Origin of the sequence: Paraburkholderia sp. J11-2, assembly GCF_905220185.1 — a bacterium.
Taxonomy (GTDB): domain Bacteria; phylum Pseudomonadota; class Gammaproteobacteria; order Burkholderiales; family Burkholderiaceae; genus Paraburkholderia.
This window is the reverse complement of record NZ_CAJMYY010000004.1, coordinates 343,288-430,366: the sequence shown is the minus strand read 5'-3', so window position 1 is coordinate 430,366 and position 87,079 is coordinate 343,288. Positions and strand designations below refer to the sequence as shown.

The following is an 87,079-nucleotide window of genomic DNA, read 5'->3' as shown; positions in this document are numbered from 1 at the left end:
CGACCCCCTTCGCCGCGCGCGCCTTCGCTGGCGCGCGCGGCGCGGCCTGCTCGAAAATGATCTGATTTTTGAGCGGTTTTTCGAGCGCTATGAGCATGAACTCAGCGACGCCGACGTGGGCGCTCTCACGCGCCTGCTCGAGCTGAGCGATAACGACCTGATGGACTTGCTGCTCGCGCGCAAGGAACCAGAAGGCGACCTTGCCGACCCGGACGTGAAGCGGGTGCTGGAGCTGCTTCGGAACGTCTGAGCGCGGTGGCGTCCGCAGTTGTCTTGCAGGCGCCGCGCCGGACGTACAAAACTATCGAATCCCGTGTTTATCTTCGATTGAGGATGTGCTATGACCCCGTCTGATGTAAAAGCCACGCTATCGTTCAGCGACAATTCGCCGAGCGTCGAACTGCCGATCTACAAGGGCACGATGGGCCCGGATGTGATCGACATCCGCAAACTGTACGGTCAGACCGGCAAGTTCACGTATGACCCGGGCTTCATGTCGACGGCGTCGTGCAACTCGGCGATCACGTACATCGACGGGGACAAGGGCGAACTGCTGTACCGCGGCTACCCGATCGACAACCTCGCGCAAAACGCCGACTTCCTCGAAACCTGCTACCTGCTGTACCGCGGCGAACTGCCGAACGCAGCGCAGAAGGAAGAGTTCGTCAAGACCGTCACGCAGCACACGATGGTTCACGAGCAAATGCAGTTCTTCTTCCGCGGCTTCCGCCGCGACGCGCACCCGATGGCGATTCTCGTCGCCGCAGTCGGCGCGCTGTCGGCGTTCTATCACGACTCGCTCGACATCAACAATCCGAAGCATCGTGAAGTGTCGGCGATCCGCATGATCGCGAAGCTGCCGACGCTCGTCGCCATGGCGTACAAGTACTCGATCGGCCAGCCGTTCGTGTACCCGCAGAACAATCTGTCGTACAGCGCGAACTTCATGCGCATGATGTTCTCGAACCCGTGCGAAGAGTACAAGGTCAACGACGTGCTCGTGCGCGCGCTCGACCGTATCCTCATTCTGCACGCCGACCACGAGCAGAACGCTTCGACCTCGACGGTGCGTCTGGCTGGCTCGTCGGGCGCGAACCCGTTCGCGTGTATCGCGGCCGGTATCGCCTGTCTGTGGGGCCCGGCGCACGGTGGTGCGAACGAAGCCGCACTGAACATGCTGGAAGAAATCGGCTCGCCGGACAAGATTCCTGAGTTCATCAAGCAAGTGAAGGACAAGAACTCGGGCGTGAAGCTGATGGGCTTCGGTCACCGCGTGTACAAGAACTACGACCCGCGTGCGAAGCTCATGCGCGAGACGTGCTACGAAGTGCTGAACGAACTCGGTCTGCACGACGATCCGCTCTTCAAGCTCGCCATGCAGCTCGAAAAGATCGCGCTGGAAGACGAATACTTCGTGTCGCGCAAGCTGTACCCGAACGTCGACTTCTACTCGGGTATCGTGCAGCGCGCACTCGGCATCCCGACCTCGATGTTCACGTGTATCTTCGCGATGGCGCGTACGGTGGGCTGGATTGCGCAGTGGAACGAAATGATCGCCGACCCCGAACAGAAGATCGGCCGTCCGCGTCAGCTGTTCATCGGCGAAACGCCGCGCGAAGCCAAGCCGATCGCGCAACGCTAAGCCATTTCGATTTGCGCGCGCTGCGCGCAAGCCGTCATGCAAACGCCCCGACGGGCTATCACTCGTCGGGGCGTTTTTCTTTTGCGCGCGAGGTACGCCGTCGTGCTCACACCCGCGCTCAAACCCAGCCGTCGATCTTCAGCCCGCTGGCCTGCTCCGCTTCTTCGCGCGTGACCTCGCGCACGGTTTCGCCGAAGCTCCAGACATGGCCTTCGGGGTCGCAAGCCGCGTAGACGCGATCGCCGTAAAACTGGTCGGCCGGTTCGCGAATGATCTTCGCACCCGCGGCGCGGGCGCGTTCGCAATGCGCGTCGAGACCGCTTTTCAACTGCACATGCACCGACTGCGTGTTCTTGCCTTCCAGTTCGGCGGGGCTCGTGTAGGGCATGCCCGGCCAGCCGCCACAAATCATCACGTAGCCGTCCCCGAAGCGCATTTCCGAGTGACCGAGCTTTCCGTCCGGCGACGTGACGACGAACTGACGCTTGAAACCGAACGCCTTTTCCAGCCAGTCGAGCGCGGCGAATGGGTTGCGATAGTAGATGGCGGAGCCGAAGGCCGGTCGCGGCGAAGTGTTGCTCATGAGCGTCTCCTGGGCAGTACGTGCGACGAATCTAGCACCGGCGTGATGCGATTGCGCGTAGCGCGCGCAAGCGTCCTTGCCACGGGCGCACGGCCATTACCTCCGACGTAATCGTCGGCGCGCACGGCATCGGCGACCATGGTCCTCATCGGCCCACCCCAACCGCAAGGAGCGACGACCATGGCACGCGACACCCTCAATGCCCGCCAACCCGGCTTGATCCGCATCGACGACGAGACCGCACTGCACTATCGCGACTGGGGCGATGGGGTGCCGCTCGTGTTTCTCTCCGGCTGGACGCTCAATGCCGACATGTGGAACTACCAATGCGCGCCGCTCGCAGCCGCGGGATTTCGCTGCGTGGCGTATGACCGCCGCGGGCACGGACGTTCGAGCGACCCGGGCCGTGGCTACGACTACGACACGCTCGCCGACGATCTCGAAGCGGTACTCGACGCACGAGGTTTGGCGCGCGTGACGCTGGTCGGTCATTCGTTCGCGAGCGGTGAGATCGTGCGTTATTTGAGCCGTCACGGCTCGCGCCGCGTAGCCGGCATCGTGCTGGTTTCGCCGGCTTCTACGCCTTGTTTGCTCAAGACTGCCGACAATCCCGGCGGGCTCGACGCGAGCCTCTTCGAAGCGTCGATCGCGGAAATGCTCACGTCGTTTCCCGACTGGATCGACCGGCGCGCCGACGCCTACTTCAGCCCCGGCACGTCGCGCACGGTCATTCAGTGGACGGCGGACATGATGCTGGGCACGTCTTTGTGCGCAGCCGCGCAGTTGAGCCGCGTGCAGATGGTCACCGACTTCCGCCGCGAACTGGCCGCGATCGACGTATCCGCGCTCGTGCTGCACGGCGACTGCGATGCTTCGGCGCCACTGGAGATCACAGGGCGTCCGACGGCGGCCGCGCTTGAACGCGCGACGCTGAAGGTTTATGAGGGCGGCACACATGGCATGTACTTCAACCATGCGGCGCGCGTGAACGCGGACATTCGCGCGTTCGCTACGCGGTGGCAGGCCTGACGCAGTTCGGCGGCGCCGAAACAAGCGGTAATCAGGGCAAGGGCCATTCTCGCCCCGAGCGCGCACCAGAAAAGGAATAGTGCTGCCACGCCCCTCGTTTTGCAGATGACACGCTGGCGCGCCGACACATTCGCGCGCCGCGTGCGAGGCGTACCGATGGAGTCTTCACGGCGCCGGCGCGCAACCCGCGCGCCACGAGGCCGGACCATCGCGAGGGGCGACATCATGCGCAAACTTCTCGCCTTCAATGTGCTGGCCTGCCTGCTGAGCGCCTGTACGACGCCGGTCGCGTCGCAGCAGGCCGCGTATGGGTCTTACCCGTCAGAGGCGCCATGCCGCCCCGTTACCGGCACCGCCGAGATCGACGGCGCGCCGCAGCAGATCAGCGGCGTCGCATGCCTGCAACCCGACGGCACATGGCAGATCATGCAGAGCGACGACACGCTCGTCTATCCGGTCGCCTGGCCCGACGCGACGGCTTACTACGCCGGGCCGTGGTATGGCTGGTGGCCGCCGGTATTCGTGGGCGGCTCGTTCGTGTTCGTTGACCATTTCCATCACTTTCATCACATGGATCATGTCTTCCCGGGCGGCCCGCATATGCATCCGGTGTCAGGCATGCATGGCGGCTTTCATGGCGGGCATGGCGGACACGGCGGCGTCTGGAGCGGCATGGGGCATGGGGGCGGAGGCGGCATGGGCGGCGGGCATCGTTGAACCCCACCAGGCAGCCGAACGCACGCCGCGAATCCTTTATGATGGAGCGCGCCTCCCAACCCGAGACGCTCCATGTTCTTCGCCGCGCATTCCCTGCATCGCCGCCTGAGCATTGCGATCGGCACGCTCGCGATTCTCGTCGGCGTGCTGGGCGCGCTCGGCACCTTCCTCGTGGTGCGCAGTCTCGCCGCCGAGTTCAACACGACTTTGCGCGACGCGGCCGCGCACGTGCAGACGGGCGTGCCCCATCGCGCAACGGAGCGCGGCGAGCGCTCGCCCGCCGACGATTTCGTCGTGCAGATCTGGTCCGAGGGCGACGGCGAAGCACCGAGCCGCACGAGCAACGCGAACGTCGCGCTGCCGCGCGCGCGAAGCGGCTTCTCGTCGATCGACTATGACGGCGAGGCCTGGGACGTGTTCGCGCTCGCCGCCGGCGACGAATACATTCAGGTGGCCGAATCGCGCAGCATGCGCAACCGCAACGCCTTGCGCGTGGCGTTCTGGAGCCTGCTGCCCATGCTCGCGCTGCTGCCGCTGCTCGCGCTCACGATCGCCGTGACCGTGCGCGTTTCGCTGCGGCCGCTCGAGCGCATCGGGCACCGCGCCGCGAACGTCGATCTGCACGACCTCAAACCGCTCGAAGCCGGGCAGGCGCCCGTCGAATTGCGGCCTTTCGTCGAATCGATCAATCGCATGATCGAGCGCCTTTCGGTGCTCGTGAACGCCGAGCGCATGTTCATCGCCGATGCCGCGCACGAACTGCGTTCGCCGATCTCCGCCATGCAGTTGCAGATCGACAACCTGCGCAATGCGCCGCCCGAACAGTACCCCGAGCGTTTCGAGGAGTTGCGGCGCGGCATCGTGCGCACGGGCGCGCTCGTCTCGCAGCTGCTCGGTCTTGCGCGTGCCGAAATCGGCAGTGCGCAACGCGTGCTGGCGGAGGTGCCGCTGCCGCAGGTCGTCACCGACGTGCTGGCTGACCTGCTCCCGCTCGCCGACTCGCGCGGTGTCGATCTGGGCGTGACGTGTCTCGACGACGTGACGGTGCGCGCCACCGAAACCGACATGCGCGTGCTCGTGCGCAATCTCGTGGACAACGCGATCCGCTACAGTCAGGAAGGCGCGAATGTGGACGTAGCGGTGCGCCGCGAAGGCACAGGCGTTGTCATCGAGGTGACCGACAACGGGCCCGGCATTGCCGAGGCCGACTTGCCGCGTGTATTCGACCGGTTTTTCCGCGCAGGCGGTCATGATGCGCACGGCAGCGGCCTTGGCCTCGCCATCGCGCAGGCGGTGGCGCAGAGCTACCGAGGTTGCGTGACGCTCGCGAACCGGCGCGATGGGCAACGCGGCATCGTCGCGCGAATCGAGTTGCCGCGCCAATCCGGTGCAAGCCGGTAAGGCAAAATTCCGGGAAGCATGCGAAACAAAGGACGGACACGATGCGCATTCTGCTGATCGAAGACGATCTGCTGATCGGGCCCGCGCTGCTGCGCGCGTTGAAGGACGCGTCATACAGCGTCGACTGGGTGCGCACGGGCGAGAGCGGCCGCACCGCGATTCGCGACGGCTCGTACACGGCGATCCTGCTCGACCTCGGTCTTTCCGACATGAGCGGGCTCGACGTGTTGCGCGGCCTGCGCGAGTCGCAAGACGCCACGCCCGTGCTCATCATCACCGCTCGCGACGACGTGGACACGCGCGTGGAAGGCCTCGATCTCGGCGCCGACGACTATCTCGTGAAGCCGTTCGAGAGCAAGGAACTGCTCGCGCGCATCCGCGCCGTGGTGCGGCGCAAATCGGGCTTCGCCTCGCCGACCATGGGCAGCGGCCGCGTGACGCTCGACATGAACGCGCGCCGTCTCACGTTCGACGGCCAGTCCGACGACCTTTCCGCGCGCGAGTACGCGCTCATGCTCGCGCTGCTCGAGCGGCCGGGCGCGATCCTGTCGCGTCAGCAACTCGAGGAGCGGCTTTATGGCTGGGGCGAGGAAGTGGAAAGCAACGCGGTGGATGCCGTGATTTACAGCGTGCGCCGCAAGTTCGGACAGGCGGTGATCCGCAACGTGCGCGGGCTGGGTTGGGCCGTTTGCACGTGAGCGGCGGAACGTTCGAATAAAAAAAGCGCGCAAGGAACTGCGCGCTGTAAAAAACCGCGGCGAGCGCGGGGCTCGCCGCATAGCGCAATGCATGGGGGAAGGCACGCATTGCGCGCGAACTTATGCCAGCAGGCGCTGCCAGGGTTCCTTCTGCCAGGCGCGGCTAAGCGAAGCGAGCAGCGCGACTTCGTTCTCGGCAACGTGCCGGTCCGAATACACCGCGACATGGCACAGATTCAGCACTTCGGCGCGCAGCGCGGGGTCGTCGAGTTCGCGCATGATTTGCTGCATCACGTCGGAGTCGAGTTTGCATGCGTCGCTCCAGTTCAGGTGCGAGGTGGTCTGCAAGTCCTCGCACAGGCCCTTGAGGATTTCGCCGAATTCGCCCGGCGCGAGGCCGAGCCGGTCGGCAAGGCGCGCGCGATGGACGGCTGCCAGCTCCTCGCTGCTCAGGTGGCCGTCGGCGAGCATCGCGACGGCGACGATGCGGCCAGCGGCTTGCGGACTGTTGCAGGTATAGGTACGCATGTTCAGGAATCCTCTTAAAACGTGATGGCGATGGAACGGTTGGCGCAGCCGTGGCTCAGTCGAAGATGTCCTGCAGCCACGACTTGCGGCGATGACCGTTGCCGCCGTAGCTGTCGTGCGCGCGGCGCGGGGCGTAGTCGCCATGTTGCGAGCCGTGCTTCGAACCATGCTGGCGCGATGCGTGTGCATCGTCTTCGTTGCGATACTGCCGGGTGCCGCTGCGTTCGATCAGCCTGTCGAGTTCGCCGCGATCGAGCCAGACGCCGCGACACTGCGGGCAGTAGTCGAGTTCGACGCCCTGACGCTCTGTGAGCGAGAGGGTGACGTCAGGGCAGTTGGGGCATTTCATGATGCGCTCCGTGATGAGTGACAGGTCATCGAGGCCCGTCCCGTCTTGCTTGAAGGGCAGCGCGGCCTCGATGGAAACCATCCTCGCAGAGCAAAATGAGCGAAGAATGAGGAACGCGCAGCTTGCCTTCATGAAGCGCCGAGCGTGCCTTCCGGCTTGTGTGTCTTGACGAGCGACACCACCACGCCGCCCGCGAGCAGCGCTGCCGTCACGCCAAGGCTGAACAGGGCGGGAATCTTGCCGATGATGCCCACCAGAAAGATCTTCGCGCCGATGAACACGAGCACGAGCGCGAGCGCATGCTTGAGGTAATAGAAGCGGTGCGCCATCGCCGCGAGCGCGAAGTAGAGCGCGCGCAGACCCAGCACGGCGAAGATGTTGCTCGTATAGACGATGAAGGGGTCGGTCGTGATCGAAAATATCGCGGGGATCGAATCGACAGCAAAGATCAGGTCGGCGAACTCGATCATCACGAGTGCGAGCAGTAGCGGCGTGGCGAGCAGCGTGAGCTTGCCGGTGCGCGGATGCGCTTGCCGCACGAGAAACGCGCGCCCCTTGAGCTGCGGCGTGACGGGCAGCTTGCGGCGCAGCCAGCGCAGCAGGGCGCTGTCGTCCACGCTGGCCTCTTCCTTCGGGCCCAGCAGCATCTTCACGCCCGTCACGGCAAGAAACACGCCGAACACGTACAGCATCCACTCGAACTGCGTGACGAGCGCCGCGCCGAGTCCGACCATCAATGCGCGTAGCACCAGCACGCCGACAATGCCCCAGAACAGCACGCGATGCTGAAGCTGCCGCGGCACCGCGAGCGCACCGAAGATCGACGCGATGACGAACACGTTGTCGAGCGAGAGCGATTTTTCGATGAGATAGCCGGTGATGTATTCGGTAGCCGGTTGCGCGCCGAGCTGCCACCAGACGAAGCCGCCGAACAGCACGCCCACGACGATATAGCCGAGCGAGAGCCACAGACTTTCGCGGATGCCGATTTCGTGGTCGTCACGGTGCAGCACGCCGAGATCGAGCGCGAGCAGCACGATCACCACTGCCAGGAAGGCGACCCAGAGCCACGCGGGCTGACCGAGGAAGGAGGCCGTGACGATCGGCGCAAGCATGGTTGTTCCTTTGAACGTAGAGAGGAATGTGACCTTCGTGCGCGGTTTTTGCGGGCACAGCCGGCCTCATGGGCCTTTGGCCCATTGGGTCAGCATAGTGGCGAAGAATGAGCAGGGAATGAGCGCCGTGGCTTGACACAGGTCACGTGTGAGTTGGTGCGACGCGGATACGATTCCGCCTTTTTTCCGGACCGACGAACATGACCGCCCGCATTCTCTTCGTACTACTTTGTCTTTTCACGCTGGCGAGCCGCGCTTCAGCACAGACGGTCGAGCAACCCGCCGCACCGGACTCGACGTCGCGGCAATATCTGAGCCCTCTACAGAAGAACTTCGGCGTGGCAACCGCGCCTTCCAGGAGCGATCGGGCGAACGATCTGACGAGGCGTTGCAAGGAGGTTGCGGCGGAGTATGACCACGCATTCAGACCGGCAGGGACCGATCAGGCGAACGCCGTCGTGCCGAATTACGGGCACTACGGGGAACAGGAAAACACGATGCAGCGCTACAACCAGCGCCGCGACGCGGAGAAGGAGTTCGACGATCTTGGCTGCCGGTAGCGCGCGGCAGCGCTAGAACTGGTAATTGATCGAAACGTCGCAAACGCCCCCCGTCTTCGTCTGGATGATCGGACTATGCGCGGCGCTGCCGAGCAGGCGCTTGATCGCGCCGTCGGCGCTCACGAACCAATGTTTGTTGACGAAGTAGACCATCGTGATGCCGAAGCCGGCCGACTTGAGGCCCGCGCTCGCGTCGTACTGGCGGTAACCGGATGCCGCCGCCTGCTGCGGCGTCACGCCAAACCAGCTCTGCATGTAGTTGGAGTCGGCGAACGTGACCGAAGGGCCGGCGAACCAGTAGAAGTTCTCGTTGCTGCCCGGCAGCGGCATATAGGCGCCGAGGTCTGCAGTCCAGCCATTCGAGCCGCCGAAGCTGCGCGTGAAGGCGGTGCGCAGCACGAGCGGGAAGTCCTTCGAGATTACATACTCGCCAGCGATCTTCAATTCCGGCGCCGGGTTGATGTTGCCCATCCCGTACAGCCGCGTCGGGTCGTCCTGGCCGCGCCGTCCGAGGTCGTAGGCCGCGGCGACGCTCACGCGCCAGTTTGGGCCCTGCAGCACGTTGGCGCCGAAGCCCTCCCCCGTCGAGCCGAACAGGATGTCCTTGTAGCGCAGGTCGATGCTCGGGCCGACCAGGGTGTGATAGCGGTCCGAGCCGTCGTAGCGCGGTTCGAAAGTCGCGCCCACGCCAAGCCGCGCTTCGAAGTCGGGACGGTTTGGCTCAAACATCTTTTCGAGCGGAATGCCGGCGGAATACTGCCATTCGCCAAGCGGCGAGGGGGTTTGCGCCTCGGCGCGCGGGGCCAGCGCGACGAGGGCGCATGCCATGGCGGCAAGTGACATACGCTGCGTGGCCCGCGAGCGGCGCGGCGCCGTTGGTTTTATTCTGCTTGTTCTGTGCTGCGCAATGCAGATTGCGAGTGGCATGAAGCCTCCGAGTTTGGCTGGCCGGCCGCGGCGTTGTTTATTGAGTACGATGAAATCACAAGGTGGAATTCCATGCGGCCGCGTTCGTCTCGCAAACCTCGTGCCTGATCGGGCAGTGTCCGTTCCGGCGACTCGTGCGCTCTCCGGTGGAAACGGCCGCCAGATGTGGGTGAAGCATCATGAAAATCAGGATGACTAATTAAATTGCCATGGCGCTTGCGCACCGTTTTGGAGCGCGGCGTTGGCCCCGATTAAACCCTGGCGCCAAATTGCCGTTAGACAGGTATGGACGTCGGTGACGCGGCTCCCCCTGTGTCGCGAATTCCGAAGCCCATGTTTCACCGTTCTCACAGCGGTAACCAACTTGCGCCGGTCGTGGTCGGGCCGGCGCATCTCTTTTTGCATCCCGAATCCCTGCAGCGAGCCCCCGACGTGCGCACGCTTTGGCGCGACACGGTTGCGCCACGACACCCGCGCTCGCCGGGTAACGCTGATACAGGTATCGCGACTACCACCCAACTCACTGTTTTTTATCGCTTTTTTTCAGGAAAGGCCCTGTAGTGGGCGGGTTTCGCGTGGCATAATCGATTCACACAACCGTATTGCCCCGCAGTCAAACAATTCCCCCGCACATCATGGCAAAGACGCTCTACGACAAATTGTGGGACACCCATGTGGTCCACACGGAAGACGATGGCACGACGATTCTCTACATCGACCGTCATCTGTTGCACGAAGTCACCAGCCCGCAGGCTTTCGAAGGCCTGAAGATGCACGAGCGCCCCGTGTGGCGCATCAGCGCGAACCTGGCGGTGTCCGACCATAACGTGCCCACCACCGACCGCAGCCACGGCATTGCCGATCCGGTCTCGAAGCTGCAGGTGGACACGCTCGATTCGAACTGCGACGCCTTCGGCATCACGCAGTTCAAGATGGCCGACCAGCGCCAGGGCATCGTGCACATCGTGGGTCCGGAGCAGGGCGCGACGCTGCCCGGCATGACGATCGTCTGCGGCGACTCGCACACGTCCACGCACGGCGCGTTCGGCGCGCTTGCGCACGGCATCGGCACCTCGGAAGTCGAGCACGTGCTGGCCACGCAAACGCTGCTGCAAAAGAAGAGCAAGAACATGCTCGTGAAGGTCGAGGGCCAACTGCCGCGCGGCTGCACCGCGAAGGACATCGTGCTCGCCATCATCGGCAAGATCGGCACGGCGGGCGGCACGGGCTACGCCATGGAGTTCGGCGGCTCGATGATCCGCGGCCTCACGATGGAAGGCCGCATGACCGTGTGCAACATGGCGATCGAAGGCGGTGCGCGCGCAGGCATGGTCGCCGTGGACGACACCACGATCGAATACCTGAAGGGCCGTCCGTTCTCGCCGCAAGGCGCGGAGTGGGATCAGGCCGTCGAATACTGGAAGAACTTCCGCACCGACGAAGGCGCGCACTTCGACCGCGTGGTCGAACTGACTGCAGCCGACATCGTCCCGCAGGTCACGTGGGGCACGTCGCCGGAAATGGTGACGTCGGTCGACAGCCGCGTGCCGGACCCCGAGCGCGAGAAGGACCCGGTCAAGCGCGACGCGATGGAACGCGCGCTGCAATACATGGCGCTCGAACCGAATACGCCGATCGAGTCGATCAAGCCGGACAAGATCTTCATCGGTTCGTGCACGAACGCGCGTATCGAAGACCTGCGCTCGGCCGCTTATGTCGTGAAGAAACTCGGCCGCCGCGTGGCGCCGAATATCCGCCTCGCGATGGTCGTGCCGGGCTCGGGTCTCGTGAAGGCGCAAGCCGAGCGCGAAGGCCTCGACAAGGTGTTCACGGAAGCGGGCTTCGAATGGCGTGAGCCGGGTTGCTCGATGTGCCTCGCGATGAACGCCGACCGGCTGGAGCCGGGCGAGCGTTGCGCATCGACTTCGAACCGCAACTTCGAAGGCCGCCAGGGCGCGGGCGGTCGCACGCACCTCGTGAGCCCGGCCATGGCAGCCGCCGCGGCAATCGAAGGCCATTTCGTCGACATTCGCAAGCTCGGGTAAGGCAACACGATCATGGAAAAATTCATCGTACACACCGGCGTCGTGGCGCCGCTCGATCGCGAGAACGTCGATACCGACGCGATCATTCCGAAGCAGTTCCTCAAGTCGATCAAGCGCACCGGCTTCGGCCCGAATGCCTTCGACGAGTGGCGTTATCTCGATCACGGCGAGCCGGGCCAGGACAACTCGAAGCGCCCGCTGAACCCGGACTTCGTGCTGAACCAGCCGCGTTATCAAGGCGCTTCGGTGCTGCTCACGCGCAAGAACTTCGGCTGCGGCAGCTCACGCGAGCACGCGCCGTGGGCGCTCGACCAGTACGGTTTCCGCGCGATCATCGCGCCGAGCTTCGCGGACATCTTCTATAACAACTGCTTCAAGAACGGCCTGCTGCCGATCGTGCTGTCCGAATCGGACGTGGATCACCTGTTCAACGAAACGTACGCGTTCAACGGCTTCCAGCTCACGGTCGATCTGGACAAGCAGGTCGTGCGCACGACCGACGGCTCGAAGGAATATCCGTTCGAAGTGGCCGCGTTCCGCCGCTACTGCCTCTTGAACGGCTTCGACGACATCGGCCTCACGCTGCGTCACGCCGACAAGATCCGCCAGTACGAAGCCGAGCGCCTCGCGCGCCAGCCGTGGCTGAACAACCGCGTGCTTTGATACGCGGCGAACAAACGCAGATAAGCGCACACCGAACAACTGAGCGAGGAATCACAGGATGAAGATTGCAGTGCTGCCGGGCGACGGCATCGGTCCCGAGATCGTCAAGGAAGCCGTGAAGGTGCTCAACGCACTCGGCGAAAAGTTCGAGCTGGAAGAGGCGCCCGTTGGCGGCGCGGGCTACGAGGCAAGCGGCCACCCGCTGCCCGACGCAACGCTCGCGCTGGCAAAGTCCGCCGACGCGATCCTGTTCGGCGCCGTGGGCGACTGGAAGTACGACAAGCTCGAGCGCGCGCTGCGTCCGGAGCAGGCCATTCTCGGCCTGCGCAAGCATCTGGAACTGTTCGCGAACTTCCGCCCGGCGATCTGCTATCCGCAGCTCACGGGGGCGTCGTCGCTGAAGCCGGAAATCGTTTCGGGCCTCGACATCCTGATCGTCCGTGAACTGAACGGCGACATCTACTTCGGCCAGCCGCGCGGTACGCGCGAAGCGCCGGACGGCAACTTCAAGGGTGCACGCGAAGGCTTCGACACGATGCGCTATGCGGAACCCGAAGTGCGTCGCATCGCTCACGTGGCGTTCCAGGCTGCGCAGAAGCGCCAGAAGAAGCTGACCTCGGTCGACAAGGCCAACGTGCTCGAAACGTCGCAGTTCTGGAAGGACATCATGATCGATGTCTCGAAGGAGTATCCGGACGTCGAGCTGTCGCACATGTACGTCGACAACGCGGCCATGCAGCTCGTGAAGGCGCCCAAGGCCTTCGACGTGGTCGTGACCGGCAACATGTTCGGCGACATTCTTTCGGACGAAGCCGCAATGCTCACGGGCTCGATCGGCATGCTGCCCTCGGCCTCGCTCGACAAGAACAACAAGGGTCTGTACGAGCCGTCGCACGGTTCGGCGCCGGATATCGCGGGCAAGGGCATTGCCAACCCGCTCGCCACGATCCTTTCGGCGGCCATGATGCTGCGCTACTCGCTCGGCCGCCCGGAGCAGGCGGACCGTATCGAGAGCGCGGTGAAGAAGGTGCTCGAGCAAGGCTATCGCACCGCCGACATCGTCACGCCGGACTGCAAGCAGGTCGGCACGGTGGCAATGGGCGACGCGGTGATCGCAGCGCTGTAACGCCACACGAAGGGCACGCCGTTTCAGGCGTGCCCTTTGTTATTTCGCGCGCCTGAAGAATGGCGTTGCAAATAGCGGAAAGTATGGTTTTTTCCGCGCAAATTAACTGTTTCGTGTATATTGCTTCGATGGCGAAGATCTCCCCGATCACGACTGTTACGAACATCCGCGGCACGGCCCGCGCGATTTCGCTCGCCATTACCACGAAAACGATTACGAAAACGATCACCATTCGTTGATCGCTCGTCGTGCCCGCTCATCTTCCCCGCGCGGCCACGCCGGGCGAGCGAAGCGGGGAAGTGTCCATCTCAAGGGTTAGTCATGAACGTAGGTCTCGTAGGTTGGCGCGGCATGGTCGGCAGCGTGCTGATGCAGCGCATGCAGGAAGAACGTGATTTCGACCTGATCGAACCGGTGTTTTTCAGCACCAGCAATGCAGGCGGCGCGGCTCCGTCGTTCGCCAAAAACGAGACGAAGCTCAAGGACGCGAACAGCGTCGACGAGCTCAAGAAGTGCGACATCATCATCACCTGCCAGGGCGGCGACTACACCAACGAGGTGTATCCGAAGCTGCGCGCCGCGGGCTGGACCGGTTACTGGATCGACGCGGCCTCGGCGCTGCGCATGAAGGACGATGCGGTCATCATCCTCGACCCGGTCAACCTCGACGTCATCAAGGACGCGCTGGTCAAGGGTCAGAAGGACTTCATCGGCGGCAACTGCACGGTCAGCCTCATGCTGATGGCGCTGGGCGGCCTGTTCCGCGAAAACCTCGTCGACTGGATCACGGCCATGACGTACCAGGCCGCTTCGGGCGCGGGCGCGCAGAACATGCGCGAGCTGCTCTCGCAGATGGGCGCGCTCAACGCAGCGGTTGCGAGCGACCTCGCTAACCCGTCGTCGGCCATTCTCGACATCGACCGCAAGGTGCTCGCCACGATGAACAGCGACGCCATGCCGACCGAGCACTTCGGCGTGCCGCTCGCGGGCTCGCTGATCCCCTGGATCGACAAGGACCTCGGCAACGGCATGTCGAAGGAAGAGTGGAAGGGCGGCGCGGAAACCAACAAGATTCTCGGCAAGCCGGCCATGGGCCAGCCGGGCTCGATTCCGGTGGACGGCCTGTGCGTGCGTATCGGCGCGATGCGCTGCCACTCGCAGGCGCTCACGATCAAGCTGAAGAAGGACGTGCCGCTCGACGAGATCGACGGCATCCTCGCCTCGGCCAACGACTGGGTCAAGGTCGTGCCGAACCAGCGCGAGGCTTCGATGCGCGATCTGTCGCCGGCGAAGGTCACGGGCACGCTGTCGGTGCCGGTGGGCCGCTTGCGCAAGCTGGCCATGGGCGGCGAGTATCTGTCGGCCTTCACGGTGGGCGATCAGCTGCTGTGGGGTGCGGCGGAACCGCTGCGTCGCATGTTGCGCATTCTGCTCGACAAGTGAATGAATTAAACTACGCGGCTAATGACGCGTAGACAGGGTGAAAAGCGCCGCGCCAGTCGCGGCGCTTTTTTTATTGCATGCTTTTTACCGCATGCATCGATGCAATCGCCCCGAAGCACACTCCTATTTGATCGACAGCCGCAAGAGCGGTATGCCAGGGCAACTGATGATCGTTCGATTTGATTCTGTTTCCGCCGCGCCTCGCGCGAAGCGCGCCCAAGGGCGGCGTGCGATCCGCGCCACTGTGGCGGCGGCGAGTTTCCTGTTCTGCGGCCTGGCCGCCGCGCAGGGCGGCGCAAGTGCGGCGCCAGGCGCTGCGAGCGCCGCCGCTGCCGCCGCTGCGGTGAGCGTCGCGGGGCAATACACCGTTCGTCCCGGCCAGTCGCTGCATGACGTAGCTGTTGACCTCACGCAGTCGCACGACAAGGCCACGCTCGCGCGCATGAGCCAGGCGCTGTTCGATGCGAACCCCAATGCGTTCATCAAGCAGGATCCCAGCCGCATGCGCGTGGGCGCGACGCTGAACGTGCCGGCTACACCGGACGTTTCCAGCGCGGCTGCGGGCATGACGGCGGCACCGGGTGGGGCGGCTGCGGCTTCGGCTGCCGCCAGCGCGCCTGCTGCGGCGGCGAGCGCGCCTGCTGCGCCTGCAGCGTCCGCCAGCACGCCTGCCGCGGCTTCGAGTGCCGCCGCCGAGGCGGTAGCGGCTGCATCGTCGTCGGCGGCTGCCGCTACGGCTGGCGCAAGTGCGGCCAGCGCAGCCGCGGCAACGTCGGCACCTGCTTCGGCGGCAGTTGCGACGAGCGGCCCCGAAGCGGCCGCGCAAGGCGCCTCCGGAGCGGCGACGAGCGCGAGTGCCGCTGCGCCGGTGTCAGAGGCCAGCGACGCGCACGTGTGGAGCGGCTCGGTCCAGCCGGCCCCGGCCAGCAGCGCGGCAGGCGCGCCGGCGCAAGGCGCGAAGGTCTCCAGCCTCCAGCAACTCCTCGCATTGAAGAACCGTGTGCTGATGGCGTTGCAGCAGCACGGCATCGGCAAGCCGGCGCAAACCGCGGGCGGCGCGTCCGCGGGTGTGCCTGCCGCGCAAGGCGGCGCACCGGTGCCGAACGGCGCAGCGAATGCCGGCGCGGCTGGCGCTCAACCGGAAGTCTCGCCGATCGCCATGGGTGGCGTGGCGGCGGTCGTCGTCGCGCTGCTGGCGTTGTTTGTGCGGCTGCTCATGCGCAAGCGCAAGCAACCCGTCGATCAGGCGTCCGACGTCTCGCCCGAAGCGCACGAGCCGACGCCGTCGACGTCCTCCGCAGCCGCTGTAGCCGCCGCGCCTGTGGTCGAAGCGCCGCCAGTGTTGCGCGAGCCGATTGCGCACGCAGCGGAGGAGCCGGATGCGGGCGCGAATGCGCCTGCGCCCAAGGCGGACGAAGTCGCGATCACGCCGGTGCCTACGCCCACCGTCTCGGCCGTGCCGCTGGAGCACGACGAAGCGCTGCCGCCTACGCTGACCGAGAAGCTGCATCCTGCTACGCCGCACGAGCCGACTATCGAGCAAGAAGCTCACGCAGCACATGAGCAGCCGCACGGCGCCGAAGCGGGCGAATCGCAGACGCTGGCCGACGCGACCGAAGCCGCAAGCCTTGCCGCCGCGGCGGACCTGGGCGCGGATGCGCTGCCGCCCGAAAGCATCGGTGCGCCGCGCACAGCCGAAGACGCCGAGGCGCTGGCGCGCACGCTGGAAGAGCCGGCGCGCGCCCAGAAGCCCGCAACACCCGATATCGCGCTGGATTTCGGCGATGGCGCTCCGCAAGCCGCGCAAACGTTGCACGCGCCAGAGGCCGAGCCGCCCGTCGTGCAAACGCCGCCTGTTGCCGAAGGCTTCGAGCGCCCGCCGGCGCCGCATGCCGCACCTGAAATTCCGTCAGTACCCGCAGTCACCGCAGAAGACATGAGCTACGCCGAAGTTCCGATCGCTTTCCCGCACGATGCAATCGAAGCGCTGGGGGGCCTCGACCTGCCCCTGCCGCCGCGTATCGGAGAGCCGGTCATCCCCACGGCGCCGCTCTCGACCGAGCCGGCCGCCACGCCCGAGGCATCGGCGCGGCTCTCGTCGCCGTTCTTCGAGCCGCCGACGCGGATGGCGGGCGAGGCCATCGAGGCGGGGACGGCGGGCGCGGGCGCGCTCGCAGGCCTCGGCGCGCCGCGTTTTGGCGCGCTCACGCTCGACTTCGACCTAAACCTGCCGCCCGATTCGGCGGAGCCGCTGCCGGTCTTCACGCCCGAGCAGCTCGCGCGCATCGCGCGCAACAAGCTCGATCTCGCTCACGAATACATCGCGCTTGGCGACGTGTCCGGCGCCCGCTCGCTCATCAACGAAGTGATCGAGTCGAACGACCCCGCCACGCGCAGCGACGCGCAGGCGCTGCTGTCGACGCTCGCTCCGCTTTCGTGACGCTGCCGCAAGCCGTATGCGTATCGCGCTAGGAATCCAGTACGACGGCGCCGCGTTCTGCGGCTGGCAGTCGCAGCCGCACGGCAAGACGGTGCAGGACGCGCTCGAGCGCGCGCTGCGCGAGTTCGCCACCGTGCCGCTGTCCACCATCGTCGCGGGCCGCACCGACACGGGCGTGCACGGGCTCGGCCAGGTCGTGCACTTCGACACCGATCTCGACCGCACGCCGTTCTCGTGGGTGCGCGGCACCAACGCGTTCCTGCCCTCGACGGTGGCCGTGCAGTGGGCCAAGCCGATGCCCGACGCGTTCCACGCGCGCTTTGCGGCGTTCGAGCGCACGTACTACTACGTGCTCTACGTGAACCCCGTGCGCTCGCCGATGCTGGCGGCCCGGGCGGGCTGGATCCACACGCCGCTCGACGTCGATGCCATGCGCGAGGCGGCAGCGCATCTCATCGGCGAGCACGATTTTTCGTCGTTTCGCTCGTCCGAGTGCCAGGCGAAGACGCCGGTGAAGCATCTGTACCAGATCGATATCCGGCCGCAGGGCGACTTCATCCACTTCCGCTTTCGCGCCAACGCGTTCCTGCACCACATGGTCCGCAACCTGATGGGTTGCCTCGTGGCCGTGGGGCGAGGGCGCTATCCGGCCGCGTGGATGGCTGAAGTGCTGGCGGGCCGCGACCGCACCGTGGCGGCGCCGACCTTCATGCCCGACGGCCTCTATCTCGCGCAGGTAGGCTATCCTGACGAGTTCGCGGTACCCGCGCCGCATACGGCCAGCGTGCCGTGGAGCGCGATCTGGAGCGACGCGCCCGAAGGCCGCGCCTGAAGCGCCGCCTGCTTGAATCATCGAGACCGACACCGCACTTACGATCATGACGTCAGCCGAGCCATCCGCCCCCGCGCACCGCACCCGCATCAAGTTGTGCGGACTTTCGACGCCCGAGGCGCTTGCGCACGCCATCGACCTCGGCGCGGACGCCGTCGGCCTCGTGTTCTACCCGCCCAGCCCGCGCTCGGTGAGCGTGGCGCAGGCGGTCGAGCTCACGCACGACCTGCCGCCATTCGTCTCGGTCGTGGGTCTCTTCGTGAACGCCACGCCGCAGTGGATGAGCGAAGTGGCGAGCAACGTCTCGCTCACGATGCTCCAGTTCCACGGCGACGAAACGCCCGAGCAGTGCGAGTCGCTGGCTTCCGTTGCCGGTTTGCCCTGGTTGCGCGCGCTGCGAGTGGCGGCCGATACTCAGCAAGCCGATTTGATAGAATCGGCTAATCGTTATTCATCAGCCAGCGGCCTCTTGTTCGACACCCATGTCGAAGGTTACGGCGGCGGCGGAAAGGTCTTCGATTGGTCACTTATTCCCGCAGGGCTCGCGCGTCGGGCCGTTTTGAGTGGTGGCTTGAACGCGCAAAACGTCGGTGATGCGATTCGCCAGGTGCGTCCGTTCGCTGTCGATGTCTCCAGTGGCATCGAGGTTCCGGGCGCAAAGGGCGTGAAGGATCACGCCCGCATGGCGGCGTTCGTGCGCGCAGTGCGCGAAGCGGACGCGGGATGAATCCGGGGCGGATGCCCCTTTGGCCGGCACGGTCCACGCAACGTGGGCCCTCCCAAGTCCGGCCGAGCGAGTGACTTATGTACAATTTGCCAGATGAACGTGGCCATTTCGGCCCCTATGGCGGCGTTTTCGCTGCCGAAACCCTCATGCAGGCGATCGACGAGCTGCGCGACGCCTACGCGAAATTCAAGGACGATCCCGACTTCCGCGCCGAATATGAGCGCGAGTTGAAGCATTTTGTCGGCCGTCCGTCGCCGATTTATCACGCGCAGCGTTGGAGCGAGCTGCTGGGCGGCGCGCAGATCTATCTCAAGCGCGAAGACCTGAATCACACCGGCGCGCACAAGGTGAACAACGTGATCGGCCAGGCGCTGCTCGCCAAGCGCATGGGCAAGCCGCGCGTGATCGCCGAAACCGGCGCGGGTCAGCACGGCGTGGCCACCGCGACCATCGCGGCGCGCTTCGGCATGGAATGCGTGGTCTACATGGGCGCCGAAGATGTGCGCCGCCAGGCCGCCAATGTCTACCGCATGAAGCTGCTGGGCGCGACCGTGGTTCCGGTCGAGTCGGGCTCGCGCACGCTCAAGGACGCGCTCAACGAAGCCATGCGCGACTGGGTCACCAACGTCGAAAACACGTTCTACATTATCGGCACGGTGGCGGGCCCGCACCCGTACCCGATGATGGTGCGCGACTTCCAGCGCGTGATCGGCGACGAATGCCGCGTGCAGATGCCCGAAATGACGGGCCGCCAGCCCGACTCCGTGATCGCCTGCGTGGGCGGCGGTTCGAACGCGATGGGTATCTTTTACCCGTATATCGAGGACACTTCGGTGCAGTTGATCGGCGTCGAGCCCGCCGGCGACGGCATGGAAACGGGCCGTCACGCCGCCTCGCTCGCGGCAGGCACCGTGGGCGTGCTGCACGGCAATCGCACCTATCTGCTGCAGGACGAGAACGGCCAGATCATCGAGACGCATTCGGTTTCGGCGGGCCTCGACTATCCGGGCGTGGGTCCCGAGCACGCGTGGCTCAAGGACAGCGGCCGCGCGCAATACGTCACGATCGACGACGAAGAAGCGCTCAAGGGCTTCCACGACTGCTGTCGCATCGAAGGCATCATTCCCGCGCTCGAATCGAGCCATGCGCTCGCGTACGCGGCGAAGCTCGCCCCGACATTGCCGAAGGACAAAATCCTGCTGGTGAACCTGTCGGGCCGCGGCGACAAGGACATGCACACGGTCGCCGAGCGATCGGGCATCCAGTTCTGAGCGCCCGGAGCGACGTAAGCGATGCGTGACGAGTTCGACGAGCCGGAAGTGCCGGCGCCCGTGGGCGAGGTGAATGCCGAGGTGAACGCAGAAGCGGCTGCTCTGGAAGCCGCCGAAGCGGTCGCCAACGCAGCCGTGCTGCCCACGGTGCCGGTCGTGCCGGAAACCATCCGGCTCCTGAACCGCGATTTTCTGACCGATGCAGCCAACCTGCCCGACGCCTCGATCGATCTGATCGTCGCCGACCCGCCCTACGGGCTCGGCAAGGACTACGGCAACGACTCCGACATGCGTTCGGGCGAGAACTTCCTCGCCTGGACGTATGAGTGGCTCGACCTGGCGATTCCGAAGCTCAAGCCCACGGGCTCGCTCTACGTGTTCTGCACGTGGCAGTACGCGCCCGAGATCTTCGTCTATCTCAAGTCGAAACTCACGATGATCAACGAGATCGTCTGGGATCGTCGCGTACCCAGCATGGGCGGCACGACGCGCCGTTTCACCTCGGTGCACGACAACATCGGTTTCTTCGCGGTTTCGAAGGATTATTACTTCGATCTCGATCCCGTCCGCATCCCGTACGATGCCGTCACGAAGAAGGCGCGTTCGCGCAAGTTGTTCGAAGGCAGCAAGTGGCTGGAGCTCGGCTACAACCCCAAGGACGTCTGGTCCGTCTCGCGTCTGCATCGCCAGCACGCGGAGCGCGTGGATCATCCCACCCAGAAGCCTTTGGAGATCGTCGAGCGCATGGTGCTCGCGAGCTGCCCGCCGGGCGGCCGCGTGCTGGACCCGTTCATGGGCAGCGGCACCACGGCAGTGGCTTGCGCGCGTCAACAGCGCGAATTCGTCGGCTATGAAATTAACGAAAGTTACTGCGCAATCGCGCGCGAACGCGTCAGCGCGGCCGCCGCAAGTGCCGTCGCGGCCGGCGCCTGATGCGCCTCCGCCGGACTCACGCGCAGTAACGCCTAAAAGCTGAGGACCCTGAAATGTCCCGTATCAAGACCACGTTCGAGGCGCTCGCCGCCCAGGGCCGCAAAGGCCTGATCCCGTTCATGACGGCGGGCGACCCCGATCCCGCGCGCACGGTCGAGTTCATGCACGCGCTGGCCGCCGGCGGCGCCGATGTCATCGAACTCGGCGTGCCGTTCTCGGACCCGATGGCCGACGGCCCCGTGATCCAGCAGTCGTCCGAGCGCGCGCTCGAGAAGGGCGTGACGCTCAAGAGCGTGCTCGCCGACGTGAAGCGCTTCCGCGAAACCGACAACAAGACGCCCGTCGTGTTGATGGGCTACGCGAACCCCATCGAGCGCATGGGCGCCGACGCGTTCGCGCAGGCCGCAAAGGACGCGGGCGTGGACGGCGTGCTCGTGGTGGACTACCCGCCCGAGGAGTCGGTCGAGTTCGCGGCGAAGATGAAGGCCGCCGACATCGATCCGATCTTCCTGCTCGCGCCGACTTCGACCGATGAGCGCATCGCCGAAGTGGGCGCCGCGGCGAGCGGCTATGTTTACTACGTCTCGCTCAAGGGCGTGACGGGGGCAGCCAATCTCGACGTTTCGAGCATCGCGGGTAAAATTCCGGCGATCAAGAAGCATGTCTCGCTGCCCGTGGGTGTGGGCTTCGGCATTCGCGATGCGCAAACGGCCGCTGCCGTCGCGCAGGTGTCGGACGCCGTGGTGATCGGCAGCCGCATTGTTCAGTTGCTCGAGCAGGCCGCGCCGGAAACAGCCGCCGACGCGCTCACGCAATTCATCACGGGCATTCGAACGGCGTTGGATGAAGTCTCTGTCGGCTAGTTCCGAGACTGCTGTAAAATCCACTTTTCGCCATGCGCGGTCGGGGTCGGAACCCGGTCGGTTTTACCGATCGGTTGACGGGACCGATCCGCCGCGCCCGCGCATCACGAAGGTCAAGGAAGGAACATCAATGAGCTGGCTCGACAAACTGCTGCCGCCCAAGATCAAGCAAACCGATCCGAAAAGCCGCAAGAGCATTCCGGAAGGGTTGTGGATCAAGTGCCCGTCGTGCGAAGCGGTCCTGTACCGCAACGACGTCGAGGCGAATCTCCACGTTTGCCCGAAGTGCGATCACCATATGCGCATTGGCGCGCGCGAGCGTCTGGACGGCCTGCTCGATCCGGAAGGCCGCTATGAAATCGGCCAGGAAATCGTTCCGGTCGACGCGCTCAAGTTCAAGGACAGCCGCAAGTACCCGGACCGCCTGAAAGAGGCGATGGACGATACCGGCGAAACCGACGCCATGGTGGTGATGGGCGGCGCGATCCGCACGCTGCCCGTGGTGGTGGCCTGCTTCGAGTTCTCGTTCATGGGCGGCTCGATGGGCTCGGTGGTCGGCGAGCGCTTCGCGCGCGGCGCGCAAAACGCGCTCGAGCAGCAAGTGCCGTTCATCTGCTTCACGGCTTCGGGCGGCGCGCGCATGCAGGAAAGCCTGCTTTCGCTCATGCAGATGGCCAAGACCACGGCCATGCTGACCAAACTGGCCGAAGCCAAGCTGCCGTTCATTTCCGTGCTGACCGACCCGACGATGGGCGGCGTTTCGGCGAGCTTCGCGTTCCTGGGCGACGTGGTGATCGCCGAGCCGAAGGCGCTCATCGGCTTTGCCGGCCCGCGCGTGATCGAGCAGACCGTGCGCGAAAAGCTGCCGGAAGGCTTCCAGCGCGCCGAATTCCTGCTGCAGAAGGGCGCGATCGACATGATCCTGGACCGCCGCAAGCTGCGCGACGAAATCGCGCAAATGCTGGCGCTGCTGCAGCGTCAGCCCGCCGACGCGGTGGCCTGAGCCTCGCATTGAGCGATCTGCGGTGCCGCAAGAGCCGCAGCCGCAACGCTTTACCCAACGCGCCGCGAGCGAAAGCAAGCGGCGCGTTGTCATTTCCGCGATAATGCCGTTCTTTCGAAGCGGATCATTCGTGTGAACCCGCCGCCTTAGGCGGCGTCTCACGCGCAGCACCAGGTAATTTCTAGCCCGATGAGTACCTTTCCCACCCTCGACGCGTGGCTCACGCACCTTGAAACCGCGCATCCGGTCGGCATCGACATGGGGCTCGACCGCATCCGTCAGGTGAAGGACGCGCTGGACCTCAAGTTCGCATGCCCGATCTTCACGGTGGGCGGCACGAACGGGAAGGGTTCGACCTGCGCGATTCTCGAAACGATCCTGCTGAAGGCGGGCTACCACGTGGGTTGCCACACCTCGCCGCATCTGCTCGAGTTCAACGAGCGCGCGCGCGTGGACGGCCAGCAGGCCAGCGACGCCGATCTGCTGCCGCACTTCGAAGCCGTCGAAGCGGCGCGCAATTCGCTCGCCAAGCCCGTGACGCTCACGTACTTCGAATTCACGACGCTCGCGATCATGCATCTGTTCGCCTCGCGCGGCCTCGACGCCGTGATCTTCGAGGTGGGTCTGGGCGGGCGTCTGGACGCCGTCAACGTGCTCGACACCGACTGCGCGATCATCACGAGCATCGACCTCGACCATACGGAATACCTCGGCGACACGCGCGAGAAGATCGCGTTCGAGAAGGCCGGCATCTTCCGTGCGGGCAAGCCCGCAATCTGCGCGGACCCGATGGCCCCGCAGTCGCTCATCGACCATGCTGAGGCGATCGGCGCCGAACTGTGGCTCTTCGGCCGCGATTTCCGCTACGAAGGGCAGCCGGGCAGCGAGCGCCAGCAATGGAGCTACGTGGGCCCGACGATGCGACGCTCGGCGCTCGCCTATCCTGCGCTGCGTGGCGCGAATCAGTTGATCAACACGTCGGCTGCGCTCGCAGGCCTCGAGGCGCTGCGCGACCGGCTGCCGGTTTCCGCGCAGGACATTCGCCTCGGCCTCGCCAATGTCGAACTGCCGGGCCGCTTCCAGGTGCTGCCGGGCAAGCCTTCGATCATTCTCGACGTCGGCCACAACCCGCACGCGGCGGCGGTGCTGGGGCAGAACCTCGGCAGCATGGGCTATTTCCCGTACACCTACGCCGTGTTCGGCGCGATGCGCGACAAGGACATTGCGGGCGTGATCGAGCACCTGAAGGGCGAGATCGACCATTGGTGCGTGACCGATCTGCCGCTGCCGCGCGCGGCTACAGCCGAACAGCTCGAAGAAGTGCTGCGCGAAGCGGGCGTGACGGACGGCCCCGACAGCAGCGTGACGCGCTATGAAAGCCCCGCTGCTGCGTTTCAAGATGCGCTAAAACGCGCTACCGAAAATGATAGAATTCTTGTTTTCGGAAGTTTCCTGACGGTTGCCGGGGTGATGGCCTGGCGAAAGTCACAGCAACACTGACCGCCCGGCACCCGCACGCCGCCCACGTAAGACAGGCCAGGTAGGCCAACAGCAAGCCATACATGGGAATTTTCTCGTTCGGCAAGAAAGATGACGCTGACGCGCCCCGCCGGCGCGGCACCGAGTCCGGCTCCAGCCGGCGCAGCAATCAGAGCGCGCGCGTGGAGCGGCGCAGCCGCCGGCCGGACCGGTCTGGCGACGCCGAGGCAATGCTGCTCGACCCCACGCTCCCTGAAAAGCAACGCGCGCGCCGCCGTCTCGTCGGCGCGATCGCGCTGGTGCTCGCGGCCATCGTGATCCTGCCGATGGTGCTCGATTCGCACCCGAAGCCCGTCACCGACGACATCGCCATCGACATTCCGAGCCGCCCGGCCGACAAGGCCGCCGCGCGCCAACACGACGCCGAAGACACGCAAGCCGGCGTCGCCCCCGACAATCCCGCAGCCGCCGAAGCGACGCTTGGCGCATCGGGTCTCGCGGCCGCTTCGGGCGCCGCGGCCACGCAAAACGCCCAGAACACGGATCAAACGCCGGCAACGCCAGCGAAAAAGCCCGCCCAGGCGGCAACCGCTCCGGCTCAATCGACACAAACTGCGCAGGCGCAAAAGCCCGCTGCCAAGCCGGCGGCTTCGGCCAGCACGGCCGTCGCCGCGACCAGCAAACCGACGACGACCGCCGCCAACGACAGCGACGACACCAGCGAAGGCAACGGCGCGAAAGCCGGAACCAGCACGCCGGCGGCGCCCCCGGGCGCGCGTTTCGCCGTGCAACTCGGGGCATTCTCGAACAGCACGACGGCGAACAATTGGGTCACGAAGTTGAAAGCGGCGGGCGTACCCGCATATACCGAGCAACGTAAGGAAGCGGACGGCACGACGCGCACGCTGCTGCGCGCGGGTCCGTTCCCGGACCGCGCCTCGGCTACGGCGGCGATCGCCAAGGTGCGCGGCGCCGGCCTGATGGCGGGCTCGAACGCCAACGCGGAATAAGCCGTCGATGTTCACCGCATTCGACTACGCTGTAATGGCGGTGATCGGCCTGTCGGCGCTGCGCGGTGCGTGGCGCGGCTTGATCGGCGAGATTTTTGGATTGATTGGCTGGATCGCGGCGTTGCTCGTGGCCTGCCGCTACGTGGACCACGTGGTGCCCTGGATTCCGGCGAACTGGCCGGGCGGGGCGCTCACTCAATGGCTGATCGCCTTTGCGCTGATCGTCATTGCCGTGGTGCTCGTGGCCGGCGTGGGCAACGCACTGATCGGCCGTCTGGTGCAGGTGAGCGGATTGTCCGGCGTGGACCGTTCGCTCGGGATGATGTTCGGCCTCGTGCGAGGCGTCGTGCTGGTGCTGATCCTCGTCGTCCTTGGCGGGCTGACCGAGCTGCCCCAGCAGGACTTCTGGCGCCACGCGCTGCTGCGGCCTTATGCCGTGCAGGGCGTGCTCGAACTGAAACCGTTGTTGCCCGAGGCGCTCGCGGCCTACGTTCACGTCTGATCAGAAGCTGATCGGACGCGATGCGAGGCGAAGCTTCCCGGCAACACTGCCCATTTGCGGCGCCCGACCGGTGATGCAAGCCGGGGCGGCCCGCTACCGATTTCGCTTTTTTGAAGGACCTGCCATGTGCGGCATCGTAGGCGTAGTTTCCCGCTCTCCCGTCAACCAGCTCCTCTATGACGCGCTGCTGCTCCTGCAGCACCGCGGTCAGGACGCGGCCGGCATTGCCACCGCGAACGGCAGCACGTTCCATATGCACAAGGCCAACGGCATGGTGCGCGACGTGTTCCGCACGCGCAACATGCGTAGCCTCCCCGGCACCAGCGGCATCGGCCAGGTGCGCTACCCGACGGCCGGCTCGGCGTCGAGCGAAGAAGAAGCCCAGCCGTTCTACGTGAACGCGCCGTTCGGCATCGTCCTCGCCCACAACGGCAATCTCACGAACTGGCAACAGTTGAAGGAAGAGATGTTCCGTGTGGACCGCCGCCACATCAACACCCATTCCGACACCGAAGTGCTGCTCAACGTGCTCGCGCACGAAGTGCAACTCGCGAGCTCGGGCCTCGAACTCGATCCGGCGGCGCTCTTCAAGGCGGTTTCGGGCGTGCACCGCCGCCTGCGCGGCTCCTACGCGATCGTCTCGCTGATCGCCGGCTACGGCCTGCTCGCGTTCCGCGACCCGTTCGGCATTCGCCCGCTGTGCATCGGCAAGATGGAAACGCCGGAAGGCACCGAGTGGATGCTCGCATCGGAATCGGTGGCGCTCGAAGGCATCGGCTTCGAATTCGTGCGCGACGTTCGCCCGGGCGAAGCGGTGTTCATCGACTTCGACGGCAACTTCCACTCGCAGCAATGCGCCACGGCACCGACGCTGAACCCCTGCATCTTCGAACTCGTGTACCTCGCGCGTCCGGACTCGGTGCTCGACGGCGTGCCCGTGTACAACGCGCGCCTGCGCATGGGCGACTATCTCGCCGAGAAGATCAAGCGCGAGTTGCCCGACGTGAAGATCGACGTGGTCATGCCGATTCCCGATTCGTCGCGCCCGGCTGCCATGCAGGTTGCGAACAAGCTCGGCGTGGAATACCGCGAAGGCTTCTTCAAGAACCGCTACGTGGGCCGCACCTTCATCATGCCGGGCCAGGCCATGCGCAAGAAGTCGGTGCGCCAGAAGCTCAATGCCATGGGCATCGAGTTCAAGGGCAAGAACGTGCTGATCATCGACGACTCGATCGTGCGCGGCACCACCTCGCAGGAAATCGTGCAGATGGCGCGCGACGCCGGCGCGACCAAGGTGATCTTCGCTTCGGCGGCGCCGCCCGTGAAGTACCCGAACGTCTACGGCATCGACATGCCCACGCGCGGCGAACTCGTGGCGCATGGCCGCACCGATGACGAAGTGGCGCGCATCATCGGCGCGGACTACCTCGTGTATCAGGACGTGGATTCGCTCAAGCAGGCCGTGCGCGATATCAATCCGGAGTTGAAGGAGTTCGAGGCTTCGTGCTTCGACGGCGACTACATCACCGGCGACATCACGAGCACTTACCTCGACAACATCGAGACGGCGCGCCTCGCACCGCAGGCGCAGTCGGACCGCGACGCCGCAAGCGACGCGATGGACGGCGGCTCCCGCTCGCAACTGCACCTGCAACTCTCGGTGGAGTGATCCCCGGCAAACGCGAGCGTGAGGCTCGCGTTCTCGCCGAATCCGAAAGCCCGCTTTCTGCCGATGCAAAAGCGGGCTTTTTTGCGCGTGTGCGTGCAGGATTGAAGCAGGATGGTTCAGGACAAGGAGAACTCGAACATGGACGACACCTTCAACTTCGACACACTGGCCGTTCGCTCGGGCACGCTGCGCAGCGAGTTCAACGAGCATTCGGAAGCGCTTTATCTCACGTCGAGCTTCTGTTTCGGCAGCGCCGCAGAGGCCGCCGAGCGCTTCAAAAACTCCGAAACCGCCTATACGTACGCGCGTTTTTCGAATCCGACCGTCACCATGTTCCAGGAGCGCCTCGCCACGCTCGAAGGCGGGGAAGCGTGCATGGCCACGGCTTCGGGCATGGCCGCGATCATGTCGGTGGTCATGGCTGCGCTGCAGGCGGGCGACCATATCGTCAGTTCGCAGAGCATTTTCGGCTCGACGCTCGCCATGTTCTCGCAGATCTTCAGCCGGTTCGGCATCGCGACCACCTTCGTCGACCCGACCGATCTCGACGCGTGGAAGCACGCCGTGCGCCCGGAAACGAAGATGTTCTTCCTCGAAACGCCGTCGAATCCGCTTACCGAAGTGGCCGACATCGAGGCGGTCAGCAAGATCGCCAAGGCGGCGGGCGCGCTCTTCGTGGTCGACAACTGCTTCTGCAGCCCCGCGCTGCAACAGCCGCTCAAGTTCGGCGCGGACGTGGTGATGCATTCGGCCACCAAGTTCCTCGACGGTCAGGGCCGCGTGCTGGGCGGCGCGCTGGTGGGCTCGAAGGCGTTCATCATGGAGAAGGTGTTTCCGTTCGTGCGCACCGCGGGTCCGACGCTTTCCGCGTTCAACGCGTGGGTGCTGCTCAAGGGCATGGAAACGTTGTCGCTGCGCGTGGAGAAGCAGTCGGACAACGCGCTTCAGATCGCGCGCTGGCTCGAGACGCATCCGGCCATCAAGCGCGTCTTTTATCCCGGTCTCGAATCACATCCGCAACATGCGCTCGCCATGCGGCAGCAGAAGCTGGGCGGGGCGATCGTCTCGTTCGAAGTGAAGGGCGACACGCCGGAGCAGCAGCGCGCGAACGCGTGGCGCGTGATCGACGGCACGAAGATCTGTTCGATCACCGGCAATCTCGGCGATACGCGCACGACCATCACGCACCCGGCCACGACGACGCACGGCCGCATTACGCCTGAAGCGCGCGCGGCGGCAGGCATTACCGAAGGGCTGATTCGCCTCGCCGTTGGCCTTGAAAACGCCCAGGACGTGCGTAACGATCTGGCGCGCGGGCTTGATGTGGTGGAGTAAGCAGTAAGCTCTTTTAAACAACGGTTGTATGATCGTGCGCTGAACGCCGTTCGGCCCATTTCCTTATTGTTTTCCCGCGAGTTCGCCATGCCCACAGTTCGTGCGTTGTTCGTCTACCCCGTGAAGTCGTGCGGCGCGATCGCGCTCGACAATGCGCAGCTCGGCCTGAAGGGCATCGAGTGGGACCGTCACTGGATGGTCGCCGACGCAAATGGCCGGCTCGTCACGCAGCGCCAGTACGCGGCGATGGCGTGCATCGTGCCCACGTTCGTCGAAGACGGCGTGCGCCTCACCATGGAAGGCATGAGCGAAGCGCTCCATCTGCCGTTCGCGCCGCGCGGCGGCGAGGCGCGCGTGCCGGCCTCGGTCTGGGACGACGACTTCGAAGCGCTCGACGAGGGCGATCACGCGGCGCAATGGTTCACGCAGGCGATCGGCGCGCCGGTGCGCCTGCTGCGCTTTGCGCATGACGTGACGCGTCTTGCGAGCCGGAAGTGGACGAACGGCGAAGACGCGCCCACGCAATTCGCCGACGGCTTTCCGATTCTCGTGACGAGCGAGGCGTCGCTCGCGGACCTCAACGCGCGCCTCGCGGCGAAGGGCGCACCGCCCGTGCCGATGGCGCGCTTTCGTCCGAACATCGTGGTCGGCGATATCGGCGACGCATTCGAGGAAGATTTCATCGACACGCTCGCCATCGAATCCGCATCGGGCGGCGAGGAAATCGTGCTGCGCTTCGTGAAGCCGTGCGCGCGCTGCCCGATCACGACGATCGATCAGGAGACGGGCGAGCGCGACGCGCAATGGCCCACGGAACCGCTCGACACGCTGCAGGTATTTCGCGCCGATCCGCGCGTGGACGGCGGCCTGACGTTCGGCCAGAACGCGATGGTGGTGACGGGCGCGGGCAAGCACGTGGCGGTGGGCGCACGCGCACAGTGGGAATACCGCTTCGACGAATGAGCGGCGCCTGCGCGCTCAGTGCGACGGCAGCGCGCGCCACTGGCCGGGCGCGAGCCCGAAGCGGCGCGTGAACGCGTGCGTGAAGGCGCTCTGGTCGCCGAAACCCACTTCGAGCGCGATGTCGGTGAGCGAGGCGCGCGGGTCGGCGAGCAGGGTGAGCGCGGTGTCGAGCCGCAGCCGCTGCAAGTAGCGATGCGGCGTTTCGCCGAACGCTTCGATAAAAAGCTGATGAAAGCGCCGCATGCCGAAGCCGCAGTGCGCGGCGAGATCGGCAATGCGCAACGGCTGGGCGAGATGCGCGCGCAGCCACCGGTCGATACGGGCAAAGTCCAACCCGGCCGCCGCGCTGAACTGCGCGCCAGCGGCCACGCCGGTTTGCGCGATGAATGCCGCGCACAGGCGCGCCGAGGCGTCCCAGTGAAAACGCCGCGCGCGCAGGTCGGCGCTGTCGCGAGGCGGCGCGGCCATCGCGGCGCACTGCGCGATCTGGCTTACGAGCTGCGTGAGCGCGGGGTCGAGGCGCACGGCGCGCGCCTTGTCGAACAGCCGTTCGGGCACCGCGAGCGTGGCCGCGGGCAGGTCGAGCACGAGCTGGCGGTTATCGCCAATGCCCACGTAATCGTGTCGCGCGCCCGCCGGAATGAGCCAGGCGGAACAACTGTCGATGCGCTCGCCCTGGCCGTTCACGGTCATCTCCATCTCGCCGTCGAGGCCGAGCACGATCTGGTGAAAATCGTGCAGATCGGTTTCCTCGATCGCGCCGTAGCGGCGCAATTCGACGCCGGGCGCGGTGACGGGAGCGTGGTAATGCGGATTCATGATGACCGGTTGCGGTTGCAAAAAAGGCGAGCGCTGTAAAGCATCAAGCGGGCATCAAACTTCGAGCAGCTCGACTTCGAACACGAGCGTGGCGTTCGGCGGAATCACGCCGCCCGCGCCGCGCACGCCGTAGCCCAGATGCGGCGGAATCGTCAGCTTGCGCACGCCGCCCACCTTCATGCCCTGCACGCCTTCGTCCCAGCCCTTGATGACCATGCCGCCGCCCAGCACGAAGGCGAACGGGTCGTTGCGGTCCTTGCTCGAATCGAACTTCTGGCCGTCCGTCAGCCAGCCGGTGTAGTGCACGCTGACAGTCTGGCCGGCCTTGGCTTCGGCGCCGGTGCCTTCGGTCAGGTCTTCGTACTTGAGGCCGGATTCGGTGGTCACGGTAGACATGGAAAAACTCCTGATTCGAATAGTTGAACCCGTTATTGTAGGCGCTTTGCAGGCCGGGGCGGGCGGCAGCCTGCCGGGCACGCCGGTTGCTCGCTAACCGCTGCCTATAATGGGGGACCGCTCGCCCGGCTTGAGGCGCAATAAGAGGAATCAGATGGAGCCGACTTCGCAAAACCGTACCGAGCGCACGGCGCGCCTGTGCGCCGAAACCGCGCTTTTCATGCGCGACCACGTGCTCTCGCGCGTCTCGCATGATCTGCGCAGCCCGCTCAATGCCATCCATAGCTGGGCTTACGTGCTCGAGCGCAAGATCGACAGCGCCGACGCCGCCGCGCAGCGCGCGCTGGGCGGTATTCGCACGGGCGTGGAGCAGCAGGTTCGGCTGCTGGAAACGCTCGTTGACACCACGCGCGCCGAAACGCGCAAGCTGCGCATCGAGCGCGCGCCGTTTGCCGTCGCGGCGCTGATCGGCGAAGCCGTGGAAGATGCCCGCGCCGCGCTTGGCGACGCGCGCGGCGTGACGTTCGCGGTGCAGGACACGACCGGCGCGGCGACGCTTGACGGCGACCGCCAACGCATTGCACAGGCGCTGTGGCTGATGCTGGTGTTCGCGGCGGAAACGAGCGCGCAAGGCACGGGCGTGACGCTCGCGGCCAGCGCGAGCGCAACCGGCGCCCACCTGGAAGTGAAATGGCGCGCCACCCGCCAGGCGCTCACCGACGATGCGCTTGCGCACGTGCTGGAACCGTTCGCGCGCGCCCAGGCGAGCGAGCAGCAGGAAGCGGGGCGCTGCGCCTGGGTGCTGGCGCTGTGCCAGCGCGTGGCCGAAGCGCACGGCGGACGCTTCGCGGCGCCGGCTCTCGTGGGCGAGGGCGAGGAGACGGCGCTGGTGTTGGATGTGCCGCCGCTGAACGGGGCGTGAGCCGCAGGCCGTAGTGCGCGCGTCATCGCCTTTCATCCACCTTGCACATTTATACTGAGCGCTTCGTCCTTCGGAGCCATTTGTCTTGATCCAGCTTCTCGCCCTCATTGGGGCGTTCCTGCTCGTTGCCCTCAACGGTTTCTTCGTCGCGGCCGAATTCGGCCTCGTCAAGCTGCGCGCCACGCGCGTGCAGAGCCTCGCGCAGCAGCATGGCTTGCGCGGCCGGCTGCTCGCCAAGGTGCATGGCCAGCTCGATGCCTATCTTTCCGCGTGCCAGCTCGGCATCACGCTCGCGTCGCTCGGCCTCGGCTGGATCGGCGAGCCGGCGTTCGCGCAATTGCTGGCGCCGGTGTTCGAACTGCTAGGCGTGCAATCGGCGCAACTCGTCCATGCCATTTCGCTGGTGTTCGCGTTCACGGTGATCTCGTTCCTGCACATCGTGGTGGGGGAGCTTGCACCGAAGTCGCTCGCCATCCGCCAGGCCGAGAAGATTTCACTATGGACGGCCATGCCGCTCTACGGCTTCTACTGGACCATGTATCCCGCGATCTGGCTGCTCAATTCGAGCGCGAACGCGGTGCTGCGTCTCGCGGGCCTTGCCTCGGAGCACGGCCACGACACGCACTATTCGACTGACGAACTCAAGCTGATCCTGCGCAGCCGCCGCGCCGCCGCACAGGCCGAGGCGAACGAGTCAATGCACGAGCAGCGGGGTACAAACGGCAAAAACGGCGCACTGCCGCTGCTTCCCGCGCCAGCCGCGAACGCCTATAACGCCGACGAATGGAACACGCTCGCCCATTCGCTCGACTTTTCGCGCCTCACCATTTCCGACCTCATGCGGCCCACGCACGAAATGGTGGGCTTGCGCCGCGACCTGCCGCTGCGCGAGAACATGCAAATCGTGGCGCGCCATCGCTTCAGCCGCTACCCGCTGTTCGAAGACGCGACGGGCGAACGCGTGGCGGGTCTCATCCACCTGAAGGACCTGTTGCTTGCGCGCGAGTCGGGCAACGCTCTCAGCGATCTCGGCAAGTTCGTGCGCCCTGTGCAGTACGTGCGGCCCGATACGCCGGCGCTGGCGCTCTTTCGCCGCTTTCGCAAAGGTGCGCCGCATTTCGCGCTGGTGGGGCACAAGGGCGCGCGCCCGCTCGGCTTTCTCACGCTCGACAATCTGCTTGGCGCGCTCGTAGGCCAGATTCACGACGAGTTTCACCAGGCCGACACCGACTGGACCCGCATGGACGACGGCACGCTGATGGGTCGTGGCAGTCTGCCCGTGGTGTCGCTGGAACAGGCGCTCGGCATCGATATCGACGAAGGGCGTGCGGAGTCGGTGGGCGGTCTGGTGATTCATGCGCTCAACGATCTGCCCACCGAAGGGCAGCGCGTTGAGTTCGACCGCTTCGACATTGTCGTGAAGAAGATGAAGGGGCCGCGTATCGTGCTCGTGCGCGTGTATCCGAAAGATCTCGACGACGAAGGCGGTTGAGCGTGCCTCGAGCGCGCATCTTAGCTGCGCGTGAGCGTCGACAGCACGGCCACCGGCATGGCGCTCAGGATGTCGCGCACTGCAAGCGTGCCGCCTTCGGGCACCGTGTGCGTTGCGTCGCTGAGCCAGTCGTGCAACGTGGCTTGCGTGCAGCCCTTGGGCAGTTCAACGGTCGTATCGTCCCAGCGTGCGGGTGCGACGAGCGGCGTGTCGCCATCCAGCAGCCCCGCGGCGTGGCGCGTGCCGATCACGATGGCCCAAGCGTTGCCGTGATGGCGCGCGAACGCAATCACGTGTGAAGCCTGTGCGCCGTTCACCGTGAGCGGCAGATATTCGCCTTCGCGCAAGAGTTCCGGCATTTTCGCTCGCAGCGCGAGCAGGCGATGCACGGTGGCCAGCTTCACGTGTGCGTTGCGCCAGTCTTTCAGCTTTGCGGCAGGCGCTTGATTGTCGAGCGCGGCTGCGCGGGCCGCGTAGTCGACAGGGCGCCGGTTATCGGGATCGACGAGGCTGAAATCCCATAGTTCGGTCCCCTGATAAAGGTCAGGTACGCCCGGCGAGGTGAGCCGAAGCACCGTTTGCACGAGCGTATTGAGCGCGCCCGCGGGCGCCACGTGCGCGACGAACCCGGCAAGTGCCTGCAAGAAGCCGTCGCGCCGTTGCGGTGCGAGGATATCGAAGAGAAATGCCTGGCACTCCGATTCATAGGTTTCATCGGGCGAGAGCCAGTTCGTGCGCAGCTTCGCTTCGCGCAACGCTTTGAGCTGCCACTTCGACACACGCTCCGCCAGCGCATGCACGCCCGCTTTGTCGCCGGGGTCCAGTTCGGGCGGCCAGCAGCCCACGAGCGTTTGATAAAGCATCGCCTCAGCGGCGGGCCCAGGCGACCATGCCGCGCCGGCCGTCGCGTCGGTACGGCGATGTGTCTGGTTCAGCGCCGACCAGGCACGCAACGTGTTGCTCCAGTCGAGCGCGATCTCGCTTAGCACGGCGAGCCGCGCGCGCACGTCCTCGCCGCGCTTGTGGTCGTGCGTGGCCGTAGCGAGCAGCCCATAAGGGCGGCGCTGGCGCAGGCGGTTCGCCGCATGAAAGTCATGTGGCGTGCGCGCGAAATCGTCGGGGTCCGCGCCCACTTCGTTGCGCGAGAGCAGGCGTCCGTAGCGATAGAGCGCGGTGTCTTCCGTGGCCTTTGCCGCAAGCGGCGCGGTGAGCTGCGAGAACAGCGCAAGCGCCGTGCGTTGCGCAATAAGCGCATGGCTGAGCGGCGTATTTGCCTGGCTGTTGCCCGCATTCGTGTTTGCGCCGGCCGGCGCGGCGCGTGGCGGCTTGGCACTGCCGCCGCCGCCGCCGCTGTTGCCGCTACCGCTGCCGGTGTTGTTCGCTGCCGGCTCGGGGGCGCGGCCGCCTAGCCAGCCATCGACGAGATCGAGCGCCGCCAGGCTCGCGCGCGGCAGCGCGCGTCGCGCGGCTTCGAGCGCAACATCGAAATAACGGTTGTCGAGCGCGCCGCGCAAGCCGTTCACCGGATAGATCCGGTAGATCGGGAAGTACATGGCCAGATGCGCGGCCACGCGGTGCACCGACGCATAGGTGGTGTCGCGCGTGCCCGGCAGTTCGCGCGCGATACGGTGCAGCGCGCGAGTGGCATGGTCGAGTTCCGCGGGGAGATAGGCGGCCAGCATTTCGCGGCGCGCATCGAGCGCGTAGGCCGCGAACGGCCGGCCGTCGCCGGAGATGGCGGTCCACGCTTCGGCAAGCGGCGCGGCGCCCGCGGGATCGTGCAGAAACGCGCCCACGTCGTTCATGAAGTCGTAGCCTGTCGTGCCTTGCACGGGCCAGTCGTCGCGCAGCGTTTCGCCTTGCGCGAGAATTTTCTCGACCACGATGTACGGCGGCGTGGCACGCAGCGTGGCGAGCCGTTGCCGCAGGCGTTCGCAGTACTCGCGCGGGTCCGCGAGCCCGTCGATATGATCGATGCGCAAGCCGTCGATCACGCCGTCGGCGTAGAGGCGAAACATGAGCTTGTGCACGGCCTCGAACACGTCGTGGCGTTCCACACGCACGCCTGCGAGCGCGGTAACGTCGAAGAAGCGACGCCAGTTGATCTCGTCGGTGGCGGTGCGCCACCAGGCGAGCCGGAAGTGCTGGCGCTCCAGCAAGCGGTGCAGCCGGTCGCGCGGCACCGGGTCGCTACTTGAATAGGATTCCAGAACAAATTCGATGGGGTCCGTGCCGGCCCGTTCGACGAACGCGCGCAGCGCATCGCGCCCGGCGGCGGCGCGCTCCTGATCGTCGGGCTGGGTCGTGAGGCCCTGGAACGGCCCGGCGAGGGTGTTGAGATCGGCGCGGTTGGCGGACTGCAGGAGCGCTGCATAGTCGGTCGGGCAGATCGGGCACACGTGCGGCCCGTATTGCACGTAGAAGCGCGCGGCGACCGGGTCGAACTTCAGCTCGATACGGCCTGCCGCGAGTTCTTCGCCGTACTGTGCGCCGAGAAACGGCATCAGCACCTTGCCGCGCAGGGCGGGGTCGGGCGAGTGCCAGTCCACGTCGAAATGGCGCGCATACGCGCTGTGGCGCCCCCATTCGAGAATGTCGAGCCACCAGGCGTTGTGAGCGCCGCCCACGCCCATATGATTCGGCACGAAGTCGGCGACGATGCCCATGCCACGCTCGTGCACTTTCGCGGCGAAGCGGCGCAACGCGCCTTCGCCGCCCAGCTCCGCGCTCACCGTGCCGTAATCGACGGTGTCGTAGCCGTGCATCGATCCGGGCTGCGCGGTCGTGACCGGAGAAAGGTAGAGATGGCTCACGCCGAGCGCGGCGAAGTAGTCGAGCTGCGCGAGCGCGTCGTCGAACGTGAAGCCGTGATGGAGCTGCAGGCGCAGCGTCGCGCGAGGGTAGGTCATGGCGTCGGCTTCTTTTCGGGCGCGTATGGCGCGCCGCTGGCGGTTGGGTGGGCGTCATGCGCGCCTGCACCGGCGCTCGGGTCGACCTGCGTACGCGCGACGGCCTCGCGTGCGTGTACGACGGCTTGAACGCGCGCGGCAACGGCCGGATCGGTGAACAGCGACTCGACGGGCAGCGGCAGGCGGCGGCGCCAGTTCGGATGCTCGTCGATCGAGCCGGGCAGATTCGGCTGATCGGCCAACGCGAGCAGGTCTTCGAGCGGACAGGTGACGAGCGGGCTCCTCGTTGCCGCGACATAGGCGAGTGCGGCATTCACGGGCGGGTCGTCGGCTGGCGGCGGATTGGCGTCGTGCGGTGCGAGCCCGCTTTGCTGCAACGCGTGCCAGAGCGCGACGCGATCTTCCGCGCGCTGCGCGTGGTCGAGCGCGACGGGGTCGAGCCCATCGGCGCGCGGGAGCGTCTGGCCGATACGGTTGCGCCAGTCGATATCCGCGCCGCTCCACCAGCCCGCGACGGTCGCCAGATCGTGCGTGGTGGTCGTTGCAACGCCGTGGGGGTCCCAGCGCTCGGGCGCGAGAAAGCCCTTGCCGTCGCGCTCGAACCACAGCACGCGGATGCCATACAGGCCGTGCGCCGCGAGCCGCTCGCGCAGCCCCGGTGGCACGGTTCCGAGGTCTTCGCCGATCACGATCGCGCGATGACGCCACGACTCGAGCGCGATGAGCCGCACGAGGTCGTCGAACGGATAGCGCAGATACGCGCCGTGGCGCGCACTTTCGCCTTCGGGCACGAGCCAGAGCCGCCGCAGCCCGAGGATATGATCGATGCGCACGCCGCCCGCATGGGCGAACGCCGCGCGCAGCATGTCGATGAACGCCCGAAAGCCATTGTTGTGCATCGCGCGCGGCGAGAACGTGGTGAGGCCCCAGCTTTGCCCGGCCTGGTTGAAGATGTCGGGCGGCGCGCCGACCGACACGCGTTGCAGCATGTCCTGCGGCAGTGACCACGCGTGCGAGCCGCCGCCATCGCAGCCCACGGCGAGATCGGCGACGAGGCCGATCGCCATGCCGGCCTCTCGCGCGCTGCGTTGTGCGCCCGAAAGCCCTTCTGCCGCGAGCCATTGCAGGAAGCAATGAAAGTCGACTTCGCGCCGATGTTCCTGCGCGAACGTCGCCACGTCGGCGCTGCGCGGGTCGCGCAGCGGTTCGGGCCAGTCGCGCCAATGGCGCTCGCCGCCGGGGCCGTGCAGCATGGCCTCTTGCAGCGCCTCGAAACGCGCGTGGTCTTCGAGTGCTTCGCCGCCCTGCGCGCAGAATGCGGCGAACACAGCGGCGCGCGGCGAGCCGCTTGCACGTTCGTCCGTGTCGAAGCGTTCGTACAGCGCGCGCAGCACCTTGAGCTTGAGCGGCAACGCACGCTGCCAGTCCACGAGCGGTGCGTCTTCGAGTTCGCGCCAGGCGTCGCCCGCATTCGCGGCCACGCTCGCGTCGTGCGCGCCCTTGGCGCCAAAGACCGCTGCCGGGTCGATATGCGCGACATTGACCCACAGGCGCGACGAAGGCGAATAGGGGCTGAAGTGGCCCGGCTCGGCGCTGAACATCGCATGGGTCGGGCTCACTGCCAGCGCTTGCGCGCCGCGCCGCGCGCTTTGCGTTGCGAGCGTGGCGAGCGCGGTGTAGTCGCCGATACCGCCATCGCCTTTGCGTCGGAGTCCATATAATTGCGCGGCGAGCCCCCATAACGGCGGCACCGTGCCGCTGTCGCCATGACGCGCGCGCCAGGCGTCGGCAACCGTATGGCAGTGCGGCGGCGCGACCGCTATCGTCAGGCGATGGTCGTTGACCGTGAGCGTGTGGTAGCCCGGCTCCGCAAGCGGCGCGAGCAGCGCGCTCTCGCCGCGCGGCGAGGTGAAGCGGCCTTCGATATGCTCGCCGCTTTCAAGGTCGACACGATAGTGGCTGCCCGCGCGCACGACCGAAGGCGGCAGTTCGATGGCGCTGTCGTATTCGGCGGTGATGAGCGGCGGCAGGCGCCGCGCCGACTGCTCGGCGTTCAGCGCGGAAGCACTCTGGCGGATCTGCGTGGCATTGGCGCATGGCAGGCCCGCGCATTCGAGCAGCGCGGCGAGCGTGCTGTCCGGCACGCGCTGCACGGCGCCGTGCGCGTCAGTCCATTCGACCTCGAAGCCCGCGCGGGCGGCGAGAGTCGCGAGCGTTTCGCTGCGGCGCGCCGTGCTCATGCGTAGGGCTCCTCGCGATGAACGACGCGCGCATCGTGCTCGCTCGAATATCCGGGTACGTCTCCGGTGAGCCATGCGATGCACGCGCTCTCGGGCAGCACGCCATTGTCGGCATAGTCGCGCGCACGTGGCGGCGTTTCGAAGATCACCATGCCCTCGGGCCGCGGACTGAGCGGCACGCCGTCGCGGCCCAGGTTCAGCGCGATCGTGAGCGTTTCGCCGTCGTCGAGCCGCCAGCGCGCGACGAGCGCGGCGAGCCCGTTCGCGGCGTCGTCGGCCAGCACGGTGGCGCCGAGTGCTCGCGCGTGGCGCAGGCGCGGCATGAGCAAATGCGCCCGCACGCACAGCGCCGATTTGTAGAAGTGCATCCATTCGAGCCGTTCGCCATCGAGCGGCGCATCGGCGGGCGGCGACGAATTGACGAAGGTCTGCAGATCGTTCGGATCGGGGATGCGCGCGCGGCTCGCCTCGTCGTTGAACGCGCTGAATGCCTTGAATTCACGGCGGCGCCCTTCGCGCACGGCTTCGGCGAGCTGGCCGGTGAAGGCGGTGAAGAACTGGAACGGCTGCGTCGAGCCGTATTCCTCTTCCATGAAGAGCAGCGGAATTTGCGGCGAGAGCAGCAGCATGGCCGTGGCCGCGCGCAAGGCGTCGTCGTCGGCCAGCGCGCGCAGGCGGTCGCCGAGCGCGCGGTTGCCGATCTGGTCGTGGTTCTGCAAAAACATCACGAACGCGGTAGGGGGCAGGTGCGCGCTCGGTTCGCCGCGCGGCTCGCCCGCATGCACGGGCGACGGCTCGCCCTGGTACACGAAACCTTCGCCGAGCACGCGCGCGAGCTTGCCGATGGGGGAATCCGTGAACGCGCGATAGTAGCCTTCCGATTCGCCGGTCAGCAGCACGTGAAAGCAGTGGTGCGCATCATCGTTCCATTGCGCGCTGAAGTGCGATTCGAGCAGATTCGCTTCGTTGTGCTCGTTTTCGAGTACGAGGTGCACATGCCGGTCTGGCTCCACGCGCGCCTTCACATGATCGGCCAGCTCGCGCAGCCAGTTGGTGTTGCCGATCGCATGCGCGGCGTCGATGCGCAGTCCGTCGAAGCGATATTCTGTGAGCCAGTAGAGCGCGTTGTCGCAGTAGAAGTCGCGAACTTCGAAACGGTCGAAGTCGAGTGCTTCGCCCCATGGCGTCTTCACGCCTTCGCGGAAAAACGGCTTGGCATAGTGGCCGAGCCAGTTTCCGTCCGGGCCGAAGTGGTTGTACACGACGTCGATGAACATCTGCAGCCCCAGCCCGTGCGCGGTGTCCACGAGCGCTTTCAGTTCATCAGGACTGCCATAGGCCGCGTGCGGCGCGTAGGGCAGCACGACGTCGTAGCCCCAGCCGCGCTCGCCCGGGTAATCGTTGAGCGGCATGAGTTCGACCGCCGTCACGCCAAGCGCGGCCAATGCGGGCAAACGTTTCATCACACCTTGATAGCCGCCCAGCGCGCCCACGTGCAGCTCGTAGATCACCGTCTCTTCCCACGGGCGTCCTTGCCAGTGCGCATGCTGCCAGGCGTAGGCGCGCGGGTCGAGCACTTCGCTCGGGCCGTGCACACCCTGCGGCTGGAAGCGCGATGCGGGGTCGGGTACGCGTTGCTGGCCGTCGATGCAGTAGCGGTACAGCGTGCCCGGCCCGCACGGCGCCTGCGCTTCGAACCAGCCATTGCCGCTCGGCGTCATGTCGAGCGGGGGCGCGTCCTCCACGTTTTCAAAAACGATCTGCACCGATCGACACGAAGGCGCCCAGAAGCGAAAGCGCGTATGCGGCTGCGTGTGCGCCGCCCCGATCAGCTGTGCGCCGAACGGCAGGCAATGCATGTACTGGCGGGCGTGCGGATCGTGCGAAAGCGGGGACATGGTCGATTCCTGGTTTGCTTCCTCGTTGCTTGCCTGACTCATCCAGTTTTCATCCGGCCGCGGCTTCGTCCGGGCCCGCGGGGGAGCCCGGCGCAGACGCGCCCGGCGTACGGCGCGGGTCCGGCGTCGGCGTGTCGTCGCGCGCGCCGTGCGGCCGGTGCGCTTCGGCACGCGCCGGACGGGCGCGCAGCACGGCGAGCGCTCGCGCGGCCAGCTCGTACGTCGTGTCGGGCAGCGCGTAGGGCGCCGCATCGGGACGGGCGGTATCGAGCAGCACCTCCCATGCCATGCGCGGCGCGGGCGCGGAGAACGTCACCGCACCCTGCGAAGCGTTCAGCATCATCAACAATACTTCCATTTGGCCGTGGAGTCCCGCTCCTGCGCGCCGCATCGTGAATGCGCTCGCTTCCGGGTCGTGCCAGGCCTCGGGCGAGAGCGGCTCGCCGCGTTCGTCGAACCAGTCGATGTCGTGCACGCCGGGCATCAGTTCGCGCTCGCCAAACAAGAAACGCGTCTCGCGCAGCAGCGGGTGTTCGCGGCGCAGCGCGATCACGCGCGCGGCGAAACGCGTCATGGCCTTGCCCTGGGGCGTGTCGGCGAGCGCCCAGTCGAACCACGAAATATCGTTGTCCTGGCAGTACGCATTGTTGTTGCCGCGCTGCGTGCGGCAGGCCTCGTCGCCCGCGAGCAGCATGGGCGTGCCGAGCGCGATAAGGAGCGTGGCCATCATCGAGCGGGCCACGCGTGCGCGCGTGGCGAGGATGGCCGGGTCGTCGGTGGGGCCTTCCACGCCCCAGTTCGCGCTCCAGTTTTCATTGTGGCCGTCGCGGTTCTCCTCGCCGTTGGCCTCGTTGTGCTTGCGCTCGTATGAAACGAGGTCGGCGAGCGTGAAGCCGTCGTGCGAGGTGACGAAATTGATCGATGCCCACGGCCGGCGTTTGCGTTTGTCGAACAGGTCCGCGCTGCCGGTCAGGCGTGCCGCGAGGTCCGCGCGCTGGCCCGGCGCGCCGCGCCAGTAGCGCCGCACGCTGTCGCGAAAACGGTCGTTCCATTCGGAAAAGCCGGGCGGATGGTTGCCTAGCTGGTAGCCGCCAGGGCCCACGTCCCACGGCTCGGAGATCAGCTTGCATTGCGACAGTACGGGGTCCTGGCGCAGCACGTCGAAGAACCCGCCGTTCGGGTCGAAGCCCCCGTGTTCGCGCCCGAGCGTCACGCCAAGGTCGAAGCGAAAGCCGTCGATGCCGTATGACGTGGCCCAGTGGCGCAGCGAGTCGGCGACCATCTGCAGCACGCGCGGATGCGAAAGGTCGAGCGTGTTGCCGCAGCCCGTGTCGTTGATGAAGTGGCGCTCGTCGCCGGGCACGCAGCGGTAATAGCTGGCGTTGTCGAGGCCGCGCCACGAAACGGTGGGGCCCATTTCGCCGCCTTCGCACGTGTGGTTGTAGACCACGTCGAGAAAGACTTCGATACCCGCCGCATGCAGCTGCCGCACGGCAATGCGCATTTCGTCGGTGCCATAGCCCACCAGGTAGCTGGGCTCGGGCGCGAAGAACGCGGCCGAGTTGTAGCCCCAGTAGTTGCGCAGTCCACGATCGATCAGAAACCGCTCGGAGAGAAACGCGTGCACCGGCAAGATCTCGATGGCCGTCACGCCGAGCTTGTGCAGATGCTCGATGAAACGCGGCGCGGCAAGACCTGCAAACGTGCCGCGCATGTGCGTGCGCAAGTCATGACGCAGCATCGAGAGCCCGCGCAGATGCGCCTCGTAAATCACGGTGTCGCCCCACGGCGTATTGGGCCGCCGGTCGCGCGACCAGTCGAAGTTGTCGTTCACCACGACGCATTTGGGCATGGCGGGCGCGGAATCGCGCCGGTCGATCGAGAGGTCCACGCGGTTCGAATGCGCGCGATAACCGTACAGCGTGTCCGACCAGCGGAACTGGCCGAGGAGTTGCTTCGCGTACGGGTCCAGCAGCAACTTGTGCGGGTTGAAGCGGTGCCCCAGATGCGGTTGATACGCGCCATGCGCGCGCAGGCCATAGACCGTGCCCGGATGGGCTCCAGGAAGATAGCCGTGCCACACCTCGTCGGTACATTCGGGCAGCGTGTAGCGAGTGCGCTCCTTGCGGCCGGTGGGGTCGAAGAGGCACAGCTCGATGCGCCAGGCGTGGGCCGAGAACACGGCGAAGTTGGTGCCAAGGCCGTCCCACGTCGCCCCGAGCGGCCAGGGGGAGCCGGGCAGCAGACGCTCAGGCGGACCGTTTGCCATGACGATGCTCCATGTGTTGTTCTTCGTTTTGCATCGGCTTCCTGATCAAATCCCGCCGCCGCGCAGCCTTATCGGCGCAGACGCAGGATCAGCGTGCCAAGCGGCGGCAGCACGAGCGCGGCCGACTGCGGCTTGCCGTGGCTCGCCACGCCCTCGGTGGCAACGAGACCCCCGTTGCCCATGTTCGAGCCGCCGTACACTTCGGCGTCGGTGTTGAGCGCTTCTTCCCACTGGCCCGGTTGCGGCATGCCGATACGGTAGCCGTGGCGAGGCACCGGTGTGAAGTTGCAGATGACCACGATTTCGCGGCCCGAGCCGTCTACGCGGCGCCACGCGAGCACGCTGTTTTCGTTGTCGTCGGCAACCAGCCACTCGAAGCCGCCGGGTTCCGAGTCGAGCGTGTAGAGCGCGGGTTCGCCCGCGTACAGGCGGTTGAGGTCGCGCACGAGCGTTTGCACGCCGCGGTGCAACGGGTCGTCGAGCAGGTTCCAGTGGGGCGTGCCGTCGTGATCGAATTCGGCCATCTGCCCGAACTCGCCGCCCATGAAGAGCAGTTTCTTGCCGGGGTGCGCCCACATGAAGCCGAAATACGCGCGCAGGTTTGCGAACTTCTGCCAGCGGTCGCCCGGCATCTTGCCGAGCAGCGACCCCTTGCCGTGCACCACCTCGTCATGCGAAAGCGGCAGCACGAAGCGCTCGGACCACGCGTAGACCATCGCGAACGTCATCAGGTGATGGTGATAGCGGCGATAAACGGGGTCTTCCTGCATGTAGTGCAGCGTGTCGTGCATCCAGCCCATGTTCCACTTGAACTGGAAGCCGAGGCCGCCATCCTCGGGGCGTGCCGTGACGCCCGGCCATGCTGTGGATTCCTCAGCAATGGTGATGACGCCCGGGCGCTGCGGAACGTATTGCGTTTCGTGATTGAGGCGCTTGAGGAACGCGATCGATTCGAGATTTTCGCGGCCGCCATAGAGGTTGGGCACCCATTCGCCTTGCGCGCGCGAATAGTCGCGGTAGAGCATCGAGGCGACCGCGTCCACGCGCAGCCCATCCACGTGATAACGCATGAGCCAGGCGAGACCCGACGCGATCAGGAACGCGCTCACCTCGCGGCGTCCCAGGTTGTAGATCATCGTGTTCCAGTCGGGGTGATAGCCCTCGCGCGGGTCGGCGTGCTCGTAGAGCGCCGTGCCGTCGAAATCGACGAGACCGTGCGCGTCATTCGGAAAGTGCGCGGGCACCCAGTCGAGAATCACGCCAAGTCCCGCTTCGTGCGCGCGATCGACGAACGCCGCAAAGTCCACCGGCGCGCCAAGCCGCGCGGTGGGTGCGAACTGCGAAAGCGGCTGATAGCCCCACGAGCCGCCAAACGGATGCTCCGCCACAGGCATCAATTCGATGTGCGTAAAGCCCATGCCCTGCGCGTAGGGGATCAGACGCTCGGCGAGCGCGCTCCAGTCGGGCGCGGGAGCATCGGCGCCTTGTGTGGGCAGCCACGAGGGCGCGTGCACCTCGTAGACCGACATGGCCGCGCGCGCGTTCTGGCGTTCGGCGCGCGTTTGCAGCCACTCCTGATCGCGCCACGCGTAATGGTCGATCGCTTCGACGGGCGCGACGATCGACGCCGTGCCCGGTGGGCATTCCGTCTGCAGCGCGCAGGGGTCGGCCTTGAGCGGGAGGACGACGCCGCGCGCACCAAGGATCTCGTACTTGTAGCGCGCGCCGGGGGCTACACGGGGAATGAAAAGCTCCCATACGCCCGCTTCGTGGCGCAGCCGCATGGGGTGACGCCGCCCATCCCACGCGTTGAAGTCGCCCACCACGGAAACGCGCTTCGCATTCGGCGCCCAGACCGCGAAGCGCACGCCGGGCACACCGTCGCACGTCAAGGGCCGCGCGCCTAGACATTCGAGCACCGCGTAGGGGTCGCCGTCGGCGAGACGCACGAGCGCTTCGTGCGAGAGTTGCGGTGCAAAAGAATAGGTATCCTCTATTTCCTGACTTACGCCGTGCCAGTCGACCACGAGACGGTACGGCACCGCCTCTGCGAGCGGCCCTGCATAGAGTCCTGCCGGATGCACGAGCGACAGTTCGCCGAGCGTATGGGCGCGGTCGCGCGCCACCACGCTCGCGCCCGAGGCGTTTGGCAGCCACGCGCGCACGTAGGGCGCGCCGTCCACCCAGTGCAGCCCGAGCACGGCGAAAGGATCGGCGTGGCAGGCGCCGGCGAGTGCGTCGGCGTCGTGCGGATTCAGGCCGGCTTGGGGCGCGCGGTCAACCATGGCCACCTCCGCCGCCATGCGATTGCGTGTGCTGCGTGGACTGCGTGGGCGTGAGTCCGAGCACGCGCGCCGCCAGCGCGGCGAGGCCGCGCACCGGCAGTGCGAGCCAGGTGGGGCGGTTCGCCGCCTCGTAGCGGATTTCGTACGCCGCCTTCTCGATCAGGAACAGGTCGAGCAACGCCTGCTCCTGCGAAGCGCTCACGAGCGTGAGCGGACCTTCGGCGACGGCCGCGCGGTATTGGCTCAAGAACGCTTCCGCCGCGTAGCCGCGGAAGCGCTCGAAGAGGGCGCGCTTGCGATCGACGACTTGCTGCGGCGCGTTTTCGAGCGTCGATTGCGCTGCCGCGCCCGCGTACGAGAGCGAGCGCAGCAGGCCCGCCACGTCGCGCAGCGGCGAGGTCTTCGCGCGCCGGTATTCGAGCGCGCGCGCGGGCTCGCCTTCGAAGTCGATCAAATAGGCGTCGCCCTGCGAAAGCAGGACTTGGCCCAGGTGGAAATCGCCGTGGATGCGAATGCGTACGGCCTTCGTGTCGTCCGGCACGAGTTCGTCGACTTTCGCGACGAGCGCCTTGCGGCGATCGATCAGGCTGCGCGCGAGGTCGCGGGCGTCTTCATCGAGCGTCTGTTCGTCCTCGCCCGTATGCCGCGCGACGATGTCGAGCGCTTCGTTGAGCATGGTCTTCGTGTCGGCAACCCACGCACGCACGTCGCCGGGCGTGGCGGCAACGGGTGAGAAGGCTTCATCGTCGCTGGGCCGCGAGAGTAACGCATGCAGTTCGCCGAGACGCTTGCCAATGGCGCCGATCACCGTGCAGTAGCCTTGCACGGCTTCTTCCTCGTGTGCCTGATCGACGCTCGTGTCGTCGTCCATGGCGAGCGCGAGTTCGTCGATCGTGCGGCGCAGATAGTCGAGCGCCCAGTCCCACGCGTTGCCCTGGTTGTCGATGAAACCCTGCACGATGATGAGCGTGTGCGGCACCCCAGCAGGGTCGACGCGCACCACTTCACCATAAAGCGGCGCCGTGTTCGCGTAGCCGAGTTTCGTGAGGTAGCGGCTCATTTCCGCTTCGGGGTGCACGCCCGCCATCAGCCGGCGCACGATCTTGAGCACGAGGGTTTCGGCGATCACGAGCGAGCTGTTGCTCTGCTCAGCGGCGAGCCAGCGTACTTCCGGCGTGTCGCCCAGGTCCAGTTCGTCGAGGCGTTCTGTCGGCTCGAAGCGGATGGTGCTCTGCTGCACGGTGGGCACCGCGGCGCGCTCGCGCAGCTTGCGCAGCACGCCATAGGCGAACCACGGCAGCGAGAACGCGTCGGTCAAATAGCCCACGGTGCGGCCGCGCCGCACGCGCGAGAGCGCGAGCTGTATGTGCAGCGGCGTGGTGATCTCGGTGCCCCACGTGATGGCGATGGGGAGTACATAGCGTTCGCTCGTGCCATCCGCGAGTTCCGCTTCGATTTCCGTGAACGCGAAGCCCGCGCCGTAGATCGTCGTCAGTGCCGCGAGGCGCACGGCGCGCAGCGGCTTGTCCTTCGAGGCGAACCAGCGGCGCCGCGAGAGCCACGACGGCAGCACTTCGGATTCGAGCAGCCGCACGTTTTCAGGCGTCGCGCCCGCCTGGCCTTCACGCAGCACCACCGTCACGAACTCGGGCAATTGCTCGGAGGTCGGCTGGCTCCAGGAAGGCCGCTGATCGCCGGCGCTCAGGAGGAACCACAGGAAGCCGTAGGGCGGGAAGGTCAGCAGATAGGGGAGCTGACCAACGGCCGGGAACACGGAATCCGCCGTCATTTCCACGGGGGACATGCCTGCGAATTCGGAAAGATCGAGCTCCACCGCCTGCGGCGCGCGCGAGAGATTCGCCACGCACAGGATCGGCGCTTCACCGGGCATTTCGCGCAGGTACGCGAGAATCTTGCGGTTTGCGGGGCGCAAGAAGCGGATCGCGCCGCGGCCGAACGCCTGCCTGGCCCGGCGCGTGGCGAGCATGCGACGCGTCCAGTTGAGCAGCGAATGCGGATCGCGGCTTTGCGCTTCGACGTTGATGGCGTCATAGCCGTAGAGCGAGCCCATGAGCGGCGGCAGCACGAGCTGTTCGGGATCGGCGCGCGAGAAGCCGCCGTTGCGGTCCGACGACCACTGCATCGGCGTGCGTACGCCGTCGCGGTCGCCCAGGTGAATGTTGTCGCCCATGCCGAGTTCGTCGCCGTAATAGATCACCGGCGTGCCGGGCATGGAGAGCAGCAGCGAGTTGATGAGTTCGATGCGGCGGCGGTCGCGTTCCATGAGCGGCGCGAGGCGCCGGCGAATGCCGAGATTCAGGCGCGCGCGGCGGTCGCTCGCGTAGGTGTTCCAGAGGTAATCGCGCTCGGAGTCAGTGACCATTTCGAGCGTGAGTTCGTCGTGATTGCGCAGGAAGATCGCCCACTGGCAGGTTGGCAGCAAGTCGGGCGTCTGCTTCATGATGTCGAGGATCGGGAAGCGGTCCTCGCTCGCAATCGCCATATAGAGGCGCGGCATGAGCGGGAAGTGGAACGCCATATGGCATTCGTCTTCGTTACCGAAGTACTCCTGCACATCTTCCGGCCACTGGTTTGCCTCGGCCAGCAGCATGCGGTTCGGGTAGTGCTCGTCGATTGCCGCGCGGATGCGCTTCAGAATACCGTGCGTTTCGGGCAGGTTCTCGTTGTTCGTGCCTTCACGCTCCACGAGGTAAGGCACGGCGTCCAGACGCAGCCCGTCTATGCCCATGTCGAGCCAGAAACGCATGACCTGCAGCACTTCGCGCAGCACGGCCGGATTGTCGAAGTTCAGGTCGGGCTGGTGCGAATAGAAGCGGTGCCAGTAATACGCGCCAGCCACGGGGTCGTGCGTCCAGTTCGACGCTTCCGTGTCGATGAAGATGATGCGCGTACCCTGGTACTTTTGGTCGGTGTCGGACCACACGTAGTAGTTGCGATGATTCGAGCCGGGCTTCGCGCGGCGCGCGCGCTGGAACCACGGATGCTGGTCCGAGGTATGGTTGATGACCAGTTCGGTGATCACGCGGATGCCGCGCGCGTGCGCTTCCTGAATGAAGCGGCGCACGTCGGCGAGTTGCCCGTAGTCCGGGTGCACGTTGCGATAGTCGGCAATGTCGTAGCCGTCGTCGCGGCGCGGCGAGGGGTAGAACGGCAGCAGCCAGATGGCCGTCACGCCCAGGCCGGCAATGTAGTCGAGCTTCGCGAGCAGGCCGGGGAAATCGCCTACGCCGTCGTTGTTCGAATCGAAGAACGACTTCACGTGCACCTGGTAGATGATCGCGTCCTTGTACCAGAGCGGGTCGTCGGAAAGCATCGACGGCTTGCCGCGCTGTTGCGCGGCGCGTTCCTCGTGGTGCGGGTCTTGTGCGGTCGAGTCTCGCGTGACGGTCTGCACGTTGGTTGCCACAGGCTCGTGCGTAGCGGGGTCGCGTTTCATGTCGCTCCTCCGGGCGGGAAGTCGGCGTCGAGTTCGGGATGGCCCTCGATGTGCTCATCGTATTCAGCAGCATGTTCGGGCAGCGGTTCTTCGCGCGGCAGGCCCTTCGCGGGCTCGATACGCCAGATCGCGAATGGGCGCGCATGCGGGTCGAGCCGCACGTGCTGCCAGCGCCCGTGCCACTCGAAGCGCTCGCCCGTCATTTCGTCGACGACGCTGAGCGCCGCGTGGTCGTCGAGGTGCCAGCGCTGGAACGTCGCCCACGAGAGTTCGAAGTCGGCGCCCTGCTCGCTGAAGGCGTCGAGATTGATGGCCACGACGATCACGTTGTCGCGCGCGGGCGTGGCCTTCTCGAAGCAGAGCAGCGAGTCGTTGCGCGCGTCGAGGAACGTGATGCCAAGATGGGTTTGCAGCGCAGGGTTGGCGCGCCGTATGCGATTGAGTTCGGCGAGCTCCGCGACGATATTGCCGGGGCGATGCCAGTCCCAGGCGCGCAACTGATATTTTTCGGAGTCCAGATATTCCTCCGAATTGGGCAGCGCGCGTCCTTCGCACAGTTCGAAGCCGCAATACACGCCCCACAGCCCCGAAAGCGTCGCAGCCAGCGCTGCGCGAATCAGAAAGCTCGAGCGCGCGCCGGTCTGCAAATGGCGCGGATTGATGTCGGGCGTGTTGACGAAGAAGTTCGGCCGATAGAAGTCGCGCACGTCGGTTTGCGTGAGTTCCGTGAGGTACTCCGTGAAATCGCGCTTCGATTCGCGCCACGTGAAGTAGGTGTACGACTGCGAGAAGCCGAGCTTGGCGAGCCGGTACATGAGGCGCGGCCGCGTGAAGGCTTCGGAGAGGAAGATCACGTCGGGGTGGCGCCCGCGCACGTCGGCGATCATCCATTCCCAGAACGGCAGCGGCTTCGTGTGCGGGTTGTCCACGCGGAAAATGCGTACGCCGGTGTCCACCCAGAACAGAATTGCGTCGCGCAGCGCGAGCCACAAATCGGGCTTCGCGTCGTGCGCGTAGAACTCGGGGTTCACGATGTCCTGATACTTCTTCGGCGGGTTTTCGGCGTAGCGCAGCGTGCCGTCGGGCCGCCATGCGAACCAGGTGGGATGCGCCTTCAACCACGGGTGATCCGGCGAGCATTGAATCGCGAAATCGAGTGCGATTTCGAGGCCTTGTTCGTGCGCCGCGGCGAGCATGCGGCAGAAGTCCTCGAGCGTGCCCAGTTGCGGATGCACGGCGGTATGGCCGCCTTCGGCCGCGCCGATTGCGTAGGGGCTGCCCACGTCGCCGGGCTGCGCGTTGAGCGAGTTGTTGCGCCCTTTGCGGTTGGCGAGGCCGATGGGGTGGATCGGCGGGAAGTACAGCACGTCGAAGCCCATTTCGCGAATGCGCGGCATCTTCGCGATCACGTCGTCGAAGGTGCCGTGGCGCGATTCGTCGTCGCTCATCGAGCGCGGGAAGATTTCGTACCAGCTTGCGAAGCGCGCCGCTGTGCGCTCCACCTCCACGCGACCCACGATCGTGTCGCGCGAAAGGAACGGGCGGTGGTGCGCGGCGCGCACCGCGGCCGCCGTGGAAGGCGCGGCGATGATCGCGCAACGTGTTTCGGTGTCCGCAGCAATAAAGCGCTTGACGATGGCATCGAGTGTTTCGTTGATGCGCTTCTGGTCGTCGTCGCCCGTGCCCGATGTTTCGGCCGTGGCGAGCACGAGAGCGAACAGGCGGCTCGCTTCCTCCAGCTCCAGATCGACAGGCTGGTTCGCCACGCGCTTCTTGTGCAGATGTTCGGCGAGCGAGGCGAAGTCGTCGCGCCACGCAATCACGACATATTCGTAGCGTCCCACGCGATCGAGCGGAATGTGGCCCGCCCACAGGTCGGTGCCGGCGGGCGGCACGGGCGTCATGGCCGACTCGTGCCACGCGGTTTCGTCGGCGGCGCGCCAGAGCACGGCGGCGTCGATGCGGTCGTGGCCCTCGGCAAAGATCGCCGCGCGCACTTCGCAGCGTTCGCCCACGGTGCGCTTCGCGGCGAAGCGGCCGTGATCGACCGAGGGCTGTGTGCTCTCGATTGCGATGCGGGGCGCGGCGATCGCCTCGAGCACGCTCTTGTGGCCGCTCGTTGCCGTCTTGCCGCGATCTTCGGGCGGCGCGAGCACCACGAGCGGGCTCGCGAGCGTGCGGAAGATCCAGCATGCGCCCGCGGGCAGCGCGAACGTGTCGGGGATCGCGCTCGCGTCGCGCGACGCGGGCAGGCGCGCGCCGCGCAGTGTTTCGGCATCGAGCGGCGCGAAGCGCGTGAACCCGCCGGGCACGCCGTCGAGCAGGCGTGAGAGATCCACACGCACAGGCGCGGCAAGCGCGGGATTGATGAGCGTAAGCGTGGCGTCGCCCGCGTCGCGCAGGTCCGCACGGTCGCCGCGCAGGAGCGCCGCGACGCTGGCCCCCGGGCCATTGAGCGCGCGCAGCTCGCCGTTGGTTTGCAGTGTCCACGTTTCGCGTTGCAGCGCGTTGGCGTGCGCGACATCGGCGCTCAGATCGAAGGGTGCGCGCGCTTTCGCGGCTTCCCACGCCTGCGCGCTGTTGCCGCTGTGCGCGGTCGCTTCGTCCACGCCGTATTCGAAGCCCATCGGCATGAGCCAGCCGGTTCCGAGCGCGGCGGATGCGCGCAACATGCGGCGATACGCGCGTTCGACGGCGCGCGCATCGGCGGCGCCTTCCTGGTCGTGCGCGTAGCGTGCGCCATAGGGCGCTTCTGGAAACGATATCGGCGAGCCCACGCGGCGCAACGCGGCGTGCTCCTCGACCATCCAGCTCGACGAAAAGTCCCACCAGCGCAGCGAGGAAAAGGCTGCGTCGAAGCCTGCACCTTCGAGGTGCGCGAGCACCTCACGCGGCAGGCCGGGTGTCGCGGCTAGCCAGCGCGTTTGTGGAAAGCGTGCGCGTACGGCATCGAAAATCGCGCGCAGCACATGGGGCGGCGTGCGGTGCGGCGAGTCCACGCGAAAGCCGCCGACGCCCGCTTCGACGAGCGCGGTGGCGCGCGCGGTCCACCATGCAATGAGCGGTGCGCTCGCGCGCTCGAAATCGGCATAGGCGACGTTGGCTTCGCGATGGCCGTGGCGTGGGTCGAGGCGCGCGTCTTCGGGCTCGAAGGGGTGGAACCACTCAGGATGCGCGCCGTAGAGCGCACCGTCGGCGGCGCTGCGGTCGAGCACGAGATCCGCGAGCAGCGTGACGCCGCGCGATTGCGCCGCGAGGGCGAGTTCGCGCATGGCATCGTCGACGCAAAGCGGGGAGCCGAAGGCCGCGTGCAGGCGCGTATGGTCGGCGACGATGCGGTCGTCGCCCGACGCGCCCGCGGCGAACAGCGCGCCGATCAGGACGTGATCGAAGCCCAGCGACGCCGCGCGGGCGATGTGGGCCGGCCACGCGTCGAGGGGTCCTGCAAGGACGGAATGGACGAAGTAGATCCGCGGCGCATAGGCGTGGGGAGGTTCCATCGGTCGTATTCCAGGTACGTCAGGCGAAGGGGATGCACGACGGGGTGAGCCGCAATGCGATCGCGCCGCCCGGGGGCTGCCGGAGCGTGCCGCGCTGCGCGTGTGGACAGGCACCTGTTCAGAGTAGTGCAAGAGCAGGCCGGAACCAAACCGCTTGCGCCGCGTGGCGACTTGCGGGGAAGGGCAGCAAGGCACATGCCCATGATGCATGAGGGCGCGCGCCGCTGCGCGCAGATGGACATTCGCAGGGTCCTGGACGCAAGGACAGGCGAATCGACAGGAGAAACCGGCGTGGATTGCCGGTATCCTTTGCACCGGCGAAAAAAGGAAGGCTTAGCTACCGACCATGCTCGCGGCGATGTTCACGCATAGCCCTAGCACAGAAACGTTGAAATAGAACGACAAAATCGATTGCGCAAGGACACCGCGCCGCGCGCTGCGCCCGCGCAGGCCGATATCGGCGGTTTGAGAGGCGCACGCGATGGTGAACGAAAAGTACAGAAAGTCCCAGTAATTCGGCGTGAGTTTTTTGTCGGGAAACACGAGGGCGGGCTCGTTGGGATCGGAGCCGTAGTAAAGGCGCGCGTAGTGCAGCGTGAAGATCGTGGGAATGAGAAACCACGCTCCGATGAGCGTTGCGCCTGTGAGCAGCGAATGCAGCACTTTCGAGGCCGTGCCGAGTTCTTTCGTCGTGCCCAGTTCGATGACGATGGCGACGATGCTCGCGACCGTGGCCGTGCAGATCAGGAACAGCACGGTGCCCGCGTTCTGGTCTTCGCGGCGGGCATTCGCGCGCACGCTCTCTTCGTTTGCGAACACCATGTGCAGCCAGATCAGCACAAGGTAGGTCCACACCGTGGCGTCCCAGCCTAGCAACACGCGCGCCGAAGTGCGGATCGAGGCGGGCGCGAACGTGCCGAGCACGATGCCCACGGCGATGGCGATCATCATGTGCGGCCGGTTGCGCAGCACCTGCGGGATGAGCTTCATGGCGTGACGCGCGAAGGGAGCGGGGTGATGAACGATTGCGGCGATTCTACCGTGCGAGGCCTCGAGCGGTGGCGCGCTGTTATGCCCGGCATGCAAGCTTTCGGTTTGTCTTATCGGGCCATAACCGGCTATATTGCTTGCGCAACGCGGCAGGGTGCTTTCGAAATCAGCGCAACGACCGGTGCATATGCAGTGATCCGCGTTCAATGACGATAGCAAACGTTTTTGTCGTTGCCAGGCATCAAACGTCGCCCCTCGGGCGGCAAGGTCATGGCGGCGTGCCCTCCGATACCGTGACCGCTGCGCTCAAGACCGATCAGCCGGAACTCGCCTCGATGGTGGGCGACGTCATGCGCGCGTGGTATCTCGGTCTCGTGGGCGAGACGCCGAACGTGCAGGTGGCGGCCTTCGAAAAGGCGTTGATGTTCGACCCGGTCGACGACGTGCTCACGATTGCTTCGTATTGCCGCGACGTGTCGTTCTACAGGACGCACAAACCCGCTGGCGAATAGCGGAACAAGAAGCGAAACAACAAGCGCGCATATAGCGGATCGCGCCAGGTCCCCACAACGAAAGCCAACGGTAGAGGTCGACAACGTATGCGCAGATCGCGCAGCTTTTCGGCGGCATGGACATTGCGCTCGACGACACCTTCGCGCTCAACCATCACATCATGGGCACGACGATCATGGGCTGCGCCACGAGCTCTGAAGCGAGCCAGACGATGAAAATAGCGAAGTCCCCCGCCACGGCCACCGCCAATCACGAGCGAGAGAGACGCGCGCGTGCCGCCATCGCGGCCGCGCTTTTCTGTGCCTTTGCGCTTTATATCGCGTGGCATGCGTCGCACGAATCGCAAACGCGTCCCATCGACGAACTGCCGATGTCTACGGCGCGCGGCGATGATACTTCCATACCGAATGCGGACGTGGACAAGTCCGACCTCATCAAGCGCGGCGCCTATCTCACGCGCGTAGGCGATTGCGCCGCGTGTCATACCGCCGACCCAGGCCGCCCCTTTGCGGGCGGGCGGTCCATCAGCACGCCGTTTGGAAAAATCTACACGCCGAACATCACGCCGGACCCCGACACCGGCATCGGCCAATGGAGCGATACCGACTTCGTGCGCGCGCTGCACGAAGGCATCGGCAAAGCCGGCGAGCGGCTCTATCCCGCGTTCCCTTACGTCGAATTCACGCGCATGACCGAGCAGGACATGCTCGCGATTCGCGCGTATCTGAACACGCTCGCGCCGGTGCACTACAGGCCGCCCGCGAATGAGCTGCGCTTTCCGTTCAACCAGCGCTGGCTGATGATCGTGTGGAATCTCTTCAACTTCAACGAAGGCCGCTTCGTGCCGGACCCGAAGCAAAGCCCGCAATACAACCGCGGCGCCTATCTCGTCGAAGGCCTTGCGCATTGCGAGGCGTGCCACACGCCGCGCAATTTCATGCAGGGCCTCAAGACGACCGAGCGCTTCTCGGGCGCAACGCAGGCGGGCTGGCAGGCGTACAACATCACGCCCGACCGCACGAGCGGCATTGGCAACTGGAGCGACGACGCGCTGATCGCCTACCTTTCCACGGGCATCGCCGCGGGCCACGCGAGCGCAGCGGGCCCGATGGCAGATGTTGTCCAGCATTCGACGCAATATCTGAAGTACGAAGACTTGCGCTCGATCGTGGCGTATCTGCGTGCGCTGCCGCCGGTTTCGGGCGGCGTGACGCGGCCGCGCGATGCGTGGGGCATGCCGGCCGCGGACGATGTCACCGCGCTGCGCGGCACGGCCGTCGCCACCGTCAACGGCCTGCAGCTATTCATGGCGAACTGCGCGAACTGCCACCGCTGGACCGGCGAGGGCGTGGGGGAAACGCGCTGGGAGCGTTTCCATCGCCCATTCACAACAGTGTGGTGGGCTCGCCGAGCCCGGACAACCTCGCGATGGTGATCCTGCACGGCGTGAGGCGCCAAACGAAGGACAGTGATGTGCTGATGCCGGCGTTCGCCGATGAATTGAATAACGAACAGGTGGTGGCCATTTCCAACTACGTGACGAAGCGGTTCGGCAATCCGCAGGCCATGCTCACGGCCGATCAGGTCGCGGCGCTGCGCGCTCAGCCCCAGTAATTCCGCGTGGCGCCGGGACTTTGCGCCACGCGCGCGGTGGCGGCAACACCAGCGACGGCCACATGCGCGTATGCTGTCAGTGCAGGCACGCCGCTTGCGTGCAGTCTGCCTCATGACGCGCCCCTCGCAATCGATGTCGAAACGATATTTGGCGCTCATATGGCCCACTCACACAGCACTATGATGAAGTAATGACGCATACACCTGACGCTCTCGTGCAGCACCATGCCGCCAACCTTGCAGGTCGCGATTTCGTTGTAGGCGACTTGCATGGTTGCGTGGAGGCGTTGCGCTATCTTTTGCGCGAAGTGGAGTTCGACACGGCGCGGGACCGGCTGTTTTCGGTGGGTGATCTCGTTGACCGGGGCGAACGCGAGCAGTGCGAACAGGCGCTCGCGTTGCTCGATAAACCATGGTTCTACGCCGTGCTCGGCAATCACGAAGACGCGTTGTGCGCCGTGGCCGAAGGGCGTATGCCGCGCAATCGCTGGTATGGCATCGGCGGCGGCTGGGCGCAGAGCGTGCCTGACGCCGAACTCGTGAAGTATGCGCACCGGCTGCGTCAATTGCCGCTGGCACGCGTGGTGGGTGAAGGCGAAAAGCGCTTCAACATCATTCACGCAGAATTTTTCGGCGACGATGCTGCACTCGACAGCGGCCAGTTCAATTCCGAAGTGCGCGAGCGCATGCTGTGGGGACGCGATCTCGTGCTCGGCACTGGCGATCCGGCGCGCCACGCGCTCTCGCTCACGTTCTGCGGGCATACGCCGGTGCGTGAAGTGCGGCAGATCGGCTCGCAGGTGTTCATCGACACCGGCGCGTTCATTACCGAAGGACGCCTTACCATGGTCGAGGCGCTCACGTCGCGCATCTGGTCGGTCTCGCAGGTCGAAGCGCTCGCACACGGCGCGGCCGCGATCGTGCTGCCCTGAGGCTTGCCTTCGGGCTACACGATGCGGTTCAACTCGAACACCATGTCGATGATGTGCCCATTCCAGTTGTATTCCAGATACGCCGCGTGATGGCACGCGCGCAACAGCGTCGTGCTGAGCGCGGCGAGGCATTCGCCGTCCTCGTCGCGCACCGACGGATACGCAATGCCGGGCGCACGCGCCTCGCGGGCGGCGCGGCCTAGCGCCTGGCCGGCTGTGTAGTCGTCGGGCGAGAGCACGCTCGGGTCGAGCGCGGGGTCGCCGCGCAAATCGATCACCTCGCCCTGCGCCATCACTGTGTAGAGCCGCATTTGCTGCCGGATGGGCGGCTCATTCGTGGCCGCAAGAAAAAGCGCCGAGTGATAGCGTGTTTCCGCTACGGCGGTGGCACGCGAGCGCGCGCAGTAGAACACGCCGTAGGTGCCGTCGGAAAAACGGCTGCCCTGCGGATTCAGATGCGTGAAGGCCGCCATGATCGGGCCATAGCCCGGGCCGAAGCGGCGTTCCTCGCGTGGCACGAGGTCGAGGTCGCCGGTTTCGGTGCGCAGGCGGTCGTTGGTGAGCGCTTCGAGCGCATAGAGCGCCTCGAAGTCCTCGACAGAGGCCACGCGGTCGAACAGGTTCACGGCCGGAAAACGAGTGGGAATCACCCTGAACGCGGGTGACCAGGTGAGCTGCGCGCTGCGCCAGCGGTCTTGCCAGTTCGATTGCGTCACGCCCAGCCGCCTCGCATTGCGTCGAGATACTGGCGCACCGCCACGAGGTCGCTGACATTGCCGGCCAGCATGCGGTCAAGCGCGCGCCGGCCGCCAAAGGGCGGCGCGCTGTTGGGGCGCTTGATCCAGGTGTCGGCGGAGGTGGGTTGGGGCAGGAGAATCTGCAGCGCCTTATAGATGCCGAGTAGCAGCGAAAGGCGTTCGAGTGTGTCGCGGCCAAGCCGGGCGGTTTGCGGGGACTGCTTCCACTTGAAGAACGTGGATCGGCCCGGCGAGCCGAGCAGAGTAATCTGCTCTTCGGCGCTCAGGTCCCAGTCGCTCGCAATTCGGAAGAATGCCCTGAGCCCCGCCGCCGACATTTCGGTGAGCGATGGCTCGGCGCCGGGGCGGCGCGACGGCGTAACGGAGGCAGTGGCAGGTGGCATGGTGGTCGAGTCCCGAAATGAACTTTTAGTTGATATTAGTCCATATGTAGATTATTGCAAGTTTTGACTCGGTATAATCCTCGCCGGACATCGAGACGGCATATGGGGAGAGACGAGGTGCGGGCAGGCGTATTGATGGTTGCGGCAATGATGCTTGCCGCGCCGGTGTGGGCATCGGGGCAGGCGAAAACGGCAGGGGCGCATGGGGCGCACGCATCCAAAGCGCGCGGCGCGCATGGTGCTGGGGCTTCGCACACGACTGGACGCTCTACACATGTAGGCGCTTCCGCGCATGCGAGCGCCCCGCACCACGCCGTGAAGGCCGGCAAGCCATCGCACGATAAGGGTCACACCGCGGCGCAGCGGCATACGCCCGGTGACGTCCATGCGGCGGCACGAACGCATCATCCGGCTTCTGGCGCGGCACCCGCGCCCAAAACGGTCACGCAAAAGCGGCCCGCGCCGAAGCCGGCCGCGGTGCGTCCCGCGCCGCATCGCAAGCTCGTGGTGGATGCGCCGCCGCCGCACATCCAGCGCGCGATTCCCGCGCCGCACGCACTGCCGCCCATCCTGAGCTGAGAGTGGTTCAGCCCGTGCCGAGCCCCGAAGCGAACAATTGCAGCGTCGCGGCGGTCCTGGGCTCGCGCACCCGCGAGTGAAGCATCACTTGCGAAGCCGGCAACGCGGGCAAGCCGAGCCGCGCACCGACGTCGATGAGTTCGCGCGGCGCGACGCGGCGTGCCAGCGGCGACACCGCAAGACCCGCTGCCAGCGCGGCACCCACCGCCGCGACGCCGCCACCCACAAATACTTCCGTCCACGCCACGCCTGCGGCGTCGAGCGCGCGAACCGCCGCGGCCCGCACTGCGCACGGCGCGGCGAGCAGCGCGAGCGGCAGCGCCGTGCCGGGCTGCCACTGCCACTGCGGTGCCGCCAGCCAGACGAGCGGCTCGGCGAAGAGCCGCCGGGCATCGCCGCGCGGCGCCTCCTCTTCCTCCTGACGGACGATAACGGCATCGAGCCGCCGCTCGTCGTACTGCGCGAGCAACTGCGCGGAAAGCCCCAGATGCAGCTCGATCACGAGCCCGGGATCATGAATGCGAAGCTGGGCGAGCTGGCGCGCCAGGTTCGCGTCCGCGACATGCTCGCTCAGGCCGAGCGTGAGCCGCCGCTCGTCGCCAGAAAGCGCCTCGAGCGCGCGCTCATGCGCGCCGAGAAGGTCGCGCGCTGCGGCGAGGAACGTGAGACCGTCCGCCGAAAGCCGCACGACGCGCGGCGTGCGCTCGAGCAACTGCTTGCCCAGATGCGCTTCGAGTCGCTTGAGCTTGAGACTCACGGCCGATTGCGTGGTGTCGAGCGCGTCGGCGGCGCGCGTGAAGCTGCGCAGCTCGGCGACGAGCACGAAGGCGCGCACGGCGTCGAGATCCAGTGGTTTCATTTCAGATGAAAATGGATGAAATATCTATCTATGTCTGTTTGTGATGATAGATCGCGCCTAAGCTGATGTCACGTCAAACCCATCGAAGAAGGAGCTCGACATGCCATTCACTCGTATCGCTGTTCGTGCAGGCAAGCCCGCCACCTACCGCAAGGCGCTCACGCAGGGCATTCATCAGGCGCTCATGGAGGTTTTCAAGGCGCCGGAAGACGACATCTTCATGGTCGTCACTGAACACGATGCCGATAACTTCGTGTTCGGCCGGCATTACCTCGGGATCGAGCGCAGCGACGATCTGGTCATGATCCAGATCGCGGTGAGCAATACGCGCGGGCAGGATCAGAAGAAGGCGCTATTCGCTCAGATCGCCGAAAACCTCGCGCGCGATCCGGGGGTGAGGCGAGAGGACGTGTTCGTCAATCTCGTGGATGTCGCGCGGGAAAACTGGTCGTTTGGGAACGGGGTGGCGCAGTACGCGACCTGAGCGAGCGGTTTCGTGTTGCCGCCGTCAACGTGCCTCGCGATCGCTTTCGCGAGGCCGCCGTATTACCACTTCTTCTCGTCGAGCAGGCGGTCGAAAAGCCGTTCCCGCAACGCGTCGGGCACGGCGGAAAGCCCGAGCAGCGCGCTGAATGCAATACCGCTAGCGGCAAAGTAGCGTAGCAGCGAGAGTTCGAGATCGCGTGCCTCGGCCTGCAGCTGTTCCATCTTGGCCGTGTCCTGGGCCTTCAGGTCTTCGAGCAGCGCCGGGCTTTCGACCAGGGCCGCGAGCACCGCGCGCGCCACCGAGTCCGGCTGGTTGATCGATTCCCTGAAAATCGCGATCTGCGCCGACAGCACCGGTTCTGCGAGGGCCTCGCCGCCGGCGGCCAGGTGTTCTTGCGCGATCTGCGCAAATTGCTCCCGCTGACGATCGAGCAGCGCGCGCAGCACGCCCAGTTTGTTGCGAAACTGGTGCAGCAGCCCACCCTTGCTGATGCCGCTTTCGCGCGCGAGCGCATCGAATGTCAGGCCGCCGACCCCGTCGCGGGTCAGGATGGCAAGCGCCGCGTCAATCGCCTTTCTGCGGGAAATCTCGGAACGTGTCTGGTTATCCATGGGCGTGATTGTACCCCTGCATGATTCCGTAAACAAACCGGATAGACGGTTTACATATTTTTAGACCGATGCTACGCTTCGTCTCGTCTTGAACCCGGCCGGATGCCAGGCGGTATTCGGTCATTTTTAAAAGGATGCCTTCGTGCTCAACAGCCGCCTTCTCCCTATGTCATCGGCTTGCGTAGTATTCCTAACGTTATCCGCCTGTGCGGGCGTGCAGCCCGTTGCCTATGGCAGCCTCGCCTCATCTTCCCAACTCAAGGAGAACCGGGACAGCGACGCCGCCCAAACGCCGTTCCGGTACGCGGCGCCGGTGCTCTGGTCGCGCTATTCGCAGGTCATCGTCGATCCGGTCGTGGTGTATCAAGGCGGCGACAATCAGTTCGGCGACTTGTCGGATTCGGACAAGGACGTGCTCGCCGCCTACATGCACAAGACGTTTGCCGATACGCTGTCGAGGCGCTTCGACCTCGCGACCGAGCCTTCGCCCGCTACGCTGCGCGTGAAGCTCACGTTGACCGGCGCGGAAAAAACGACTGCCGTGATCGGCCAGGCAATGCACTTCGACATCGCGGGCAATCTCTACAACGGTGTACAGGCGATCAGGGGCGGCAAGGGGGCGTTCAGCGGATCGGTGTCGTATGCCGTGGAGGTTTACGACAGTGCGTCGGGCCGTCTGCTGCGCGCCTATGTGACGAAGCAATACCCGAATGCGATGAATCTGGCCGCCGCATTCGGCACCCTGAGTGCGGCGAGGACCGGCATCGACAAGGGCGCCGATGCGCTCGTCGAGCAGCTGCGCTAACGGGCGCGCGGTCGTGAGGGCGTTGTGAATGTCCGTCGGCGGTGGCGCTCCGCTGTCTGGGCTGCCTGGCTTTTTGCGAACCTGGCTGGCGGCCTGATGTTGGCTCAAACGCTGGCTCAAGCGCTGGCGCAGCGCAGTACGCGCGTGACGGTGAGCTTTGCGTCCGGCGCCGGGCTTGCTGCCGGGAAAACGCCGGTGCGATATCGAGGCGTGGCAATTGGCCAGCTCGAACATTTGCGTGCGTCGGCAGACGGTCAGCGCGTCGATGCCGAACTGAGACTCGATGCCGCCGGGCAACGTGTCGCGACGTGCGGCACGAAATTCTGGGTCGTGCGTCCGCGCATTGACGTGAAGAACATCTCGGGGCTCATGACCGCCATATCGGGAACCTGGATCGACGTCGATATCGATGCGAATTCGCTTAGGGCGTGCGACACGTTCACCGGCTTCGACACGCCGCCGGCAATCACGAGCGACGACGATGGCACGCGTTTCGTGATTCGCGCCCCCACGCTTGGCTCGCTGAACGCCGGCTCACCCGTTTATTTTCACGGTGTGCAGGTCGGACAGGTGCTCGGCTTTTCGCTGGCGCGCAGGGGCGACGCCGTCCGCATCGGTGTTTTCGTCAGGAGACCTTTCGATCGTCTGGTGGCCTCCGATACGCGATGGTGGCAGGCGAGCGGTGTCGAACTCAAGGTCGATTCCAGCGGCATGCGCCTGGAGACCCCTGCGCCCGCGGCGCTGCTCGCGGGCGCAGTTGCATTCGATACGCCGCGTGGGAGCGTGCATGCCGTGTCCGCCACGAGCGTCGAGGAATTTCAACTCGCGGATAGCCGCGCAGACGCCATGCGCGCGAACGAAGGTCCGCCTGCAGTCGTGCGTATGCGTTTCGCGCAATCGGTACGGGGGTTGTCGGTGGGGGCGCCTGTCGAGTTCCGCGGTGTCGAGCTGGGCACCGTCACGGCGATCGATATCGACCTCAAACCCGAAAGCGGCCGTTTCGACATGCTGGTCACGCTGAGCCTTTTTCCCTCCCGGCTCGGCCGCAGTTACCGCGCCGCGCTTGGCGACGGCGCAGGCGCAGCGGGTAAAGATCTGCTGCGGCAGCTCGTTGCTCAGGGACTGCGCGCGCAGCTACGCACGGGCAGTCTTTTGACGGGGCAGAAGTACGTCGCACTCGATGTCTTTGCGCACGCCCCCGCGGCCCGCGTCGACACGGATCGCTCGCCAGTCGAGTTGCCGACGGTGCCCAACTCGCTTGAAGAACTGCAAGACCAGTTGTCGAACATCGTGCGCCGGCTCGACCGCATGCCGCTTCAGGAGATCGGGCGCAATCTGGACGTCTCGCTGCAGCAGTCGAATGTCTTGTTTGCGCGGCTCGATACGCAGATCGTGCCGGCTGCGCGTTCGACGCTCGAATCCGCGCAACGGGCGTTTCGTTCGGCGAACGAGATGCTCGACCAGGCTTCACCGCAGCAGCGCGATGTTCATCAGGCATTGGCCGAGCTGCGGCGTACGCTGGCCAGCCTGAACGCCCTGTCCGATTATCTCGAACGCCACCCGGAGGCACTGATTTGGGGGAAGCGCGCGGACCGATGAAGCTGAAAGGCCGATTGTGGAGAGGGCAATCACACCTCTACAGCGCCCGACTCACTAGCAACGGATCGACTACCCCAATCGCCTCCCCATCCCGGCTTGCATAAGGCAGCTTATGCAGCACGAACCGCATGGCATTCAGCCGTGCGCGCTTCTTGCAATCGGAGCGAACGACGGTCCACGGCGCATCGGCCGTGTCGGTTTGCGAGAACATCGCCTCCTTTGCCTGCGTATACGCTTCCCACTTGTCGAGAGAAGCGAGATCGACAGGGCTCAGCTTCCATTGCTTGAGCGGATGCACCTTGCGCTCCTTGAAGCGGCGGCGCTGCTCCGCGCGGCTCACCGAGAACCAGAACTTGATCAGGTGGATGCCGCTGCGAATCAGTTGCCGTTCGAACTCCGGCGCTTGCTGCATGAAATCCGCATATTCGTCAGGCGTGCAGAAGCCCATGACATGCTCGACGCCCGCGCGGTTGTACCAGGACCGATCGAACAGCACGATCTCTCCCGCCGAAGGCAGATGCTGCACGTAACGCTGGAAATACCACTGGCCGCGTTCGACTTCGGTGGGCTTTTCGAGCGCCACCACGCGCGCGCCGCGCGGGTTCAGATGCTCCATGAAGCGCTTGATCGTGCCGCCCTTGCCGGCGGCGTCGCGGCCCTCGAACAGGATCACCACGCGCTGGCCGGTTTCGCGCACCCACGCCTGAAGCTTGAGCAACTCGACCTGCAGCCGATACTTCTGCCGCTCGTAGGCGCGGCGCGACATCAAATTACGATACGGATAGCCGCCTTCGCGCCAGCCAGCGGCAAGTTCCTCGTCGGGGTGGCGCGTGCGCGAGTTGCGCCAGTCGGCAGGGTTGCCTTCGAGAATCAGACTGCGCAACTGGGCGGCTTCGTCGGGTGACATGCCTTGCATCAATGCCGCGATCGACTCGAGCAACCTGGCGGGCGGATTTTGCTCGGCGTGAGCGCGCGTGACGAGATCATGGACAGCGCCTGCGATGACTTCGCTCGCGGACTCGACGGCACTGTCGACGGTGCGCAACTCGGCGCTGTGGGGCGTGACGAGCGGCAGGCGCGCGGCGGGGCTGGGGTCGTCGGAGGCGGAGTAGGGAATGGATTTGGGCATGATGTAGGCGAACGCGGAGAGCGGAGTGCGTGCGAAGTGACTCGCATTCAAAGCGGGAGCATCGAAGCGAAAGGAATAACGCGTGAGCGGCACCAGGGCGCAGGGAAGCCGTCGCGGCTTGATTAGCAGGCGCGACAGCGCAAAGCCGGCGGTCGATGGCCAGCGCCGGCACACTGGCGGCCAGCGCTGGACGCCGCCTGGTTCAGGCGTTCGCCGCTTTTCTCAGGATCAGGTAAAGCGAGTCCTTGAGTTGGAGCTTTTCCTTTTTCAACTGCTCGACTTCCATGCCATGCGAAGCCACGACGCCGGCCTCCATGTTCTTGATCTGCTGGTCGAGCTCGTTGTGACGATGAAAAATGCGGGCGAAATGGTCGTCCTGAATCTTGAGGCGCGAAATCAAATCTCGGTATTCTGGGAACACTCAACACTCCTTACAGATAGTCAAAATGGGAGAAATTGAAACGTAATTATTTTTCCACCGTCTCATCGTGGCAGTCTTGACCATCATCAGAGACCCGCTGGAAGGGTCAGGGACGTTACCTGGGGCGTCGAGGCGCGCTCGCGTGTACCATCGATCGCGTCGTCGCTGTTCCTGGCTCGCCATCCCCTTGCACTGTTCTAAGCCTTCGCGCCCACCCACAGCATCCTGGAGCGTTCATGGATCGCGTTCTGGAAATCGTGCTGGATGTCGTGATCCCGGCAGCGCCGGATAGAAGAAGCTCAAACGCCGCCGCCACGGGCGCGGCGTCCAGGCCGCACGCCAGCCCGACGCCTTCGGAGTGGAGCGTCGCTCTGTGCGCCGCCGTGCCGTCGCTCGTGCCGATGTCCGATGCGCGCGAACGCGTGACGACGGTCGTCTTCGACCGCGGCGGCGTCCTTGCGGGGCTTGGCTGGCGCGTCGCTGTCGAATCGCGCGGCGAGACACAGTGCGTCGTCGTGTCGAAGCGGCGCGTCCATACGCCCGGTGTCACCGCGGTCGCACCGATCTTCGAGGCGGCGCTCGATGCGAACGGGATCGCGCATGCGCTCTTCGACGCCGCGCCCGAGCCGTTTCGCGAGGCGCTGGGCAGCGCGGACGATCTCTCTGCGGCGGCCACGCTCGTGGCCGCGCGCAGTTGCTGGCAGTGGCCGCGCGATGGCATCGAGGTGCTGCTCACGTTCGACGAAGATTTGCACGAGCCGGCGGCTCTGCCGCAAACCGCGCTGGCCGGGGGCACGCAAGGCGCGGATGCATCGCCTGCGCCCGGCTTGCCCAGCCTGCACGAGTTACGCGTGAGTGCGCCCTGGCCCGATGGCGAGGACGAGCGGCCTGTCGTCGACGCGCTTTTTGCCTGCGCCGGCGACCTGATCGAGGCGTTGCCCGCGTTCGTGCGCTTGACCGACGCGCTCGAGCGCGCCGCCTCGGGCAGCGTGACCGGCGACGCCGCTGCCATCAAAGCCGAAGCCGTGAATCTCGGCGCCGCGGCCACCGCTGAGGCCGCGCTCGTGGCAATCGGGCGCAACATCAGCGCGCAGTGGTTCGGCAATGACGCGGGCGTGCGCGACAGCACGAACGGCGAGTTCATCCATCAGATGCGCGTGTCGCAGCGGCGGTTGCGTACCGCCATGCGCATCTTCTCGCACTGGTGCGACGAGGCCTGGGAAACGCGCATCGAGCCGGAGCTCAAGTGGCTGGGCGGCCTGCTCGGCGATGCGCGCGACCGCGACGTCTTCGTCGAATCGACGCTGCCGGCGCTCGCCGCCGCCGACGTCGAGCCGGGGCGCTGGAACGCGATTCGCGACGAGGCAAACGCGCAACGGCTCGCCGCGCGGGCGCGGCTGCGCGAGGGGCTGGCTTCGCCGCGCTACGCGCGGGTGGCGCTGGCGTGGCTCCGGTGGCTCGACACGCTCGCGCGGCGCGCGAGCGACGCCGGCGCCGGTGGGCGCTCGCTGCACCGCCACGCGAAGAAGCGCGTGCGGCGCTACTACGAGCGGCTCGCGAGCACGCAAAAGCTCACCGCCATCGACGAGGCGAGCCGCCATCGCGCGCGCATCAACGCGAAATATTTGCGTTACACGATCGAATTCTTCGCCACGCTCACGTCGCGCCGCACGCGCGTGGAGGTGGCGCGCTCGCTCGCGCGGCTGCAGACCGTGCTCGGCGACGGCAACGACGCGGCAGTGGCCCTGCGCTATCTCGAGCGCATGGATGCCGAGCCGTATCAGCTTGGGTTCGCTCGTGGCTGGTGCGAGGCCGTCAAGCGCTATACCGCAAAGGAAGGTGAGCGCCTGTTGCGCGAACTGGGCGAGCCGAAGGTGCCGCGCGGCGCCTGAGGCGCGTCTCTATAATCGCTGGCGGATTTCGGCGAGCCACGCCGAACCGTCGCTTGTTTGTCTTGTTTTTGCTTGTATTACGCATGATGAATCCCACTGACTCGCACTCCCCATCCACCGGCGCCGGCCACGCAGATGCCGGTTCCACAGACACATCCCGATCCTCCGAGGCGCCGGAACTGGGTCTGGGCGGCTCGGTCTGGTTTCAGTCCGGCCAGCAGATGCTCGGCGGTGCGGCGCGCATCGCGCTGCTCGAAGCGATCCACGCGACCGGCTCGATCACAGGCGCGGCGAAAGCGGTCGGCATGAGCTACAAGGGCGCCTGGGACGCCGTCGACGTCATGAACAATCTCGCGGGCGAGGCGCTCGTGGTGCGCGCGACGGGCGGCAAGGGCGGCGGCGGAACGACGCTCACGCCGCGGGCGTTGCGGCTCGTCGAGACGTTTCGCGCCATCGAGCGCGAGCACCAGCGCTTTATCGAGCATGCGGCGCAAGCGCTCGGGGCCGTTTCGAACGAAGGCGACGATGCACCGGCTAGCGGTTTCGCGCGCGATCTGGCCGTACTCGGGCGCTTCGCGATGCGCACGAGCGCGCGCAATCAGCTTTTTGGCACCGTTTCGGCAATCGTGAGGGGCGTAGTGAACGACGAGGTGTCGATCGCGCTGCCCGGCGGCGAAGCGCTCGTCGCGACGGTCACGCGAGAAAGCGCCGAGGCCCTGGGGCTTGTGGAAGGTGCGCCCGTGGTGGCGCTCGTGAAGGCGACTTCGGTCGTGCTGGTCGCGAGTGCGGCGGATGCGGCGCGGCTCTCTGCGCGCAACCGGTTGAGCGGGACGATCGAAGTCGTGCGGCGCGGCGCCGTGAACGCCGAAGTGACGCTTGCCATGCCGGGCGGCACCGTCATCGCTGCAATCGTGACCGACGCGAGCGTGGACGCGCTCGGACTCGCCGCGGGTCAAGCGGCGATGGCCGTGTTCAAGGCTTCGAGTGTGCTGCTGGGCGTGGCCGGCTGAGCGTCTGGGCAGCGGCTAACCGGGGTGGTGCGGTCAGCGAGGATCAGGCGCGGCGTTGCGGGGGCGGCGTGAGACCGTTGCGGGTTTGAGAGATGGGCGCGACGGGGGCCCGGTTGACGCGGTTGGCCTTCCATTTGGCGCGCACATAGGGCCGGTCGTGGCCCGAAACCGTCAGCGCGATGTTCGTGACCCAGCGGTGCGTGGGCACGTGCACGTTGTGCAATGCGACAGTGAGCGCCGCGAGGCTCAGCGCGACGACCGCCGCCGAAATTCGCTGAGCCTGCGCTCGCCACCAGTACCGCACGAACACCAGCGCGGTAAGCGCCCCGACCACACAGCCCGTGACAGCCTCGGAGGGCGAATGGGCGTCGAGCACTACGCGCGAGAGCGCTACCGCGAGCCCCACCGCGAGCCCAACGGTCACCCCTGCGGCGCGCACGAAGGATGGCGTGCCTTGCAGCACCAGGAAAAACGCGACGGGATAGACGGCGGCGGAAAGCATGGCGTGGCCGCTGATACCCGTGAAGTCCAGTTCTCTTACCCCTACGCCCCAGCCCAGAAATGCGATCTTGGTGAGCGTCACGAGGCCGATTGCCACGCCGAGCAGGAACACCCAGCTCGCCGCCATGCGCCACGAGTAGCCGACCACGAGCCACAGCGCGATAGCCAACGCGAGCGGCAGGGTGAGGCCTGCGCCGCCGAGGTTGGTAATCGAGTACCAAAGGTGAATCGGTAAATCTGGCATGAGTCCGTACTGCCGGCTTTCTGAACAAGATCCAGGGATTGCAGGTGGTGAGTCGCTACCTGATAGCGACTCAACGCGCGAACCGCCAGGCTGGCTGACACGCGCGCGAGACAAGTATCCAGTATAGCTGCGTCGCATAAACGCAGGCGTGCCCCGTCGAACGGACGCAAGGACGGAATCGAACTGATCCGATCTGCAGCCGCGTCCAAATGGTGTTATTGTGCGTTGCACAACGACGGATCGCGGCAAAACGCCACGATGTGTCAGACCCTTTTACGAGGCCATAGATGACGAAAAATCTGACGAAGCTATGGGCAGGTGGCATGCGACGTCTGCTCGCCATCCAGACCCGGGCTACCCGCGACGCCCTGAAGGGCGCGGGGATCGACATGCCCCAGCCGCAGGCAATCTGGCGCGCCGCTCAGGCCGCAGCCGATCAGGCGGCGAAGCAGGTTACGCCGGCGCAGGCGCGCAGCGGCGCGCCGGTGCGCGAGTCGCGCGTGGGCCCGCGAGCGGCCGCCTGGGCCGCAGGCGAATGGCAGCGCGCCGAGCACCTTGTACCGGCGAACGCCCTGCATGCCGGGCGCTCGCTGCCTTACGGGCTCTATCTGCCGCCGGGACACAAGACGAAGGGCATGCCGCTCGTCGTGATGTTGCATGGCTGCAAGCAGTCGATGGACTCTTTCGCGGAAGGCACGCGCATGAATCTGCTCGCCGACCGCCATGGGTTCGCGGTGGTCTATCCCGAGCAGTCCGAGCGCGCGCACCCGCACCAATGCTGGCATTGGTACGACTCGCGCGACGCGGCGGGCGGCGGCGAGGCAGCGGCCGTTGTTTCTCTGGTCGATACGCTCGTGGAGGAGCATGGATTCGACCGCTCGCGCGTCTATCTGGCGGGCTTGTCGGCGGGCGCAGGGCTCGCCATGCTGCTCGCGGTGCGCTCGCCCAGCCGCTTTGCAGCCATCGCGCTGCATTCCGGCCCCGCTTTCGGTGAGGCACGCTCCGGCGTGACCGCGCTCGACGTGATGCGGCGCGGCGTGCACCACGATCCGGTGGCGCTCGTCGACACTCAATTGGGCGCCCGCATCCACCCGGGCATGCCGGCGATCGTCGTGCAGGGCGACGCCGATGCGGTCGTCGCGCCCGTGAACGCGGAACAGCTCGCGGTGCAACTGCTGCGCCTGAACGGTCTTGCGGATTCGCGCGGCGTGCGTCAGGGCGTCGTGTCGCACGAGACGTTCAAGGACGGCTATCGCGAGCAGGACTACGAACTCGACGGCGCGAGCGTCGTGCGGCTGTGCCGCGTGGCGGACCTCGACCACGCCTGGAGCGGCGGCGACGACACCGTGCCGTTCCATTCGTCGACGGGACCGGACGCGAGCACGCTGATCTGGGACTTTTTCGAGGCTCATCGGCGCGAGGCGATCGACGAGGCCTATGACGACGAATTGACGCAGGACGCAGGTTAAACGCGTTTGCGGGCAACTTAGGTGTTTACCCTTAACAGGGTTTACCCTATAATGGCTTCATTCGATTCGCGGGCACGTGCCCGTCAAAGAAGGGCCAAATCATGTACCTGCTCAGCCGACTTTTCCTGTTCCTCTCCGAAACCGCCGAAGCTCGCCGCCAGCAGCGCGAGGAAGCGTATCTCGCGGAGTCCGTCGACATCTACGATCTCGAATTTCGCATGCGCAAGATGGATCGCGAGAAGACCACGCGTCACCCGTCGTGGATGAATCACTACGGCTAAGCAGGAATGCTGTGCCCCTCTATATAACGAAGGGGCAAAATGAGAACGGCGCCTAGGGCGCCGTTTTTGCGTTCAAGCGTGCGTGACGAGTACTGGATCGCCGCGCCGTTCAGCGGCCCGAATCCGGCATTTCGGCGGGTTGCTTTTCCTGCACGCCGTAGCAGCCGCGATAGGTCGCGTAGAACGAGCAATAGAGCATCGTCGTCACGATGATGAGCGCGGGCATCAGGATCGCCACCGTGAAGTCGCCCGCGCCGAGCGCGCGCAGCAGCGTCGACAAGCCGATCGATACGACGGTCGAGACCGCGAACCACAGCGCGCCGTACACCATGAATGCGCCCTTGTTGCGCCAGCAGCTCACGATGCTGAAGAACATGGCCTTCACGGGCGGCACATCGTGCCATGCCGTGAGCACGGGCGCGAACCAGAACAGCATCGACACCGGCACGTAGCAGAGCAGCGAGGCGAGCACCGCAAGCGGCACGTCGCTGTTGGCGAGCGCTTCGGCGTCGAGGTCGCCGCCGATCGTCATCAGGCGCAATAGCGCGCCGCCGTCCACGAACGCAGACGCGGCCAGCACCAGCAACATCGCCACCACGTATATCGCCCCGAGCACCAGAAGCTGCTTCGCCACGTTGCTGCCGTACGAACGAAAGCCGTCGATCAGGATGGTCGGGAACACCGGCTTGCCCGCGATCGTGTCACGGCACGCCGCCATGAAGCCGACGGCCACGCCGGGCACGAACAGGAGCGGCAGCACGCCGCCGATCACGGGAATGGCGGAAATCAGCGTCATCGCCAGCAAATAGGCGAAAAACAGCGTGAGAAACGCGAGCGGATTGCGGCGGAACAGCCAGATACCCTGGCGGAACCAGACGTAGCCCGTCTTCGCGGGGACTTCAATTAGTTGCATGGGCGATGGGGCAAGGCGTGATGGGAGCCGGCCTCGCTGCCAGCGAGGCGCTCGCGAAGGATGCGCTCGAAGTGGCCGGGATCGTGCGGCTTGAGCAGTTCGGCCGAGCGGGGCAGGTGGAAATCATACAGGCGCGAGACCCAGAAGCGGTACGCACCTGCGCGCAGCATGTCCATCCAGTGCCGCGCTTCTTCGGGCGTAAATGGGCGCACGGTCTGGTAGGCGCGCAAAAGCGCGTCGGCGCGCGCCGTGTCGAGCTTGCCGGTGGCGAGGTCGACACACCAGTCGTTGACCGTCACAGCGACGTCGAACAGCCACTTGTCGCAGCCGGCGAAATAGAAGTCGAAAAAGCCGCCCAACCGAACTTCGTGACCCGGCGCCGGATGCGAGTGCGCGAACATCGCATTGTCGCGGAACAGGTCGCAATGGCACGGACCGCCCGGCAGCGCCGCATAGTCGGCCGAGGCGAAGAACGCGCGCTGGTGGTCGAGTTCGCTCGTGAGGAGCGTGCGCTGGGCGTCGGTGAGGTACGGCAGCACCGTCGGCACCGTTTCTTCCCACCACGACAGGCTGCGCAGGTTCGGTTGGTCGCCGCGGTAGTCGCGGCCCGCCAGATGCATGCGCGCGAGCATCTGGCCCACTTCCGCGCAGTGCTCCACGCCGGGCGCGAGTTCGGGCTTGCCTTCGAGCTTCGAGACGATGGCCGCGGGCTTGCCGTGCAGCAGGCCGAAAAGCGCGCCGTCCTTGCGCGGCACGGGGTCGGGTACCGGCACGCGATGCGAGGCGAGGTGCCGCATCAGGTCGAGGTAGAACGGCAGTTGTTCGGCCGTCAGCTTTTCGAAGATCGTCAGGACGTATTCGCCGCGCGTCGTCGTCAGGAAGAAGTTGCTGTTTTCAATGCCGGACTGGATGCCGCGAAATTCGACGACATCGCCGAGATCGTAGTCGCGCAGCCATTGGGCAAGCTCTTGGTCGGTGACAGCGGTGAAGACGGCCATGCAAGAAGGTCGGTTGAGTGGTATTGGCGGGTCGGCGAACGCTGCGTCGTGCTGCCCGGGGGATTTGCGAGCGTGTCCGGCTCAGATGCGATGGCGGCGGCCCGGCTCACGGGGCGGCGCACATGGCGGTGACGCGGGCATGCCAAGGCATACGCGCGCCCGGATGGCTCAGTAATGCAGGTTGATCGACGGCAGGCGCGTGCTGGCCTGGCCGTTGTTGCGCACTTGCGGCGAGGTGTCGGGGTTCGCGCTCATCGTGTAGCGCGTGCCGAAGTTCGAATGCACGTTGATCTCGACGGGCTTGCCCTTGTCGCGGTATTCGGTGATTTCGGTGCCATTCCGGCTCACTTCGTGATAGCTGGGCACGCGCGGCACGTCGTTGATGTTGACCTTCGAGGTGACGCGTGCGGCCGGCTGGTTGTTGATCGCGGCCAGGTCGGGCAGGCCCGCGCGTTCATTCTCGGACTGCGCGGATTGTGCCTCGACGGCGGTCTTTGCGTCGTCGGCCGGCGCGGCCATGGCGACCCTGCTGAAAGCGAGTGTCACCGCGACGGCGGCAAGAAGGTGCGACTTCATGGTCATTCTCCGATGGGATGCCCCAATTCTAGCAAATCCGGGCGCTTCGCCCCATGTTGCGCAGGCGCTGCGGCCCGCGCCCGGCGGGCGGTGCACGGCGCCCGCAGCCCGCGCGTGGCCGGTGTTGCAAAAGCCCTGGACGCGGCGAGGTTCGTCGCCAGAAATTCGTGGCTTCCGTGGTAATGTGGACCCATCAAACGGAGAGGCGAACGAAGATGAAGAACGACTACCTGCGGCCCCTCATGACGCCGGCGCACGACTTCCCGGACGAATCTTTCGACGACGCCGCCGACGCCGTGGCGCGCCTCTCGAGCATTTACGAAGCGAATACGTCTTTCCTGCGCGACGCGTTTGCGCGCTATCGCCGCGGCGAGGCGTTCGACCGTCGCGTGCGCGCGTGCTACCCGTTCGTGCGCATCCGCACCAACGTCAACACACATATCGACTCACGCCGCTCGTACGGTTTCGTGGCCGGCCCAGGCGTGTTCGAGACCACCGTCACGCGGCCCGACCTGTTCGGCAATTACTATCGCGAGCAGTTGCGCCTGCTCGCGAAGAACCATCACGTGGCTATCGAAGTGGGCGTATCGGATCAGCCGATTCCCGTGCACTTCGCGTTCGCCGAAGGCATCCACCTCGAAGGCGATCTCGACCGCGAACGCCTCTTCGCCATGCGCGACGTGTTCGATGTGCCCGATCTCGCGCAGCTCGACGACCGCATCGTGAACGGCACTTACGAGCCGGAGCCGGGCGAGCCGCATCCGCTTGCGCTCTTCACCGCGCCGCGCGTGGACTTCTCGCTGCACCGGCTCAAGCACTACACGGCTACGTCGCCCACGCACGTGCAGAACTACGTGCTCTACACGAACTACCAGTTCTATATCGACGAGTTCGTGAAGCTCGGCCGCGCGATGATGGCGCATACCGACGACGCCGACCTGCGCAACTACCGCAGCGAATACACCTCGTTCGTCGAGCCCGGCGACGTGGTGACCTACAACGCGAACCTGGGCGAGCAGGACGACGAGGGCACGGCGCCGGCGCGCCTGCCGCAAATGCCGGCCTATCACCTCAAGCGCGCGGACGGCAGCGGCATCACGATGATCAATATCGGCGTGGGCCCGTCGAACGCCAAGACGATCACCGATCACATTGCCGTGCTGCGCCCGCATGCGTGGATCATGCTTGGCCACTGCGCGGGCCTGCGCAATACGCAGCGCCTGGGCGACTACGTGCTCGCGCACGGCTATGTGCGCGAGGATCACGTGCTCGACGCCGATTTGCCGCTGTGGGTGCCCATTCCGGCGCTCGCGGAAGTGCAGCTCGCGCTTGAGCGGGCGGTCGCGGACGTCACGAAGCTCGACGGCGTGGAACTCAAGCGCGTGATGCGCACGGGGACGGTGGCGAGCGTGGACAACCGCAACTGGGAGCTGCGCGATCATCGCGAGCCGGTGCTGCGCCTTTCGCAGAGCCGCGCGATCGCACTCGACATGGAAAGCGCGACCATCGCCGCGAACGGATTCCGCTTTCGCGTACCGTACGGCACCTTGCTATGCGTTTCCGACAAGCCGCTGCACGGCGAGCTCAAGCTGCCGGGCATGGCCGATTCGTTCTATCGCGCGCAGGTCGATCAGCATTTGCAGATCGGCGTGAAGGCGATGGAGATTCTGCGCACGAACGGCTTGCACAAGCTGCATAGCCGGAAATTGCGCAGTTTTGCGGAGGTGGCGTTTCAGTAGGCGCGTCTTGAACGACGGCGGCTGGCCACAGGCTCGCCGCCGGTTTGTCTTGTCGTTCTCGCTTACCTGACAGGAACGCAGGCGTGCGCGGGCACCTTAGACTCCTCTACCTCTCACTGCTGCTCACGCGACTCGCGGATCAGATCCTGCTATTCACCGTGCCGCTTGTCGTATTCAAGCTGTCGGGGAGCGCTGCATGGTCGGGCATCGCATTCTTCTGCGAAGCGTTGCCGCGCTATGCGGCCTTTCCGGTCTGCGGTGCGCTTTGCGACCGTGTTTCGACGCTCAAGCTGATTCGCTGGAGTCAGCATTGGCGCTCGATCGTCTGCGTTGGCGGCGTGCTTGCTTTCGCGATACACGGCAGCCTCGTGTGGCTCATCGTCATTTCGGCGGGCGCGGGCGTCCTCACGACGCAAGGCTTCATGGCGCGCGAAGCCATGTTGCCGCGCATCTTTCATGGCGACGCCTACCGTAAAAGTCTCTCGTACACGCAGATCGCGGATCAGTTGGGGACCGTCCTGGGACCGCTCGCAGCAGCGGGCTTACTGGGCGTTTCGGGCTGGGAGTACGTGGTGTTGGCCACAGCCGCGATTTTCCTCGCGTCCGATATCGCGTTTTCACTTTGGGCTGCGGGGCAGCAGGTGCCGGTGTTCGATCAAGCGCATCCTCGCCGGAACTGGCTCGTCCCGTATCGCATTGCGTTCGTGCACATCGTCGCGATACCCGGCTTGCTGGAAATGATCCTGCTTGCGGCTGGGGTGAATCTCGTCATTGGCGTGACGCTCGCGACATCGGCGGCCATGTTCACGGGGGTGTATGGTCAGACGGCTTCAGCCTATGCGTGGCTGCAGGTGGCCGGCTCGATCGCAACGGTCGTCGTGCTGACGTTCGTCGCTCATGTGAAGCTGCCCGCGCGCGTATCGGGCGCGGTCTCCTATCTGCTGATCGTGCTAGGCGGTTTGTTGACGGGGTGGAAATCGCTGCCTTTTGTCTATGTCGCAGGCTTTCTCGCGGTCATCGGCTTTGACAAGATGTTCAGCGTATTCATGCGTGGGGTGCGGCAACGGCTGATTCCCGCGGAGGACTTCGGCAAGACCGTGGGTCTGATCGCACTACTTAACAATCTGACCCAGCCGCTTGCCGGGCTGCTGGTTGGGCTCTGCGCGTCGCGCCTGGGAACGGAGGCCGTCATTCTCGCGCTGACCCTGTGCATGGCATTGATCGGAATCGCACTGGTCGCGCGGGTGGCAATCGGCGGCAGGCGTGCGGCGTGGATGGTGAATATCGAGGAAGCCTGAATCGCACCATCCCCAACCCCCGCCGTCACTTCACTGCCCAAACCCCAACAACCCGATCAGACTCCCCGCGCCAAGCAGCCACAGCGGGTGAATCTTCGTGCGAAACGCGAGCACGGCGCACACGCCGGTAATCGCCCACGCGATCCACGAAGGATCTGAAGCCTTCGCAATCAGCACCGCGCTCGCGGCCACGAGGCCCGCCGTTACCGGCACGAGCCCCTTTTGCGCGATGCGACGCCACGGGCGGTCCTTGAAGCGGTCCCACGCATGCAGTGCGGCGATCGTGACGAGCGACGACGGTCCGAACTTCGCAATCGACGTGACCAGCATGCCCGCCCAGCCGGCCACGTGCCAGCCCACCAGCGTCACGACCATCATGTTCGGCCCCGGGGCGGCCTGGGCAAGCGCGAAGAGCGCGCTGAACTCGCTTGCGGGCATCCAGTGGTGCACCTCGACGACCTGACGCTGCATCTCGGGCAGGATCGTGTTGCCGCCGCCGAATGCGAGCAGCGAGAGCTGGCTGAAGATTGCAGCGAGCGCAACGAGTGTGGCGGTCATCGCGAGCCTCCTTCCTTGCGCGCCGCGCGGGCCGCGAGCGCGATGCCGACTGGCGTCAGCACGAGCATGGTGGGCAAAAGGGGCGTGCGCAGCACGGCAATGGCCACGAAGCCGAGCGCGGCGACGACGGCCGCGGCGGGGTCGCGCCGCAGCGGCAGCACGATCTTCAGCGCCATCGAGACGAGCAGCCCGGCGGCCGCCGCGGCGAGCCCCACGAACAAGTGCCGCACGTGCGGGTCGTTTTGCGTGCGCTCGTAGAGCACGCCGAGCCCGATCACGACGAGCGACGGACCCGCGATCAGGCCGAGAATGCCCGCGAGCGCACCGCGCCAGCCCTGAAATCGCATGCCGAGCGCAACCGACAGGTTGATGACGTTGCCGCCCGGCAAAAACTGGCAGAGCCCGAGCAGGTCGGTGAACTCGCTGGCGCTGAGCCAGCGGCGCTGCTCGACGATGGTGCGGCGCGCCAATGGCAGGGCGCCGCCAAACGATGTGAAGCCAAGACCGAGGAAGCCGTAGAACAGATCGCGCACCGTGGGCGTGTGCAGGCCGTCGTCCGTGCCGGTCGCGGCAGCGGTAGCGGCGGGCGATGAGATGGGTTGTTTCATGAATGGAAGGGACCTCTGAGGCAAGTTCGGAGATTAAGCCCAATCGCGCGCGCGGCAAAACGATTTCTATGGCGCGCTCTTGTGATCTACACTCACAAGGATGGCACGCTCCCTTCCTCCCTTTCCCGCGCTGCGCGCGTTCGAAGCCGCAGCGCGGCACAACAGCTTCTCCGCCGCGGCGGGCGAGCTCAATGTGACTCACGGTGCCATCAGCCGGCAGGTGGCCGCGCTCGAGGCGTGGGTCGGCGTGCAGGTGTTTCATCGTCACGGCAAGCGGGTCGCGCTGACCGAGGACGGGCGGCGCTACCTGGCCGCTGTGCAATCGGCATTCGACGACATCGCGCGCGCAACCAACCAGTTACGCGACACGGGCGTGGTGCACGTGCTGCGCGTGAATGCGCTACCTACCTTCGCGATGAAATGGCTGCTGCCGCGGCTCTCGCAGTTTCAGCGTCTCGCGCCGAACGTCGAGTTGCGCCTGTCCACCTCGAACGCGCCGGTCGAGACGCTCGAAGGCTTCGACGTGGCCGTGCGGCGCGGTCCGGCCCACTGGCCCGACTGCGAGGCCGGTCATTTCCTTGATGAGATGGAGCTGCCGGTGTGCAGCCCGGCGCTGCTCAAACGCGCGCCGATTCACCAGGCGGGCGATCTGGCGCGCCATGTGCTGCTGCATTCGGACACGCGTCCCGATGCGTGGCGTACGTGGCTTGCGGCCGCGGGGGTAAAGGCCAAATGCCGGAAGAAGCAGTCGTTCGACCACTTCTACCTGGCCTTGCAGGCTGCCGTGGATGGTCTTGGCGTGGCGCTCGGCCCACTGCCGCTGCTCGACGACGAACTCGCTTCAGGGCGTCTCGTCACCCCGCTGGCAGGACCGCATCTCGACGCGCGCGGTTACTGGTGGGTGGCGCGCCGCGAGGTGGCGCAAGCGCCGCTCGTCTCGCAGTTTTGCCGCTGGCTGGAGGAGCAGGCGAGCGCGCGGGCGCCGCTCGGTGCGTCCGGCGTGCCCGCAAGCGCGGAGAAAGCATGAGGAGTGTGAGGCGCTCAAGCGCGAGCGGTGCGCAGGCCTACGGAAACATTAACCGCAAGCCATCCGCACGCTGCGCTTGAAGCGCTGCATCAGAGGTAGAACATCCGGTCTTCGTCGGAGTCGCGGTCACGGTCGCGGCGCGCTGGGTGTTCCTTGCCGGCATCTTCGGCGGTGTCTGCATCTTCGTAGAACTTGAGAACGGCTTCGAGCACCTGGTCGGGGTCGTCGATCACCTGCATCAAGTCCATGTCTTCGGGATTGATGAGGCCCATCGGCACGAGCGCCGAGCGGAACCAGTCGAGCAGGCCCTTCCAGAACGTGCTGCCCACCAGAATGATGGGCACGTGACGCGACTTTTTCGTCTGGATGAGCGTGAGCACCTCGGCCAGTTCGTCGAGCGTGCCGAAGCCGCCGGGCATGACGATCACGGCGTCCGAGTTCTTCACGAACGTGACCTTGCGCGTGAAGAAATGGCGAAAACGCAGCGAAATGTCCTGCCACTGGTTGCCCGACTGCTCGTGCGGCAACTCGATGTTCAGGCCCACCGAAGGCGACTTGCCCGCATGCGCGCCCTGGTTCGCGGCTTCCATGATGCCGGGGCCGCCACCGGAGATCACGGCGAAGCCCGCGTCCGAGACTTTTCGCGCGATCGTGCTGGCGAGCTGGTAGTACTCCGACTCCGGTTTCAGGCGGGCGGAGCCATAGATGCTGACCGCTGGCCGGATCTCGGACAGGTACTCGGTCGCCTCAATAAACTCTGCCATAATCGTGAACATCTGCCACGATGCGCGCGCCTTCTTGGCCGTCGCGCGCTCTTGATCTGCGAGTGAACGCAGACTCGGAATCACTTTTCTCTTGTCCATAATGCCTGAAGAACTACGCGTGGAAACGAAGCTACAAAATGAGCTGGAAGGGAAGACCCTGCTGCTGGTCGACGGTTCTAGCTATCTCTATCGGGCCTTCCATGCGATGCCGGACCTGCGCGGTCCCGACGGCGAACCGACGGGCGCGCTATACGGCATCATCAACATGCTGCGTCGCATGCGCAAGGACGTTACGGCAGAGTATAGCGCGTGCGTGTTCGATGCAAAGGGCAAGACGTTCCGCGACGACTGGTACCCCGAGTACAAGGCCAACCGGCCTTCCATGCCCGAGCCGCTCGCAGCACAAATCGAGCCCATTCACACGGCGGTGCGCGCGCTCGGCTGGCCGCTTCTGATGATCGAAGGCGTCGAGGCCGACGACGTGATCGGCACGCTCGCCCGCGAGGCGGAAAAGCGCGGCATGAAGGTCATCGTTTCCACGGGCGACAAGGACTTGGCGCAGCTCGTCACGGACCACGTCACGCTCATCAACACGATGACGAACGAAACGCTCGATCGCGAAGGCGTGATCGCGAAGTTCGGCGTGCCGCCCGAGCGCATCATCGATTATCTCTCGCTCATCGGCGACACCGTCGACAACGTGCCGGGCGTGAACAAGTGCGGCCCGAAGACCGCAGTGAAGTGGCTCACGCAATACGATTCGCTCGATGGCGTGATCGCGCATGCGGACGAAATCAAGGGCGCCGTGGGCGGCTATCTGCGCGACGCGCTCGACTTCCTGCCGATGGCGCGCAAGCTCGTCACGGTGGAAACGGCTTGTGACCTCGCGCCGCATCTCGAGACGATCGAAGCGTCGCTCGCGACGCGCCCCGAAGCGCGCGAAGAACTGCGCGATATCTTCGCGCGCCACGGTTTCAAGACCTGGCTGCGCGAAGTGACCGAAGTGAGCCAGCAGAGCGAAACGGTGCCCGCCGCAACCCAAGGCGACGCCCCCGAGAAAGACGCGATCGTGCAGCCCGCGCTCTTCGTCGATGCGCCGCGCCATTACGAAACGATCCAGACGTGGCCGCAGTTCGATACGTGGCTCAAGAGAATCGAGGCCGCCGAACTCACGGCGTTCGACACCGAGACCACGGCGCTCGATCCGATGGTCGCGAAGCTCGTTGGCATGTCGTTCTCGACGGAGCCGGGCGTGGCCGCGTATTTGCCGCTCGCGCATCGCGGCCCGGACGCGCCCGATCAACTGCCGCAGGGCGAAGTGCTCGCGCGCCTGAAGCCGTGGCTCGAAAGCGAAAAGCACAAGAAAGTCGGCCAGCACATGAAGTATGACGAGCAGGTGCTCGCGAACTACGGTATCGAGCTGAACGGCGTGGAGCATGACACGCTGCTCGAATCGTATGTGCTCGAATCGCATCGCAGTCACGACATGGACAGCCTCGCGCTGCGCCATCTCGGCATCAAGACGATCAAGTACGAAGAGGTGGCAGGCAAGGGCGCGCAGCAGATCGGCTTCGACGATGTCTCGCTGGAAAAGGCCGCCGAATACGCTGCCGAAGACGCCGACGTCACGCTGCAACTGCACCGCGCGCTCTATCCGCAGATCGCGCCGGAGAAGGGCCTCGACTACGTCTATCGCAACATCGAATTGCCTACGTCGCGCGTGCTGCGCAAGATGGAGCGCAACGGTGTGCTCATCGACACCGAACGGCTCGAGAAGCAGAGCGCCGAGATCGCCGTGCGGCTCATTGCGCTCGAACAGGAAGCGTATGCGCTCGCGGGCGGCGAATTCAACCTCGGTTCGCCCAAGCAGATTGGCCAGATCTTCTTCGAGAAGCTGCAACTGCCGGTTGTGAAGAAAACGCCTAGCGGCGCGCCTTCCACCGACGAAGAAGTGCTGCAAAAGCTCGCCGAAGATTACCCGCTGCCCAAGATCCTGCTCGAGCATCGCGGTCTTGCCAAGCTCAAGTCGACGTACACCGACAAGCTGCCGCGCATGGTCAATGCGCAAACGGGCCGCGTGCACACGAACTACGCGCAGGCCGTGGCGGTCACGGGCCGGCTTGCGTCGAACGATCCGAATCTGCAGAACATCCCCGTGCGCACGGGCGAAGGGCGCCGCATTCGCGAAGCGTTCATCGCGCCGCCGGGTCACAAGATCGTTTCCGCCGACTACTCGCAGATCGAACTGCGCATCATGGCGCATATCTCGGGCGACGAGTCGCTGCTCGCCGCGTTCGCACGCGGCGACGACATTCACCGCGCCACGGCCGCCGAGGTGTTCGGCGTCACGCCGCTCGAAGTGAGCTCGGACCAGCGGCGCATCGCGAAGGTCATCAATTTCGGCCTGATTTACGGTATGAGCGCGTTCGGGCTCGCATCGAATCTCGGCATTACGCGCGACGCGGCGAAGCTTTATATCGACCGCTATTTCGCGCGCTATCCGGGCGTGGCGCGCTACATGGACGAAACGCGCATGGATGCGAAGTCGCGCGGCTATGTGGAGACCGTGTTCGGCCGCCGTCTGTGGCTGCCCGAGATCAATGGCGGCAACGGCCCGCGCCGCCAGGCCGCCGAGCGCGCCGCCATCAACGCGCCCATGCAGGGCACGGCTGCCGACCTCATCAAGCTTTCCATGGTCGCGGTGCAGAAGTGGCTTGACGAACGCAAGATCGGCACGAAGATGATCATGCAGGTGCACGATGAACTGGTGCTCGAAGTCCCGGGCGACGAACTCGCCGAGGTGCGCAAGCGCTTGCCCGAACTGATGTGCTCGGTGGCGCAGCTCAAGGTTCCGCTCGTGGCCGAAGTCGGTGTGGGCGAAAACTGGGAAGAGGCGCACTGAAGCCGTACCGAAGGCGTTGCAGTGCTTAGTGCAGCTCTACTAAGTACATACTGAATGCGCTGTACCGCAACAAAGACCTAACTGCACGCGCGCGATAAGGCAAGCCTCGCGTGCGTGATGTCGCGAATGCGCGCCGCAAGGGTTGCCGCCGCGCGCTCCGTCAGCCGACAATGATTTGATCGAAGGCCGGTGCCCCGCGCGTGATGTTGCCGATGCATCGGCCTTTCTATCGCCTTTCGACATGCACGGAGAGTCTATGCATCGCTTTATCGTTGTGGGAGGAGGCGCAGGCGGGCTGGAACTGGCAACACGGCTCGGCGATCGTTACGGCGAAGCGCGCGCGAAGCGGGGCAAGCCGCAAGCGGCATCGGTCACCCTGGTCGACCGCAATCCAACGCATATCTGGAAACCGCTCCTGCACGAAGTTGCGGCGGGCAGCATGGATCCGTTCACGCATCAGCTCGAATATCCGGCGCAGGCGCGCTGGCATGGCTTCGAGTTCCAGCAGGGCGAACTGATCGGGCTCGACCGCGCGGCGAAGCGCATCACGCTCGGGCGCGTGCTCGACGAAGACGGTGCGGAAATGCTGCCCGAGCGCGTGTTGGAGTACGACACGCTGGTGCTCGCCATCGGCAGCACGACGCACTTTTTCGGCGTGCCGGGCGCGGCCGAGAACTCCATCGCGCTCGATACCGTCGAGCAGGCCGAGCGCTTTCGCAAGCGCCTGATCGCCGCGTGCATGCGCGCCGAACATCTGGCGCCCGAAAGCGTCGCGGCGGAGGTGACGGCAGACGATCTCACACCGGCCATGAACGGGGGCGGCGAGCCGCGCGTGCAAGTGGCGATCATCGGCGCAGGCGCGACGGGCGTCGAGCTTTCCGCCGAGTTGCGCAACACCGCGCAGGTGCTTTCGGCCTATGGGCTGCACAAGCTCGATCCGCGGCACGACGTGGGCATCGTGCTGATCGAGGCGGGCACGCGCATCCTGCCTGCGTTGCCCGAGCGCGTTTCTTCGGCCACGGCGGAGCTGCTGAACAAGCTCGGTGTGAAGCTGCTGACTGGCGAGCGCGTGACCGAGGTTGCGCCGGGCGTCGTGCGCACGGCAAGCGGCAAGAACCTGCGCGCGGACCTCACGGTCTGGGCCGCGGGCATCACTGCGCCGGCTGTGCTCTCGCGGCTCGATGGCCTCACCGTCAACAAGCTCGGCCAACTCATCGTGCGCCGTACGCTGCAAACCGAACTCGACGACAACATTTTCGCGCTCGGCGATTGCGCGGCCTGTGATTGGCCGGGCCACGAACGCGGTGTGCCGCCCCGTGCGCAGGCCGCGCACCAGCAAGCCACGTTCCTGTTCAAGTCGCTTGGCAATCTGCTCGCCGGCAAGCCGCTGGAGGAGTTCACCTATCGCGACTTCGGCTCGCTGGTGTCGCTCGGCCACTTCAGCGCGGTCGGTAATCTGATGGGCGGGCTGATCGGCGGGAATATGTTGATCGAAGGATTGTTTGCCCGTTTCATGTACATGTCGCTGTACCGGCTGCACATCGCGGCGCTGCACGGCTACGCGCGCATGGTGCTCGATACCTTCGCGCACTGGCTGCGCCGCACGACATTGCCGCGTGTGAAGCTGCACTGAGCGGCGCTTGCGCGGAGGGCGCAGCGCTATTCTGCTTGTTTTCGCAGTTTGACCTCAAAGGAGCGCTGCATGCTGAAACCCGAAGTCGATAGCCTCGTCCCGCACGTGCCGTTCAACCGGCGTACCTTCATCAAGGCGGCGCTCGGCAGCGGATTCGCCGCTGCCGTGCTGCCCGTCTCCGCGCAAACCATCCACACCGACAGCGAAGGTCTCGAAGCCGGCGAGATCGGCTTTCAGTCGGGCGGCACGCTCATCCCGGCGTATCGCGCCCAGCCGCGCGGCAAGACGCATCTGCCTGTCATCATCGTGATCCACGAGATCTTCGGCGTGCACGAGCATATCGCCGATGTGTGCCGCCGCTTCGCGAAGCTCGGCTATCTGGCCATCGCGCCGGACTTCTTCGTGCGCCAGGGCGATGCCTCGGCGTACCCGACGATTCAGCAGATCAACGACAACATCGCGAGCAAGGTGCCCGACGCGCAGGTGATCGGCGACATCGACGCGGCCATTGCCTGGGCAGGCGAACATGGCGGCGACACGAAGCGCGTAGGCGTGAACGGATTTTGCTGGGGCGGGCGCTATGCGTGGCTCTATGCCGAGCACGACCCGCACATCAAGGCGGCAGTGGTGTGGTATGGGCGCGTGGCGGGACCGCACACGGCGAACGCGCCGAGCAATCCGCTCGATCTCGCGAACACCTTGCAGGTGCCGGTGCTCGCCATGTACGGCTTGCAGGACCAGAGCATCCCGCAGGACACGCTCGAGCAGATGAAGGCCGCTATCGCGCAAGGTCCGCAGGGCGGGCGCGGCTCGCAAATCGTCGTGTACAACGACGCGGGCCACGCATTCTTCGCTGACTACCGCCCGAGCTATCGCAAGGCGGATGCCGAAGACGGCTGGAAGCGCGCGATTGCCTGGTTCGAGGAGCACGGCGAGAGCTGACGCCGTGCCTGGTTCCAGGCTCCCGGCTTAGGGGTTGGGGCCCGTGGCGACCGGCCGCGATGGGTCGGCGCTCCATTCGCTCCACGATCCGGGGTAGAGCGCCGCGCCGTGCAGGCCGGCGATCTCCATCGCGAGTGCGTTGTGGCAGGCGGTCACACCCGAGCCGCATTGCAGGACCACGTGTTCGGGCGTGATACCGGGCAGCACGGCGGTGAATTCCTCGCGCAGCGTATGCGCCGACTTGAAGCGGCCGTCTGCCGTCAGGTTGTCCTGATAAAACCGATTGCGCGCGCCAGGAATATGGCCGCCCACCGGGTCGATCGTTTCGTTCTCGCCGCGATAGCGGTCGGCGGCGCGCGCGTCGACGACCGTGAGTTCGTGCGTGGCGAGATTGCGTACGATGGCCTGCGCATCCACCGTCACCTGGAGCGGTGCACCGGCCTTGAAGGTGCCGCGAGCGGGCGTGGGCACGTCGCGCACGAGCGGGAAGCCGGCTGCTTCCCATGCCTTGAGGCCGCCGTCGAGCACGGCCACCGAGTCGTGGCCGAGCCAGCGCAAGAGCCACCACAGGCGCGCGGCGTAGGCGCCGCCTTGTGCGTCGTACGCGACGACCTGCTGGCCTTCGTTGAGCCCGTGCAGCGAGAGTGTGGCGACGAGCGCCGAACGGTCGGGCAGCGGGTGGCGGCCGTTCTTGCCGGTCTTCGGGCCCGAGAGGTCGCGGTCCAGATGCAGGTATTGCGCGCCGGGCAGATGGCCGAGCGCATAGCCATTTTCACCGGCGGCGGGGTCGGCGAGATCGAAGCGGCAGTCGAAGACCAGCACGCTGCCCGGCGCGGCGGTCAGGCGTTCGTGCAGATTGGCGGCCGAGATCAGTGTGGTGTAGTGCGTGTGGGGCATGACGGCTCCTTGATTCGTGCAAGGCCGCCATCTCCAGCTATACAACGGCCCGATGCCGTCAGTCTAAACAAAAAGACGGGCCTAAGCCCGTCTTTCCGTCATGCGTTCCGCATTGCTCATGATCGCCAGAGGCTTGCGCCTGCCGGGCATCAGATCGGTCCCAGCTCGCGGCGCAGGAACTCGTGGAAGTGCTGCATGCCGTCTTCCATCGGGCTCTGGTACGGGCCGACTTCCGAAACGCCGCGCTCGAAGAGCGCACGGCGGCCGGCGTCCATGCGCTCGGCAATTTCGTCGTCTTCGACGGCCGTCTCCATATAGGCGGCGCGCTCGGCCTCGACGAACTCGCGCTCGAACAGCGTGATTTCCTCGGGGTAATAGAACTCGACGATGTTCGTCGTCTTCTGCGTGCCCTGGGGGATCAGCCACGAAACGACGAGCACGTGCGGATACCACTCGATCATGAGATTCGGGTAGTACACCATCCAGATCGCGCCGAACTCGGGCGGCACGCCATTGCGAAAGCGCAGGACCTCGTCGTGCCACTTGCGGTACGTCGGGCTGCCCGGCTTGCCGAGGTGATTGTGCACGCCGACCGTCTGCACGCTATACCAGTCGCCAAACTCCCACTGGAGGTCGTCGCACGACACGAAGTTGCCGAGGCCCGGGTGGAACGGCACGACGTGATAGTCTTCCAGATAGACCTCGATGAAGGTCTTCCAGTTGTAGTTGCACTCGTGGACCTCGACGTGATCGAACATATAGTCCGTAAAGTCGAGGTGTTTCGCCGGCCCAAGGCGTGCAAGATCGCGCGCGACGTCGCGGCCCGCGGATTCGAAGAGCAGCCCGTTCCACTTCTGCAGCGGCGAGCTGTTCAGATTCAGACACGGCTTGTCCGCGAAGTGCGGTGCGCCGAGCAGTTCGCCCTTGAGGTCATAGGTCCAGCGATGCAGCGGACATACAATGTTGTCTGCCGTGCCGCGACCGTTTAGCATGATGGCCTGGCGGTGCCGGCACACGTTCGAGAGCAGTTCGATCTCGTTGCTCTTGTTGCGAACGAGCACGCGGCCTTCTTTCTCGCCAGGCAGCGCAAAATAGTTTCCCGCCTCGGGCACCATGAGTTCGTGCCCGACGTAGCGAGGACCCTTCTGGAAAAGCGTGTCGATTTCGCGCTTGAGTAGCGCTTCGTCAAAATAAGCGGTGACTGGCAGCTGGCTGTGGATAGACTTCAGCTGCAATGCATTGCTCAGATTGGACATTCCCACTCCCGATGAAGACGTGAAAGCAGTGAACAACCCAACCATCGAAGATTCGATTTAGGGAGCCGGCGATTATACCCGGTTACCCCGTCATGGGGTAGCTAAGTGACTGATTTTTGCCAAAATTACACCGGAAAGACGGCAGAAAATCAGGAAATATGAGACAAATGCACGGGGAATCGGGCCGTCTGGAACCGATCTGTACTGTCCCCGAGTGTGTGGTCGAGAGAGTACACAAGCCGGGGAGCGGGTCGAAAGGGACCTTTTGCCGTAGAATGTCCGCCTTGTTTCATTCTGGCGACGACTCATGGCGAAATCCGCAACGAAAGACCGCGCTGGCGCGGGCGAAAGCGCAGCCGGGCTGGCCGAGGGCGAAACCCTGCCCGAGAGCTACGAGGCGGCGCTTGCGGAGCTCGACGGGCTCGTTGCACGCATGGAAGGCGGCAGCCTGAGCCTGGAAGAATCGCTAGCGGCGTATCGTCGCGGCGCGGCGCTCGTGCGCTTCTGCCAGCAGCAGCTCGAAAAGGTTGAACAACAGGTGCGCGTGCTCGACGGCGAGACGTTGCGGCCCGTGCCCCTCAATACGACAGACTCCGCAGCGGGCGGAGACGACGATCTATGACATTTGACCAATGGACCCGGCAGGTACTCGACCGGGTCGAAAGCGCGCTCGATCACTATTTGCCGGCTGCCGACGTGCTGCCGGCGCCGCTGCATGACGCCATGCGTTATGCCGTGATGGGCGGCGGCAAGCGGGTGCGTCCGCTTCTGTGCCACGCGGCGGGCGAACTCACGAACGCCACGCCCGAAGCGCTCGACGCGGCGGCTTGCGCGCTCGAAATGATTCACGTCTACTCGCTCGTGCACGACGACATGCCGTGCATGGACGACGACGACATGCGTCGCGGCAAACCCACCGTACACGTCAAATATGACGAACCGACGGCGCTCCTCGTGGGCGATGCGCTGCAGTCGCAAGCCTTCGTCGCGCTGACGTCCGATGTGCTCAGCGCTGAGCGCCAGGCCTCGCTCGTGCGCGAGCTCGCGCTGGCTAGCGGCTCGATCGGCATGGCCGGCGGCCAGGCCATCGACCTCGCGAGCGTGGGCCATTCGCTCACCCGCGAGCAACTCGAGACCATGCACCGCCTGAAGACCGGCGCGCTCCTGCGCGCCGCGGTCCGCATGGGGGCGCTTGCGGGCGAGACGCCTTCGGCGCAAAGCCTTGCCGCGCTCGACAAATACGCAGCGGCCGTGGGCCTCGCATTCCAGGTGGTGGACGACATTCTCGACGTCACCGCCGACTCCGCAACGCTCGGCAAGACCGCGGGCAAGGACGCGAAGGACGGCAAGCCGACCTACGTGTCGATTATCGGTCTTGATGCCTCGCGTGCACTCGCGCAGCAGTTGCGCGCCGACGCGCACGCGGCGCTCGAACCGTTCGGCGCGCGCGCACAGCGCCTCGCCGAACTCGCTGACCTGGTGGTGAACCGGGTGAGCTGATCGCGCCAACCCGCCCACGCGCATGAAATGGGATGTAATGCGCAGAACAAGTGCGGGAGCGCCAGTTTTCCTACAATGGAACGACGATGTACGACTTGCTGAAAACCATTGACGACCCGGCGGATTTGCGCCGCCTTGATCGCCGCCAGTTGCAACCGCTTGCCGACGAACTGCGTGCCTTCGTTCTCGAGAGCGTCTCGCAAACGGGCGGCCACTTGTCGTCCAACCTCGGTACGGTCGAACTGACGATCGCGCTGCACTACGTGTTCGACACGCCGCGCGACCGCATCGTCTGGGACGTGGGCCATCAGACCTATCCGCACAAGATCCTGACGGGCCGCCGCGACCAGA

The 87,079-nt window shown here is 65.6% G+C and carries 77 protein-coding genes (1 of these 77 cut by a window edge); 47 read left to right on the top strand and 30 right to left on the bottom strand.

The genetic code is table 11. The features are described from left to right. Both U5A57_RS08480 and gltA read left to right on the top strand, forming a co-directional pair. A partial coding sequence (locus tag U5A57_RS08480; protein ID WP_321909823.1) for a succinate dehydrogenase assembly factor 2 occupies positions 1-250 on the top strand: 250 nt, incomplete at its 5' end. Between the two features lie 90 nt (positions 251-340). Next, entirely contained in the window at positions 341-1,642 is a 1,302-nt protein-coding gene (gene gltA, locus U5A57_RS08475) for a citrate synthase (protein WP_158760579.1), read from the top strand. A 118-nt stretch (positions 1,643-1,760) separates the two neighbouring features. Here gltA and U5A57_RS08470 read toward each other — a convergent pair whose 3' ends face one another. Next, on the bottom strand, positions 1,761-2,225 hold the full coding sequence (locus U5A57_RS08470) for a VOC family protein (protein WP_321909822.1): 465 nt from the start codon (positions 2,223-2,225) through the stop codon (positions 1,761-1,763). A gap of 180 nt (positions 2,226-2,405) precedes the next feature. Between U5A57_RS08470 and U5A57_RS08465 the strand changes: the two genes are divergently transcribed. From U5A57_RS08465 to U5A57_RS08450, 4 genes are all read left to right on the top strand, one after another. Continuing rightward, complete coding sequence (locus tag U5A57_RS08465; RefSeq protein ID WP_321909820.1) at positions 2,406-3,254, top strand: alpha/beta hydrolase; 849 nt, start codon at positions 2,406-2,408, stop codon at positions 3,252-3,254. 225 nt (positions 3,255-3,479) lie between these two features. Beyond that, positions 3,480-3,971, top strand: a complete 492-nt coding sequence (locus U5A57_RS08460) for a hypothetical protein (protein WP_321909818.1) — start codon at positions 3,480-3,482, stop codon at positions 3,969-3,971. Positions 3,972-4,043: 72 nt separating this feature from the next. Further along, complete coding sequence (locus U5A57_RS08455) at positions 4,044-5,372, top strand: HAMP domain-containing sensor histidine kinase (RefSeq protein ID WP_321909816.1); 1,329 nt, start codon at positions 4,044-4,046, stop codon at positions 5,370-5,372. A 41-nt stretch (positions 5,373-5,413) separates the two neighbouring features. Then, positions 5,414-6,070: a response regulator transcription factor gene (locus tag U5A57_RS08450; RefSeq protein WP_321909815.1), complete on the top strand. Its 657-nt coding sequence runs from the start codon at positions 5,414-5,416 to the stop codon at positions 6,068-6,070. 120 nt (positions 6,071-6,190) lie between these two features. Here the strand turns inward: U5A57_RS08450 and U5A57_RS08445 are convergent, their stop codons facing one another. The 3 genes from U5A57_RS08445 to U5A57_RS08435 form a co-directional block, all read right to left on the bottom strand. Continuing rightward, positions 6,191-6,598 (bottom strand): TerB family tellurite resistance protein, encoded by a 408-nt coding sequence (locus U5A57_RS08445; protein ID WP_321909813.1) that lies wholly within the window; start codon positions 6,596-6,598, stop codon positions 6,191-6,193. A gap of 55 nt (positions 6,599-6,653) precedes the next feature. Beyond that, positions 6,654-6,947, bottom strand: coding sequence for a zf-TFIIB domain-containing protein (locus tag U5A57_RS08440; protein WP_321909811.1), 294 nt, complete (start codon positions 6,945-6,947; stop codon positions 6,654-6,656). A 128-nt stretch (positions 6,948-7,075) separates the two neighbouring features. Beyond that, on the bottom strand, positions 7,076-8,062 hold the full coding sequence (locus U5A57_RS08435; protein WP_321909810.1) for a TerC family protein: 987 nt from the start codon (positions 8,060-8,062) through the stop codon (positions 7,076-7,078). Between the two features lie 200 nt (positions 8,063-8,262). On the opposite strand from U5A57_RS08435, the gene U5A57_RS08430 reads away from it, so the two are divergent. Then, positions 8,263-8,622: a hypothetical protein gene (locus U5A57_RS08430; RefSeq protein WP_321909809.1), complete on the top strand. Its 360-nt coding sequence runs from the start codon at positions 8,263-8,265 to the stop codon at positions 8,620-8,622. A gap of 12 nt (positions 8,623-8,634) precedes the next feature. Here the strand turns inward: U5A57_RS08430 and U5A57_RS08425 are convergent, their stop codons facing one another. Beyond that, positions 8,635-9,465 carry a MipA/OmpV family protein gene (locus tag U5A57_RS08425; RefSeq protein ID WP_321909808.1) on the bottom strand — a complete coding sequence of 277 codons (831 nt, stop codon included), beginning with the start codon at positions 9,463-9,465 and terminating at the stop codon, positions 8,635-8,637. A 719-nt stretch (positions 9,466-10,184) separates the two neighbouring features. Here U5A57_RS08425 and leuC point away from each other — a divergent pair. From leuC to U5A57_RS08340, 17 genes are all read left to right on the top strand, one after another. Next, positions 10,185-11,594 (top strand): 3-isopropylmalate dehydratase large subunit, encoded by a 1,410-nt coding sequence (gene leuC / locus U5A57_RS08420; RefSeq protein ID WP_321909805.1) that lies wholly within the window; start codon positions 10,185-10,187, stop codon positions 11,592-11,594. A 12-nt stretch (positions 11,595-11,606) separates the two neighbouring features. Next, a complete protein-coding gene (leuD, locus tag U5A57_RS08415) occupies positions 11,607-12,257 on the top strand; it encodes a 3-isopropylmalate dehydratase small subunit (protein WP_158760568.1) in 651 nt (216 codons plus the stop codon). Positions 12,258-12,315: 58 nt separating this feature from the next. Then, positions 12,316-13,383 carry a 3-isopropylmalate dehydrogenase gene (gene leuB / locus U5A57_RS08410; RefSeq protein ID WP_321909801.1) on the top strand — a complete coding sequence of 356 codons (1,068 nt, stop codon included), beginning with the start codon at positions 12,316-12,318 and terminating at the stop codon, positions 13,381-13,383. Between the two features lie 321 nt (positions 13,384-13,704). Continuing rightward, positions 13,705-14,826: an aspartate-semialdehyde dehydrogenase gene (gene asd, locus U5A57_RS08405; RefSeq protein ID WP_321909800.1), complete on the top strand. Its 1,122-nt coding sequence runs from the start codon at positions 13,705-13,707 to the stop codon at positions 14,824-14,826. A 166-nt stretch (positions 14,827-14,992) separates the two neighbouring features. Continuing rightward, positions 14,993-17,266, top strand: a complete 2,274-nt coding sequence (locus U5A57_RS08400) for a FimV/HubP family polar landmark protein (protein WP_321909799.1) — start codon at positions 14,993-14,995, stop codon at positions 17,264-17,266. 16 nt (positions 17,267-17,282) lie between these two features. Next, positions 17,283-18,098 carry a tRNA pseudouridine(38-40) synthase TruA gene (truA, locus tag U5A57_RS08395; protein WP_321909797.1) on the top strand — a complete coding sequence of 272 codons (816 nt, stop codon included), beginning with the start codon at positions 17,283-17,285 and terminating at the stop codon, positions 18,096-18,098. 46 nt (positions 18,099-18,144) lie between these two features. Further along, entirely contained in the window at positions 18,145-18,825 is a 681-nt protein-coding gene (locus U5A57_RS08390; protein ID WP_321909795.1) for a phosphoribosylanthranilate isomerase, read from the top strand. A 77-nt stretch (positions 18,826-18,902) separates the two neighbouring features. Beyond that, positions 18,903-20,096 carry a tryptophan synthase subunit beta gene (gene trpB / locus U5A57_RS08385; RefSeq protein ID WP_321909794.1) on the top strand — a complete coding sequence of 398 codons (1,194 nt, stop codon included), beginning with the start codon at positions 18,903-18,905 and terminating at the stop codon, positions 20,094-20,096. A gap of 21 nt (positions 20,097-20,117) precedes the next feature. Next, complete coding sequence (locus U5A57_RS08380) at positions 20,118-21,029, top strand: site-specific DNA-methyltransferase (RefSeq protein WP_321909792.1); 912 nt, start codon at positions 20,118-20,120, stop codon at positions 21,027-21,029. Positions 21,030-21,082: 53 nt separating this feature from the next. Continuing rightward, positions 21,083-21,892 carry a tryptophan synthase subunit alpha gene (gene trpA / locus U5A57_RS08375; RefSeq protein ID WP_321909790.1) on the top strand — a complete coding sequence of 270 codons (810 nt, stop codon included), beginning with the start codon at positions 21,083-21,085 and terminating at the stop codon, positions 21,890-21,892. 130 nt (positions 21,893-22,022) lie between these two features. Beyond that, positions 22,023-22,895 carry an acetyl-CoA carboxylase, carboxyltransferase subunit beta gene (gene accD, locus U5A57_RS08370; protein ID WP_321909788.1) on the top strand — a complete coding sequence of 291 codons (873 nt, stop codon included), beginning with the start codon at positions 22,023-22,025 and terminating at the stop codon, positions 22,893-22,895. 189 nt (positions 22,896-23,084) lie between these two features. Continuing rightward, positions 23,085-24,395, top strand: a complete 1,311-nt coding sequence (gene folC, locus U5A57_RS08365) for a bifunctional tetrahydrofolate synthase/dihydrofolate synthase (protein WP_321909787.1) — start codon at positions 23,085-23,087, stop codon at positions 24,393-24,395. Positions 24,396-24,457: 62 nt separating this feature from the next. Continuing rightward, positions 24,458-25,384 carry an SPOR domain-containing protein gene (locus tag U5A57_RS08360; protein ID WP_321909785.1) on the top strand — a complete coding sequence of 309 codons (927 nt, stop codon included), beginning with the start codon at positions 24,458-24,460 and terminating at the stop codon, positions 25,382-25,384. Positions 25,385-25,391: 7 nt separating this feature from the next. Beyond that, positions 25,392-25,886 carry a CvpA family protein gene (locus tag U5A57_RS08355; RefSeq protein ID WP_201696134.1) on the top strand — a complete coding sequence of 165 codons (495 nt, stop codon included), beginning with the start codon at positions 25,392-25,394 and terminating at the stop codon, positions 25,884-25,886. A 124-nt stretch (positions 25,887-26,010) separates the two neighbouring features. Then, positions 26,011-27,555 carry an amidophosphoribosyltransferase gene (gene purF / locus U5A57_RS08350; protein WP_321909783.1) on the top strand — a complete coding sequence of 515 codons (1,545 nt, stop codon included), beginning with the start codon at positions 26,011-26,013 and terminating at the stop codon, positions 27,553-27,555. 138 nt (positions 27,556-27,693) lie between these two features. Beyond that, complete coding sequence (locus U5A57_RS08345) at positions 27,694-28,890, top strand: O-succinylhomoserine sulfhydrylase (protein WP_321909780.1); 1,197 nt, start codon at positions 27,694-27,696, stop codon at positions 28,888-28,890. Between the two features lie 87 nt (positions 28,891-28,977). Continuing rightward, the gene (locus tag U5A57_RS08340; protein ID WP_321909778.1) at positions 28,978-29,853 is read left to right on the top strand and encodes an MOSC domain-containing protein; all 876 of its coding nucleotides are present in this window, start codon (positions 28,978-28,980) and stop codon (positions 29,851-29,853) included. 15 nt (positions 29,854-29,868) lie between these two features. On the opposite strand, the gene U5A57_RS08335 is transcribed toward U5A57_RS08340, so the two are convergent. Both U5A57_RS08335 and U5A57_RS08330 read right to left on the bottom strand, forming a co-directional pair. After that, complete coding sequence (locus U5A57_RS08335) at positions 29,869-30,672, bottom strand: AraC family transcriptional regulator (RefSeq protein WP_321909776.1); 804 nt, start codon at positions 30,670-30,672, stop codon at positions 29,869-29,871. Between the two features lie 54 nt (positions 30,673-30,726). Further along, the gene (locus U5A57_RS08330; protein WP_321909774.1) at positions 30,727-31,068 is read right to left on the bottom strand and encodes an FKBP-type peptidyl-prolyl cis-trans isomerase; all 342 of its coding nucleotides are present in this window, start codon (positions 31,066-31,068) and stop codon (positions 30,727-30,729) included. Between the two features lie 154 nt (positions 31,069-31,222). On the opposite strand from U5A57_RS08330, the gene U5A57_RS08325 reads away from it, so the two are divergent. Then, a complete protein-coding gene (locus tag U5A57_RS08325; protein WP_321909772.1) occupies positions 31,223-31,990 on the top strand; it encodes a HAMP domain-containing sensor histidine kinase in 768 nt (255 codons plus the stop codon). Positions 31,991-32,075: 85 nt separating this feature from the next. Continuing rightward, entirely contained in the window at positions 32,076-33,482 is a 1,407-nt protein-coding gene (locus U5A57_RS08320; protein WP_321909771.1) for a hemolysin family protein, read from the top strand. Positions 33,483-33,502: 20 nt separating this feature from the next. Here U5A57_RS08320 and treY read toward each other — a convergent pair whose 3' ends face one another. The 8 genes from treY to U5A57_RS08280 form a co-directional block, all read right to left on the bottom strand. Next, entirely contained in the window at positions 33,503-36,391 is a 2,889-nt protein-coding gene (gene treY / locus U5A57_RS08315; RefSeq protein WP_321909769.1) for a malto-oligosyltrehalose synthase, read from the bottom strand. Continuing rightward, positions 36,388-38,631 (bottom strand): 4-alpha-glucanotransferase, encoded by a 2,244-nt coding sequence (gene malQ / locus U5A57_RS08310; protein ID WP_321909768.1) that lies wholly within the window; start codon positions 38,629-38,631, stop codon positions 36,388-36,390. The genes treY and malQ overlap by 4 nt, the downstream gene beginning before the upstream one ends. Then, positions 38,628-40,529: a malto-oligosyltrehalose trehalohydrolase gene (treZ, locus tag U5A57_RS08305; protein WP_321909766.1), complete on the bottom strand. Its 1,902-nt coding sequence runs from the start codon at positions 40,527-40,529 to the stop codon at positions 38,628-38,630. The genes malQ and treZ overlap by 4 nt, the downstream gene beginning before the upstream one ends. 49 nt (positions 40,530-40,578) lie before the next feature. Further along, positions 40,579-42,798, bottom strand: coding sequence for a glycogen debranching protein GlgX (glgX, locus tag U5A57_RS08300; RefSeq protein ID WP_321909765.1), 2,220 nt, complete (start codon positions 42,796-42,798; stop codon positions 40,579-40,581). A 68-nt stretch (positions 42,799-42,866) separates the two neighbouring features. Further along, the gene (glgB, locus tag U5A57_RS08295) at positions 42,867-45,083 is read right to left on the bottom strand and encodes a 1,4-alpha-glucan branching protein GlgB (RefSeq protein WP_321909764.1); all 2,217 of its coding nucleotides are present in this window, start codon (positions 45,081-45,083) and stop codon (positions 42,867-42,869) included. Then, positions 45,076-48,417, bottom strand: coding sequence for a maltose alpha-D-glucosyltransferase (treS, locus tag U5A57_RS08290; protein ID WP_321909864.1), 3,342 nt, complete (start codon positions 48,415-48,417; stop codon positions 45,076-45,078). Before treS ends, glgB begins: the two co-directional genes overlap by 8 nt. A gap of 119 nt (positions 48,418-48,536) precedes the next feature. After that, on the bottom strand, positions 48,537-52,040 hold the full coding sequence (locus U5A57_RS08285) for a maltotransferase domain-containing protein (RefSeq protein ID WP_321909761.1): 3,504 nt from the start codon (positions 52,038-52,040) through the stop codon (positions 48,537-48,539). A 333-nt stretch (positions 52,041-52,373) separates the two neighbouring features. Continuing rightward, on the bottom strand, positions 52,374-53,030 hold the full coding sequence (locus U5A57_RS08280) for a DUF1345 domain-containing protein (protein ID WP_321909759.1): 657 nt from the start codon (positions 53,028-53,030) through the stop codon (positions 52,374-52,376). 278 nt (positions 53,031-53,308) lie between these two features. Between U5A57_RS08280 and U5A57_RS08275 the strand changes: the two genes are divergently transcribed. The 4 genes from U5A57_RS08275 (at position 53,309) to U5A57_RS08260 (ending at position 56,089) form a co-directional block, all read left to right on the top strand. Then, the gene (locus U5A57_RS08275; protein WP_321909757.1) at positions 53,309-53,542 is read left to right on the top strand and encodes a sugar dehydrogenase complex small subunit; all 234 of its coding nucleotides are present in this window, start codon (positions 53,309-53,311) and stop codon (positions 53,540-53,542) included. Positions 53,543-53,658: 116 nt separating this feature from the next. Then, complete coding sequence (locus tag U5A57_RS08270) at positions 53,659-54,978, top strand: c-type cytochrome (protein WP_321909755.1); 1,320 nt, start codon at positions 53,659-53,661, stop codon at positions 54,976-54,978. Further along, the gene (locus tag U5A57_RS08265) at positions 54,972-55,157 is read left to right on the top strand and encodes a cytochrome c (protein ID WP_321909754.1); all 186 of its coding nucleotides are present in this window, start codon (positions 54,972-54,974) and stop codon (positions 55,155-55,157) included. Before U5A57_RS08270 ends, U5A57_RS08265 begins: the two co-directional genes overlap by 7 nt. A 191-nt stretch (positions 55,158-55,348) precedes the next feature. Then, a complete protein-coding gene (locus tag U5A57_RS08260; RefSeq protein ID WP_321909753.1) occupies positions 55,349-56,089 on the top strand; it encodes a metallophosphoesterase in 741 nt (246 codons plus the stop codon). Between the two features lie 14 nt (positions 56,090-56,103). Here U5A57_RS08260 and U5A57_RS08255 read toward each other — a convergent pair whose 3' ends face one another. Both U5A57_RS08255 and U5A57_RS08250 read right to left on the bottom strand, forming a co-directional pair. Beyond that, positions 56,104-56,805, bottom strand: coding sequence for an RES family NAD+ phosphorylase (locus U5A57_RS08255; RefSeq protein WP_321909752.1), 702 nt, complete (start codon positions 56,803-56,805; stop codon positions 56,104-56,106). Beyond that, positions 56,802-57,230, bottom strand: a complete 429-nt coding sequence (locus U5A57_RS08250) for an MbcA/ParS/Xre antitoxin family protein (protein ID WP_321909749.1) — start codon at positions 57,228-57,230, stop codon at positions 56,802-56,804. Before U5A57_RS08250 ends, U5A57_RS08255 begins: the two co-directional genes overlap by 4 nt. Before the next feature lie 102 nt (positions 57,231-57,332). Between U5A57_RS08250 and U5A57_RS08245 the strand changes: the two genes are divergently transcribed. Further along, complete coding sequence (locus tag U5A57_RS08245; RefSeq protein WP_321909747.1) at positions 57,333-57,809, top strand: hypothetical protein; 477 nt, start codon at positions 57,333-57,335, stop codon at positions 57,807-57,809. 7 nt (positions 57,810-57,816) lie between these two features. Here U5A57_RS08245 and U5A57_RS08240 read toward each other — a convergent pair whose 3' ends face one another. Beyond that, positions 57,817-58,668, bottom strand: a complete 852-nt coding sequence (locus tag U5A57_RS08240) for a LysR family transcriptional regulator (RefSeq protein WP_321909745.1) — start codon at positions 58,666-58,668, stop codon at positions 57,817-57,819. Between the two features lie 100 nt (positions 58,669-58,768). Between U5A57_RS08240 and U5A57_RS08235 the strand changes: the two genes are divergently transcribed. Beyond that, positions 58,769-59,152, top strand: coding sequence for a tautomerase family protein (locus tag U5A57_RS08235; RefSeq protein ID WP_321909743.1), 384 nt, complete (start codon positions 58,769-58,771; stop codon positions 59,150-59,152). A 62-nt stretch (positions 59,153-59,214) separates the two neighbouring features. Here U5A57_RS08235 and U5A57_RS08230 read toward each other — a convergent pair whose 3' ends face one another. Continuing rightward, a complete protein-coding gene (locus U5A57_RS08230) occupies positions 59,215-59,766 on the bottom strand; it encodes a TetR/AcrR family transcriptional regulator (RefSeq protein ID WP_321909742.1) in 552 nt (183 codons plus the stop codon). 166 nt (positions 59,767-59,932) lie between these two features. Here U5A57_RS08230 and U5A57_RS08225 point away from each other — a divergent pair, with 166 nt between their 5' ends. Together U5A57_RS08225 and U5A57_RS08220 are read left to right on the top strand one after the other, a co-directional pair. Then, positions 59,933-60,571 (top strand): DUF3313 domain-containing protein, encoded by a 639-nt coding sequence (locus U5A57_RS08225; RefSeq protein WP_321909862.1) that lies wholly within the window; start codon positions 59,933-59,935, stop codon positions 60,569-60,571. 96 nt (positions 60,572-60,667) lie between these two features. Beyond that, complete coding sequence (locus U5A57_RS08220; protein ID WP_321909741.1) at positions 60,668-62,170, top strand: intermembrane transport protein PqiB; 1,503 nt, start codon at positions 60,668-60,670, stop codon at positions 62,168-62,170. 37 nt (positions 62,171-62,207) lie between these two features. Here U5A57_RS08220 and ppk2 read toward each other — a convergent pair whose 3' ends face one another. Further along, entirely contained in the window at positions 62,208-63,299 is a 1,092-nt protein-coding gene (gene ppk2 / locus U5A57_RS08215; RefSeq protein WP_415764510.1) for a polyphosphate kinase 2, read from the bottom strand. A gap of 202 nt (positions 63,300-63,501) precedes the next feature. Next, on the bottom strand, positions 63,502-63,720 hold the full coding sequence (locus U5A57_RS08210; protein ID WP_158760529.1) for a YdcH family protein: 219 nt from the start codon (positions 63,718-63,720) through the stop codon (positions 63,502-63,504). 236 nt (positions 63,721-63,956) lie between these two features. Between U5A57_RS08210 and U5A57_RS08205 the strand changes: the two genes are divergently transcribed. Both U5A57_RS08205 and U5A57_RS08200 read left to right on the top strand, forming a co-directional pair. Next, entirely contained in the window at positions 63,957-65,612 is a 1,656-nt protein-coding gene (locus tag U5A57_RS08205; RefSeq protein ID WP_321909739.1) for a CHAD domain-containing protein, read from the top strand. 86 nt (positions 65,613-65,698) lie between these two features. Continuing rightward, the gene (locus U5A57_RS08200) at positions 65,699-66,622 is read left to right on the top strand and encodes a TOBE domain-containing protein (RefSeq protein WP_415774591.1); all 924 of its coding nucleotides are present in this window, start codon (positions 65,699-65,701) and stop codon (positions 66,620-66,622) included. A gap of 43 nt (positions 66,623-66,665) precedes the next feature. Here U5A57_RS08200 and U5A57_RS08195 read toward each other — a convergent pair whose 3' ends face one another. Next, positions 66,666-67,367, bottom strand: a complete 702-nt coding sequence (locus tag U5A57_RS08195) for a phosphatase PAP2 family protein (RefSeq protein ID WP_321909735.1) — start codon at positions 67,365-67,367, stop codon at positions 66,666-66,668. Between the two features lie 287 nt (positions 67,368-67,654). Here U5A57_RS08195 and U5A57_RS08190 point away from each other — a divergent pair, with 287 nt between their 5' ends. Then, positions 67,655-68,836, top strand: a complete 1,182-nt coding sequence (locus U5A57_RS08190; RefSeq protein ID WP_321909733.1) for a PHB depolymerase family esterase — start codon at positions 67,655-67,657, stop codon at positions 68,834-68,836. A 101-nt stretch (positions 68,837-68,937) separates the two neighbouring features. Next, on the top strand, positions 68,938-69,117 hold the full coding sequence (locus U5A57_RS08185) for a DUF3563 family protein (protein WP_321909732.1): 180 nt from the start codon (positions 68,938-68,940) through the stop codon (positions 69,115-69,117). Positions 69,118-69,226: 109 nt separating this feature from the next. On the opposite strand, the gene U5A57_RS08180 is transcribed toward U5A57_RS08185, so the two are convergent. The 3 genes from U5A57_RS08180 to U5A57_RS08170 form a co-directional block, all read right to left on the bottom strand. Continuing rightward, positions 69,227-70,030 (bottom strand): BPSS1780 family membrane protein, encoded by an 804-nt coding sequence (locus U5A57_RS08180; protein WP_321909730.1) that lies wholly within the window; start codon positions 70,028-70,030, stop codon positions 69,227-69,229. After that, positions 70,021-71,028, bottom strand: coding sequence for a homoserine kinase (locus tag U5A57_RS08175; protein WP_321909729.1), 1,008 nt, complete (start codon positions 71,026-71,028; stop codon positions 70,021-70,023). Before U5A57_RS08175 ends, U5A57_RS08180 begins: the two co-directional genes overlap by 10 nt. Positions 71,029-71,196: 168 nt before the next feature. Further along, positions 71,197-71,604 (bottom strand): hypothetical protein, encoded by a 408-nt coding sequence (locus U5A57_RS08170; RefSeq protein WP_321909728.1) that lies wholly within the window; start codon positions 71,602-71,604, stop codon positions 71,197-71,199. 215 nt (positions 71,605-71,819) lie between these two features. Here U5A57_RS08170 and U5A57_RS08165 point away from each other — a divergent pair, with 215 nt between their 5' ends. Beyond that, entirely contained in the window at positions 71,820-73,343 is a 1,524-nt protein-coding gene (locus U5A57_RS08165) for an AMP nucleosidase (protein ID WP_321909727.1), read from the top strand. 83 nt (positions 73,344-73,426) lie between these two features. Then, on the top strand, positions 73,427-74,641 hold the full coding sequence (locus U5A57_RS08160; protein WP_321909725.1) for an MFS transporter: 1,215 nt from the start codon (positions 73,427-73,429) through the stop codon (positions 74,639-74,641). A gap of 30 nt (positions 74,642-74,671) precedes the next feature. On the opposite strand, the gene U5A57_RS08155 is transcribed toward U5A57_RS08160, so the two are convergent. After that, entirely contained in the window at positions 74,672-75,199 is a 528-nt protein-coding gene (locus tag U5A57_RS08155) for a chromate transporter (protein ID WP_321909723.1), read from the bottom strand. Continuing rightward, complete coding sequence (locus tag U5A57_RS08150) at positions 75,196-75,807, bottom strand: chromate transporter (protein WP_321909721.1); 612 nt, start codon at positions 75,805-75,807, stop codon at positions 75,196-75,198. The genes U5A57_RS08155 and U5A57_RS08150 overlap by 4 nt, the downstream gene beginning before the upstream one ends. Before the next feature lie 100 nt (positions 75,808-75,907). Here U5A57_RS08150 and U5A57_RS08145 point away from each other — a divergent pair, with 100 nt between their 5' ends. Beyond that, complete coding sequence (locus U5A57_RS08145) at positions 75,908-76,834, top strand: transcriptional regulator GcvA (protein ID WP_321909718.1); 927 nt, start codon at positions 75,908-75,910, stop codon at positions 76,832-76,834. An 89-nt stretch (positions 76,835-76,923) separates the two neighbouring features. Here U5A57_RS08145 and U5A57_RS08140 read toward each other — a convergent pair whose 3' ends face one another. Next, complete coding sequence (locus U5A57_RS08140; protein ID WP_321909716.1) at positions 76,924-77,697, bottom strand: TIGR00730 family Rossman fold protein; 774 nt, start codon at positions 77,695-77,697, stop codon at positions 76,924-76,926. Between the two features lies 1 nt (position 77,698). Between U5A57_RS08140 and polA the strand changes: the two genes are divergently transcribed. The 3 genes from polA to U5A57_RS08125 all read left to right on the top strand — a co-directional run bounded on the left by polA (position 77,699) and on the right by U5A57_RS08125 (position 83,075). After that, positions 77,699-80,500: a DNA polymerase I gene (polA, locus tag U5A57_RS08135; RefSeq protein WP_321909858.1), complete on the top strand. Its 2,802-nt coding sequence runs from the start codon at positions 77,699-77,701 to the stop codon at positions 80,498-80,500. 256 nt (positions 80,501-80,756) lie between these two features. Next, positions 80,757-82,133 (top strand): NAD(P)/FAD-dependent oxidoreductase, encoded by a 1,377-nt coding sequence (locus U5A57_RS08130; RefSeq protein ID WP_321909713.1) that lies wholly within the window; start codon positions 80,757-80,759, stop codon positions 82,131-82,133. A gap of 69 nt (positions 82,134-82,202) precedes the next feature. Next, the gene (locus U5A57_RS08125) at positions 82,203-83,075 is read left to right on the top strand and encodes a dienelactone hydrolase family protein (protein ID WP_321909712.1); all 873 of its coding nucleotides are present in this window, start codon (positions 82,203-82,205) and stop codon (positions 83,073-83,075) included. Between the two features lie 27 nt (positions 83,076-83,102). On the opposite strand, the gene U5A57_RS08120 is transcribed toward U5A57_RS08125, so the two are convergent. Next, on the bottom strand, positions 83,103-83,972 hold the full coding sequence (locus tag U5A57_RS08120) for a sulfurtransferase (RefSeq protein WP_321909709.1): 870 nt from the start codon (positions 83,970-83,972) through the stop codon (positions 83,103-83,105). Between the two features lie 149 nt (positions 83,973-84,121). Beyond that, positions 84,122-85,228 carry an aromatic ring-hydroxylating dioxygenase subunit alpha gene (locus tag U5A57_RS08115; protein WP_321909707.1) on the bottom strand — a complete coding sequence of 369 codons (1,107 nt, stop codon included), beginning with the start codon at positions 85,226-85,228 and terminating at the stop codon, positions 84,122-84,124. Positions 85,229-85,535: 307 nt separating this feature from the next. Here U5A57_RS08115 and U5A57_RS08110 point away from each other — a divergent pair, with 307 nt between their 5' ends. From U5A57_RS08110 to dxs, 3 genes are all read left to right on the top strand, one after another. Further along, positions 85,536-85,850, top strand: coding sequence for an exodeoxyribonuclease VII small subunit (locus tag U5A57_RS08110; protein ID WP_321909706.1), 315 nt, complete (start codon positions 85,536-85,538; stop codon positions 85,848-85,850). Further along, positions 85,847-86,728, top strand: coding sequence for a farnesyl diphosphate synthase (locus U5A57_RS08105; protein WP_321909704.1), 882 nt, complete (start codon positions 85,847-85,849; stop codon positions 86,726-86,728). Before U5A57_RS08110 ends, U5A57_RS08105 begins: the two co-directional genes overlap by 4 nt. Before the next feature lie 86 nt (positions 86,729-86,814). Further along, on the top strand, positions 86,815-87,079 hold the start of the coding sequence (gene dxs / locus U5A57_RS08100) for a 1-deoxy-D-xylulose-5-phosphate synthase (RefSeq protein WP_321909701.1). The gene runs 1,643 nt beyond the window's last position; the window shows 265 of its 1,908 coding nt (coding positions 1-265); its start codon is at positions 86,815-86,817; its stop codon lies off the right edge, out of view.

Excerpts from the sequence above, each read along its gene's own strand:
- gltA (WP_158760579.1), top strand. The coding sequence starts at position 341 with ATGACCCCGTCTGATGTAAAAGCCACGCTATCGTTCAGCGACAATTCG.
- U5A57_RS08470 (WP_321909822.1), bottom strand. The coding sequence starts at position 2,225 with ATGAGCAACACTTCGCCGCGACCGGCCTTCGGCTCCGCCATCTACTAT.
- U5A57_RS08465 (WP_321909820.1), top strand. The coding sequence starts at position 2,406 with ATGGCACGCGACACCCTCAATGCCCGCCAACCCGGCTTGATCCGCATC.
- U5A57_RS08460 (WP_321909818.1), top strand. The coding sequence starts at position 3,480 with ATGCGCAAACTTCTCGCCTTCAATGTGCTGGCCTGCCTGCTGAGCGCC.
- U5A57_RS08455 (WP_321909816.1), top strand. The coding sequence starts at position 4,044 with ATGTTCTTCGCCGCGCATTCCCTGCATCGCCGCCTGAGCATTGCGATC.
- U5A57_RS08450 (WP_321909815.1), top strand. The coding sequence starts at position 5,414 with ATGCGCATTCTGCTGATCGAAGACGATCTGCTGATCGGGCCCGCGCTG.
- U5A57_RS08445 (WP_321909813.1), bottom strand. The coding sequence starts at position 6,598 with ATGCGTACCTATACCTGCAACAGTCCGCAAGCCGCTGGCCGCATCGTC.
- U5A57_RS08440 (WP_321909811.1), bottom strand. The coding sequence starts at position 6,947 with ATGAAATGCCCCAACTGCCCTGACGTCACCCTCTCGCTCACAGAGCGT.
- U5A57_RS08435 (WP_321909810.1), bottom strand. The coding sequence starts at position 8,062 with ATGCTTGCGCCGATCGTCACGGCCTCCTTCCTCGGTCAGCCCGCGTGG.
- U5A57_RS08430 (WP_321909809.1), top strand. The coding sequence starts at position 8,263 with ATGACCGCCCGCATTCTCTTCGTACTACTTTGTCTTTTCACGCTGGCG.
- U5A57_RS08425 (WP_321909808.1), bottom strand. The coding sequence starts at position 9,465 with ATGTCACTTGCCGCCATGGCATGCGCCCTCGTCGCGCTGGCCCCGCGC.
- leuC (WP_321909805.1), top strand. The coding sequence starts at position 10,185 with ATGGCAAAGACGCTCTACGACAAATTGTGGGACACCCATGTGGTCCAC.
- leuD (WP_158760568.1), top strand. The coding sequence starts at position 11,607 with ATGGAAAAATTCATCGTACACACCGGCGTCGTGGCGCCGCTCGATCGC.
- leuB (WP_321909801.1), top strand. The coding sequence starts at position 12,316 with ATGAAGATTGCAGTGCTGCCGGGCGACGGCATCGGTCCCGAGATCGTC.
- asd (WP_321909800.1), top strand. The coding sequence starts at position 13,705 with ATGAACGTAGGTCTCGTAGGTTGGCGCGGCATGGTCGGCAGCGTGCTG.
- U5A57_RS08400 (WP_321909799.1), top strand. The coding sequence starts at position 14,993 with ATGATCGTTCGATTTGATTCTGTTTCCGCCGCGCCTCGCGCGAAGCGC.
- truA (WP_321909797.1), top strand. The coding sequence starts at position 17,283 with ATGCGTATCGCGCTAGGAATCCAGTACGACGGCGCCGCGTTCTGCGGC.
- U5A57_RS08390 (WP_321909795.1), top strand. The coding sequence starts at position 18,145 with ATGACGTCAGCCGAGCCATCCGCCCCCGCGCACCGCACCCGCATCAAG.
- trpB (WP_321909794.1), top strand. The coding sequence starts at position 18,903 with ATGTACAATTTGCCAGATGAACGTGGCCATTTCGGCCCCTATGGCGGC.
- U5A57_RS08380 (WP_321909792.1), top strand. The coding sequence starts at position 20,118 with ATGCGTGACGAGTTCGACGAGCCGGAAGTGCCGGCGCCCGTGGGCGAG.
- trpA (WP_321909790.1), top strand. The coding sequence starts at position 21,083 with ATGTCCCGTATCAAGACCACGTTCGAGGCGCTCGCCGCCCAGGGCCGC.
- accD (WP_321909788.1), top strand. The coding sequence starts at position 22,023 with ATGAGCTGGCTCGACAAACTGCTGCCGCCCAAGATCAAGCAAACCGAT.
- folC (WP_321909787.1), top strand. The coding sequence starts at position 23,085 with ATGAGTACCTTTCCCACCCTCGACGCGTGGCTCACGCACCTTGAAACC.
- U5A57_RS08360 (WP_321909785.1), top strand. The coding sequence starts at position 24,458 with ATGGGAATTTTCTCGTTCGGCAAGAAAGATGACGCTGACGCGCCCCGC.
- U5A57_RS08355 (WP_201696134.1), top strand. The coding sequence starts at position 25,392 with ATGTTCACCGCATTCGACTACGCTGTAATGGCGGTGATCGGCCTGTCG.
- purF (WP_321909783.1), top strand. The coding sequence starts at position 26,011 with ATGTGCGGCATCGTAGGCGTAGTTTCCCGCTCTCCCGTCAACCAGCTC.
- U5A57_RS08345 (WP_321909780.1), top strand. The coding sequence starts at position 27,694 with ATGGACGACACCTTCAACTTCGACACACTGGCCGTTCGCTCGGGCACG.
- U5A57_RS08340 (WP_321909778.1), top strand. The coding sequence starts at position 28,978 with ATGCCCACAGTTCGTGCGTTGTTCGTCTACCCCGTGAAGTCGTGCGGC.
- U5A57_RS08335 (WP_321909776.1), bottom strand. The coding sequence starts at position 30,672 with ATGAATCCGCATTACCACGCTCCCGTCACCGCGCCCGGCGTCGAATTG.
- U5A57_RS08330 (WP_321909774.1), bottom strand. The coding sequence starts at position 31,068 with ATGTCTACCGTGACCACCGAATCCGGCCTCAAGTACGAAGACCTGACC.
- U5A57_RS08325 (WP_321909772.1), top strand. The coding sequence starts at position 31,223 with ATGGAGCCGACTTCGCAAAACCGTACCGAGCGCACGGCGCGCCTGTGC.
- treY (WP_321909769.1), bottom strand. The coding sequence starts at position 36,391 with ATGACCTACCCTCGCGCGACGCTGCGCCTGCAGCTCCATCACGGCTTC.
- malQ (WP_321909768.1), bottom strand. The coding sequence starts at position 38,631 with ATGAGCACGGCGCGCCGCAGCGAAACGCTCGCGACTCTCGCCGCCCGC.
- treZ (WP_321909766.1), bottom strand. The coding sequence starts at position 40,529 with ATGTCCCCGCTTTCGCACGATCCGCACGCCCGCCAGTACATGCATTGC.
- glgX (WP_321909765.1), bottom strand. The coding sequence starts at position 42,798 with ATGGCAAACGGTCCGCCTGAGCGTCTGCTGCCCGGCTCCCCCTGGCCG.
- glgB (WP_321909764.1), bottom strand. The coding sequence starts at position 45,083 with ATGGTTGACCGCGCGCCCCAAGCCGGCCTGAATCCGCACGACGCCGAC.
- treS (WP_321909864.1), bottom strand. The coding sequence starts at position 48,417 with ATGCTTTCCGACGACCCGCTCTGGTACAAGGACGCGATCATCTACCAG.
- U5A57_RS08285 (WP_321909761.1), bottom strand. The coding sequence starts at position 52,040 with ATGGAACCTCCCCACGCCTATGCGCCGCGGATCTACTTCGTCCATTCC.
- U5A57_RS08280 (WP_321909759.1), bottom strand. The coding sequence starts at position 53,030 with ATGAAGCTCATCCCGCAGGTGCTGCGCAACCGGCCGCACATGATGATC.
- U5A57_RS08270 (WP_321909755.1), top strand. The coding sequence starts at position 53,659 with ATGGACATTGCGCTCGACGACACCTTCGCGCTCAACCATCACATCATG.
- U5A57_RS08265 (WP_321909754.1), top strand. The coding sequence starts at position 54,972 with ATGGTGATCCTGCACGGCGTGAGGCGCCAAACGAAGGACAGTGATGTG.
- U5A57_RS08260 (WP_321909753.1), top strand. The coding sequence starts at position 55,349 with ATGACGCATACACCTGACGCTCTCGTGCAGCACCATGCCGCCAACCTT.
- U5A57_RS08250 (WP_321909749.1), bottom strand. The coding sequence starts at position 57,230 with ATGCCACCTGCCACTGCCTCCGTTACGCCGTCGCGCCGCCCCGGCGCC.
- U5A57_RS08245 (WP_321909747.1), top strand. The coding sequence starts at position 57,333 with ATGGGGAGAGACGAGGTGCGGGCAGGCGTATTGATGGTTGCGGCAATG.
- U5A57_RS08240 (WP_321909745.1), bottom strand. The coding sequence starts at position 58,668 with ATGAAACCACTGGATCTCGACGCCGTGCGCGCCTTCGTGCTCGTCGCC.
- U5A57_RS08235 (WP_321909743.1), top strand. The coding sequence starts at position 58,769 with ATGCCATTCACTCGTATCGCTGTTCGTGCAGGCAAGCCCGCCACCTAC.
- U5A57_RS08230 (WP_321909742.1), bottom strand. The coding sequence starts at position 59,766 with ATGGATAACCAGACACGTTCCGAGATTTCCCGCAGAAAGGCGATTGAC.
- U5A57_RS08225 (WP_321909862.1), top strand. The coding sequence starts at position 59,933 with ATGTCATCGGCTTGCGTAGTATTCCTAACGTTATCCGCCTGTGCGGGC.
- U5A57_RS08220 (WP_321909741.1), top strand. The coding sequence starts at position 60,668 with ATGTTGGCTCAAACGCTGGCTCAAGCGCTGGCGCAGCGCAGTACGCGC.
- ppk2 (WP_415764510.1), bottom strand. The coding sequence starts at position 63,299 with ATGCCCAAATCCATTCCCTACTCCGCCTCCGACGACCCCAGCCCCGCC.
- U5A57_RS08205 (WP_321909739.1), top strand. The coding sequence starts at position 63,957 with ATGGATCGCGTTCTGGAAATCGTGCTGGATGTCGTGATCCCGGCAGCG.
- U5A57_RS08200 (WP_415774591.1), top strand. The coding sequence starts at position 65,699 with ATGAATCCCACTGACTCGCACTCCCCATCCACCGGCGCCGGCCACGCA.
- U5A57_RS08195 (WP_321909735.1), bottom strand. The coding sequence starts at position 67,367 with ATGCCAGATTTACCGATTCACCTTTGGTACTCGATTACCAACCTCGGC.
- U5A57_RS08190 (WP_321909733.1), top strand. The coding sequence starts at position 67,655 with ATGACGAAAAATCTGACGAAGCTATGGGCAGGTGGCATGCGACGTCTG.
- U5A57_RS08185 (WP_321909732.1), top strand. The coding sequence starts at position 68,938 with ATGTACCTGCTCAGCCGACTTTTCCTGTTCCTCTCCGAAACCGCCGAA.
- U5A57_RS08180 (WP_321909730.1), bottom strand. The coding sequence starts at position 70,030 with ATGCAACTAATTGAAGTCCCCGCGAAGACGGGCTACGTCTGGTTCCGC.
- U5A57_RS08175 (WP_321909729.1), bottom strand. The coding sequence starts at position 71,028 with ATGGCCGTCTTCACCGCTGTCACCGACCAAGAGCTTGCCCAATGGCTG.
- U5A57_RS08170 (WP_321909728.1), bottom strand. The coding sequence starts at position 71,604 with ATGAAGTCGCACCTTCTTGCCGCCGTCGCGGTGACACTCGCTTTCAGC.
- U5A57_RS08165 (WP_321909727.1), top strand. The coding sequence starts at position 71,820 with ATGAAGAACGACTACCTGCGGCCCCTCATGACGCCGGCGCACGACTTC.
- U5A57_RS08155 (WP_321909723.1), bottom strand. The coding sequence starts at position 75,199 with ATGACCGCCACACTCGTTGCGCTCGCTGCAATCTTCAGCCAGCTCTCG.
- U5A57_RS08150 (WP_321909721.1), bottom strand. The coding sequence starts at position 75,807 with ATGAAACAACCCATCTCATCGCCCGCCGCTACCGCTGCCGCGACCGGC.
- U5A57_RS08145 (WP_321909718.1), top strand. The coding sequence starts at position 75,908 with ATGGCACGCTCCCTTCCTCCCTTTCCCGCGCTGCGCGCGTTCGAAGCC.
- U5A57_RS08140 (WP_321909716.1), bottom strand. The coding sequence starts at position 77,697 with ATGGACAAGAGAAAAGTGATTCCGAGTCTGCGTTCACTCGCAGATCAA.
- polA (WP_321909858.1), top strand. The coding sequence starts at position 77,699 with ATGCCTGAAGAACTACGCGTGGAAACGAAGCTACAAAATGAGCTGGAA.
- U5A57_RS08130 (WP_321909713.1), top strand. The coding sequence starts at position 80,757 with ATGCATCGCTTTATCGTTGTGGGAGGAGGCGCAGGCGGGCTGGAACTG.
- U5A57_RS08125 (WP_321909712.1), top strand. The coding sequence starts at position 82,203 with ATGCTGAAACCCGAAGTCGATAGCCTCGTCCCGCACGTGCCGTTCAAC.
- U5A57_RS08120 (WP_321909709.1), bottom strand. The coding sequence starts at position 83,972 with ATGCCCCACACGCACTACACCACACTGATCTCGGCCGCCAATCTGCAC.
- U5A57_RS08115 (WP_321909707.1), bottom strand. The coding sequence starts at position 85,228 with ATGTCCAATCTGAGCAATGCATTGCAGCTGAAGTCTATCCACAGCCAG.
- U5A57_RS08110 (WP_321909706.1), top strand. The coding sequence starts at position 85,536 with ATGGCGAAATCCGCAACGAAAGACCGCGCTGGCGCGGGCGAAAGCGCA.
- U5A57_RS08105 (WP_321909704.1), top strand. The coding sequence starts at position 85,847 with ATGACATTTGACCAATGGACCCGGCAGGTACTCGACCGGGTCGAAAGC.